The sequence below is a fragment of the Quisquiliibacterium transsilvanicum genome (assembly GCF_014202215.1).
Classification (GTDB): Bacteria; Pseudomonadota; Gammaproteobacteria; order Burkholderiales; family Burkholderiaceae_E; genus Quisquiliibacterium; species Quisquiliibacterium transsilvanicum.
This window is the reverse complement of sequence record NZ_JACHGB010000005.1, coordinates 1-106604: the sequence shown is the minus strand read 5'-3', so window position 1 is coordinate 106604 and position 106604 is coordinate 1. Positions and strand designations below refer to the sequence as shown.

The 106604-nt window shown below is 70.8% G+C and carries 115 protein-coding genes, 3 tRNA genes and 1 pseudogene (1 of these 119 running past the window's edge); 52 read left to right on the top strand and 67 right to left on the bottom strand.

Annotated elements, in window-relative coordinates:
• Positions 1-162, bottom strand: partial view of a S1 family peptidase gene (locus HNQ70_RS12965; protein ID WP_183968264.1) — the beginning only. It extends 567 nt beyond the left edge of the window; only the first 162 of its 729 coding nucleotides appear in the window; its start codon is at positions 160-162; its stop codon lies off the left edge, out of view.
• Between the two features lie 239 nt (positions 163-401).
• On the opposite strand from HNQ70_RS12965, the gene HNQ70_RS12960 reads away from it, so the two are divergent.
• Entirely contained in the window at positions 402-1529 is a 1128-nt protein-coding gene (locus HNQ70_RS12960; RefSeq protein ID WP_183968262.1) for an NAD(P)/FAD-dependent oxidoreductase, read from the top strand.
• A gap of 1 nt (position 1530) precedes the next feature.
• Here the strand turns inward: HNQ70_RS12960 and HNQ70_RS12955 are convergent, their stop codons facing one another.
• Positions 1531-2631, bottom strand: coding sequence for an MBL fold metallo-hydrolase (locus HNQ70_RS12955; RefSeq protein WP_183968254.1), 1101 nt, complete (start codon positions 2629-2631; stop codon positions 1531-1533).
• A 183-nt stretch (positions 2632-2814) separates the two neighbouring features.
• On the opposite strand from HNQ70_RS12955, the gene HNQ70_RS12950 reads away from it, so the two are divergent.
• From HNQ70_RS12950 to HNQ70_RS12940, 3 genes are all read left to right on the top strand, one after another.
• Positions 2815-3675 (top strand): NAD(P)-dependent oxidoreductase, encoded by an 861-nt coding sequence (locus tag HNQ70_RS12950; RefSeq protein WP_183968252.1) that lies wholly within the window; start codon positions 2815-2817, stop codon positions 3673-3675.
• 65 nt (positions 3676-3740) lie between these two features.
• Positions 3741-3974 (top strand): hypothetical protein, encoded by a 234-nt coding sequence (locus HNQ70_RS12945; protein ID WP_183968250.1) that lies wholly within the window; start codon positions 3741-3743, stop codon positions 3972-3974.
• Complete coding sequence (locus HNQ70_RS12940; RefSeq protein WP_183968248.1) at positions 3974-4423, top strand: TA system VapC family ribonuclease toxin; 450 nt, start codon at positions 3974-3976, stop codon at positions 4421-4423. Before HNQ70_RS12945 ends, HNQ70_RS12940 begins: the two co-directional genes overlap by 1 nt.
• 10 nt (positions 4424-4433) lie before the next feature.
• On the opposite strand, the gene HNQ70_RS12935 is transcribed toward HNQ70_RS12940, so the two are convergent.
• On the bottom strand, positions 4434-5378 hold the full coding sequence (locus HNQ70_RS12935) for an alpha/beta fold hydrolase (RefSeq protein ID WP_183968240.1): 945 nt from the start codon (positions 5376-5378) through the stop codon (positions 4434-4436).
• Positions 5379-5588: 210 nt separating this feature from the next.
• On the opposite strand from HNQ70_RS12935, the gene ald reads away from it, so the two are divergent.
• Positions 5589-6704 carry an alanine dehydrogenase gene (ald, locus tag HNQ70_RS12930; protein ID WP_183968239.1) on the top strand — a complete coding sequence of 372 codons (1116 nt, stop codon included), beginning with the start codon at positions 5589-5591 and terminating at the stop codon, positions 6702-6704.
• Positions 6705-6726: 22 nt separating this feature from the next.
• Positions 6727-8004 (top strand): cystathionine beta-lyase, encoded by a 1278-nt coding sequence (gene metC, locus HNQ70_RS12925; protein WP_183968237.1) that lies wholly within the window; start codon positions 6727-6729, stop codon positions 8002-8004.
• Between the two features lie 49 nt (positions 8005-8053).
• On the opposite strand, the gene HNQ70_RS12920 is transcribed toward metC, so the two are convergent.
• From HNQ70_RS12920 to trxA (HNQ70_RS12910), 3 genes are all read right to left on the bottom strand, one after another.
• A complete protein-coding gene (locus HNQ70_RS12920; protein WP_183968235.1) occupies positions 8054-9853 on the bottom strand; it encodes a potassium channel family protein in 1800 nt (599 codons plus the stop codon).
• A 28-nt stretch (positions 9854-9881) separates the two neighbouring features.
• On the bottom strand, positions 9882-10265 hold the full coding sequence (locus tag HNQ70_RS12915; RefSeq protein ID WP_183968233.1) for a DUF6394 family protein: 384 nt from the start codon (positions 10263-10265) through the stop codon (positions 9882-9884).
• Between the two features lie 76 nt (positions 10266-10341).
• Positions 10342-10755 carry a thioredoxin gene (gene trxA, locus HNQ70_RS12910; RefSeq protein ID WP_183968231.1) on the bottom strand — a complete coding sequence of 138 codons (414 nt, stop codon included), beginning with the start codon at positions 10753-10755 and terminating at the stop codon, positions 10342-10344.
• 106 nt (positions 10756-10861) lie between these two features.
• On the opposite strand from trxA (HNQ70_RS12910), the gene HNQ70_RS12905 reads away from it, so the two are divergent.
• A complete protein-coding gene (locus HNQ70_RS12905; protein WP_183968229.1) occupies positions 10862-12541 on the top strand; it encodes an acyl-CoA synthetase in 1680 nt (559 codons plus the stop codon).
• Positions 12541-13809, top strand: coding sequence for a lytic murein transglycosylase (locus tag HNQ70_RS12900; RefSeq protein ID WP_183968227.1), 1269 nt, complete (start codon positions 12541-12543; stop codon positions 13807-13809). The genes HNQ70_RS12905 and HNQ70_RS12900 overlap by 1 nt, the downstream gene beginning before the upstream one ends.
• Here HNQ70_RS12900 and HNQ70_RS12895 read toward each other — a convergent pair.
• Complete coding sequence (locus HNQ70_RS12895) at positions 13775-15178, bottom strand: amidase (RefSeq protein ID WP_183968225.1); 1404 nt, start codon at positions 15176-15178, stop codon at positions 13775-13777. The two genes, HNQ70_RS12900 and HNQ70_RS12895, sit on opposite strands and share 35 nt — an antisense overlap.
• A gap of 61 nt (positions 15179-15239) precedes the next feature.
• On the bottom strand, positions 15240-16187 hold the full coding sequence (locus HNQ70_RS12890; protein ID WP_183968223.1) for an SAM-dependent methyltransferase: 948 nt from the start codon (positions 16185-16187) through the stop codon (positions 15240-15242).
• 100 nt (positions 16188-16287) lie between these two features.
• On the opposite strand from HNQ70_RS12890, the gene trxA (HNQ70_RS12885) reads away from it, so the two are divergent.
• The 6 genes from trxA (HNQ70_RS12885) to HNQ70_RS12860 all read left to right on the top strand — a co-directional run bounded on the left by trxA (HNQ70_RS12885) (position 16288) and on the right by HNQ70_RS12860 (position 22492).
• Complete coding sequence (gene trxA / locus HNQ70_RS12885; protein ID WP_183969092.1) at positions 16288-17127, top strand: thioredoxin; 840 nt, start codon at positions 16288-16290, stop codon at positions 17125-17127.
• Between the two features lie 91 nt (positions 17128-17218).
• Positions 17219-19054 carry an arginine--tRNA ligase gene (argS, locus tag HNQ70_RS12880; RefSeq protein WP_183968221.1) on the top strand — a complete coding sequence of 612 codons (1836 nt, stop codon included), beginning with the start codon at positions 17219-17221 and terminating at the stop codon, positions 19052-19054.
• Entirely contained in the window at positions 19054-19776 is a 723-nt protein-coding gene (locus HNQ70_RS12875; protein ID WP_183968219.1) for an SPOR domain-containing protein, read from the top strand. Before argS ends, HNQ70_RS12875 begins: the two co-directional genes overlap by 1 nt.
• Positions 19777-19788: 12 nt before the next feature.
• A complete protein-coding gene (locus HNQ70_RS12870; protein ID WP_183968217.1) occupies positions 19789-20439 on the top strand; it encodes a thiol:disulfide interchange protein DsbA/DsbL in 651 nt (216 codons plus the stop codon).
• Between the two features lie 44 nt (positions 20440-20483).
• Positions 20484-21323: a helical backbone metal receptor gene (locus HNQ70_RS12865; RefSeq protein ID WP_183968215.1), complete on the top strand. Its 840-nt coding sequence runs from the start codon at positions 20484-20486 to the stop codon at positions 21321-21323.
• 62 nt (positions 21324-21385) lie between these two features.
• On the top strand, positions 21386-22492 hold the full coding sequence (locus tag HNQ70_RS12860; RefSeq protein ID WP_221302804.1) for a septal ring lytic transglycosylase RlpA family protein: 1107 nt from the start codon (positions 21386-21388) through the stop codon (positions 22490-22492).
• A 53-nt stretch (positions 22493-22545) separates the two neighbouring features.
• Here the strand turns inward: HNQ70_RS12860 and rsmI are convergent, their stop codons facing one another.
• A complete protein-coding gene (gene rsmI, locus HNQ70_RS12855; protein WP_183968211.1) occupies positions 22546-23454 on the bottom strand; it encodes a 16S rRNA (cytidine(1402)-2'-O)-methyltransferase in 909 nt (302 codons plus the stop codon).
• Here rsmI and HNQ70_RS12850 point away from each other — a divergent pair.
• From HNQ70_RS12850 to HNQ70_RS12840, 3 genes are all read left to right on the top strand, one after another.
• On the top strand, positions 23453-23827 hold the full coding sequence (locus tag HNQ70_RS12850) for a YraN family protein (RefSeq protein ID WP_246434955.1): 375 nt from the start codon (positions 23453-23455) through the stop codon (positions 23825-23827). The genes rsmI and HNQ70_RS12850 overlap by 2 nt on opposite strands.
• 106 nt (positions 23828-23933) lie before the next feature.
• On the top strand, positions 23934-24527 hold the full coding sequence (locus HNQ70_RS12845; RefSeq protein ID WP_183968209.1) for a phosphoheptose isomerase: 594 nt from the start codon (positions 23934-23936) through the stop codon (positions 24525-24527).
• Between the two features lie 38 nt (positions 24528-24565).
• Positions 24566-25213: a BON domain-containing protein gene (locus tag HNQ70_RS12840; RefSeq protein WP_183968207.1), complete on the top strand. Its 648-nt coding sequence runs from the start codon at positions 24566-24568 to the stop codon at positions 25211-25213.
• A 62-nt stretch (positions 25214-25275) separates the two neighbouring features.
• Here HNQ70_RS12840 and HNQ70_RS12835 read toward each other — a convergent pair whose 3' ends face one another.
• Positions 25276-25812: a carboxymuconolactone decarboxylase family protein gene (locus HNQ70_RS12835; RefSeq protein ID WP_183968205.1), complete on the bottom strand. Its 537-nt coding sequence runs from the start codon at positions 25810-25812 to the stop codon at positions 25276-25278.
• A 13-nt stretch (positions 25813-25825) separates the two neighbouring features.
• A complete protein-coding gene (locus tag HNQ70_RS12830; protein ID WP_183968203.1) occupies positions 25826-26509 on the bottom strand; it encodes an SDR family oxidoreductase in 684 nt (227 codons plus the stop codon).
• A 97-nt stretch (positions 26510-26606) separates the two neighbouring features.
• On the opposite strand from HNQ70_RS12830, the gene HNQ70_RS12825 reads away from it, so the two are divergent.
• Together HNQ70_RS12825 and HNQ70_RS12820 are read left to right on the top strand one after the other, a co-directional pair.
• The gene (locus HNQ70_RS12825) at positions 26607-27533 is read left to right on the top strand and encodes an LD-carboxypeptidase (protein ID WP_183968201.1); all 927 of its coding nucleotides are present in this window, start codon (positions 26607-26609) and stop codon (positions 27531-27533) included.
• 111 nt (positions 27534-27644) lie between these two features.
• A complete protein-coding gene (locus HNQ70_RS12820; RefSeq protein ID WP_183968193.1) occupies positions 27645-29741 on the top strand; it encodes an acetoacetate--CoA ligase in 2097 nt (698 codons plus the stop codon).
• Positions 29742-29986: 245 nt separating this feature from the next.
• Here the strand turns inward: HNQ70_RS12820 and HNQ70_RS12815 are convergent, their stop codons facing one another.
• The gene (locus HNQ70_RS12815) at positions 29987-34102 is read right to left on the bottom strand and encodes a DEAD/DEAH box helicase (protein ID WP_183968191.1); all 4116 of its coding nucleotides are present in this window, start codon (positions 34100-34102) and stop codon (positions 29987-29989) included.
• Between the two features lie 68 nt (positions 34103-34170).
• Between HNQ70_RS12815 and HNQ70_RS12810 the strand changes: the two genes are divergently transcribed.
• Positions 34171-35730, top strand: coding sequence for a class I adenylate-forming enzyme family protein (locus HNQ70_RS12810; RefSeq protein WP_183968189.1), 1560 nt, complete (start codon positions 34171-34173; stop codon positions 35728-35730).
• A 7-nt stretch (positions 35731-35737) separates the two neighbouring features.
• Positions 35738-36976, top strand: a complete 1239-nt coding sequence (locus HNQ70_RS12805) for an MFS transporter (protein ID WP_183968187.1) — start codon at positions 35738-35740, stop codon at positions 36974-36976.
• 61 nt (positions 36977-37037) lie between these two features.
• Here HNQ70_RS12805 and HNQ70_RS20655 read toward each other — a convergent pair.
• Positions 37038-37172 (bottom strand): annotated as a pseudogene (locus HNQ70_RS20655) (type II toxin-antitoxin system RelE/ParE family toxin); the annotation flags it as partial.
• Positions 37169-37423 (bottom strand): antitoxin, encoded by a 255-nt coding sequence (locus HNQ70_RS12800; protein ID WP_183968186.1) that lies wholly within the window; start codon positions 37421-37423, stop codon positions 37169-37171. The pseudogene HNQ70_RS20655 and the gene HNQ70_RS12800, both read right to left, overlap by 4 nt.
• 147 nt (positions 37424-37570) lie before the next feature.
• Between HNQ70_RS12800 and HNQ70_RS12795 the strand changes: the two genes are divergently transcribed.
• The 5 genes from HNQ70_RS12795 to HNQ70_RS12775 all read left to right on the top strand — a co-directional run bounded on the left by HNQ70_RS12795 (position 37571) and on the right by HNQ70_RS12775 (position 39310).
• The gene (locus tag HNQ70_RS12795) at positions 37571-37765 is read left to right on the top strand and encodes a hypothetical protein (RefSeq protein WP_183968184.1); all 195 of its coding nucleotides are present in this window, start codon (positions 37571-37573) and stop codon (positions 37763-37765) included.
• A gap of 51 nt (positions 37766-37816) precedes the next feature.
• On the top strand, positions 37817-38230 hold the full coding sequence (locus HNQ70_RS12790) for a DUF1810 domain-containing protein (protein ID WP_183968182.1): 414 nt from the start codon (positions 37817-37819) through the stop codon (positions 38228-38230).
• Positions 38231-38349: 119 nt separating this feature from the next.
• A complete protein-coding gene (locus HNQ70_RS12785) occupies positions 38350-38613 on the top strand; it encodes an AbrB/MazE/SpoVT family DNA-binding domain-containing protein (RefSeq protein WP_183968180.1) in 264 nt (87 codons plus the stop codon).
• The gene (locus tag HNQ70_RS12780; RefSeq protein WP_183968178.1) at positions 38610-39044 is read left to right on the top strand and encodes a type II toxin-antitoxin system VapC family toxin; all 435 of its coding nucleotides are present in this window, start codon (positions 38610-38612) and stop codon (positions 39042-39044) included. Before HNQ70_RS12785 ends, HNQ70_RS12780 begins: the two co-directional genes overlap by 4 nt.
• A gap of 59 nt (positions 39045-39103) precedes the next feature.
• Positions 39104-39310 carry a hypothetical protein gene (locus HNQ70_RS12775; protein WP_183968176.1) on the top strand — a complete coding sequence of 69 codons (207 nt, stop codon included), beginning with the start codon at positions 39104-39106 and terminating at the stop codon, positions 39308-39310.
• A gap of 32 nt (positions 39311-39342) precedes the next feature.
• On the opposite strand, the gene HNQ70_RS12770 is transcribed toward HNQ70_RS12775, so the two are convergent.
• Positions 39343-41547: an AsmA family protein gene (locus tag HNQ70_RS12770; RefSeq protein ID WP_183968174.1), complete on the bottom strand. Its 2205-nt coding sequence runs from the start codon at positions 41545-41547 to the stop codon at positions 39343-39345.
• 279 nt (positions 41548-41826) lie between these two features.
• On the opposite strand from HNQ70_RS12770, the gene HNQ70_RS12765 reads away from it, so the two are divergent.
• On the top strand, positions 41827-43047 hold the full coding sequence (locus tag HNQ70_RS12765; protein WP_343060775.1) for a YihY/virulence factor BrkB family protein: 1221 nt from the start codon (positions 41827-41829) through the stop codon (positions 43045-43047).
• Positions 43048-43150: 103 nt separating this feature from the next.
• Here the strand turns inward: HNQ70_RS12765 and HNQ70_RS12760 are convergent, their stop codons facing one another.
• Both HNQ70_RS12760 and hsdR read right to left on the bottom strand, forming a co-directional pair.
• Positions 43151-45196: a 3-hydroxyacyl-CoA dehydrogenase NAD-binding domain-containing protein gene (locus HNQ70_RS12760; RefSeq protein ID WP_183968172.1), complete on the bottom strand. Its 2046-nt coding sequence runs from the start codon at positions 45194-45196 to the stop codon at positions 43151-43153.
• 234 nt (positions 45197-45430) lie between these two features.
• The gene (hsdR, locus tag HNQ70_RS12755) at positions 45431-48019 is read right to left on the bottom strand and encodes an EcoAI/FtnUII family type I restriction enzme subunit R (protein ID WP_221302803.1); all 2589 of its coding nucleotides are present in this window, start codon (positions 48017-48019) and stop codon (positions 45431-45433) included.
• A 122-nt stretch (positions 48020-48141) separates the two neighbouring features.
• Between hsdR and HNQ70_RS12750 the strand changes: the two genes are divergently transcribed.
• Positions 48142-48438 (top strand): helix-turn-helix domain-containing protein, encoded by a 297-nt coding sequence (locus tag HNQ70_RS12750; RefSeq protein WP_183968170.1) that lies wholly within the window; start codon positions 48142-48144, stop codon positions 48436-48438.
• The gene (locus HNQ70_RS12745; protein WP_183968168.1) at positions 48422-48694 is read left to right on the top strand and encodes a hypothetical protein; all 273 of its coding nucleotides are present in this window, start codon (positions 48422-48424) and stop codon (positions 48692-48694) included. Before HNQ70_RS12750 ends, HNQ70_RS12745 begins: the two co-directional genes overlap by 17 nt.
• Before the next feature lie 189 nt (positions 48695-48883).
• Here HNQ70_RS12745 and HNQ70_RS12740 read toward each other — a convergent pair whose 3' ends face one another.
• The 5 genes from HNQ70_RS12740 to HNQ70_RS12720 all read right to left on the bottom strand — a co-directional run bounded on the left by HNQ70_RS12740 (position 48884) and on the right by HNQ70_RS12720 (position 52306).
• A complete protein-coding gene (locus tag HNQ70_RS12740; protein WP_183968166.1) occupies positions 48884-49297 on the bottom strand; it encodes a hypothetical protein in 414 nt (137 codons plus the stop codon).
• A 139-nt stretch (positions 49298-49436) separates the two neighbouring features.
• Entirely contained in the window at positions 49437-49709 is a 273-nt protein-coding gene (locus HNQ70_RS12735; protein ID WP_246434954.1) for a hypothetical protein, read from the bottom strand.
• A gap of 16 nt (positions 49710-49725) precedes the next feature.
• The gene (locus tag HNQ70_RS12730; protein ID WP_183968164.1) at positions 49726-50133 is read right to left on the bottom strand and encodes a helix-turn-helix domain-containing protein; all 408 of its coding nucleotides are present in this window, start codon (positions 50131-50133) and stop codon (positions 49726-49728) included.
• A 51-nt stretch (positions 50134-50184) separates the two neighbouring features.
• Positions 50185-51525: a DNA binding protein gene (locus HNQ70_RS12725; protein ID WP_183968162.1), complete on the bottom strand. Its 1341-nt coding sequence runs from the start codon at positions 51523-51525 to the stop codon at positions 50185-50187.
• 532 nt (positions 51526-52057) lie between these two features.
• Positions 52058-52306 carry a hypothetical protein gene (locus HNQ70_RS12720; RefSeq protein WP_183968160.1) on the bottom strand — a complete coding sequence of 83 codons (249 nt, stop codon included), beginning with the start codon at positions 52304-52306 and terminating at the stop codon, positions 52058-52060.
• Between the two features lie 129 nt (positions 52307-52435).
• On the opposite strand from HNQ70_RS12720, the gene HNQ70_RS12715 reads away from it, so the two are divergent.
• From HNQ70_RS12715 to HNQ70_RS12705, 3 genes are all read left to right on the top strand, one after another.
• Positions 52436-52939, top strand: a complete 504-nt coding sequence (locus HNQ70_RS12715) for a putative toxin-antitoxin system toxin component, PIN family (protein ID WP_221302802.1) — start codon at positions 52436-52438, stop codon at positions 52937-52939.
• Complete coding sequence (locus tag HNQ70_RS12710; protein ID WP_183968159.1) at positions 52927-53142, top strand: toxin-antitoxin system HicB family antitoxin; 216 nt, start codon at positions 52927-52929, stop codon at positions 53140-53142. Before HNQ70_RS12715 ends, HNQ70_RS12710 begins: the two co-directional genes overlap by 13 nt.
• A gap of 108 nt (positions 53143-53250) precedes the next feature.
• Positions 53251-54612 (top strand): ABC1 kinase family protein, encoded by a 1362-nt coding sequence (locus HNQ70_RS12705; RefSeq protein ID WP_221302801.1) that lies wholly within the window; start codon positions 53251-53253, stop codon positions 54610-54612.
• Between the two features lie 10 nt (positions 54613-54622).
• Here the strand turns inward: HNQ70_RS12705 and HNQ70_RS12700 are convergent, their stop codons facing one another.
• Positions 54623-56989, bottom strand: a complete 2367-nt coding sequence (locus tag HNQ70_RS12700) for a TolB family protein (protein ID WP_183968157.1) — start codon at positions 56987-56989, stop codon at positions 54623-54625.
• Between the two features lie 167 nt (positions 56990-57156).
• On the opposite strand from HNQ70_RS12700, the gene HNQ70_RS12695 reads away from it, so the two are divergent.
• Positions 57157-57714, top strand: a complete 558-nt coding sequence (locus HNQ70_RS12695) for a hypothetical protein (RefSeq protein ID WP_183968155.1) — start codon at positions 57157-57159, stop codon at positions 57712-57714.
• A 70-nt stretch (positions 57715-57784) separates the two neighbouring features.
• Here the strand turns inward: HNQ70_RS12695 and HNQ70_RS12690 are convergent, their stop codons facing one another.
• The gene (locus HNQ70_RS12690; protein ID WP_183968153.1) at positions 57785-58243 is read right to left on the bottom strand and encodes a (2Fe-2S)-binding protein; all 459 of its coding nucleotides are present in this window, start codon (positions 58241-58243) and stop codon (positions 57785-57787) included.
• 10 nt (positions 58244-58253) lie between these two features.
• Positions 58254-60527 carry a molybdopterin cofactor-binding domain-containing protein gene (locus HNQ70_RS12685; protein WP_183968151.1) on the bottom strand — a complete coding sequence of 758 codons (2274 nt, stop codon included), beginning with the start codon at positions 60525-60527 and terminating at the stop codon, positions 58254-58256.
• Positions 60528-60693: 166 nt separating this feature from the next.
• Between HNQ70_RS12685 and HNQ70_RS12680 the strand changes: the two genes are divergently transcribed.
• Positions 60694-61521, top strand: coding sequence for a TlpA disulfide reductase family protein (locus HNQ70_RS12680; RefSeq protein WP_183968149.1), 828 nt, complete (start codon positions 60694-60696; stop codon positions 61519-61521).
• Positions 61518-61796, top strand: coding sequence for an acylphosphatase (locus HNQ70_RS12675; protein WP_183968147.1), 279 nt, complete (start codon positions 61518-61520; stop codon positions 61794-61796). The genes HNQ70_RS12680 and HNQ70_RS12675 overlap by 4 nt, the downstream gene beginning before the upstream one ends.
• A 92-nt stretch (positions 61797-61888) precedes the next feature.
• Here HNQ70_RS12675 and HNQ70_RS12670 read toward each other — a convergent pair whose 3' ends face one another.
• From HNQ70_RS12670 to HNQ70_RS12655, 4 genes are all read right to left on the bottom strand, one after another.
• Positions 61889-63463, bottom strand: coding sequence for a class I adenylate-forming enzyme family protein (locus tag HNQ70_RS12670; RefSeq protein ID WP_183968145.1), 1575 nt, complete (start codon positions 63461-63463; stop codon positions 61889-61891).
• A 100-nt stretch (positions 63464-63563) separates the two neighbouring features.
• Positions 63564-63881, bottom strand: a complete 318-nt coding sequence (locus tag HNQ70_RS12665) for a BON domain-containing protein (RefSeq protein ID WP_183968143.1) — start codon at positions 63879-63881, stop codon at positions 63564-63566.
• A 41-nt stretch (positions 63882-63922) separates the two neighbouring features.
• Positions 63923-64087, bottom strand: a complete 165-nt coding sequence (locus HNQ70_RS12660; protein WP_183968141.1) for a DUF1328 domain-containing protein — start codon at positions 64085-64087, stop codon at positions 63923-63925.
• A 173-nt stretch (positions 64088-64260) separates the two neighbouring features.
• Positions 64261-65649 (bottom strand): CHASE3 domain-containing protein, encoded by a 1389-nt coding sequence (locus tag HNQ70_RS12655; protein ID WP_246434953.1) that lies wholly within the window; start codon positions 65647-65649, stop codon positions 64261-64263.
• 38 nt (positions 65650-65687) lie between these two features.
• Between HNQ70_RS12655 and HNQ70_RS12650 the strand changes: the two genes are divergently transcribed.
• On the top strand, positions 65688-66317 hold the full coding sequence (locus HNQ70_RS12650) for a response regulator (protein ID WP_183968139.1): 630 nt from the start codon (positions 65688-65690) through the stop codon (positions 66315-66317).
• Between the two features lie 11 nt (positions 66318-66328).
• Here the strand turns inward: HNQ70_RS12650 and HNQ70_RS12645 are convergent, their stop codons facing one another.
• The 5 genes from HNQ70_RS12645 to HNQ70_RS12625 all read right to left on the bottom strand — a co-directional run bounded on the left by HNQ70_RS12645 (position 66329) and on the right by HNQ70_RS12625 (position 69954).
• On the bottom strand, positions 66329-66715 hold the full coding sequence (locus tag HNQ70_RS12645) for a response regulator (protein WP_343060772.1): 387 nt from the start codon (positions 66713-66715) through the stop codon (positions 66329-66331).
• Positions 66716-66902: 187 nt separating this feature from the next.
• On the bottom strand, positions 66903-67715 hold the full coding sequence (locus HNQ70_RS12640) for a mechanosensitive ion channel family protein (protein ID WP_183968137.1): 813 nt from the start codon (positions 67713-67715) through the stop codon (positions 66903-66905).
• Positions 67716-67794: 79 nt separating this feature from the next.
• Positions 67795-68394, bottom strand: coding sequence for a DUF938 domain-containing protein (locus tag HNQ70_RS12635; protein ID WP_183968135.1), 600 nt, complete (start codon positions 68392-68394; stop codon positions 67795-67797).
• Positions 68394-69281, bottom strand: a complete 888-nt coding sequence (locus HNQ70_RS12630) for a pirin family protein (RefSeq protein ID WP_183968133.1) — start codon at positions 69279-69281, stop codon at positions 68394-68396. The genes HNQ70_RS12635 and HNQ70_RS12630 overlap by 1 nt, the downstream gene beginning before the upstream one ends.
• Before the next feature lie 73 nt (positions 69282-69354).
• Complete coding sequence (locus tag HNQ70_RS12625; protein WP_183968131.1) at positions 69355-69954, bottom strand: FMN-dependent NADH-azoreductase; 600 nt, start codon at positions 69952-69954, stop codon at positions 69355-69357.
• 122 nt (positions 69955-70076) lie between these two features.
• Here HNQ70_RS12625 and HNQ70_RS12620 point away from each other — a divergent pair, with 122 nt between their 5' ends.
• Genes HNQ70_RS12620 through HNQ70_RS12605 form a run of 4 tightly spaced genes read left to right on the top strand, consistent with a single transcriptional unit; the run spans position 70077 to position 73901 of the window.
• The gene (locus tag HNQ70_RS12620) at positions 70077-71114 is read left to right on the top strand and encodes a LysR family transcriptional regulator (protein ID WP_183968129.1); all 1038 of its coding nucleotides are present in this window, start codon (positions 70077-70079) and stop codon (positions 71112-71114) included.
• On the top strand, positions 71098-72450 hold the full coding sequence (gene gor / locus HNQ70_RS12615; RefSeq protein ID WP_183968127.1) for a glutathione-disulfide reductase: 1353 nt from the start codon (positions 71098-71100) through the stop codon (positions 72448-72450). The genes HNQ70_RS12620 and gor overlap by 17 nt, the downstream gene beginning before the upstream one ends.
• An 8-nt stretch (positions 72451-72458) precedes the next feature.
• Entirely contained in the window at positions 72459-73460 is a 1002-nt protein-coding gene (locus HNQ70_RS12610; RefSeq protein ID WP_183968125.1) for a patatin-like phospholipase family protein, read from the top strand.
• A gap of 3 nt (positions 73461-73463) precedes the next feature.
• Positions 73464-73901 carry a hypothetical protein gene (locus HNQ70_RS12605; RefSeq protein ID WP_183968124.1) on the top strand — a complete coding sequence of 146 codons (438 nt, stop codon included), beginning with the start codon at positions 73464-73466 and terminating at the stop codon, positions 73899-73901.
• 40 nt (positions 73902-73941) lie between these two features.
• On the opposite strand, the gene HNQ70_RS12600 is transcribed toward HNQ70_RS12605, so the two are convergent.
• Positions 73942-75486, bottom strand: a complete 1545-nt coding sequence (locus tag HNQ70_RS12600; protein WP_183968122.1) for an AMP-binding protein — start codon at positions 75484-75486, stop codon at positions 73942-73944.
• A gap of 179 nt (positions 75487-75665) precedes the next feature.
• On the opposite strand from HNQ70_RS12600, the gene HNQ70_RS12595 reads away from it, so the two are divergent.
• Positions 75666-76622 carry an NAD(P)H-dependent flavin oxidoreductase gene (locus HNQ70_RS12595; RefSeq protein WP_183968120.1) on the top strand — a complete coding sequence of 319 codons (957 nt, stop codon included), beginning with the start codon at positions 75666-75668 and terminating at the stop codon, positions 76620-76622.
• A gap of 91 nt (positions 76623-76713) precedes the next feature.
• On the opposite strand, the gene HNQ70_RS12590 is transcribed toward HNQ70_RS12595, so the two are convergent.
• The 17 genes from HNQ70_RS12590 to HNQ70_RS12510 form a co-directional block, all read right to left on the bottom strand.
• Positions 76714-77223: a DUF6152 family protein gene (locus tag HNQ70_RS12590; protein WP_183968117.1), complete on the bottom strand. Its 510-nt coding sequence runs from the start codon at positions 77221-77223 to the stop codon at positions 76714-76716.
• A gap of 50 nt (positions 77224-77273) precedes the next feature.
• A complete protein-coding gene (locus tag HNQ70_RS12585) occupies positions 77274-77708 on the bottom strand; it encodes a hypothetical protein (RefSeq protein WP_183968116.1) in 435 nt (144 codons plus the stop codon).
• Between the two features lie 40 nt (positions 77709-77748).
• Positions 77749-78405, bottom strand: coding sequence for a glutathione S-transferase family protein (locus HNQ70_RS12580; protein ID WP_183968113.1), 657 nt, complete (start codon positions 78403-78405; stop codon positions 77749-77751).
• Positions 78402-79136: a dienelactone hydrolase family protein gene (locus tag HNQ70_RS12575; RefSeq protein ID WP_183968112.1), complete on the bottom strand. Its 735-nt coding sequence runs from the start codon at positions 79134-79136 to the stop codon at positions 78402-78404. Before HNQ70_RS12575 ends, HNQ70_RS12580 begins: the two co-directional genes overlap by 4 nt.
• Before the next feature lie 70 nt (positions 79137-79206).
• Positions 79207-79851, bottom strand: a complete 645-nt coding sequence (locus HNQ70_RS12570; RefSeq protein ID WP_183968110.1) for a phosphoribosyltransferase — start codon at positions 79849-79851, stop codon at positions 79207-79209.
• A gap of 49 nt (positions 79852-79900) precedes the next feature.
• Positions 79901-80458 (bottom strand): phosphoribosyltransferase family protein, encoded by a 558-nt coding sequence (locus tag HNQ70_RS12565; protein WP_183968108.1) that lies wholly within the window; start codon positions 80456-80458, stop codon positions 79901-79903.
• Between the two features lie 76 nt (positions 80459-80534).
• Positions 80535-80888, bottom strand: coding sequence for a hypothetical protein (locus tag HNQ70_RS12560; RefSeq protein ID WP_183968106.1), 354 nt, complete (start codon positions 80886-80888; stop codon positions 80535-80537).
• Positions 80885-81313 (bottom strand): phage holin family protein, encoded by a 429-nt coding sequence (locus HNQ70_RS12555; protein ID WP_183968104.1) that lies wholly within the window; start codon positions 81311-81313, stop codon positions 80885-80887. The genes HNQ70_RS12560 and HNQ70_RS12555 overlap by 4 nt, the downstream gene beginning before the upstream one ends.
• A 47-nt stretch (positions 81314-81360) precedes the next feature.
• On the bottom strand, positions 81361-81669 hold the full coding sequence (locus HNQ70_RS12550) for an ElaB/YgaM/YqjD family protein (RefSeq protein WP_183968102.1): 309 nt from the start codon (positions 81667-81669) through the stop codon (positions 81361-81363).
• A gap of 40 nt (positions 81670-81709) precedes the next feature.
• Positions 81710-82687, bottom strand: coding sequence for a lipoyl synthase (lipA, locus tag HNQ70_RS12545; RefSeq protein WP_183968100.1), 978 nt, complete (start codon positions 82685-82687; stop codon positions 81710-81712).
• Positions 82684-83361 carry a lipoyl(octanoyl) transferase LipB gene (gene lipB / locus HNQ70_RS12540; RefSeq protein ID WP_183968098.1) on the bottom strand — a complete coding sequence of 226 codons (678 nt, stop codon included), beginning with the start codon at positions 83359-83361 and terminating at the stop codon, positions 82684-82686. The genes lipA and lipB overlap by 4 nt, the downstream gene beginning before the upstream one ends.
• A complete protein-coding gene (locus tag HNQ70_RS12535) occupies positions 83348-83647 on the bottom strand; it encodes a YbeD family protein (protein ID WP_183968096.1) in 300 nt (99 codons plus the stop codon). Before HNQ70_RS12535 ends, lipB begins: the two co-directional genes overlap by 14 nt.
• A 1-nt stretch (position 83648) precedes the next feature.
• The gene (locus HNQ70_RS12530) at positions 83649-84503 is read right to left on the bottom strand and encodes a D-amino acid aminotransferase (protein ID WP_183968094.1); all 855 of its coding nucleotides are present in this window, start codon (positions 84501-84503) and stop codon (positions 83649-83651) included.
• Between the two features lie 61 nt (positions 84504-84564).
• Positions 84565-85713: a D-alanyl-D-alanine carboxypeptidase family protein gene (locus HNQ70_RS12525; RefSeq protein WP_183968092.1), complete on the bottom strand. Its 1149-nt coding sequence runs from the start codon at positions 85711-85713 to the stop codon at positions 84565-84567.
• An 81-nt stretch (positions 85714-85794) separates the two neighbouring features.
• Positions 85795-86475 carry an alpha/beta hydrolase gene (locus HNQ70_RS12520; protein WP_183968090.1) on the bottom strand — a complete coding sequence of 227 codons (681 nt, stop codon included), beginning with the start codon at positions 86473-86475 and terminating at the stop codon, positions 85795-85797.
• Positions 86472-86783: a (2Fe-2S) ferredoxin domain-containing protein gene (locus HNQ70_RS12515; RefSeq protein ID WP_183968088.1), complete on the bottom strand. Its 312-nt coding sequence runs from the start codon at positions 86781-86783 to the stop codon at positions 86472-86474. Before HNQ70_RS12515 ends, HNQ70_RS12520 begins: the two co-directional genes overlap by 4 nt.
• Complete coding sequence (locus HNQ70_RS12510; RefSeq protein WP_183968086.1) at positions 86780-87958, bottom strand: VanZ family protein; 1179 nt, start codon at positions 87956-87958, stop codon at positions 86780-86782. Before HNQ70_RS12510 ends, HNQ70_RS12515 begins: the two co-directional genes overlap by 4 nt.
• 96 nt (positions 87959-88054) lie before the next feature.
• Here HNQ70_RS12510 and HNQ70_RS12505 point away from each other — a divergent pair, with 96 nt between their 5' ends.
• Together HNQ70_RS12505 and HNQ70_RS12500 are read left to right on the top strand one after the other, a co-directional pair.
• On the top strand, positions 88055-88930 hold the full coding sequence (locus tag HNQ70_RS12505) for a biotin--[acetyl-CoA-carboxylase] ligase (RefSeq protein ID WP_183968084.1): 876 nt from the start codon (positions 88055-88057) through the stop codon (positions 88928-88930).
• Complete coding sequence (locus HNQ70_RS12500) at positions 88927-89277, top strand: hypothetical protein (protein ID WP_183968082.1); 351 nt, start codon at positions 88927-88929, stop codon at positions 89275-89277. Before HNQ70_RS12505 ends, HNQ70_RS12500 begins: the two co-directional genes overlap by 4 nt.
• Positions 89278-89334: 57 nt before the next feature.
• On the opposite strand, the gene rfaE2 is transcribed toward HNQ70_RS12500, so the two are convergent.
• The 13 genes from rfaE2 to HNQ70_RS12435 all read right to left on the bottom strand — a co-directional run bounded on the left by rfaE2 (position 89335) and on the right by HNQ70_RS12435 (position 99841).
• Positions 89335-89841: a D-glycero-beta-D-manno-heptose 1-phosphate adenylyltransferase gene (gene rfaE2, locus HNQ70_RS12495; protein ID WP_183968079.1), complete on the bottom strand. Its 507-nt coding sequence runs from the start codon at positions 89839-89841 to the stop codon at positions 89335-89337.
• Positions 89838-90638, bottom strand: a complete 801-nt coding sequence (locus HNQ70_RS12490) for an anti-sigma factor family protein (protein ID WP_183968077.1) — start codon at positions 90636-90638, stop codon at positions 89838-89840. The genes rfaE2 and HNQ70_RS12490 overlap by 4 nt, the downstream gene beginning before the upstream one ends.
• Complete coding sequence (locus HNQ70_RS12485; RefSeq protein ID WP_343060770.1) at positions 90635-91174, bottom strand: RNA polymerase sigma factor; 540 nt, start codon at positions 91172-91174, stop codon at positions 90635-90637. Before HNQ70_RS12485 ends, HNQ70_RS12490 begins: the two co-directional genes overlap by 4 nt.
• Entirely contained in the window at positions 91158-91574 is a 417-nt protein-coding gene (locus tag HNQ70_RS12480; protein ID WP_183968073.1) for a COG4315 family predicted lipoprotein, read from the bottom strand. Before HNQ70_RS12480 ends, HNQ70_RS12485 begins: the two co-directional genes overlap by 17 nt.
• Before the next feature lie 121 nt (positions 91575-91695).
• Positions 91696-92559: a ferritin family protein gene (locus HNQ70_RS12475; protein WP_183968071.1), complete on the bottom strand. Its 864-nt coding sequence runs from the start codon at positions 92557-92559 to the stop codon at positions 91696-91698.
• A 24-nt stretch (positions 92560-92583) separates the two neighbouring features.
• Positions 92584-93099 carry a nuclear transport factor 2 family protein gene (locus HNQ70_RS12470; RefSeq protein ID WP_183968069.1) on the bottom strand — a complete coding sequence of 172 codons (516 nt, stop codon included), beginning with the start codon at positions 93097-93099 and terminating at the stop codon, positions 92584-92586.
• A 9-nt stretch (positions 93100-93108) separates the two neighbouring features.
• Complete coding sequence (locus tag HNQ70_RS12465) at positions 93109-93942, bottom strand: SDR family NAD(P)-dependent oxidoreductase (RefSeq protein WP_183968061.1); 834 nt, start codon at positions 93940-93942, stop codon at positions 93109-93111.
• Positions 93942-94490: a DUF3833 domain-containing protein gene (locus HNQ70_RS12460; RefSeq protein WP_183968060.1), complete on the bottom strand. Its 549-nt coding sequence runs from the start codon at positions 94488-94490 to the stop codon at positions 93942-93944. Before HNQ70_RS12460 ends, HNQ70_RS12465 begins: the two co-directional genes overlap by 1 nt.
• Complete coding sequence (locus HNQ70_RS12455; RefSeq protein ID WP_425504367.1) at positions 94487-95809, bottom strand: MFS transporter; 1323 nt, start codon at positions 95807-95809, stop codon at positions 94487-94489. The genes HNQ70_RS12460 and HNQ70_RS12455 overlap by 4 nt, the downstream gene beginning before the upstream one ends.
• Positions 95806-96447 carry a chalcone isomerase family protein gene (locus HNQ70_RS12450; protein WP_183968055.1) on the bottom strand — a complete coding sequence of 214 codons (642 nt, stop codon included), beginning with the start codon at positions 96445-96447 and terminating at the stop codon, positions 95806-95808. The genes HNQ70_RS12455 and HNQ70_RS12450 overlap by 4 nt, the downstream gene beginning before the upstream one ends.
• A complete protein-coding gene (locus tag HNQ70_RS12445; RefSeq protein ID WP_183969074.1) occupies positions 96444-97610 on the bottom strand; it encodes an SAM-dependent methyltransferase in 1167 nt (388 codons plus the stop codon). The genes HNQ70_RS12450 and HNQ70_RS12445 overlap by 4 nt, the downstream gene beginning before the upstream one ends.
• Before the next feature lie 143 nt (positions 97611-97753).
• A complete protein-coding gene (locus HNQ70_RS12440) occupies positions 97754-98545 on the bottom strand; it encodes a DUF1365 family protein (protein WP_183968053.1) in 792 nt (263 codons plus the stop codon).
• 15 nt (positions 98546-98560) lie between these two features.
• Entirely contained in the window at positions 98561-99841 is a 1281-nt protein-coding gene (locus HNQ70_RS12435; protein ID WP_183969072.1) for an NAD(P)/FAD-dependent oxidoreductase, read from the bottom strand.
• A gap of 217 nt (positions 99842-100058) precedes the next feature.
• On the opposite strand from HNQ70_RS12435, the gene HNQ70_RS12430 reads away from it, so the two are divergent.
• On the top strand, positions 100059-101114 hold the full coding sequence (locus tag HNQ70_RS12430) for a MerR family transcriptional regulator (RefSeq protein ID WP_246434952.1): 1056 nt from the start codon (positions 100059-100061) through the stop codon (positions 101112-101114).
• Between the two features lie 51 nt (positions 101115-101165).
• Here the strand turns inward: HNQ70_RS12430 and HNQ70_RS12425 are convergent, their stop codons facing one another.
• Positions 101166-102344 (bottom strand): FIST C-terminal domain-containing protein, encoded by a 1179-nt coding sequence (locus HNQ70_RS12425; RefSeq protein WP_183968051.1) that lies wholly within the window; start codon positions 102342-102344, stop codon positions 101166-101168.
• Between the two features lie 6 nt (positions 102345-102350).
• Complete coding sequence (locus HNQ70_RS12420; RefSeq protein ID WP_183968049.1) at positions 102351-103061, bottom strand: PhaM family polyhydroxyalkanoate granule multifunctional regulatory protein; 711 nt, start codon at positions 103059-103061, stop codon at positions 102351-102353.
• Between the two features lie 137 nt (positions 103062-103198).
• Here HNQ70_RS12420 and HNQ70_RS12415 point away from each other — a divergent pair, with 137 nt between their 5' ends.
• The 8 genes from HNQ70_RS12415 to HNQ70_RS12380 all read left to right on the top strand — a co-directional run.
• Positions 103199-103672, top strand: a complete 474-nt coding sequence (locus HNQ70_RS12415) for a CoA-binding protein (RefSeq protein WP_183968047.1) — start codon at positions 103199-103201, stop codon at positions 103670-103672.
• 12 nt (positions 103673-103684) lie between these two features.
• Complete coding sequence (locus HNQ70_RS12410; RefSeq protein ID WP_183968045.1) at positions 103685-105016, top strand: O-acetylhomoserine aminocarboxypropyltransferase/cysteine synthase family protein; 1332 nt, start codon at positions 103685-103687, stop codon at positions 105014-105016.
• 112 nt (positions 105017-105128) lie between these two features.
• Positions 105129-105605, top strand: a complete 477-nt coding sequence (locus HNQ70_RS12405) for an EF-hand domain-containing protein (protein ID WP_183968044.1) — start codon at positions 105129-105131, stop codon at positions 105603-105605.
• A gap of 116 nt (positions 105606-105721) precedes the next feature.
• Entirely contained in the window at positions 105722-105952 is a 231-nt protein-coding gene (locus HNQ70_RS12400) for a glycine zipper 2TM domain-containing protein (protein WP_183968042.1), read from the top strand.
• A gap of 194 nt (positions 105953-106146) precedes the next feature.
• Positions 106147-106232: transfer RNA gene (locus tag HNQ70_RS12395), tRNA-Tyr, on the top strand.
• Positions 106233-106273: 41 nt separating this feature from the next.
• A tRNA-Gly gene (locus tag HNQ70_RS12390) sits at positions 106274-106347 on the top strand.
• A 16-nt stretch (positions 106348-106363) separates the two neighbouring features.
• Positions 106364-106438: transfer RNA gene (locus HNQ70_RS12385), tRNA-Thr, on the top strand.
• Positions 106439-106509: 71 nt separating this feature from the next.
• On the top strand, positions 106510-106604 hold a 95-nt coding region (locus HNQ70_RS12380), incomplete at its 3' end, for a GTP-binding protein (RefSeq protein ID WP_005434227.1).

Below are 106604 nucleotides of genomic sequence, written 5' to 3'. Positions count from 1 at the left end.
GTCCGGGAAGTGGCGGCTCGGCTCGTCGATCATCACGTGCCGGCTGGTCACCAGGAACAGGCGTTCGTCGCGCTCGAAATAGAACCCGCTGGCACCGGTCAGCATGCGCTGCCCGTCGAAGGTGAAGATGCGCGCTGCGGTCAGCAGGATGGACTCGATCATCGGGGGCTCGCGAGGTGAGGGGCGGACGCCGCGCCGGTTGGAGCGCAGGCGGCGGCGCAGATTCCGGCATTGTGCGCGTTCATGCCGACATGACCGGTTGCCGCGCGGTCCGTCCGTGCGGGCTGCATCCCGAAGCAAGCGATCGAGCGAGACGAATGGGTAAGCCCGATCCCCGGCTTCGTTGCGCGGCATCGGCTTGCTCTTCAAGATGCGAACCTGCATCTTGCCCAGGACAGACAATGTCAGAACCCCTCCAGCCCCGCCGCCTGAATCCCGCCAGGCTGCCGCTCAGCAAGTCGACTGCGGCTGCCCGCCGGGTGGCGATCGTCGGCGCCGGGCTCTCCGGGCTCGCCTGCGCGCGGGCGCTGCTGGAGGCCGGCGCGACGCCACGGCTGTTCGAGAAGAGCCGCGGCGTCGCCGGCCGCATGAGCACGCGGCGCGGAGAGGGCTGGCAGTGCGACAACGGCGCGCAGTACTTCACCGCGCGCGATCCGGCCTTCCGCGCCGAGGTCGGACGCTGGCTGGACGCGGGCGTTGCGCAGCGCTGGCAGCCGCGCCTGCGGGCCTTCGGGCCGGGCGCTGCGGTGCGGGTGCCCGACGAGTCGCTCGAGCGTTTCGTGGGCGTGCCCGGCATGACCGCGCCGGCGCGCCGGCTGGCCGAAGGGCTGCCGGTGGAGATCTCCTGCACCGTCGATGCGCTGGCCCGCGAGGCCGGCTCCTGGCGGCTGCGCTGCGCCGAACGCGGCTGGATCGACGAACGCTTCGACGCGGTGCTGCTGGCAGTGCCGGCACCCCAGGCGGCTGCGCTGCTGGCGGGTGCGGCGGACTCGGGCCGGACCTCGCCCTCGGTCTCCGGGGGTGCGGTCGCGCCGGATGCCATCGTGCGGGCGGCCGCTGCCCTGGAAACCCTGTCGCGCACTGCCCGGATGCGCGCCTGCTGGGCGCTGATGCTGCGCTACCCGGCGCGGCTCGAGCTGGACTTCGATGCGGCCTTCGTCAACGAGGGGCCCTTGCGCTGGGTGGCACGCGACGCGGGCAAGCCGGGCCGTGCCGGCCCCGAGACCTGGCTGCTGCACGCCGAGGCGCAATGGAGCGAGGAGCACGTGGACGAGTCGCCCGAGCGCGTCGCGCCGATTCTGGTCGACGCCTTCAAGCGTCTTGGCGGCGCGACGCCCGCGGCCTGGACCGCGCACCGGTGGCGCTTCGCGGACACCGCCGCGCCGCTGGCGGCCGGCTGCGTCTGGAACCGGGAAGCCGGCCTGGGCTTGTGCGGCGACTGGCTCGCGGGGGGCAAGGTCGAGGGCGCCTGGGCCAGCGGGCGGGCGCTTGCCCTGGCGGTGCTCGACGCCCCCGGCGAAACCCGCTGACTCAGACCGGCGTCTCTTCCTGAGGATCCTCCGGCACCGCGCCGGGCACGCCCTCGTACCAGCGCACACCGTCGTTGTCGACGCGGGTCGTGGCCTCGCCCCGGTGCACCAGGTAGTTCAGGTGCGCGAGGCTCTCGCCGGTGGCCAGGCTGAGCAGGTGGCGGTCGTCGATCGGTCGCGCGAACAGCGCGCCGAACACGTCGATCACGCGCTTCGGCTCGCGCAGCGTGCGCCGCAGCCGGGTGAGCGAGGTCTCGTGCCCGCGAACCAGGTGGGCGAGCCGCGCATGCATGCCGCGGAAGGGCTCGTTGTGGGCGGGCAGCACCAGCACGTCGTCCGGGACGGTGCGGGCGATGCGCTCCAGCGACGTGAGCCAGCCGTGCAGCGGATTCGCGTCCGGTTCGGTGGGGAACACCGACACGTTCGAGGAAATCTTGGGCAGCACCTGATCGCCGGAGATCAGCAGCTTCAGGTCCGGGGACCAGAAGCAGGCGTGCTCGGGCGAGTGGCCGGTGCCCACCACCACCTGCCAGTCGTGGTCGCCGATGCGGATCCGCTCGCCGTCGCGGATGCGCCGGTAGCTCTCGGGCAGCGCGTAGGTGGTCTTGCCGAAGTTTCCGAAGCGCGTCCGGTAGTGCTCGATCGAGTCCTCGCCCCAGCCGGCCTCGCGATAGAAGCGCACTCCATCGGGCGGCGCCTCGCGGCCGGTGTCGCCCACCAGCACGCGGCAGTTCAGGTACTCCAGCCGGGTCATCCACAGGCGGGCGTCGAAGCGGCGGGTGAGCCAGCCGGACATGCCGACGTGATCCGGATGCATATGGGTAACGAACACCCGGGTGACGCCGTCGGCAAGCGGGCCGCCGGCGCCGACCAGGTCGCGCCAGGCCTCGGAGGTCTTGTCGGAGCTGATCCCGGTGTCGAACACAGCCCAGCCCGTGCCGTCGCGCACCGCCCAGAGATTGATGTGGGACAGCGAGAAGGGCAGCGGCATGCGCAGCCAGAGGACGCCGGGAGCGACCTCGCGCGCCTGGCCGGGGGCGGGCGCTTCGCCGCAGGGATAGTCGAGCACCGGCTTGCCGGTGCGGGTGTTCTTGTCGGTCATCTCGTCCTCTGGCGGGGGTGTGTCCCCCTGGATTCGTTCATGGAACGTATTTGAACAGACCAGGCGGAATCCGTCGGCGCGCCCACCGGTGAATCGAACCGGGAGTGAGCGCCGGCGCGGTCCTGGTGCAAGATGGCGTGCGGCTGGCCGCCCGGGCCGCCAACAGCAGAAAGGAGATCTACGATGAACATCGCCTTCCTCGGCACCGGCCTGATGGGCACCGGCTTCGTGCGACGCATGCTGGCCAACGGACACCAGGTCCGCGTCTGGAACCGGAGCCACGACAAGGCGGCCGCGCTGCAGGCGCATGGCGCAAAAGCCTTCGCGGAGGCGGCCGACGCGGTGCGGGGCGCGGACCGCATCCACCTCTCGCTGTCCGACGATGCCTCGGTGGACGCGGTGCTCGAGCCGCTGCTGGACGTGCTGCCGGGCCAGGCCTGGATCGTGGATCACACGACGACCGCGGTCACGCCCACTGCCGAGCGCTGCGCGCGCTGGGCGGCCCGCGGCCGCGTCTTCCTGCACGCGCCCGTCTTCATGGCGCCGGCGCATGCGCACGAGGGCAGCGGCCTGATGCTGCTTTCCGGCGACAAGGAGAACTGCGACACGATCACGCCTGCCCTGCTGGGGATGAGCGGCAAGGTGTGGTGGCTGGGCGAGGCTCCGGAGCGCGCGGCGGCGTTCAAGCTGTTCGGCAACCTGGTGCTGGTCGGCATGAACGGGGTGCTCGGCGACATGATGCGCCTGGCCCATGCGGTGGGCATCCCGCCCGCCGAGGCGATCGAGCTGTTCGACGGCTTCAATCCGGGGAGCATGCTGAAGGCGCGGGCGGCCAAGGTGGCGTCGGGGCCGTGGACGCCGGCCTCCTTCGAGGTGTCGATGTCCCGCAAGGACGTCCGGCTGATGATCGAGGAGGCGGCGTCGCACGGTGTGGACCTGGCCGTGATGCCGGCGGTCGCTGCGCTGCTCGACGCGGCGATCGCGCGCGGCGCGGGCGCGCTGGACGCCTCGGCAGCGATGGCGTATCCGCCGCCGGCCGCTTGAGCCGGGCAGCTTGCGCCTGTATGCCGATTCTTGACATACAGGTGCGCGCCCATCATCCTTTCCGCATGAAGAGAACGACGCTGGTGCTGGAGGACGGCTGCATCGATGCGGTGCGTGAGCTGGCGCATCGACAGGGGCGGCCCTTGTCCGAGGTGGTGAACGAACTGCTCGCGGAAGGGCTTCAGCGGCGCCTGGCGTCCGACGAGCCGCCGGCCTTCGTGCTGCCCAGTTTCCGCATGGGCCTGCCCCGGGTGGACCTGGCCAATCGCGATGCGCTCGAAGCGGCCATGGACGGCTGATGTCCGGCGTCATCGACACCAATCTGCTGCTCTATGCCGTCAATGGCGATGCGCCGGAACACGACAAGGCCTTCGCCTTCCTGGCCGAAGCGGGTCGGTCAGGGGCCGGATGGTGCCTGACAGAGGGAATCGTCTACGAGTTCCTGCGGGTGAGCACCCACCCGAGGGTGTTCGGAAAACCGCTCACGTCCGCGCAGGCCCTCTCTTTTCTTCGCCCCTTCCTCGAGAGTCCCCGCTTCTCCATGCTGGTCGCGGGGCCGAGGCACTGGGCGACGCTCGGCCAGGTGCTCGCCGAGGAACGGCGGGCATCCGGAAACCTGTTCTTCGACCTGCGCACGGTGGTCCTCATGCGCGAGCACGGCTTGCGCCGCATCTACACCGCAGACACCGACTTCCTGCGCTTCCGGTCGGTGGAGGTGGTCAATCCGGTTGAAGGCGCGACCGGCTGAGCTCCGGCGCTCAGGGCCAGCCGGCCAGCAGGCCGCGCAGCGCCGCCACGAAGGCCAGCGGCTGGTCGATCATCACGTGGTGGTCGGCGTAGGGGATCTCCACCAGCGGCGCACCGGCCGGCGCCAGGCTGGCCATGTACTCGCGCACTGCCGGCGTCACCAGGCTGGAGCGGTCGCCCCAGACGATCGCCACCGGGCACTTCGCGCCGGCCAGGTCGGCGCTAGGGTTGCCCATCCGGTAGTCGCGCCAAAGGTGGGGGTCGAAGCGCCAGGTCCAGTGCTCGTCGCGCTCCGGCGTGGCTTCCACGCGCTTGATCGAGGTGCGCGCGATGTGGTCTGCGATGTACAGGTGCTCGCATGGCTGCACCGGCATGAAGCGGAAGCGCATCAGCGCGTCTTCGAGGGTCGCGTAGGGGCGCGGCGGCTTGGGTTCGGCGCGCTGCCGGGCGGCCTCGCGCACCTTGCGCTGCTCGGGCGTGCGCAGCGGGCTGTCGAGGATCACCGCCGCGCGCAGGCGCTCGCCGCCGCGCGCCGCGCAGGCCATCGTGGGGAAGCCGCCGAAGGAGTGCCCAAGGAACACCGGCGGCGTCGGCGCGTCGAACAGCCCCTCGGCCTGCGCCACCGCGAAGGCCTCCTCGACGTACAGGTCCAGCGAATAGGACGGTCGCCAGTCGGAGCCGCCCATGCCGGACCAGGAAAAGGCGACCACCCGGTGGGTGCTGGCGAAGAAGGGCGCGATGAAGCTCCACCAGCGCGCATGCGCGCCGTTGCCGTGCATCAGCAGCAGGCCGGGCCGGCCGCGCTCGCCCCAGGCGAGGCTCTCGATGCGGGCGCCCGCAACGGTGTGCAGGTTCGTCTCGTGCGGCGCGCCGAGGGCTTCGGCGAACCATCGGGGCGCGGGCGGCGCCGCACCGTTCAGGGCGGCGAGCAGGCCGCCTCCATGCGTCTGGCTCATTGAAGGATTCGGGGCGGTCGCGAGGCGCCGCCCGGTGGGATCTGTCGGGGCGCCGATCTTACGACGCCGCGGTGCGACTTCGGGGGACGCTCGTATCGCTTAAGCGCAACGCGGTTGCGCGCTTCGGGCGGATGCGTACGACCCGCAGCAGCCGTTTCCGCTCCAGCATTCACATAGACTCGCGGGGACAGACCATCCAGCGGAGGGGCGATGCTGATCGGAGTGCCGAAGGAGATCAAGGTCCACGAGTACCGGGTGGGCATGACGCCGGCCTCGGTACGGGAGGCGGTGGCGCAGGGGCACGAGGTGCTCGTCGAGCGCGACGCGGGGGGCGGCATCGGCGCGCTCGACGACGATTACCGCCGGGCCGGCGCGCAGGTGACCGATGGCGCGGAGGAGGTGTTCGCGCGCGCCGAGCTGCTCGTCAAGGTGAAGGAGCCGCAGCCCGCCGAGCGCGCGTGGCTGCGCGACGGGCAGATGCTGTTCACCTACCTGCACCTGGCGCCGGACCCGGAACAGTGCCGCGACCTGATGGCCAGCGGCGCGGTGTGCATCGCCTACGAGACCGTGACGCAGGCCGGCGGCGGCTTGCCGCTGCTGGCGCCGATGTCCGAGGTGGCAGGGCGGATGGCGGTGCACGTCGGCGCGGGCTGCCTGGAGCGCGAGCGCGGCGGCATGGGCATCCTGCTGGGCGGGGTGCCCGGAGTGCCGCCGGCGCGGGTCGCCATCTTCGGGGCCGGCAGCGTGGGCGCCAACGCGGCGCTGATGGCGGTGGGCTCCGGTGCGGCGGTCGTCGTGCTCGACAGTTCGGTCGATGCGCTGCGCCGGCTGGACGCCCGCTTCGGCGCGCGCGTGATCACCCGCCACGCGAACCGCGATGCGATCGAGCGTGAGGCGATGGCCTCCGACCTGCTGATCGGCGCGGTGCTGGTCGCCGGCGGCGCCGCGCCGAAGCTGCTGACGCGCGAGCTCGTCGGCAGGATGAAGAAGGGCTCGGTGATCGTCGACGTGGCGATCGACCAGGGCGGCTTCTCCGAGACCTCGCGGCCGACCACCCACGCGCAGCCCACCTTCGTCGAGCAGGGCGTGGTGCACTACTGCGTCGCCAACATGCCCGGCGGGGTGCCGCGCACCTCCACCTTCGCGCTGAACAATGCCACGCTGCCCTTCGTGCTGGCGCTGGCGGGCAAGGGCTGGCGCGCCGCGATGGCGGAGGATCCGCACCTGCGCGCCGGGCTGAACGTGGCCTGCGGGCAGGTCACGCACCCGGCGGTCGCGCAGGCGCTCGGCCTGCCCTGCGTCGATCCGGCCGTCCTGATCGGCTGAACGGGGCTCCTATAATCGTCCGATGAAAACCGAAGACCCCACGGGCCGTCCGGCCCCCAGCGGCGGCAGCGCGCCCGCCAGGGCCGCAACGCCGGCTCTCTCGTCGCTCGTCACCGAAGTGGCGCGGCGCTTCGACGAACGCATCGTCACCGCCAGCCTGCCGGTCTACCGCGCCTCGACCGTGCTGTTCGACTCGCTCGCCCAGGCCGACGCCACCGGGCGGGCCACCGGGGCCGGCACGCGCCATGCGAGCACCTACGGCACCGCCGGCACGCCCACCACCTTCGCGCTGATGGACGCGCTGGCCGAGGTCGAGGGCCGGGGCCACGACTGCCGCGCGGCGCTGATGCCCTCCGGGCTTTCGGCGATCAGCGCCGCGCTGTTCGCGTACGCGCGCACCGGCGATCACGTGCTGATGCCCGATTCGGTCTACGGTCCGGCGCGCGTGTTCGCGCAGGGAATGCTCGCCGGGCTGGGCATCGAGACCACCTTCTACGATCCGCGGATCGGCGCCGGCATCGAGGCGCTGATGCGCTCGAACACGCGCGTGGTGTACCTGGAGAGCCCGGGCAGCTACACCTTCGAGCTGCAGGACGTGCCGGCGATCTGCGCGGTGGCGCGCCGCCGGGGCGCGGTCAGCATGATCGACAACGCCTGGGCGTCGCCGGTGTTCGCCCGGCCTTTCGACTGGGGCGTCGACGTCTCCATCCTGCCGCTCACCAAGTACTGGAGCGGACACGCGGACACGCTGATGGGCGCGGTCGTGGTCCGCGAGCCGCTCTGGCTGCCGCTGTGGAGCGCGGTGCGCCAGCTGGGCATCTGCGTCGGCGGCGACGATGCCTTCATGATCCTGCGCGGGCTGCGCACCGTGGACGTCCGGATGCGCCGGCACGAGGCCTCCGGGCTGCAGGTGGCGCGCTGGCTCGAGGGCCGGCCGGAAGTGGCCCGGGTGCTTCACCCGGCGCTGGAGAGCCACCCGGACCATGCGCTCTGGAAGCGGGACTTCGAGGGCGCCTGCGGCCTCTTCTCGTTCGAGCTGCGGCGCGACGCGCTGCCGGCCGACGATGCGGGACTCGAGCGCGCGCTGGCGGCGCTGTGCGAACGGCGCCGCTTCTTCCGGATCGGCTACTCCTGGGGAGGCTTCGAGAGCCTGATCGTTCCCGGACGCATCGGCAGTCTGCGCACCGCCACCCCCTGGCAGGGCGGTCCGCTGGTGCGGGTGCACATCGGGCTGGAGGATCCCGCCGACCTGATCGCCGACCTGGCCGACGGGCTGGCAGCGATGCGCGCAGCGTCCTGAGGCCGGCGCGCCGCGGGCGGCTGCCGACCTGGGGCCGGCGCGCCGGGCGTCACGGGCTCTCCGGGCTCTCCGTTCGCCGATCCCGGGTCAGGCGTCTCCAGATCCATCCGCCGGGCAGGTCCCGGCCGGTGCGCAGGTACTCGAGCACGTTGACGTTGCCCAGCGCGGACTCCAGCTCGCGGCGGGCGCGGCTGCGCCCGGCCATCAGCACGCGGTCACCCGCGGCCAGCTCGAAGTCGTCGGTGGGCAGCAGGAACTGGCGCCCGGAGCGCAGCACCAGCAGCGCCCGCGCTGCGATCCGCTCCTCGCGGTCCTGCGGATGGCGCAGCAGATCGTGCAGCGTGACAGGGCGCCGCGCGGCGCCGATCGCCGCGTGCAGCGCCGGCGCCTGCGCCGCGTCGACCCGGAACGACCAGGTGCGGGGCGATCGCGTCCCGATCCGCTTGCGCAACTGGTGGATGACCTCGTCGGCCCAGGCGTCGCTCTGGCGGCGCACCTCCTCGAGGAAGCGGTCCAGCAGCGGAGTCGTCAGGCGGGCGATGGCCTCCTCGGCGACGATCTCGCTTGGGCGCATCACGAGGTTGGCGCGGATGCGGTCGAACAGCGCCTGGTTGGCCGCCTCGTTCTGCCGCGCCACGGTGAACAGGCGCGGGTTGGCCTGGCGCGCCAGCGCCAGGATCGCGAGGTTGGCCACGTCGTCGTCGGTGCCGGCCACCAGGCCCTCCGCGTCGGCGATCCCGGCGCGCTGGAGCACGTCGAGTTCGGTGGCGATGCCGTCGACCATCGAGCTTGTGCCCGCCGCTTCCGAAGCGGTGGTCTCCGCGCCCGTGCCGGTCACCGAACCGGGGTCCACCATCCGCGTCGGGATGCCCTGCGCTGCCAGCGAGTCGCGGATTGCGCGGCCGAAGCGGCCGTAGCCGCAGATCACCCAGGCGCCGCGCGGCGGCTCGTGTTCCCTGGCCAGCTGGGTGCCCGGCGCCGCGGTGAGCCAGTCGAGCAGCCGGTAGGCTCCGGGGGCGCGCATCGCCAGCAGCAGGTGCTGGGCGAATGTCTGGAAGGGATCGATGATGTGCTCGGCGCCGAACGAGCGGAGGTTCTCCGCGGCCTTCCGGGTATGGACCCGGGCCAGCACCGGCAGCCCGGGGTTCAGCAGCCGGGCCGCGGCGGCGATCGCCAGGTTGGCGCGGTCGTCGTTGGTCAGCGCGAGCGCTGCCGCGCACGCCGGATGGGTGATGCCCGCATGCAGGAGCACCTGGGGCGATCGCGCATCAGCGTCGATGACCGGCGCATCGGTCCGGAAGTCCTCCAGCTCCAGCTCGGCGATCCGCCGGTCGTCGATCTCGACCACCACGAAGCGCAGGTCGCGCCGGTCGAGGATGCGGATCAGCCGCTGGCCGGTGTCGCCGCATCCAAGGATCAGGTAGAAGGGCTCGCCGATGCGCCGCACCCTGCGGCCGAAGCGCACCACCCCGATCGCCCGCTGGAAGGCCGGTTCCTGGAACAGCGCGATCATGGTCAGCACCGCGTAAGTCCAGCCGATCACGGTCATGTGGATGACCGCCACGGTCCACATCCGCTGCGCGTTCGAGAACGGCGCCGGGACTTCGCCGAAGCCGATGGTGGTCGCGGTGTAGCTGACGAAGTAGAGGGCGTGGAATACGCTCATCGGCGGCGTCGGGCGTCCCTCGGCGTCGATGCCGGGGATCAGCGACAGGCCCAGCACCGACACCGCATAGACCAGGATGATCGTGACCAGCGGCACGCGCAGGCGCCGCATCACCAGGATGAGGATGCTCGCGCTCGCGGCCACCGGCGATTCGGCGCTGACCGGCTGCTCGTAGTCCGCCATCTGCGGCCCCGGCGTCAGCTGCGCAGCATCAGCGGCGCAGCATCAGCGTCTCGCCGATCAGGATCGCCACCGAGATCACGTTCGCGAACAGCGCGCCCGCCGACAGCGAAACCACGCTGGCGGTGACTTCCGGGGTGAAGCCGACCCCGCTCACGTGAACGGCCCAGGCCCACACGCTGGCAGCGATCAGCAGCTGCACGTCGGACACGAGGCTGGTGGAAAGGTGGATGGCGCCAACCTGCGTGCGGTCGCCGAACTTCAGGACGGTGGCGATCAGGTTCACCACGACCGCGGCGAACAGTTCGCCGACGTGATGGTGCGCCGGGTTGTCGATGTCGCCGACCACGAAGCCGAAGTTCAGCGTCGCGGCCAGCACGATGACGAAACCGAAGATCACCTTCTCGAGATTCATGCTGGCTCGCTGTGGCTTGTGGAGGGGTTCGGGCGCCGCGCGCAGCCTGGGAGGCTTGCGCCGGCGCGTGCCGGGGTCACTGCAGTGTGCGGGGTGCCGGCTCTTCGGCGTCGTCCTCTTCGCCGTCGTCCGCCTCGTAGGGGCGCGCACCGCGCCTGACCTCGTCCATGTCCAGCTGCCGCACCTGGCCGAGGATGTCGTCGAGCGCGCCCTTGGGCAGCGCGCCCGCCTGCTGGAACACGATCACCTGCTCGCGGAAGATCATCAGGGTCGGAATCGAACGGATCCCGAAGTGCCCCGCCAGCGCCTGCTCTTCGTCGGTGTTGACCTTGACGAATGCAAGATCCGGGTTCTCTTCGGCGACCTTGTCGAAGATCGGCGCGAAGCTGCGGCAGGGACCGCACCAGGGGGCCCAGAAATCGATGACGACGATGTCGTTGCCGGTGACGGTGGTGTCGAAGTTCTCGGACGTGAGGGCGGTTGCGGTCATGGCTCGGGCTCCTGCGGCGCGGTCGGTCTGCGATGCGCGACGGTTCGTTGACAGGACTATATTGTCCACCAGCCGGCGCAGCCGTGATCGGACCAGGAGATTCGCCATGCCCACCCACCCGAACCCGTACCGCCAGCAGCTCGACCGCAACCCGGCCAACCACGTGCCGCTCACGCCGGTCAGCCTCGTGGAGTGGGCCGCCGACGTCTATCCGGAGCGCTGCGCGGTGGTGCACGGGCCGCTGCGCCGCAGCTGGCGCGAGGTGGCGCAGCGCTCGCGAAGGCTGGCGGGCGCGCTTGCGGCGATGGACATCGGCGAGGGAGACACCGTCGCGGTGATGCTGCCCAACACCCCGCCGATGCTCGAGGCGCATTTCGCGCTGCCGATGACGCGCGCGGTGCTCAACAGCATCAACACGCGGCTGGACGCCGCGATGGTGGCCTTCATCCTCGCGCACTCCGACTCCAAGGTGCTGATCGTCGACCGCGAGTTCTCCGGCGTGGCCGCCGAGGCGCTGGCGCAGCTGCGCGCGCAGGGCCGGCGCCCGCCCTTCGTGGTCGGCGTCGACGACCCGGAGTACGCGGGGCCCGGCGAGCGCATCGGCGACGCGGAGTACGAGGCCTTCGTCGACGGCGGCGATCCGGCCTTCGCGGCCCGCTACCCGGAAGACGAATGGGATGCGATCGGCCTGAACTACACCTCGGGCACCACCGGCAACCCGAAGGGCGTGGTGGTCCACCACCGGGGCGCCTACCTGAACGCGATCGCCAACGTGGTCGCCTGGAACCTGCCCAGGCACCCGGTCTACCTGTGGACGCTGCCGATGTTCCACTGCAACGGCTGGTGCTTCCCGTGGACGCTCGCCGCGGTGGCGGGCACCAGCGTGTGCCTGCGCAAGGTGGACGCGCAGCTGATCTTCGGACTGGTGCGCGAGCACCGCGTCAGCCACTACTGCGGCGCGCCGATCGTGCACAGCACGCTGATCGCCGCGCCCGAGGCGCTGCGCGCAGGAATCGACTGGCCGGTCAAGGCGATGGTGGCCGGCGCCGCGCCGCCGGCCTCGATGATCGAGGGCATGGAACGGATGGGATGGGAGGTCACGCACGTCTACGGACTGACCGAGGTTTACGGCCCGGCGTCGGTGTGCGCGAAGCAGGACGAATGGGACGCGCTGCCGCTGGCCGAGCGCGTGGACAGGAACGGCCGCCAGGGCGTGCGCTACCAGCTGCAGCAGGCGCTCACCGTGATTGACCCGGAGACGATGCGCGAGGTGCCCCGCGACGGCGAGACCATGGGCGAGGTCGTCTTCCGCGGCAACATCGTGATGAAGGGGTACCTGAAGAACACGGCGGCCACCGAGGAGGCCTTCCGCGGCGGCTGGTTCCACACCGGTGACCTCGGCGTGCTGCACCCGGACGGTTACGTGAAGCTCAAGGACCGCGCCAAGGACATCATCATCTCCGGCGGCGAAAACATCAGCTCGATCGAGGTCGAGGACGCGCTCTACAAGCACCCGGCGGTGCTCGCCTGCGCGGTGGTGGCGCGGCCCGACGAGAAGTGGGGCGAGACGCCGCTGGCCTTCGTCGAGGTGAAGCCCGAGCGCATGCCGGCCACGCCGGAGGCCGAGAAGGCGCTTGCGGACGAGCTGATCGAGCATTGCCGCGCGCACCTGGCGCGCTTCAAGTGCCCGCGCGAGGTTCGCTTCGTGGCGGTGCCGACGACCAGCACCGGCAAGGTCCAGAAGCACCTGCTGCGCGCCGAGGTGAAATCGGCGAGCGCGATCTGATGGCGCGCCTCGCTGCCACCCGGCGTGCTGCCGAGCGCGCCGGCCCGAGGGTCGCACTGGCCGCCGTTCTGCTGTCGATGGCATTCCCCGCGCAGGCCGACGACGGCTTCGCTGCCTGCCTCTCCGAGCTGCGTCGCGATGCGCTCGGCAAGGGCATCAGCGCCGCCACCTTCGACGACGGCACCCGCGGCCTCGCGCCGGATCGAAGCGTGCTCGAACTGCTCGACTTCCAGCCCGAGTTCCGCACGCCGATCTGGGACTACCTGGCGGCACTCGTCGACGACGAGCGCATCGCCGACGGCCGCGCGATGCTGGAGCGCTGGCGCGACACCCTGGCCGAGGTCGAGCGGCGCTACGGCGTCGACCCGCAGACCGTGGTGGCGGTATGGGGCGTGGAAAGCGACTTCGGCCGGTCGTTCGGCAGCCGGCCGCTGCTGACATCGCTGGCAACGCTGTCCTGTTACGGCCGCCGGCAGGGCTTCTTTCGTGGCGAGTTCGTCGCCACGCTGCGCATCGTGCAGGAGGGGCACGTGCCGGCCGAGCAGCTGGTCGGCTCGTGGGCCGGGGCCTTCGGCCACACGCAGTTCATGCCCTCGACCTTCCAGCGCCTCGCGGTGGACTTCGACGGCGACGGCCGCCGCGACATCGTCGGCAGCGTGCCTGACGCGCTCGCGTCGACGGCCAATTTCCTGCGCCGCGCCGGCTGGCGCACCGGCGAGCCCTGGGGCTGGGAGGTGCGCCTGCCGGCGGGCTTCGACGCATCGCTGGCCGGTCGGCGCAGCAAGCGCGCGCTGTCGGAGTGGGCCGCGCTCGGCGTGCGCCCGGTCGCCGCGCCCGGGCCCGCCGCCGCGCCCGCGGCCGGGCTTGCTGACCCGCAGGCGCGCGCCGCGGTGCTGCTGCCGGCCGGGCCCGCAGGGCCCGCATTCCTGGTGCTTCGCAACTTCGACGCGGTCTACTCCTACAACGCGGCCGAGAGCTACGCGCTGGCGATCGCGCACCTGGCCGACCGGCTGCGCGGCGGCGCTCCGTTCGCGGCGGCCTGGCCGACCGACGACCCCGGCCTGTCGCGCGCGCAGCGGCGCGAGCTGCAGGCGCTGCTGGCGGAACGCGGCCATGACATCGGGCCGGTCGACGGGATGATCGGGGCGCGTTCTCGCGAGGCGATCCGGGCCGAGGAGCTGCGGCTCGGACGTGCGCCGAGCGGCCGCGCGGGGCTCGGCATCCTGGAGGCGCTCAGACCGGCGGGCGCCGCAGGTGCCAGTCGGTGACCTGCTGGAACGCGTGCCCGGCGCGCAGCAGCAGCGCCTCCTCCAGGTGGCGGCCCGCCAGCTGGAACCCGACCGGCAGGCCCTGCGGCGTGAACCCGCCGGGCAGCGTGATCGTGGGGCTGCCGGACATGTCGAAGGGCGCGGTGAAGCGCAGCAGGTCGTCCACGCCGCCGGGGCGGCGCCGGTTCGTCGCGAGCCAGTCCAGCGACGGGTTCGCGAAGGGCTGCACCGGCACCAGCAGCAGGTCGACTTCTCGATACAGCCGCCGCAGCGCGCCTGCGAACTCCAGCCGGCGGTGCTGCAGCGCCATCAGTTCGAGCGCGTCCGTCCGGTGGCCCAGTTCCAGCAGCGCGGCCAGCCCCTGGCCATAGTCCCCGGCGCGCGACGGATAGGTCGCGCGGTGTGCGACGGCGGCTTCGACCGCGCACAGCATCGTCCAGCCGCGGTACATGTCGGCGGTCGAGGGCGGCATCGACACCGCGACGGTGCGCGCGCCCAGGGTCTCGAGCACGCGGCGCGCCTCCTCGAGCACTGCCGAGGTCTGCGCGTCGCTCGCGTCATGGCAGTAGGACGCGTCGACGCCGATGCGCAGCCCCGCGATCCCGCCGCCGAGCGCATCGAGGTAGTCGGGAACCGGCGCGTCCAGGCTGGTCGGATCCAGCGGGTCGGCCCCCGCGATGGCGCCCAGCATCGCGGCAGCATCCTCGGCCGAGCGCGTCATCGGGCCGACGTGGTCCAGGCTGTCGGCCAGCGGCAGCACGCCGTGCCGGCTGACGCGTCCCCAGGTCGGCTTCAGGCCGGTGATGCCGTTGGCGCCGCTCGGGAACCGGATCGACCCGCCGGTGTCGGTGCCGATCGCGCCGAAGCACAGGCCTGCCGCGGTGGCGACGCCGGAGCCGCTCGAAGAATTCCCCGGCCAGTGCGCCGCGTTCCAGGGGTTGAGCGGCGCCGGGTAGTCCGGGTGGTGCTGGCTGTAGGCGCCTTCGGTCATGTGCAGCTTGCCCAGCATCACCGCACCGGCCTCGAACAGCCTGCGCACGACGGTCGCGTCCTCCGCGGGCACGTTTGCGGCCAGCACCCGCGTGCCCCAGGTGGTCCGCACGCCGCGCGTCCCGCAGAGGTCCTTCAGGCCAATCGGCACGCCGTGCATCGGGCCGCGCCAGTCGCCGCGCGCGATCTCCGCCTCGGCCCGGCCGGCCTGCTCCAGCGCGCGCTCCGGGGTGACGGTGAGGTAGCTGCGCAGCGCGGGGTCGAGCCGCTCGATGCGCTCGAGCATCGCGCGGGTGACCTCGACCGGCGACAGAGTGCGCTGGCGGTAGGCGGCGGCGAGATCGACAATGCCGGTGAAGGGCAGTTCGGGCGTGACCATGGGCGAGCCTCCTCGCGGTTCGGGGCGATCCTGCAAGGCTACACGGGCAGGGCGCCCCGGGTTAGCGGGCCGGCTCCCTGGCTGCCGACCAGGGCCTCACCGAGGTCCCGTCGTTCAGCTGGCCGGCCATCCGATCCCCATCGACGAGACCATTGAAACGCAGCGTGCGGCCGTCGAGCGCGACCTCGAACCAGAGCCGGCGGCCGGCGAGGCTTCCGGCACCGTCGGCGGATACGGCGGACACGGCGCCATCCGCGGCCGTCTTCGCGCCATCGACGCGCAAAGGCGCCGCCGACTCGCCGGCAGGAGCTCGCCGGTCCGGCGTCGCCTGCACCGCCACCGAAAAGTCCTGGAAGCGCTGGCGGAAGTTCAGGCTCAGCGCCTGCGCCCGGTCGGCGCCGTCGGTGGTCTCCATGCGCCAGCCGCCTGCGATCCTCGCCGGGATCACCCACAGGTGCAGCGTGCTCTGCTGCAGCGGGCCCACGGGCTTGTCGGGCGCCGGCACGGTGACGCTGCGGTCCGGGCGCCAGTCGCCCATGTCCCAGTCGTGCGAAACCACCCGGGCTCCGGGCGCCAGGGTTTCGAGCAGCCGCGGGCGCAGCGCCAGGTTGACGTCGGGCAGCAGGTACAGGGTGACCACGCTGGCGCCGGAGAGGTCGGTGTCGAACAGGTCCTGCGTCAGGAAGCGGGTCCGGTCGGCGGCGCCGGCCGCCGCGGCGTCCAGCCGCGCCTGTTCGACCAGGCGGGGAACGATCTCGACGCCCAGGCCGTGCGTGCCGAAGCGCCTGGCCGCGGCGATCACGATCCGGCCGTCGCCGGAGCCCAGGTCGACCAGGCGGTCGTCCGGTCCGACCTCGGCCAGCTCGAGGATCGCATCGACCACCGGCGCGGGCGTGCGCACGAAGGGCACGTCCTCGAGCGCGGCGGCCGGAAGGTGCAGGGCGGCCGCCAGCAGCGCGCCGGCGGCGCGCAGGAGGAGGCAGGGGGTCTTTCGCTTCGAAGGGCTCATGCCGTGCGGTTCCAGGGGACAGGGGCCCGATTCTCGCCGAAGCGGCCGGCGCTCATGGCACCATTGCATCCGAGCGAACCGCCCCGAACTGAGTGAAATGATCGACACAACCATCGAACGATTCCAGGCCGACGTCATCGACGCGTCGACGCAGGTCCCCGTGCTGGTCGACTTCTGGGCGCCCTGGTGCGGCCCCTGCAAGTCGCTCGGGCCCATGCTCGAGAAGCTCGAGACGCAGTACAACGGCCGCTTCAAGCTGGTGAAGGTCAACACCGACGAGCAGCAGGAGCTGGCCCAGCACTTCCAGATCCGCTCCATCCCCACCGTCTTCGCGGTGGTCGACGGGCAGCCGGTGGACCAGTTCCAGGGCGCGCTGCCGGAGGGGCAGCTGCGCGAGTTCATCGACCGGCTGATGCCCAATCCGGCCGACATCGAGCTGGACGAGGCCTTCCGCGCGATGCAGGCCGGCGACCGTGACAAGGCCGTCGAGCACCTGAAGAAGGCGCTGCTGCTGGACCCCGCCAGCGACGGCGCGCGGCTGATGTACGCGGAGCTGCTGGCCGACGAGGATCCTGCGGCGGCCAAGGCGCATCTGGAAGGGCTGTCGCCGGCGGCGCGCCAGGACCCGCATGCGCAGGCTCTGGAGACCCGGATCAATGCGCTGCTCGAGGAGAACGCGCTGCCGCCGACGCCCGAGCTGGAGGCGCGCATCGTGGCCAACCCCGGTGATCTGGAGGCGCGGCTCGAACTCGCGCAGCACTGCATCGCGCACAAGGCCTGGGAGCCTGCGCTGGAGCAGCTGATCGAGATCGTCCGCCGCGACCGCGCGTTCGGCGAGGACATTGGCCGCAAGACAATGCTGCAGGTGTTCGACCTGGCGGCCGCGCAGCCGCAGCTGGTTGCCGCCTGGCGGCGGCGGCTGAGCTCGGTGCTGTTCTGACCCTGGGCGTGGCCGGGCGGCCGGCGCTGCCGTCCCGGTCCGCAGGTCCCGGGCTCCGGCGGAGCGGCGGAAGTCCGTACAATCCCGGTCCATGTTACCCGAGCAAAAGCAACTCCTCGCCGGCTGGTTCCGCGATGCGGCCGCCGCACTGATCCACGCCCGTGCGGGCGAACTGGGCGATCTCGGCCTCGCGATCCCCGACATCGAGCTCGACCGCCCCAAGCAGGCAGCGCACGGCGACCTCGCCTGCAACCTCGCGCTGCAGCTGGCCAAGCCCCTGCGGATGAACCCGAGGCAGGTGGCCGAGGCCCTGGTCGAGCGCGTCCGCGCCTTCGACGCGGCTGCGTCGGCGCCCGCGGGCGAGCTCGGCATCGAAGCCGGCGCGCCGATGATCGAGGCGCTCGAGATCGCAGGTCCGGGCTTCGTCAACATCAGGCTCACCGCGCCCGCCAAGCTCGCCGTGGTGGCCGCGGTCTGCCGCGAGCGCGAGGCCTTCGGCGCCAGCGCGCGCGGCGCTGGCCGGCACGTCATGGTGGAGTTCGTGTCCGCCAATCCCACCGGCCCGCTGCACGTCGGGCACGGCCGGCAGGGCGCGCTCGGCGACGCGCTCGCCTCGCTGCTGGCGGTCAACGGCTGGCAGGTGTCCCGCGAGTTCTACTACAACGACGCCGGCGCCCAGATCGCGAACCTTGCGCTGTCGGTGCAGGCGCGGGCGCGCGGCATCGAGCCCGGCGACGAGCGCTTCCCCGCGGATGGTTATCGCGGCGACTACATCGCCGAGATCGCCGCCGATTACATGGCCGGCAGGACGGTGTCCGCCGAACGCATCGAGCCGGTCACTGCCGCGGCCGACGCCGACGACCTCGACGCGATCCGGCGCTTCGCCGTCGCCTATCTGCGCAACGAGCAGGATCGCGATCTGCAGGCCTTCGGCGTGCGCTTCGACAACTATTTCCTGGAGTCCTCCGTGTACGAGGACGGCCGCGTGGAATCGGTCGTCGGCGCCCTGGTCGCGGCCGGCCGGACCTACGAGCACGAGGGCGCGCTCTGGCTGCGCACCACCGACTACGGTGACGACAAGGACCGCGTCATGCGCAAGTCCGGGGGCGGGTACACCTACTTCGTCCCGGACGTCGCCTATCACCTCGGCAAGTGGGAGCGCGGCTTCGCCAAGGCGATCAACGTGCAGGGCTCCGACCACCACGGCACCATGGCGCGGGTGCGCGCCGGCCTGCAGGCGCTGGGCGCGGGCATTCCGGAGGGCTACCCGGACTACGTGCTGCACAAGATGGTCACGGTGATGAAGGGCGGCGAGGAGGTGAAGATATCCAAGCGCGCCGGCGCCTACGTGACCCTGCGCGACCTGATCGAATGGAGCGGCGGCGCCGATCCGGAGCAGGCGATCCGGCGTGGCCGCGACGCGGTCCGGTTCTTCCTGATCTCCCGCAAGGCGGACACCGAGTTCGTCTTCGACGTCGACCTCGCGCTGGCCCAGACCGACGAAAACCCGGTCTACTACATCCAGTACGCGCATGCGCGCATCTGCTCGGTGCTGGCCCAGTCCAAGGCGCAGGGCGGCCCGGGTGAACACGAGATCGGCGCACTGCTCGACGACGCGATCGCCTCGCCCGAAGGCGCTGGCGCGCTGCTTGCGCCGCTCGCGCTGTCGCGCGAGTTCGCGCTCGCCGCGCGGCTGGCGCAGTACCCGGAGCTGCTCTCCGACGCCTGCGAGGAGCTCGCGCCGCATGCGGTGGCCTTCTACCTGAAGGACCTCGCCGCGGACTTCCATGGTTACTACAACGCGGAGCGCTTCCTCGTCGAGGACGCGGCGCTGCGCAACGCGCGGCTCGCGCTGCTGCTGGCTGCGCGGCAGGTGCTGCGCAACGGTCTTGCGCTGATCGGCGTGTCTGCTCCCGAGAGGATGTGATGGCGCGTTCCACCAAAGGGGACCGGACTCCGCAGAGCCGGACGGACAACGCGGCGCGCAGCCGGCGGCCGCGTTCCGCGGTGCGCGGCGGCACCGTCCTGGGGTTCATGATCGGCCTGGTGATCGGGCTCGCGATCGCGGTCGTGGTTGCGCTCTTCGTCACGCGGGCCCCGGTGCCGTTCGTGAACAAGGCGGGTCGCGCTCCGGACAAGGTGCTTCAGCCCCGCACTCCCGCCGATGCGCCGGACCCCAACGCGCCGCTCTACTCGAAGAACCTGCCTTCGCCTCCGCCCCAGCCCCAGGAGACGCGCGGCGCACCCGCGCCGCGCGACGAAGGCGGCGGCATCCTGGAGCGCCTGTTCGGGCGCGGAGCCGAGTCGGAGCCCGGTGACGCCGATGCCGGCGCCGCTCCGGTCGTGGCCTCGCGTCCTGCCGCTGCGCCGCCGGCGGAGCCGAAAGCGGCCCGGCCGACCGCCGACGCCCCGACCGGCAGCGGCTACCTGCTGCAGGCGGGTGCCTTCAGGGGCCGCGATGATGCCGAAGGCATGCGCGCGAAGCTGGCCCTGCTCGGTCTCGAGGGCCGCGTGCTCGACGCCGAGGTCAACGGACAGCCGATGTACCGCGTTCGGATAGGACCGTTCGCGCAACTCGACGAATTGAACAACGCACGGGCACGGCTGGCCGAGAACGGAATCGAGGCCTCGGTCGTGCGCCAGCGATGACCGGAGCCACGAATGACTGAACCCAAAGACCTCGCCACCCGGCGCTTCCTGAAGACGATCGCCGGGGGCGCGGTCGCGCTCGTGGCGTCGCCGCTGCTGGCGCAGCAGAAGGCGGCCGAGTTCCGGGCGGTGAATCCGCCCCAGCCCACCGACGCTCCAGGCAAGGTCGAGGTGCTCGAGTTCTTCTGGTACGGCTGCCCGCACTGCAACTCGCTCGAGCCGATGCTCAAGGACTGGGCCGCCAAGCTTCCCGCGGATGTCTCGTTCCGCAAGATCCACGTCGGTCTCGGCCCCTCCTGGGTGCCGCACCAGCAGCTCTTCTACACGCTCGAATCCATGGGCAAGGCCGACAGCCTCGGGTCCGTGGTGTTCAACGCGATCCACGTCGAGCGCAACATGCTTTCGCGCCCGGAGGCCATGGCCGACCTGCTCGCGAAGCACGGCGTCGATCGCAAGCTGTTCACCGACACCTATCAGTCCTTCGCAGTGCGCACGCGCATGCGCAAGGCCTCCGCGGTGGCCGAGGCTTACGGGCTCGACGGCGTGCCGGCCTTCGGGGTCAACGGCAAGTGGTTCACATCGCCCTCGATGGCCGGCGGCAATGCGCAGGCGCTGCGCGTGCTGGAGCAACTGATCGAACGCGAGCGCAGGGGCGCGCGCTGACGTTGGCATCGGCGGCATCGGCGGCATCGGCGGCATCGGCGGCGATGGGCGAGGCGCCCAGACTGCTCGACGCGGCGGGCCAGGAGCACCGGCCCTTCCGCGGTGAAGCGCGCATCGTGTCGCTGGTGCCCAGCCTCACCGAGCTCGCGTGCGCGCTGGGCCTGGCCGGCAGCCTGGTGGGGCGCACCGGTTTCTGCATCCATCCGCGCGACACGGTGCGCAGCATTCCGAAGGTCGGCGGCACCAAGGACGTCGACCTGGCGCGCGTCATGGCGCTGGCGCCTACGCACCTGCTGGTCAACGTCGACGAGAACGAGAAGCCGGCGGTGGACGCACTGCGCCCGCACGTGGGCAGCGTCGTAGTCACCCACCCGATCGAGGTGGAGGACAACATCGGGCTCTATCGCCTGTTCGGCGGCATCTTCGGTTGCGAAGGGCGCGCTGGCGAGCTCGAGGCCCGGCTGCGGACCGTGCTGGCAGCGGCACGCGCGCAGGCGCACGCGCCGCTGCGGGTGCTCTACCTGATCTGGAGCAATCCCTGGATGACCGTGGGACCTGAAACCTACATAGCCCGCATGCTCGCCGAGGTGGGACTGCATGCGGTGGCGCCCGAGTCGCCTGCGCGCTATCCGCAGGTCGATCTCGACGGCTTCGGCGCGGAGCGCTTCGACGCGGTGCTGCTGTCCACCGAGCCCTACCGGTTCACCGAGGAGCATTGCCGCGCGCTGCGCGCCGATCCGCGCCTGGCCGGCCGGCCCGTCTGCCTGATCGACGGCGAGATGACCTCCTGGTACGGATCCCGCGCCATCGACGGCCTCGATTACCTCCGTGCCTTCCGCCGCGAGCTCGATCTGGCGCGTGCCGCCGAGGGCTTGCCGACGTGATCGGAGCGCGCAGTGGAGGGCGTGCCGACATGGCCGGGCTGCGCCGGCGCGGGCGTGCAGACATGGCAAGCCTGCTCCGCACCGCCGGGCGGGCGCGCGGCGCCGTCCTGCTCGGGCTGGCGCTGCTGGTCGGTGCGTGCGCGTCGCCCGGGCCGGGCGGGTCGCCGTCACCTGCGCCCCGCGGTGGCGGCTACTACCAGGACGACGGTCCCGGCGCGGGCGCACCAGTCGACCTGGACGCGATCCCCGACGCGGTGCCCAGGGCCGAGCCGCTGCTCGCGCGGGCGAACCGTCCGTACGAAGTCTTCGGCAGGCGCTACGTGCCAATGACGCGACTCGAGCCATATCGCAGCCGCGGCGCTGCGTCCTGGTATGGACGCAAGTACCACGGGCGCCAGACGTCCAGTGGCGAGGTCTACGACATGTACGGCATGACTGCGGCGCATCCCACGCTGCCGTTGCCGAGCTACGTGCGCGTCACCCACCAGGGCAACGGCCGCAGCGTGGTGGTGCGGGTCAACGACCGCGGCCCCTTCCTGAACGATCGGGTGATCGACCTCTCCTGGACTGCGGCCGCCAAGCTGGGCTTCGTCCAGGCCGGCAGCGCCGAGGTGGAGGTGGAACTGCTGGGCGCCGTCGAGGTTCCCGCTGCAGTGGCGGCGAACTCAGCGAACTCAGCGAACGCCAGCCCGGTGCTGGCTGGCGGCAGCGCCCTCGATGGGCCTCCGCTCATCACGATGTCGCCCGTCGCTGCGCCTGCCCCTGACGTGCAGGCACCCGCCGCGTTCTCGCAGCCGCCTTCGAGGGCAGTGCCCGGCGCCTCCGCAGCAAGCGCAGCGCCAGCGGCGTCAGCAGCAACTGCAACGCCCGCTGTGCCAGCAGCGCCCGCAGCGCCCGCTGTGCCAGCAGCGCCCGCAGCGCCCGCCGCTGCCGGCGGTCCCGGCCTCTTCCTCCAGTTCGGCGCGCTGACCTCGCTGGACGGCGCCCAGGCGATGCGCGAGCGCATCGGACGCGAGTTCGGCTGGCTTGCGCAACGGCTGCAGGTGCGCGCCGACGGCGGGCTCTTCAAGGTGGATGCCGGGCCGTGGGCGGGCCGCGACGAGGCGCTGGCCGCAGCCGAGCGCATCCGGCATTCGAGCGTCTTCAGGCCTTTCCCGGTGGCACGCTGAACCCAGGCCCGGTACGGCCGCGCTTCGTCGCCGCACTCCGGGCTGAAGCCTGCCTAGTCGTCCCGGGGCTCGTCCTCGGGCGGCGGCGTTTCGGCAGCCTCGGCGCGCAGCGACAGCGCCTTCGCGTAGAGCTCCCGATGCGGCAGCCCGGTGAGTTCCTGGGCGAGTTTCACTGCGCGGCTGGCCGGCAGGTCCTGGAGCAGCCGTGCCAGCAGCTTCTGCGCATCGATGGCGGAGGCGCCGTCGCCCGCCTCGGCGGCCTCCTCGGGGGTGCGCCGGTCGATCGCGATGACGAACTCGCCGCGCGTGCGCTCCGGCCTGGCGGCAAGCCACGCGGGCGCCTGTCCGGCAGGCCCGCGCCAGACCTCCTCGAAGGTCTTGGTCAGCTCGCGCCCGATGGCCAGCAGCCGGGTTTCGCCGTAGTGCCCGGCGAGCGCGGCGAGGGTGGCCGCGATCCGGTGCGGCGCCTCGTAGAGCACCAGCAGCGCTCCAGCGGCGTCGGCGGCGCCGGCCGCGGTTGCGAGACGGGCGTCGCGGTTCTTCGGGCGGGCAGGCAGGAAACCCTCGAACAGGAAGGGCGCCTCAGACAGGCCGGCGGCGCTGAGCAGCGCGATCACCGCGCTTGGGCCCGGGATGGGCTCGACGACGAAGCCCGCCTCGTGCGCTGCCGCGACGATCAGGTTGCCGGGGTCGCTCACCGCCGGCGTGCCGGCATCGCTGACCAGCGCCACCGCGCGGCCGGCGCGCAGGTGCTCCAGCACCGATTCAGCCGCAGCGCGCTGGTTGTGCTCGTGGGCGGCCATCGTTTTCGCCCCCGAGCCGACATGGCGCAGCAGGACCCGTGTGACCCGCGTGTCTTCCGCCGCCACCACGTCGACCGTCCGCAGGGTCTCGGCCGCCCTCGGGCTTAGGTCGGACAGGTTCCCGATCGGCGTCGCCACTACATACAATCGATTCGTCATGCGCTCCCTTCCGATGCCGCCTGGCGCGTCGGCGCGCCAGCTTGCCGGCTACGCCGCCGAGCAGCGCGCCCTCGATTATCTGTCGGCGCGCGGCCTGCGGCTGCTCGCGCGCAATTACCGGGTCCGCGTCGGCGAGCTCGACCTCGTCATGGCCGACGGCGCCGACATTGTCTTCGTGGAGGTGCGCCGGCGATCGAGCATCGGCTGGGGCGGTGCCGCCGCCAGCGTCACCCCGCAAAAGCAGGCGCGGGTGCGGCGGGCCGCGCAGACCTTCCTTGCCGATCGCTGGGGCGCTCGCCGCTGGCCGCCGATGCGCTTCGACGTCGTCGCCATCGAGGGCGAGCGCCTGGACTGGATCCGGGCGGCGTTCTGAACTGGGCGCCCCGACACAGCCTCGGTACCGCCAGGGCATGCCTGCCGCGGAGCCCGTCACGCGGATGACCCGGGCTCGTCATCGACGACGGCTATAATCGTTCGCAATGAGCCTCATTGCCCGGATCACCCGCCATTTTGAAGAGAGCGCGCAGCTCAAGCTCGCGGCCGTGGAAGGTCTTGCCGGGCCGGTTTCGGACGCGATCGACCTGCTCGTTTCAGTGCTGGCCAGCGATCGCAAGATCCTCGCCTGCGGCAACGGCGGATCGGCGGGCGATGCCCAGCACTTCGCCGCCGAGCTGATCGGCCGCTTCGAGCGCGAGCGCCCGGAGCTCGCCGCACTGGCGCTCACCACCGACAGCTCCATCCTCACGGCCGTCGCCAACGACTACAGCTTCGAGGAGGTCTTCGCCAGGCAGGTGCGGGGCCTCGGGCAGACGGGCGACGCCCTGCTGGCCATCTCCACCAGCGGCAATTCGCCGAACGTGATCGCTGCAATCCAGGCTGCGCACGAGCGACAGATGCACGTGGTCGCCCTCACCGGAAAGGGCGGCGGGCGCATCGCCTCGCTGCTCGCAGAGGACGACGTGCACCTGTGCGTTCCGCACGATCGCACCGCACGCATCCAGGAAGTGCACCTGCTGATCATCCACTGCCTGTGCGACGGCATCGACGCCATCCTGCTCGGCGAGCAGGAATGAGTCGTGCCCGCACGGGCGCCATGGCACGAGGGGGATTCATGAAGTTCAATCGCGCAATGTCCGCGCTGTCGCGGGCCGCTGTCGTCGGCTCGCTGGTCGGTTCCACGCTGGCACTCTCGGGGTGCTTCACGCTGGCGGCCACCGGCGTTGTGGTCGGCGCAATGGCGGCGAACGATCGCCGCACCATCGGCGCCCAGACCGAGGACACCGGAATCGAGGTCAAGGCGGCCGCACAGCTGCGCCAGCAGCTGCCCGACGCCGGCGGGATCGGCGTCACCAGCTTCAACCGCAAGGTGCTGCTCACCGGCCAGGTGCTCGACGAACGTTCGCGCACCGAAGCCGCGGCCATCGTCGGCCGGCTCGACAACGTGCGCTCGGTGCACAACGAACTGCAGGTCGCGGGCCGCGTGTCGCTTGGCACCTCGGCGGCGGACACCTCGATCACCGCACGGGTCAAGACCATGCTGATCGAGGCGCGCGACATCCAGGCCACCACCATCAAGGTGGTGACCGAGGCCGGCGTGGTCTACCTGATGGGCATCGTCACGCGCCCCGAGGGCGATCGCGCCGCCCAGGTGGCGAGCCGCGTGTCCGGCGTGCAGCGCGTGGTCACGGTGTTCGAGTACGTGACTGCGGACGAGCTCGCGCGCATCGAGCGGGTGAGCCGGGAAGGCGGCCAGAAGTAAGCAGGCGACGGGCGCAGCGGCTGCGCCCGTCGCCACGCGTTCCCGCCGGCTGCGCGGTGCCTCTATCCGGGCGTCACTCCCAGCGCCACCAGGAAGCGCGAAACCATGTTGTAGGCGGCGATCACGCCGACCAGTTCCACGGTCTGCTGCTCGCCGAGCTGGTCGCGAACCGCGGCGAAGGTGCCGTCCTCCACCCGGATGCTGCGCGTCATCTCCACGGTGAGCGCCAGCGCGGCGCGCTCGGTCGCGTCGAACAGCGCGGTGTTGCCGCTCGCGCGCTCCGGATCGCGCATCGCGTCCAGCTGAGCCTGCGTGCCGCCCGCCGCCAGGTACACCGGCGCGTGATGCACGAACTCGTACTCCGCGCCGTTGAGCACCGCCACCACGCACATCGCGAGCTCGCGCAGCTTCGGGTCGAGCGCCAGGCCGCTGCGCACCTCGCCCAGGAAAGCGTTCCAGCCGGACGCCAACGCCGGGCTGTGCAGCAGCATCCGGTCGAGCTCCAGCAGCGCGCCGCCGCGACGCGCGCGGATCGCCGAAACCAGCGCCGCGGGTTCGGCGAGGTTGGCGGGGAGATAGGGGATTCGCGGTGCGTTCATCGGCACGCTCCGCTCAGGTTGCCCAGCCGCCAGCGAACGGGATGCTCTGTCCCGCGAAGAAGCTCACCTCCGAGGAGGCCAGGAACACCGCGAACATCGCGTCCTCCTGCGCCGTGGCCAGTCTGCCGAGCGGCACCTCGCGCCTGAGCCGCTCCTGGAACGCGGGCAGCGCCTGGACCTCCGGCCCGTAGTACATCGGGTTCTCGACGAAGTTCTGGGCGATGAGGTTGACGTGGACGTTGTCGGGCGCCACCTCGGTGCCCACCGCGCGCACCCACGAGGCCTGGGCGCCGCGCGCGGCGCTGTAGACGGACGTGCGCTTCTGGCCCCGGAAGGCGGTGGCGCTGCCCATCACCACGATCTTGCCGGCGCGCCGCTTCGTCATCTGCGGCAGCACGGCGCGCGCGATGCCGGGCAGGGGGTCGACGATGTGCGCGAACACGTGCCGCCACTCCTCGTCGGTGACGTCGGCGACCCGCGAGGTGGGCGCGGGAACGCCGAGGTTGGCGATCACCACGTCGACCTCGCCCGCGGCGCGCACCGCGGCCTCGCCGGCAGCGATGCTGCCCAGCGTCGTCTTGTCGGCGATCACCTGCGCACCGTGCGCGGCGAAGACCTCGCACAGCACCGGGCCCATGAAGTCGTCCGCCTGGGTGACCAGCACGCGTTTGCCGGCGAGGCTGTCTCCGATTCTCATGCCCTGTTCCTTCGTCCGATGGGGTGCCCGCGCCGCGGGCGCACTGCCCGGGGCCGCGGCAGTGCGGCACGCGCGGGCCCTGTGGCAGACTTCAGCCATGAACGATACAGCGGCCCGGCCCACGCCCGTCTACCTTGTCTCGCCTTCGGGCGCGCTGGCGCCGGATGCGCCAGTGGAGCGGGCCCTCGAGAACCTGCGCCGCGCCGGCTTTGCGCCGAAGATGGACCGCGCGGCGCTCAGGCGCCGGCAGCGTTTCGCTGGCAGCGACGACGATCGTGTCGCCGCCATCGGGCGCGCCGCCGCGCAGGACGCCGAAATCGTGATGGTCACCCGCGGCGGATACGGGCTCACGCGCATCCTGCCGCGGCTGGACTTCAAGGCGCTGGCGCGCGCGCGCAAGCGCTGGGTGGGGCTGTCCGACTTCACCGCCTTCCAGCTCGCGATGCTCGCGAAGGCCAAGGCGGCCACCTGGTCGGGGCCGAGCCTGATCGCCGACTTCGGCGCCGAGCGCTTCGAGGATCTTGACGAGATCACCGTCGGCACCTTCCAGGACGCGATGTCGGGCGCGCTGGAGATCGTCGGCTTCCGCTGCGGCGGGCCCTCCGGAGTGGAGGCGCGCGGCACGCTCTGGGGCGGCAACCTCGCGATCGTCTGCGGCCTGCTGGGCACGCCCTGGTTCCCCAAGGTGGACGGCGGCATCCTGTTCGTCGAGGACATCAACGAGCATCCCTATCGCATCGAGCGCATGCTCACCCAGCTGCTGCACGCCGGGGTGATCGACCGCCAGAAGGCGGTGCTGCTGGGCCACTTCAACGGCTACCGGCTCTCAGAAGCGGATGCGGGCTTCGACATGCCCGCGGTGGTGAAGTGGCTGCGCACGCAGACCCGCACGCCCATCCTCACCGGGCTGCCCTTTGGCCATGCCAGTCCGAAGCTCACGCTGCCGCACGGCGCCGAGGTGGCGCTGGCGGTGGAGGGGCGCACCTGCTACCTGATCCTCGACGAGCACCACCACCACGACTGAACGACCAGGATGTCCCGGACGCGGCGGGCGCAATCCGTCGAAGCGCGCGGGCGGCGAAGCGCTCCCGCCGCGCGGTCTGCCGGTCGACAAACCCCACGCCCAGAAGCCGCCATGACCGAAGTCCTCCGCCCCCTCTGGACCCCGAGCCCCGAGCGCCTCGCGCGCGCCGGCATCACCCGCTACCGGCGCTGGCTGGCCGACACCCACGGCCGCAGCTTCGACGACTACGAGTCGCTGTGGGAGTGGTCGGTGGCGGACCCCGAGGGTTTCTGGGCCAGCATCTGGGACTTCGGCGGCGTGAAGTCGCACTCGCCGTACGCGCGCGTGCTCGGCAACGCGGAGATGCCGCACGCGCAGTGGTTCGAGGGCGCAACGCTCAACTACGCCGAGCACCTGCTCGCGCATGCGCAGCGGCCCGACGCGGCCGCGCACCCGGCGATCGTGTTCCGCGACGAGGCGGGCGCGCGCGCCGAGCTCTCGTGGGCGCAGCTGGCCGCGCAGGCGGGCGCGCTGGCCGCCACGCTGCGGCGGCTGGGCGTGCGCCGCGGCGACCGCGTGGCGGCCTACCTGCCCAACATCCCCGAGACCGTGGTTGCGCTGCTGGCAGTGACCAGCGTGGGCGCGGTGTGGTCGAGCAGCTCGCCCGACATGGGCGCGGCCAGCGTGCTCGACCGCTACCGGCAGATCGAGCCGAAGGCGCTGATCGCGGTCGACGGCTACCGCTACGGCGGCAAGGCCTACGACCGGCGCGACAGCGTGCGCGAGCTGGTCGAGAACCTGCCGAGCGTCGAGCAGGTGATTCTGGTGCCGCGGCTCGATCCGACGCTGCGGATGCAGGCGATCGAATGCGCGGCGGCCGCGTCGCCAGCGCAGGACGGATGCGCAGTCGCGGCGGGCGGTGGCGCAGCGGCTCCGGGCACGGCCGCGCGCCGCGTGCCGGTGACGACCTACCAGGACGCCATCGCGCACGCCGCAGCCCCCGAATTCGACGCCGTGCCCTTCGACCACCCGCTGTGGATCGTCTACTCGTCGGGCACCACCGGCATGCCCAAGCCGATCGTTCACGGCCACGGCGGCACCGTGGTCGAGACGCTCAAGAGCCGGCTGCTGTCGCTGGATCTCGGCCCCGAGGACCGCACCTTCTGGTTCACGTCCACCAACTGGATCATGTGGAACTTCCTGGTGTCCTGCCTGATGACCGGCAGCACCATCCTGCAGTTCGACGGCAATCCCGGCTGGCCGGACCTGGACCCGCTGTGGCGCTTCGCCGCCGACGAGCGCGCCACCTTCTTCGGCACCAGCCCGGCCTTCATCTCGCTGAACATGAAGGCCGACACGAAGCCGCGCGAGCGCTTCGACCTCTCCGCGCTGCGCACGCTGGGCTGCACCGGCTCGCCGCTCACCGAGGAGGGCTACCGCTGGGTCTACGAGAACGTGCATCCGGACATCCTGCTGGCGGCGATCTCCGGCGGCACCGATCCGGGCACGGCCTTCCTGGACGCCAGCCCGATGCTGCCGGTGTACGCCGGCGAGATGCAGTGCCGCAGCCTGGGCGTCGCGGTGTACGCGTACGACGACGCGGGCCAGCCGGTGTACGGCAAGGTGGGCGAGCTGGTCTGCGCGAAGGCGATTCCGTCGATGCCGCTGTACTTCTGGAACGACCCCGACGGCCGCCGCTACTTCGAGAGCTACTTCGACACCTTCCCCGGCCCGCCCAATGTCTGGCGCCACGGCGACTGGCTCGAGCTGCGCCGCCGGCCGGAGTCGGTCACCGGAATCATCTACGGCCGCTCCGACTCCACCATCAACCGGCACGGCATCCGCATGGGCACCAGCGAGCTGTACCGGGTGGTGGAAGACTTCCCCGAAGTGCTCGACTCGCTGGTGATCGACCTCGAGTACCTGGGCCGGCCCTCGTTCATGGCGCTGTTCGTGGTGCTGCGCCACCCCTCCAACGGGCTGCCCGAAGCGCTGAAGAAGGCGATGCTGGACGCGATCCGCACCCGCTGCTCGGCGCGCCACGTGCCCGACGACGTCTTCGTCATCCCGGAAGTGCCGCGCACCATCTCGGGCAAGAAGATGGAGGTGCCGGTGAAGAAGATCCTGCTGGGGCAGCCGGTGGAGAAGGCGGCCAACCGCGACTCGATGGGCAACCCGGGGTCGCTGGACTGGTTCGTGGAATTCGCGCGCAGCCGCACGAGTCGATGAAGCGGACAGAGCTCACATCGATGGCCGCATTCGCTGGCAGCGTGTCCCTGGCATCGGGCCTTCCACGAGGAGATGCTCGTGCCACATTCCATCGATGTCACGGGTCGAGCGCGTGATCGCTCCGGTCGGGCACGGATGGGACAGTTTCTTCATCGATGGTCCGATGCCGGCGGACGACTTCATGGACTCCCGTCGATGATCCGCTTGCTGATCCACCCCCCGCAACCGCCCTCGCCAGGCCTGGCTCAGTCTCCGCGAATCAGCGCGATCAGCGCCGCGGTGTCCGGCGCGGCGGTCGCCTCCGTGCCTTCGAGGATGCCGTCGGCCAGCGCGCGCTTGTCGTGGTGCAGCCGGGCGATCCGTTCCTCGATGCTGCCCGCGGTGACCAGCCGGTAGACGGTCACCGGCCGCGACTGGCCGATCCGGTGTGCCCGGCCACTGGCCTGGTCCTCGGCGGCCGGATTCCACCAGGGGTCGGTGATGATCACGTAGTCGGCGGCGGTCAGGTTCAGGCCGAAGCCGCCGGCCTTCAGACTGATCAGGAACAGGTCGCCGTCGCCGGCCTGGAACGCGGCGATCCGGCGCGCGCGTTCGGCGGCCGGCGTGGCGCCGTCCAGGTACTGGTGGCGCAGCCCCTGTGCGTCGGCCGCTGCGCGCAAGAGCCCGAGGAAGTCGACGAACTGGCTGAAGACCAGCGCCTTGTGCCCATTGGCGACGATCTCCGCGGCCAGTTCAGCGAAGGCATCGACCTTCGCGCCGACGAGTCCCAGCTCCGGATGCACCAGCCGGGGGTCGCAGGCCGCGCGCCGCAGCCGCGTCAGCTGCGCCAGTACGTGGAACTGCCGCTGTGCCGGAGCCGCCCCTGCCACGGCCTGCATCGCCGCGGCCAGCGCCTCGCGGCGCAGCGACTCGTAATGTGCCGCCTCCCGCGTGCCAGGCGTCACCGCCAGCGTCATCTCGGTGCGCGGCGGCAGGTCATCGAGCACCTGGGTCTTGGTCCGCCGCAGCACGAACGGCGCGATCATACGGCGCAGGGTGCGCTGCGCGCGCAGGTCGCGGTCGCGCTCGATCGGCCGGACGAAGCGCTGCGTGAAGCGGTCCGCGCTGCCCAGCAGCCCGGGGTTCGCGAAGCCCATGATCGACCAGAGTTCGCCGAGCCGGTTCTCGATCGGCGTGCCGGACAGTGCGATGCGAAACCCCGCGGGCACGGACATCACTGCCTGGGTGCGCTTGGCAGCGGCGTTCTTGATCGACTGCGCCTCGTCGGCGACCAGCGTCGCCCAGCCGCAGCCCGCAAAGCGCTCGATGTTCTGCTGCAGCAGCGTGTACGAGACGACGACGAGGTCCATCGCGCGGACCGTCGAGAGGTCCAATGCCTGCGACCATGCGTGCACCCGCAGCGACGGCGCGAAGCGCCGGGTCTCGTCGAGCCAGTTCGAGCACACCGAGGTCGGAGCCACCACCAGTGCCGGGCCGAGGGCCGCGCGGGCCAGCAGCACCGCGAGCGATTGCAGCGTCTTGCCCAGGCCCATGTCGTCCGCCAGGCAGGCGCCGAAGCCCGCCGCCGCGCGCTGCATCAGCCAGGTGAAGCCCTCGCGCTGGTAGGGGCGGAGCTCCGCCTGCAGCGTCGGGGGGAGCGCCGGGTCGATCGTCATCGAGGCCTGCAGCGCGGCGAGCTTCCGGCCGAGCGCGCCGTCGCCATCGACCGACGCGCCGGCCAGCGCGCCCTCGAGCCAGCCGGCAGTGGGCGCGGGCGCACGCAGGGTGCCGCCGCGCGTGCGGTCGGCGACCGCCGAGAGGTCCTCGACCTGCTGGCGCAGCCGGTCCGACAGCGCCAGCCAGCGCCCGCCGTCGAGCGGCACGTAGCGGCTGCGGTGCTGGCCGACCAGCTCGATCAGCTTCGACAGCGCCACGACCTCGTTCTCGTCGATCCGCAGGCCGCCCGACAGCGCGAACCAGCCCCGCTCCTCGTCGACCTTGACCCGCAGCTGCTCGCTGACGGCCTGCAGCACCTGGATCGAACGTCCCTTCGGCCAGTCGACCCCGGCGATCGCCTCGAGCGCGCCGAGCCGCTCGACCAGCGCCAGCGCCTCGCGCGGTTCGATCACGTCCCACTCGGGCGCCTCGTCCGCGTCGGCCGGCGGCTCCAGGAACGCGAAGGTCTCCAGCACCGCTGCGAGCGCCGAGCGCTCGTCGGCGAGCCTGCGCTCGCAGGCGCGCAGCCGGCCGTCGACCGGTGCGAACACGTCCTCGCGCCCCGCGCCCGGCGCGAGCCGCGGCCCGGCCGGCCCCAGCGGCGCGGCGACCAGTCGCAGCCGCAGCCCGGCCGTGAGCGGCGACAGTTCCGCGCGCAGCTTCGCCTCGGCGTCGCTGCGCAGCGCGGCCTGCGCCGATCCCGCCTTCATCCTGAAGTGCGCTGAAAGTACCGGCAGCACCGCCTGCAGTTCAGGCAGCGCCTCGGCGGGCACCCGCAGCCCCGATTCCGCCAGCTCCACCACGCGGCGGTGCGCCGGCGTCATCCGGATCAGCCGCGCCGACGCTTCTCCGGTCCGCTCGACCAGGATCGGCAGCCACTGGCCCCCGTCGCTCCGGCGCATCGCCGCCCCGATGTCGGGGACGAATTCCAGACGCCACGCGCCGTCTTCCTGGACCAGCTGCACTTCGGGCGCCTCGTCGGTGATGCCGAGCAGCTGGTCCGGCGCATCCTCGAAGGCCACCCGCGGATGACCGGCCAGTCCCGCCGCGGCTTCCTCGGGATCCAGGACGAGACTCTTTCCCCCGAAGCTGCGCAGCTCGCGGATGGCCCGCGCGATCCGCGAATCCCAGGGGTCCAGCGTCCCGGACTTGGCAAGCCGGGACAGCGCGACCGGCCTGGGCTTGCCCCAGCCGCGCGCGCCGCGCTTGCGCTCGGCCGGCACGATCCCGCGCAGCCGCCCGTGGCCATCGACGTCCATCAGCCAGAGCAGCTGGGTCTCGGCTGCGGTCGTCTGGGCCTGTGGCGCCGCGTTGCCGAGTGCCGCGATGGCGGACAGTGCCTCGCGCCAGCGTTCGCCGCCGCTGGTCGCGAAGAACGGCGTCGCCGGCGCCTCGCCGGCGAGCACACGGTCGGCGGCCTCGACCTGCGCAAGCAGCCAGTGGAACCCGCAGGCAGCCAGCCGCTTGCGCAGCGCCTCGCTGCTGCCGGGATCGGCGTGCGCGCCGCCGCCGGCGAAGGCCCAGGCCTGCAGCATCCGGCGCTCCACCGATTCGAGCGACAGCACGGTGCGACCGCCATCCGGCGGCCGAAGGAAGTCCGCACGCGCCGGGCGGTCGCCCAGCCGGATGTCGGCCGCATGGACCCAGGGGCCCCAGGGCGCGTGCAATTGCGGCGCGCGCGTGCCGGACTCGGCTGCGCAGAACTTGCGCGCCGCGACGATCCGGCCCGTATCGCGGCTTGCGAACAGGCACATCGGATAGAGCCAGGCAATATTGCCGGGCAGCACACCCTTGCGCTGCCCCGTCGACTTGCGCAGTGCGGCGAGCGTCGCCTCGAAGCCCGCGATTGCCTCGTCCCAGCGCCCGCGGACCGCATCGGCCGAGGCACGCACCACGCCCAGCTGCTCGCCCGCCATGGTGGCGATCGTCGCGAGCGCCGCGTCCGGCTCGCCGCGCAGGATCTGCGTCTCGGCGACCATGGCCCGCAGCACCAGCGCATCCGGCCCGATACCGCGCGCCTCCATTGCGTCGCGCGCCGCCAGGAACACCGGGGTCGCGCCGGGGTCAAGGACCACCAGCCCGTAGGACAGCGTCGCGCTCATCATCCGGGCGGAGAGCACCGGGTTCGCCCGCGCGATCAGCTCCGGATCGAAGCCTTCGAGCATCAGCGCCCGGGTGATTTCGTCCCAATCGAAGCGGGCACCGGCGAAGCGCTCGAGCGCCTGCCAGGCGTCCATCGGCTCGCCGCCGTAGAACAGCATCCGCGCCGCGGTCACCAGCGGCGCCGACGAGCTCAACCATCCCCCATGCGTGCCGAGCCGCACTCCGTCCACGTCCAGCACCGCTCTGCGCCACTCCGGATGGTCCGGAAGTAGCAGCGCTTCGCGCGCGAGGCGGACCCGGTGTTCGTCGGCGCAGCGCCAGCCTGCGGCGTCGCGGACGACGAGACCGCGCTCGGCCAGCGCTGCCAGCCCCTCGTCGGTGTCGACACCGGTGAACTGGCGCCCGCTGGGCATCCGCGCCCCGGCGGCGCGCAGCACGCCGACCAGCCATGTGCGGTGCCTGGGGGTCCAGGCCAGTGCGAGGGCGCGCAGCAGCGGCGACCAGGGGTCCGTAGCAAGCGGCCCGGCAGCAGCCCCCGGGCCGAAGAGATCGTCATGCGGCATAGTGGCCGGATTCTAGACGCGTGCCGCGCCCGGCCGCACAATCCCCGGCATTCACGAGGCCCCTCGCCATGCACACCACCAACCTGTTCTTCCGCGGCTACCGCAACCACCCCGAGCGGCTGGCGCTGAGTGGCGACGGCGGCGACTTCACCTACCGCCAGGCCTACGGAATGGCCAACCGCATCGCGCGCCGCCTGCGCGACGGCGGCTTCGGCCCGGGCGACCGCTTCGCGGTGCTGAGCCCCAACTCCAGCCGCGCCTTCCTGTCGATGCTGGGCGGCATGCGCGCGGGCGTGGCCTGGTGCAACCTGAACATGAAGGCCGCGCTGCCGGACATCCTGCACATCCTGGCCGCCGGCAAGTGCAACCTGCTGTTCTTCGACCAGTCGGCCGCGCCGATGCTGGCCGAGATCCGCAAGGCGGTGCCCACGCTGCGCGAAGCGGTGTGCATCGGCGGCACCGATCCGTCCGCGCCCACGCTCGAGGCCTGGCTGGAAGGCGTCGACGACGCGCCGCTGGACTTCCGCATCCCCGAAGACACGCAGGGCTTCCAGGGCGCAACCGGCGGCACCACCGGCCGCTCCAAGCTCACCGTGGGCTCCAACCGCTTCATGCTGACCAGCGTGATGGCCTGGTCCACCTGCCTGCACTTCGACGAGCCGCCGGTGAACCTGGCGGTGGCGCCGATCACCCATGCCGGCGGCTTTATCGCGCTGGGCATGGGGCAGTTCAGCGGCACCACGATCATGATGGGCGCGCCGGACGTGGGCCACATGATCGACCTGATCGAGCAGCGCCGCGTCAGCGTGCTGTTCCTGCCGCCGACGCTGATCTACATGCTGCTGGCGCACCCGAAGGCGGCCAGCGCGGACTTCTCCTCGCTGCGCTACCTGATCGCCGCGGCCTCGCCCTTCGCGCCCGAGAAGATCGTCGAGGCGGTCAATCGCCTCGGGCCGGTGGTCTGCCAGGCCTATGGCCAGACCGAGTCCGGCTTCCCCACCACCTTCATGTCGCCGCACGAGATGGCGCAGGCGGTGAGCGACCCCGCGAAGCGCCACCTGCTGCTGTCCTGCGGCCGGCCCACGGTGACCGTGGAGGCGATGGAGGTGATGGACGAGGAGGGCCGTATCCTGGGCCCGGGCGAGACCGGCGAGGTGGTGCTGCGCGGCCCCACGCTGATGGAGTGCTACCTGGACGACGAGACCGCCACCGCGGAGATCCAGAAGTACGGCTGGCATCACACCGGCGACATCGGCAAGCGCGACGAGGACGGCTACTTCTACATCACCGACCGCAAGCGCGACCTGATCATCTCCGGCGGCTTCAACATCTTCCCCTTCGAGGTGGAGAGCGCGCTGATGAAGCACCCCGCGGTGCAGGACTGCGCGGTGATCGGCGTGCCCGACGAGAAATGGGGCGAGGCGGTGAAGGCCTGCGTGCAGCTCAAGCCGGGAATGAAGGCGGGGGCCGAGGAACTGATCGAGTACGCGAAGTCTCTGATCGGCTCGATGAAGGCGCCCAAGTCGGTGGACTTCGTCGAGAACCTGCCGCGCAGCCCGGTGGGCAAGGTGCTCAAGCGCGAGCTGCGGGTGCCGTACTGGGAGGGCAAGGGCCGCGGCGTCGGCTGAACGCGCCATGGGCCGGGTGTTCCACGGCTGGAAGGTGGTCGCCGCGTGCTTCTGCATCGCGGTGATCTCCTGGTCGCTCGGCCTGTATGGCGCAAGCGTCTACCTGCAGTCGGTCACCGCGGCGCACGGCTGGCCGATCGCCGGGGTCTCGTCGGCGATCACGCTGTTCTTCCTGGTCAGCGCGGTGCTGCAGCGTTCGGTGGGGCGCGCCTTCGACCGCTTCGGGCCGCGGCCGGTGATGACTGCGGGCGCGGTGTCGATGGGCGCCGGCGCCGCGCTGATCGGGCAAGTGTCCGCGCCCTGGCAGCTGTACCCGTGCTTCGTGCTGGTGGGCATCGGCTGGGCCACGCTGTCGATGACCGGGCTCGCGGCCACGATCGCACCCTGGTTCGAGCGCCACCAGGGCCGGTCGATGGCGCTGGCCACCATGGGCGCCAGCGTGTCCGGCATCGCCGGGGTTCCGCTGCTGCTGTTCACGCTGGCGGCGTTGGGCCTGGCGCAGGGGCTGGCGCTGGTCGGCCTGGCGGCCGTGCTCGTGCTGCTGCCACTGATCTGGGGCGTGCTGCGGCATCGCGGACCGGCGGCGCTGGGGCTCGCGCGCGATGGCGACGCCGCACCGGCGCCCGGCGCGGCTGCGGGGCCGGCCGCGGCGCCGCTGGCCGCCAGCGTGGCGCGCCCCGGCTGGTTGCTGTGGACCGCCGCCGCCGGGTTTGCGCTGGGGCTCAACGTGCAGATCGGCTTCGTCACCCATCACGTGGCGCTGGGCGCCGAGTCCCTGGGCCTGGCGGGCGCCGGCCTGCTGGTCAGCGCCACCGGCGCCGCCGCGTTCGCCGGCCGAATGCTGCTGGCCCGCATCGTCGACCGCGTGGACGTGCGCCGGCTCGCCGCCGGGCTGCTGCTGGCCCAGGCCCTGTCCCTGTTCGCCATCGCCGCGCTGCCGGGCACCGCGGTGCTGGTCGGCGCCAGCCTGGTCTACGGATTCTGCATGGGGCAGGTCACCACGCTGGCGCCCATCGTGGTGCGCCGCGAGTTCGGCGCGGCGGCCTTCGGCACGACCTACGGCGCGGCAGCCACCGCGATCCAGCTGACCTCGGCCTTCGGCCCGGCGCTGCTGGGCTGGCTGCGCGACGGCTTTGGCGGGTACGGGCCGGGGCTGGTGGTGGCAGGCGGGATTGCGGTGGGGGCGGCGGGGGCGCTGATGGTGGGGCGGGGGTTGGCGCGGGGGCGGGTTGCTGCGCCTGCCTGACTGAAGCGCCGATCGCCGCGTTCTTGTTCAGCTCGGCAGGCGGGCCACACCGCCCTGCGGCTAAGGCCGCCGCGGCCTCGTCGATTGATGCCAGGTAGCTGCGGGCCTGCTCCTCGCCCCACTGCTCTTTCGTATACCGGGCGATCGCGCGAATGTCGGCGGCCGCGGCCTTCGCGAAGACGTAGGCGCGTGTCACGCGTCGCCGCTGCTGCGGAACTCGCTCTCTGCAATTTCCGCAGCGCTCATGGCGACCACCTCGCCCCGCTCAGCCTCCGCCAAGCGTGCAAGCAGCAGGGCCTTCAATTCCTGCAGGGCCTGTTCTTCGTCGGGGGTGGCTGGAAACAGGCGTTCGATGGCGTACTGGCGGATCGTCTTGCCCTGCAGCGCGGCCATGGCCTTGAGTGCCTGGTGCTGCTGGTCGCTGATGTCGATGGTGAGTCTGCTCATAGGGGGCTCTCCTGCTGAAACTCACATTAGCACAAATGTGGGCTTCGAGAACGCCGATCAGATGGCGCCGATGGTGATGAGTTCCTCCGGAGAGGAGGATCGGACAAGTCCGCTCCTGGACGGTCCATGCGCCCGCATAATCTCCTGATGTCCTCGATTTCCGCCTCCCTTATCGAAGCCCACCGGGACGAGATCGCCCGGCTCTGCGCGCAGACGCGGGTGAGGCGGCTCGACGCGTTCGGGTCGGTCGTGCGCGCGGACTTCTCGTCGGAGCGCAGCCTGCGCAACCCGTGGCTTCGCCGGCGCGTGGAGGCGGAGCGAGTTCCCGTCTATGCATCCTGACGCCCGCAAGTTGGTCTTTGGTTCCGGCCCGATCCCGTTCGAGGAGACGACATGAACCTGCAGCGTTTCGTAGACGCCCAGGCCCCCGTGATCTCCACCGTGATGGCCGAACTCGCCGCCGGCGAGAAGCGCACGCACTGGATGTGGTTCGTGTTCCCTCAGCTCGCGGCGCTCGGGCGCAGCGGCACTGCGAAGTTCTACGGGCTGGCGGACCTCGACGAGGCCCGCGCCTACCTCGCGCACCCGGTGCTGGGCCAGCGGCTGCGCGCCTGCACGCGCACGGTGCTCGTCCACCGCGGCAGTTCCGCGCGGGCCATCTTCGGCACGCCGGACGACCTCAAGTTCCGCTCGTGCATGACGCTGTTCGGGTTGGCGGCGCCGGACGAGCCGCTGTTCGGCGCAGCGCTCGCCGCGTTCTACGGCGGCGAGGCGGATGCGGCGACGGTCAGGAATCTTGATTGCTGAACGTGCGGGTGTCGATGGGCGCAACGCAATTGGTCGACCTTGGAACAGTACTGCCAGTTTTTGACTTACCAAGTAAGCCAAGCTACGATGGGATCCACTCAATCGGCACGGAATCTCGCATGTCGACGCTTCTCGTATCTTCCAAAGGCCAGATCGTGTTGCCCGCCGCCTTGCGGCGCCGGCTCGGCATGGGGGCAGGCGCCAGGATCGAAGTGCTCGAGGAACCGGACGGCCTGAAGCTGCGCGTCGTACGGCCGGTCGCGACGGCCGACGTGACCGGAATGGCGGGCCTGGTCAAGGCGCCAGCGCGCGGTGTACCGCGCCGCCTGGAGGATTTCGACCCGGCGTCGATACTGACCCGAGCGTGGCGCAGCAAGCCATGAGGGCACTGGACACCAACGTCCTGGCACGGTTCTTCATCGATGATGCCGACGATCCACAGGCAGCCAGGCAGCGGCCCGCGGCCGTCGCCGCGCTTGCCGAACGATCGTTCGTCTCGGTGACCGTGCTGCTTGAACTGGAATGGGTCATGCGCGGGTTCTATGAACTGCCAGCGAAGGACATTTCCCGCGTGTTGCGTGCGCTGGCGAGCATCGAACACATCACGCTCGAAGATCGCGACGCGGTTCTGGTGGCGGTCGATGCCTTTGGCAAGGGTCTCGACTTCGCTGACGCGCTGCATCTGGCGCGCAGTTCACGTGCTTCCGGGTTCGCGACTTTCGACCGGCGACTGGCCAGGCGGGCGAAGGGCCTCGCGCTATCGCCACCCGTGGAGTTGCTGGCACCGTCAGCCGCTGGCCGGCACCGCCGGTGAGGTGACGGAAAAGCGGTCGGCGGCGCCCGCCGACACGCTCATCCGCCACACGGATCCGCTTGCTTCGCCAGCGCACCACCCTGCTGTGCCCGCTCCACCAGCGTCTTGGCCGGCTCGATGCCCATCGCGAAGAAGGCCCAGTCATCCGGATCGGGCAGCGGCGGCAGGCCAGCGAAGGCCGCAACGGCCACCCAGTCGGCAGTCTGCTCGATCAGCGTCAGGAGTTCGGCCGCACGATCGGGCCGGATGCGCAGCTGGTTGGGTGAGGGTCGGGGCCGCGCGGCGGTGGCCTGCGCGTCTACTTGTCGGGTGCTGTTCCAGGCGGTGCGGCCGACGGCGCTGCAGCCTGCGCAGCGCCGGATTCACAAGGCGACGCTTGCTTGTCGCCGAGATCGATGAACGGCAGCACCGCCGCGACCGGGGCCACCGCTGCGCCCAGCACCGCTGCAGCCACGGCCCGGCCCGCGAGGCGCCGGGGCTCGACGCCGAAGTTCGGGCTGCCCAGCGTGCCCTTGATCGTTACCGGGCTGCGCAGCGTGAACAAGGACACGTCCTTGGGCTTGGCCACTGCCCGCAGATCCAGTGCCTCTGTGCGCAAGTTCAGCACACCGTGGATACGGATCGTCGTGTCCTTGTTGTCAAGCACCGCCACGCGCGGCCGCACGATACCGCCGACGATGTCCAGGTCCAGCCGCGCGCAGTTCAGCGCCAACGGGCGGTCGCCGCGCACCATCACGCCCAGCGCCTGGGCAATGTCGAGTCCTGCGCCCTCGGTGGCCAGATGTGACATGGTGCCGTCGCGCAGGAACACGTGCGCCCGGCCGTCCAGTGTGCCCAGGATCTCGGCCGTAGAGCGCCCGCGGCCGCTGGCCTTCAAGTGGCCGTCGACAGTGCCTGTCAGGTAGGCCTTCGCCGGCTGAGCGCCGCCGGCACGCGCCTCGTCACGTCGCCTTTTCAGCGCCTTGCGGCTCTGTGTTTCCGGTTGTGTGGCTGTACCGGCCGGTGTCTTCAGCCCGTTGATCCAGCCCGCGATGTCCACCGTGGCGAAGCGCAGGTCTGCCTGCCACTGGGCCGGCGTCGCGTTGCTGTCCAGCCGCGTCGAGCCCGCGAATGTGCCGCCGGCCACCGAGGCCTGCAGTTTGTTCAGCGTCAGAACGCCGTCGGCGAGCACGACCTGCGTGCGCAGCTGGCGCAACTCGGACAACTTGTCGCTGTCGAACGCCAGCTCTTCGATCGCCACCTGCACGTCGGCTTCCATCGCACGCAGCGAGGGCAGGTCGAAGCGCCGGTCGGGCAGCACGCGCCCGGGCTTAGGCTTCTTCGCCGCAGCTTTCGGGTCGCCGGTTCCAGTGGTGCCGATCGCCGGGCCGAGGTCGGCCAACGCCAGCCGCGTGCCGACCAGGCTGCCCTTCAGAAGCGGCGTCTTCGGACGCGTGTCGAAGTCGAACTCACCCGCCAGGCGGCTGCCACCGATCGTCGCGCGATCGGCCCGGAGGTGCCACAAACCGCCGGCATGCGTCAGCGCGCCATGCAACGCAAAGGGCGGCGTCTGCGGCAGCGTTACGCCCAAGGGTTTGCCGACCGGAGCCAGCGACGGGCCGCGCAGCTGTACCTTGCCCTCGAGTCTGCGAGCACCCAGCAGGGCGCCAGCCCGGCCCTCGAACAGCAGCGTCGCCGCGCCGGCCCGGCCTTCGATGCGCACCGGCACCAGCGGTGCTTCGGGGTTCTCGTCCAGCAAAGGCAGCGCGCCGCCGGCACTGACCTTCATCTGCAGCGGCAGTGCGCGCCAGCGGCCATTGACCGCGGCGCGATAGCCCGCCTGCTCGTCGGGCAGCGTCGAGTCGGGCAGCGTCGAGTCGGGCAAGGCATCGCCTTCGCGGCCGGCGATGTCGATGCGCAACTTCGTTTCCGTCAACGGGTCGTCGACGGTCACGAACCCGTGGTCAACGACGAAGGCGCCGAAGCGCGGCAGCGTCTCGGTCAGGGTGCGCTCGGGTCGAGGAGGCTGCGGGAGCGACTGTCGCCCGATCTGCCAGCTGGCATGTTCGCGGTCGGTGCGCACCAGGTGTGCGTCGAGGGCCTTAGCGCGCAGTCGCTGCACCCGCAACGGCTCGCCGTGCCGGTGCCAGCGCAAAACGTCGTCCCAGCCCCAGGCAAGTTCGATATTCCGGGCGTCGACAAGGTGCGGAACTTCGACGCCGCCGCCGGCGCCGACGTTAAGGTGCTCCACCGACAACCGCGGCCGCCATAGCAGCCGGGTGCGGAAGTGCCCGTCGAGCCGCACCGGAACGCCGGCAGTTCGGGTCAGTGCGTCGGCGAGCGGTTGACGCAGGAACGGCCAGCCGCTGAGTTCACCGACTGCGACGCCCAGCGCCAGCAGGGCCAGCAGGGCGCCAGCCACGCGCAGTGCCAGGCGCTTGGGCGTCACGATTGTGCGGGGCGCGCGGCCGGCTTGCTGCTCTTGCTGCGTCGCGACGCGGTCGGGCTGCTGTTGCTGGTTCATCGCAGCGCCTCGGAGGGTGATGGCTGAAGCCCAGCTTGCGGCCGTGGCGCGACGGGCGCAATCAGCGCCGGCCTCGCAGGCGTGTCAGCCGCGGCCTACAACAGCGCATCGAATCGAGACATGGTCAAGGGGGCCCGGACCGCAGCCGGCAGGCATTCGCGAGGACGTCGCCCGGCTGCTCGATTCAATGGCGGGGGTGCGCCGCCGCACAGACGATCGCGGACTGCGAGCGCAGGCTCGACCTGAAGAACTCAGCACCTTGAGCAGGAGGGGTTGCCTGTGACCCACGCACCCACGACCGGCCGAGCCGAGGCGCCCGCCGCAACGTCAGCCGACAACACTGCCCGCGTCGCAGGCGCGGGAGCCAAGACTTCGCCGCAGCAGGCATCGCGATGGTCGGCGAGGCAATGGTGGAGCATGGTCAAGGCTGCGCTGGCGGCCTGGATCGACGACTATGCGCCCAGCATGGGCGCTGCGCTGTCGTATTACACCGTGTTTTCGCTCGCGCCGCTTCTGGTGATCGTGATCTCGGTGGCCGGCCTGATCTTCGGCGCTGACGCCGTCAGGGGGGAGATCTTTGCCCAGATCGACGGCTTGATGGGCGCCGAGGCCGCCAAGGGAATTCAAGATCTCCTCAGCAGCGTCAGCAAGCCCAGCGCTGGCGTCTTGGGCACCGTCATCGGTGCCGTCGTAATGCTGATCGGCGCCACCAGCGTCTTCGGCGAGTTACAAGACGCACTCGACCGCATCTGGCGGGCCCCGGCCCGCGCGTCAGCAAGTGGGTGGATCACGCTGGTGCGCACCCGGCTGCTGTCGTTCGGCATGATCCTGGGAATCGCGTTCCTGCTGGTGGTGTCCCTTGTTGTCGGGGCGGGAATTGCAGCGCTCGGCAAATGGTGGGGCGGTTGGTTCGAGGGCTGGGATGTGCTGGCACAGATCATCAACACCGTTGTCGGTTTCCTGATGACGATGGCGGTCTTTGCCCTGATCTACAAACTGATGCCGCGCGTCAAAGTGAGCTGGGGTGACGTGTGGGTCGGCGCCGCCGTGACGGCGCTGCTCTTCACGGTGGGGCGCTACCTCATCAGCCTGTATATCGGCACGACCGGCATCGCCAGCGGCTTCGGCGCTGCGGGATCGGTTGCCGTGATCTTCGTGTGGGTCTACTACTCGGCGCAGATTTTTCTGGTCGGCGCCGAGTTCACCTGGGTCTACGCTCAGCGCTTTGGCTCGCGACGGGCCCATGCCGAGCCCACCTTCGAAGAAGCACGCATTGCACCGCCGATTCCAGATCGAAACGCGGCCGGCGCGCCTGATCTTGTCGACGCTGTGACACAACCCTTCCAGGCCAGGCTTGAAACCAAGCCCCCGTCTTGGAGACAGCGCCCGTCAGCGGTGCTGGTGCCGGCGCTTACCGGCGCCGCAATGGGAGCAGCAATGGGAGCAGCGGCGGTGCTTCTTGCGCGATCTGTACGGCGGCGCCCCGGCGGAGAACCGTAACTGCGGTTTGCGCACCCGCAACTGCCGACCGGTCCCCGGATTGTCGAAGCGCTCGCCGACGGGATGAGCGCGCCGCCGGCACGCCCACCCGCGACCCGGCTCCTTACTTCGCCAGCGCACCCCCCTGCTGCGCACGCTCCACCAGCGTCTTCGCCGGCTCGATGCCCATCGAGCGCAGGCTGTCGACCACCTTCTGCAGGCCCACGCTGTCGGCCCAGTGCATCGGGCCGCCGGTGAAGGCCGGCCAGTTGTAGCCCAGGATCAGGGCCACGTCGATGTCGCTGGCGCGCAGGGCGATGCCTTCCTCGAGCAGCTTCACGCCTTCGTTGACCACCGGGAACAGCAGGCGGCCGACGATCTCCTCGTCGCTCAGCGTCAGGCCGCGCTCGATGCCCTTGTAGGCCGCGAAGTCCTCGATGACCTTGGCGGCCACCGGGCTCGGCGAGGCTTTGCGCTTCTCGTCGTAGTCGTAGTAGCCGCCGTTCTTCTTCTGGCCCAGGCGGTCCAGCGCCACCAGGTCGCCGTTGAGCGTGCGCTCGCCCGAGCCGCGGCCGATCACGTCCAGGCCCACCAGGTCGGTCATCGCGAACGGACCCATCGCGAATCCGTAGTCGAACAGCGCCTTGTCGATCTGCTGCGGCGTCGGGCCGCGCAGCACCAGCTCGTTGGCCGCCAGCGAGCGCTTGGACATCACGCGGTTGGCGATGAAGCCGAAGCACACGCCCGCCAGCACCGACACCTTGCCGATGGTCTTGCCCAGGTCCATCGACGTGGCGATCACTTCCTTCGAGGTCTTGGCGCCGCGCACCACCTCGAGCAGGCGCATCACGTTGGCCGGCGAGAAGAAGTGCAGGCCCACCACCCACTCGGGGCGCGAGGTGGCCGACGCGATCTCGTCGATGTCGAGGAAGGAGGTGTTGGACGCGAGGATGGCGCCCTGGCGGACGATCTTGTCGAGCTTGCCGAAGATCTCCTTCTTCAGGCCCATTTCCTCGAACACCGCCTCGATGACCAGGTCCACGTTGGCCAGCGCGTCCATCGACAGCGCCGGGGTGATCAGCGCCATGCGCTCTTCCACCTGCTGCTGCGTCATCCGGCCCTTGGCGGCCGAGCCCTCGTAGTTGCGGCGGATCACCTTCAGGCCGCGGTCCAGCGCCTCCTGGGTGGTCTCGACCAGCGTGACCGGGATGCCCACGTTCAGGAAGTTCATCGTGATGCCGCCGCCCATCGTGCCGGCGCCGATCACGCCCACCTTCCTGATGGGCAGCTTCGGCGTGTCCGCCGGCACGTCCGGAATCTTGGCGGCCTGGCGCTCAGCGAAGAAGTAGTAGCGCAGCGCCGCGCTCTGCGGACCCGACACCAGCTCCAGGAAGAGCTCGCGTTCACGCTTCATGCCTTCGTCGAAGGGCAGGTCCACGGCCGCCTGAACGGCGCGCGTGATGTTGACCGGCGCCTTCAGGCCGCGGAAGGCCCTGGCGTTGCGCGCCAGGTAGCCGTCGAAGAACTCCGGCTTGCCGCGGAAGTCCGCGATCTTGTCCTCGCGGTCACGCACGCGCTGCAGCGGCTTGGCCTCCATCAGCAGCTTGCGCGCGAAGGCGATGCCGTCCTCACGCAGCTGGCCCTCAGTGGCCAGCGCGTCGATCATGCCCACCTCGAGCGCCTTCTTGGCACCCACCGGCTTGCCGCCGGTCATGATGTCCAGCGCCGCCTCCGGGCCCACGATGCGCGGCAGACGCTGCGTGCCGCCGGCGCCCGGCAGCAGGCCCAGCGCCACCTCGGGCAGGCCCACCTTGGCCGAGGGCACCGCGATGCGGTAGTGGCACACCAGCGCCACTTCGAAGCCGCCGCCCAGCGCCGTGCCGTGGATCGCGGCCACCACCGGCTTCTTCAGGTTCTCGACCAGCGCCATCACCTCGTGCAGGTTCGGGCCCTGCGGCGGCTTGCCGAACTCCGAGATGTCCGCGCCCGCGAAGAAGGTGCGCCCGCCGCAGGTCAGCACGATGGCCTTGACCGACGGATCGTCGGCGAACTTGCGGAACCCTTCGTCCAGGGCCACGCGGGTCTTCACGCCCAGCGCATTGACCGGGGGGTTGTCGACGGTGATGACACCGATGCCATCGACCACGTCGTAGGTTCCGACTTCGCTCATCGAATTCTCCAGAGGGGGTTGGTGAAAGGGGGCCGGGCCCGTGCCGGGGTGGGGCAGGGCGCGGCGGCGGGTGGAAGACTAACCGATCGGGGTGGGGCGCCGGGGCTGGGCGGGTGGAACGGGGTCCGTTTGGCAGGGGGCCGCGCGCCATGGGATGAGGCGTCGGCGGGGCCGGCGGGTCGAGGGGCCAGTGCTCTGTCAACGATGTATACGGGTATCCGAACTTGAGTAGGTTCAGGGGGCACCGCCGCCGCCTTGACTTCCCGAAGTGACAAACACTTGACTGCTCGGAATTCGATATAAGTGCTTCTGGAAACCCACGAAGACCGTCCGAACGTCCTCGGCCTTGCCTAGCTCAGCGAACGCATCGGGAAGGGCGCGATATCTGAGCCGCAGCAGTGGCGCCAGCTTCTCCTGGCCGAGTTCATACACACCCTGATCGACGTACTGCGCCAGCACGAAGTCGAGGAAAGCGCGCTGTTTGTCGGTCAGCTCGGCTGCTGAGGCCTGGCGTGCCGCCTCGGCGCGGTCCTCGCGGGAGAGCGGCGCGCTGGCAAAGGCTACGTACGCCAGCACGTCGAACAGGTCGCTCTTCTCCGCGTCGATGATTCTCTGCATCTCCGCCAACGGCTCCTTGCCGAAGCCACGGTCGGCCAAGTCATGCAGTAGCTTCTTGCGGGTTTCCGGCTCGCCCCAGAGCCGCCGCAACTCGTCCTCATCTTTGAAGAACTCCGGCAGCGTGCCGAACAACGTCTCCAGGAACTGGGCCGCCGACATCGGGCGCCCGTCGGCGCTCCAGAAGGTCGTTGCGGTCATGCTCTGAATCGACCGGGCCTTGCCGTCCGCGAGCTTGACCATGGTCTTCACGCGCGGCGGCTCCGGCTCGGGCAGCGGGCCAGGGTCTTCCGGATCAGGCTCTTCGGGCCGCGGCTCGGGGGGGGCGCGAGGCGGCTCCGGCTCCTGCGGCTCGCCATCCCACTCCGGATCGGCGAAGTGGTGGTGGGCCTTCACGAAGTCGTAGATCGTGAAGTAGTCCTTCCCGTCATAGAGCCGGGTGCCACGGCCGATGATCTGCTTGAACTCGATCATCGAGTTCACCGGGCGCATGAGCACGATGTTGCGTACGTTGCGCGCGTCGACGCCGGTTGAGAGCTTCTGCGAGGTCGTCAGGATCGTCGGGATGGTCTTTTCATTGTCCTGAAAGTCGCGCAGGAACCGGTCGCCGATGGCGCCATCGTCTGCGGTGACGCGCACACAGTAGTTCGGGTCCGTGCTCGTCTTCACCTGGTTGATGAGGTCACGCATCAACAGGGCGTGCTCCTGCGTTGCGCAGAAGACCAGCGTCTTCTCGCGCTGGTCGATCATCCCCATGAGCAGCTTGACCCGGTAGGCCTCGCGCTCGGGGATGACGATGACCCGGTTGAATTCGCTCTCGACATAGCGCTTGCCCTGCACCACCTCGCCCGCGATCACGGCGTCATCGGGGGTGTAGGTGTAGTCGTCGATCGTGCTCGCGATCTGCTTGACCTTGAAGGGGGTCAGGAAGCCGTCGTTGATGCCGTCCTTGAGCGAGTAGGTGTAGACCGGTTCGCCGAAGTACGTATAGGTGTCGGCGTTGGCCTTGCGCTTGGGCGTAGCCGTCAGGCCGAGCTGCACCGCCGGCGCGAAGTAGTTGAGGATCGCGCGCCACTGGCCCTCGTCGTTGGCGCCGCCGCGGTGGCACTCGTCGATGACGATGAAGTCAAAGAAGTCCGGGGGGTAGTCGCCGAAGTACGGAGAGTCCCCCGGGCCGCTCATGAAGGTCTGGAAAATGGTGAAGAAGACGCTGCCGTTCTTGGGCACCCGGCCTTGCCTTCGGATCTCGCCCGGCTCGATGCGCACGAGCGCGTCCTCGGGGAAGGCCGAGAAGGCGTTGTAGGCCTGATCGGCGAGGATGTTGCGGTCGGCCAGGAACAGAATGCGCGGCCGGCGCGATGGCGCGGCGCCGCTCTTCCAGTCGGCCACATTCCACCGGCTGTGATAGAGCTTCCATGCGATCTGGAAGGCGATCGCGGTCTTGCCCGTGCCGGTGGCCAGGGTCAGAAGCAGCCGGTCGCGGCCCTCGCTGATGGCCTCCAGCACGCGCCGGATCGCGATTTCCTGGTAGTAGCGACTTTCCCAGGCGCCGCCCTTGTCCTCGAACGGGATGGCGGCAAAGCGGTCACGCCAGGCGTTCGCCTCGGCGAAGGTCTTGGCCCAGAGCTCGTCCGGGGTCGGGTAGGCCGTGACATCGCCCTCCTCCCCGGTGGACATGCCCTTCACCGCAATCAGGATGTCCAGCGGCTGCAGCTCATTGCGCAGCGACGCTAGCTGCACGCGCTTTTGCGGCTCGCGGATGTAGCCGAACTCCGGCAGGTCGGCGACCCCGACCTCCAGCGCTTGCGTCGGGTTGTTCACCTCAGCATCCGCCGCGCTGATCGGCACTGGCCGGATGAACTCGACCAGCTCCTCCAGGCGCACCACCTCGCCCGCCCGCAGCGCCGCATCGACCGCATCGGTCAACTGCGAGCGCGCATAGCGCGACACCATCAGCTGGAAGTCGTTTGCGGCGATGTCCGCGGGGCTTACCAGCGTGGCAGCCTCTCCGGCGTGGCGGGCGCGCACCGTCTCCAGCAGCTCCTGCCAGCCGGTGAGCGTGGTGCGGCCCTTGCCGTCGCGTTTGTGGAAGCGCTCGGCTGCGCCGTCGACAAACAGAATCTCGGCCCGGTTGCCCTCGTGCTTGAGCGCGAACAGCACATGCTCGACGCGGTCCCGAGACGACGCATAGATGAGCCGGAAGTCCATTCAATGACTTGTCTATGAGCTTTTCAATGTCTAGGATTGGTTCATAAATCAGGCGTTGCGAGATTCAATGCAAAATCTATGAGTCAACGAAAATGCCAAAGAAGCTGACCCCGGAAGGCGCGATGCCCTCCCTAGTCGAAGAGCGGCTGAGGGTGTGGGGCCGCTGCATCCGCGCGCAGCGCATCACCCAGCGCATCACCACTCTCCAGCTTGCGGAGCGGATGAACATCTCTCGCGCCACCCTGCAGCGGCTGGAGCGCGGCGACGCGGGCGCTTCGACCGGCAACTACCTGCGCGCGTTCCTCGTTCTCGGCATCCTGGATGTGGTGGCGCCTGTGCCTCCGCAACGCTTCTGGCAGGAAACCGAGGGCAAGCGCGTCGTTCACGCAGGCGGGCGGGCCCATGACGACGACTTCTGAGCGCTTCTACGTCTACCTGCAGCGCCCCGATTCGCATGAGTGGGTCACGGTCGGTCGATACGAGGCGCCCCCCGATGTGGCGGATATCCCCAACGGGGTGTTCCAGTACGCGCCGAGCTATGTCAGGGCGGGGCTGGCGTGGTCGATCGACCCCGTCGGCTTGCCGTTCATCCCGGGCGAGCGCTTCCTGTCAGCAGCCGGCATAAATCGGCCAGGCGGAGTCGGCATATACCGGCCAGTGTGGCGGTTGCCGTGAAGCGTCCCGAATGGGTTGATTCAGTGGGTCGTTTTGCCGCAGTTTTCGAGGCGCGATCGGCGGATTTTTTCGGTGCCGGAGCGACCTTCGGAGCGCCGGTATATGCCGGTCGCTGACAGCGTTCTCGGTCTTGAACTGGCTCGTGTACCAGCGATGGCCGACCGCATCGTCCTTCGATACCCCCTGCATTCAGGTCCCGGAAAGGACATCGAGCACTCCTGGAACGCGCCGCGGCTTTGTCACATTCCAGAGCTGCGTCCTCCAGCGCGCGACCCATAGCGCCTCCAGTCCACAGGCGATCTTCTCTTCCGAGGGGCTGCCTTCGAGACGCACGTAGGGGCGCAACTCGAGCGTGTTGGCTGACCAGACCGTGAGTGGACCGGCTCCTCTGTCGAGGTGGCCGATGTACCGGTTGCGCGAGCCTTCCTGGTGATGCACGACGCCATGGCGCAGCCAGCGCCCATGAAGCGCATTGCCCCTCAGGTGCCGACCGATGTAGCGAAGTGTGCCGTCGGCCTCGGTGACCATGTAGACGAGGGGTCCGGCAATGCGCTGCCAGCGGTGCGCGTCGATCACATCGAAATCGATCAGGCGCTTGTGCATGTGCCGATAGTAGAACGTATGGTCCAGGGCCCGTGTCAGGCGGATCGTCGGGTGCAGTCCGAGGATTGCGGGGTCGCGAAAGACGGCTCGAGTGTCGATTGTGTGTCTCCTTGCCCGATCGGGCGTTGCGATAAGCAGTTCAGTTCCTGCGGATGGGCTCGGTCCTGTGCCCGGCGGTCACGATCGTGTCGTCGCCGGCGACGATCGCGTAGACGTCAAGGTGCTCGTCGAGCGCCCGAGCCAGCGGACCGGCATAGGCCTTCACGCGCCGCCGAGCGGCCTTGTCGAAGAACACCTTGCGCGCGTTACCGGGTGCGGATTCCTGCGAGCCGAACTGCAGCAGCAGGTCTACGAGGATCGGGGGAATCGCCCGTTGCTGGCAGCGGACGGTGGCATGCGTGGTCATGTTCATGTCGGGCGTTCCTGGCTTAGTGGACGACAGAAGAGGTGCGGGCAGCGGCGAAGAACTCGTTCAGGCACTTCTGGGCACGCGGGTTCAGGGCGGTCAGGTACGGGGTGCCTACGAAGCGGCGCATGTTTCGGATCAAGGCCAACTCATCGGCGGTGAATGCGTCGTCCAGATAGGGGGCGATCGCGTCCCAGGTCTCGGGGAAGTACTCGCTCATGCACAGCCGGGTGAGCTCGATCGGGTCACAGCCGAGCGACTTCGCAAGCCCTCCGATCTTGCCCAGGGGCAACTGGGCGCGGCCGTGCTTGATCGCTGAGAGCGCGCGCGGCCGATCGAATCCGGCCTCCCGGGCGATCAGGGCCTGGGTCTTGCCCGAGGCCTGGATGGCGGCGGTCACGAAACGCGAAACGGTCATCGTCGTTTGCATCGTCGTTCTTCTCCTGGTTGGCGGCCCCGTCCCGGCGGCCGCGATTCGACTTCAGCGGGACAGGAACTCGAGCTGGTAGCTGCGCTCGCCAATGCGCTTGAAGCGCACGACGTCGCCGGCCTTGGCCTTATGTGAGGTGAAGTAGCCGACGAATCTCCGACGCGGACTCACGAGGGCCTTGCTCTTGACGCGCAGATCCGTGCGCCACGGTTCGCCGCCCTGGTCGTGATGCAGCTCGACCGGGACGCCGTGCTCGCCCTCACCGCGCGCGCCGTAGACATCCGGCGGGAAGAACTGGTCGGCGTAGCGCCGCTCGATGTCGAGGTAGCCGTTGCGAATGCCCGCCTCGTGCAGCACCACGTCCAGCGTCAGGGCCTCGAGGTCCAGTCCGGAGACGGGCAACGCCAGTGGGGCGGGATGGTCGGCAGATTGCGCCCTCGCGCGGTCGATCTGCGCGGCCAACCATTTCCGGTCCACCGCCAAGCCGATCGACAGCTTGTCGCACTCGTCATCGGTGATGCTCATGACGTCACCGTCGAGAATCTCGTCGAGGCGCTCGCGCGGCACATCCAGGTACCTCGAGGCGGTGTCGCGCTGGATGCCGAACCGATCGGCTGGGGCTTGCTTGATCCCGAGGGACTCGAGGACTTCAGAGCGGCCTACCGCCGGATACTCCTCTGCCAAGTTGGCGCGTATGAACGGCTGCAGCTCATTGGGGGCCAGCGAGGCGGGCGTACTTTCGCGGCTGCCGACCCAGACGGTGGGTTGGAAGTTCTGACGGCCTCGCAACCAGCGGGCAGCCTCCTTTGCGCTGACGACCACCGATTTGCCGGCCATCCTGGACTGGATCGTCGCCAGGCGCGATTCACCTGAGGCGTGCTGGGCGTTGCGTACCGTGCGCAGCGAAACGTTGGCCAGCAGCGCGAGGTCTTCGAGATCGAGCTCGGAGTACGCGCCGAGCGCATAACGCGCACGGGCGCGGCGGACCATCTCCTGGAGGCCCAGCGCCTTCTCGTGCGGCTCATCGCCGTCGAAGATGCCCTGCAGTTCCTCCAGGAGCGGCTGGACATCACCGGCACATGTCATGTCCACGAAGGCGCCGAGTCGGCCCAAGTTCCCGTTCTCGGCGTCATCGTCGATGGGACCGGTCAACTGGCCGTAGAACGCGTACTGGTAGATGCGCTCAAGGTCTTGGGCGAACACGAAGGGGCGCAGGTCGAACTCCTCGTAGCGCGGCCAGGAAGGCAGGCCATCATCGGAGACGCCGAGCAGGCGCTGGGGCGCGTCACGTCGGACGACGAGTTCCTGGGCATAGGCGAACGAGTACAGGTGCAGCACGAGGTCGTTGCGGACTTGCTGAAGGGTCGGGAAGGCGGTGTTGGTAGTCGGCATGGCTCTCTCGAAATGCGCAAAATGTGCTGTTCATAAGCACGTGCAACGAATCATACACGTTCATAAGTGCATACGAACAGCCCTTTCTGAACATGCTCCATTTTGCGCGATTCGGCTGGTCTGTCCGGGCCCCGGAGGACCCGAAAGGGTCCTGCGTCTTTACCTCGACCGGCCGAAAGACAGCCCGACATCGAGGAGGCCGCGTCATCGGCCGCTTCTACTCCAGGAACCGCACAGAGGTCTTGCGCTTGGATCCATGACGGGGTTCGATCAACCGCGCAGGTTGATGGCTGAGCCGCGACGGGCCTCACGGAGGCCCGTTGGGTGAAATCAGGCTGCCGGCTCGGAGGCTCGAGAGACCCCAGATCGCCGTCGGTGCGCTCGATGCGCAGTGTTCCACGCGTGCGCGGGCACGGCGGGGTGCGTCCCAATCGGCCTTCGATCACCGGGACTTCGTGCCCTGGCCTCATTGAAGCGGGTTAGAACAAGATCCGTCTTGTCTCGGCCCGCCGCGCGTCGCTATCGTCCACGATCAGTCTGAAACGCCGTCTGCGATCGCCTGAAACGGGCGTCTACGATGGGCTGAAATACGCAGCGGGATGCGGAGCAGCACCTGGACGGCCTGCTGATGGCCATCGAAGGGGCTTTCGGCGCAGGAACCGGAGACCTCGACGCCGACTGGCGGGAAGTGCTGCGCCAACGCATGGTCCGGACAGTTCGACGGCTGCGCCCGGCCTGATGAGCCGGCTCTGCGCACGGCGTGGCCGCGCTTGCAGGTCACGGTAGGCCTCCTCGTCCGCCGTCGAGGACCATCCGGTCAGCGAGCCTTCCGTGGCCGTTCAGCGCAAGAGGTCCCTGAGATCCTTCAGCATCAGGAACAGATGATAGGGATCGGTCGACGCAATCGACGATGATCGTAGAAGTGCCGAACGCCCACCGCGCCTCGTCATTTATGACAGCGCAGGTGCTATCATTAATTATGGCTACGGTCGTTCTCGACACCAATGTCCTGGTCGCCGCGCTCCTGCGCGGCGGCGGCACGGGGCGCGCCGTGCTCCGTGCCTGCCTGCGGGGTCAGTACCAGCCCGTGCTGGGGCCGGCATTGCTCGCTGAGTACGAAGACGTTCTGGGCCGCTCGGAGCTGTTCGCGGACTCCGTACTGTCGGCCAAGGAGCGAGACGAAGTGTTCGATGGCCTGATGAACCGCTGTCGTTGGGTCGAGGTGTTCTACGCCTGGCGGCCGAATCTGCCTGACGAAGGCGACAACCACCTCATCGAGCTGGCGGTGGCTGCGCAGGCCGATGCCATCGTGACGCACAATCTGCGGGATGTTGCGCGCGGCGAACTGAAGTTCCCGATGCTGCGGGTTCTGACGCCCGACCAATGCCTGGAGGTCTTCCCATGTCCACCCTGACGATTCGTTTGCCCGACGACAAGCACGAGCGCCTGAAGGCACTCGCGAAGTCGAACTCGATCAGCGTCAACAAGCTGATGGACGAGTTGGCCACGGTGGCCCTGGCCAACTACGACGCTCGCGTGCGCTTCGAAACGCGCGCAGCTCGCGGCAATCCCAAGCGTGCGCTGGCCCTGCTCGACAAGCTCGATCGGGTGGGCTGACCCCGTCGTGGATCTCGTCCGTCGCCGCGCCGCCGGGCTGGCCGGTGTGAGCCATGCGTCGGACCGCGCGACGGCGGGTGGCGAGTGGAGCGCACCGAGGGCTGAATCTTGAAGACCCCCAAACCCCCGCCCGCCCCCGTCCCCCAGACCCGCCTGCGCCGCCTGGCCGGCCTGGGCATGGCTGCGGGCGGCCTCGCCGCCGGTGCCGCCGCACAAGGCCTCAAACGCCTGGCCCGCGGCGAGGCCCCCGACTTCCGCGGCGCGCTGCTCTCCGCCCCCAACGCGGTGCGGCTCGCGGAGCGCCTCGCCAAGATGCGCGGCGCCGCGATGAAGATTGGACAACTGGTTTCCATGCAGGGCGAGGACATCCTGCCGCCGCAGTTCGCGCAGGCGCTGTCGGTGCTGCGTTCGCAGGCGGCGCCGATGCCGCCGCAGCAGCTGCACCGCGTGCTCGGGCGCGAGTACGGCACCGGCTGGCAGCGCCGCTTCGCCCACTTCGACGAGGAGCCGGTGGCGGCGGCGTCCATCGGCCAGGTGCACCGCGTGCGCACCGTGGACGGGCGCGACCTGGCGCTGAAGATCCAGTACCCCGGCGTGGCCCGCTCCATCTCCAGCGACGTCGACAACGTGGCGACGCTGCTGCGGATGTTCGACCTGCTGCCGATCGAGATCGATGTCTCGGGCATCGCCGCCGAGGCAAAGCGCCAGCTGATGCAGGAGGCCGACTACGTGAGCGAGGCGCGCTTCCTCGAGCACTTCGGGCAGCTGGTGGCCGACGAGCCGGGGATGCTGGTGCCGCGGGTGCATCGCGACCTGAGCACCACCCGCATCATGGCGATGGACTTCATCGAGGCGCAGCCGCTGGACGCGCTGCGCGAGGCGCCCCAGGCGCGACGCGACGCGGTGGGCGCGTTGCTGGAGCGGCTGCTGTTCCGGGAGCTGTTCGAGTTCCGGGTCATGCAGACCGACCCCAATCTCGCCAACTACCTCTATGAGCCCAACAGCGGGCGCGTGGTGCTGCTGGACTTCGGCGCCACGCGGCACTTCGAGCCGGACTTCGTCGCCAACTACGCGCGCATCAGCCGCGCGGTGATCGACGGCGACCGCGCGGCGGTCGCGCGCGAGGCGGTGCGCATCGGCTACGCGGCGGCCGGCGATGCGGCCGAGCGCATCGATGCGGTGGTCGACGTCTGCCTGCTCGCCTGCGAGCCGCTGCGCCATCGCGGGCGCTACGACTTCGGCGCCTCGGACCTGCCCGCGCGGGTGCGCGACGTCGGTTTCGACCTGGCGATCCGGCGTCGGCTGCTGCGCTCGCCGCCGCCCGAGACCATCTTCCTGCACCGCAAGCTGGTGGGCTCCTTCCTGCTGGTCGCCCGCCTGGGCGCGCGCGTCGACGTCCGGTCGCTGATCCTGCCCTTCCTGCACCAGTCCACCGAAGCCGGGGAGCGGCCGCTTCCCCGGCCCCGGTGAGCCGGGCCGGTCACGCGTCGAGCAGCGCCACTCCGATCAGCCCGGCGATCGCGTCCGGCGACGAGACGTCGGTCCACGCAGTGACGGGGTCGATCACCGCGCGCAGCGTCGCGAGGTCGGTGGTGCACTGGTTCATCACTTCGGTGTAATACTTCGCCACCGCGATCCCGTTCTGGAACTGCGCCGACGTCTCGCCCCAGGCCGGATCGTCAGGCGCCTTGGCCGCGAGGTTGCCGAAGACCGCATGGACCACCTGTCCCACCGACCAGCCGAGGTCCAGCGCATCCTCGATGTCGGCGATCGCTTCCAGCCGGGCCTCGGCCCCGGCGCTGTCTCCGACGATGTTGGCCACCAGGGCCTCGGCGAGTTCGCGGTGGCCCAGAGACGAGGGATAGAGGTCCGTGAACTGTTCCTTGGAGGTGAAGATCTCGACGATCACTGGCACGGAGAGGCCGAAGCGCCAGGCCTCGGCGAGCTGGTCCATGTACTCGACCCCTGGCGCCGCGTCGAAGGCGACGATGAAGAAGTGCCAGAGCGCATCCGGCAGGTCCTCGTACCCGCCGTGCTCGCGCGCTTCGATGAACACGGACTTGTCGGCGAAGCGCAGGCGTTCGACGTCGGCGATCTCGGTGGCGCCCCGCGCCGCGACCAGGGGCGCGGCCGTCCACTGGCCGCCGCCGTCCCAGTGCAGCCGGTAGTCCTGCGCGGCGCCCGCCAGCATGACGGTGTCCAGGCCCGCACCGCCGTCGATGGTGTCCTCGCCGGTGCCGCCCAGGCCCCGGACGACCAGGTGCTCCGGGTGGCCGGCTCCCCAGTCGAGGTAGGCGTAGAGGCTGCCGCCGGCGGCGAGCGCGAGCACCTGCGGCGAGTTGGGGAAGGGCGTGCCGGAGGTCATCGGCATCACCGCGCCGCTGTCGAGGTCCCTCAGGTAGTAGTTCGAGTACGACAGCGGCGAAGGCTGCACCACTTCCTGCGATGCGGTCGCGAACGCCACCAGGCGGCCGTCGGCCGAGAGCTCCGGCGCGTAGGACTCGGAGGCGAGCTGCGCCCCGCTCTCCGACACCGATGCCCGGACGACCGCGCCGGTCTCGAGGTTCTTCACGAACACGTCGGCGACGCCGTTGGTGTCGCCGGGCACCAGCGTGGCGTCGGTGCTCACGAAGGCGACGTAGCGCCCGTCCGCAGACAGCGCGGGCCGGTAACGCTCGACTGCGTACGAGGCGTCCGAGCCCGTGCCGCCGGGGATCGACGGGTACAGCGGCGCCACCGCCTCGATCGCTCCGCTGTCCAGGTCTGTCACGTAGACCCAGGCCAGGTCGTCGTCGCCGAGGCCCGGCGCCAGGTTCGTGGCGAGGCTGAGGAAGGCCGCCACGCGGCCGTCTGCCGAGAGCGTCGCGCAGCCGCTCTCCCGGTCTGCGGCGCTGCCGTCGGCGGTTTCGGAGGCGCGCTCGAGCGCCCCCGTCCAGAGGTCCTTCACGTACACCTGCGTCGGGCCGTAGCCGGCGAGATCAGGCGACAGGTCGCCGCTGGACGACTGGAACAGCAGGTACCGTCCGCTCGACGAGAGCATCGGCAGCATCCCGCCGAATTCGGCCGGCGTGCCGTCCGCGGTCGACGACGCGACGACGAGCTCCCCGGTCTGCAGGTCGCGCACGTAGATCTGCGCGTAGCGCGGCCAGGGCGGCAGGTCGGCGAGCGCGTTCTCCTCGCTCTGGAAGGCCAGGTAGCGGCCGTCTCCCGACAGGCTGGGGAAGCCCGCGCTTGCCATCGGGTCGAGCGCCCCGGCCGGCACCGAGACCCAGGTCTCGGCGCCCGTCTGCCGGTCGAGCACCAGGACGTCGTCGCGCCAGAGGGTGGGGTCGCCGTCGCCGGTGCTTTCGTGGACCAGGTGGTTCGCCACGCCGGCGACGAAGCGGCCGTCGTCCGAGACGTCGAGCTGCCACTGCAGGTAGACGCCCGGCGTGACCCGCATCTCGTCGCGCCATTGCGCAACGCCGCCGCGCAGCAGGTCGTCGCCCGCTCCGCCGACGATCCAGTCGTTCCCCGACAGCAGCTGCGCGGTCACCGCCGCGTTGTCGCCCGCCGACATCAGGTCGAGCACGGTGGCCTGCAGGCCGCTCCAGTCCAGCAGCAGCTCGCCTGCGCCATCGCGCAGCGTCGCGCGTTCCACCCGGCTGGCAAGCAGCGCATCGGGGGTCGAGTAGTCGAAGCTGCCGTACATCGACTGCGTGGCCCTGCTGACCGGATCGCGCAGGACGATCAGGTCCGGGCCGATCGACTCGAGCGTCGGCTCCGGCGAGGTGAAGTACGCCCCGTAGCCGAGCGCGGACATCTCGGTCATGTCCGCCGGGTATCTGCCGAACCTGAGCACCGTCATCGTCGAATCTCCGGCGGAATGCTGCGCCGAATGATGCGCGGCCCGCGCGGAAGGCTCAAGCGCGACGCGCGAGGCGGATGCGCCGCGCTCGCGGCGAGCCCTGGGGACCGCCCGCGCCAAAGCCGCAGCGACCCGCGGTACCCTTGGTCTTTTAGGCCGGAGTCGGGATGGAGTTCAGGCTCGTCTACGAGGGTCCGCTGCTCGCGCAGGGCGCGAAGGCCGCGCACAAGTGGGAGATCCGCCGCGCGTTGCACCCGCAGCTCGAGCGTCTCTGGAAGGAGAAGCCGCTGGAGGCGGTCGCGCCGCGGCTGCTGGACGCCACCTCGCAGCGCTCGGCCGATTCCATCGTCGTCGAGCGCGACGGGCTGCGCTTCGCGCCGCTGGTCACGCACCGGCTGAACCTGTACGCGGAGATCTCGGTGCTGCTGATGCGCCAGCAGCAGCACGGCGCGCTGTTCACCGAGGGCGGCGACATCGACAACCGGCTGAAGACCCTGCTCGACGCGCTGCGCCTGCCGCGCGGCCCGAACGAGGCGCGCGGCAACGGCGGCCGTGACGACGACCCGCCGCTGTTCTTCTGCCTGCTGGAGGACGACGCGCTGATCACCAAGGCGTCGGTGGAGACCGCACAGCTGCTGCGCCCCGCGCCGCCGGATTTCGTGCTGGCGATCGTCGGCGTGCACGTGAAGAAGACGATGCTGACGCCGGCGAACATGTCGCTCTGAACGGGCGAACGGCGGACGCCGTGCCCGACGAGCCCGCGCCAGGGTGCGCGCCGCCCCTGGGCGGCAGCCCTCATCCCGCCTTCGCCTTCGCCGCCTGGTGGATCGCCTCGCGGATGCGCGGGTAGGTGCCGCAGCGGCATATGTTGCCGGACATCGCCTCGTCGATCTGCGCGTCGGTGGGCTGCGGGGTCTGGCGCAGCAGCGCGCTCGCGCTCATCAGCTGGCCGGGCTGGCAGTAGCCGCACTGCACCACGTCCACGTCGATCCAGGCCTCGGTGAGCGCCTTCGCTTCCGGGCCCGCGAGCCCCTCGATGGTGGTCACTTCGGCGCCGCCGACCGCCGACAGCGGCGTCACGCAGGCGCGCGCCGGCGCTCCGTCCAGGTGCACGGTGCAGGCGCCGCACAGCCCGGTGCCGCAGCCGTACTTGGTGCCGGTGAGCGCGAGCTCGCCGCGCAGCACCCACAGCAGCGGCGTGTCCGCTTCGGCCTTCACCTCGACCGCTTTTCCGTTGAGCTTGATGGTGGTCATCGGTGCTTCCTCAGGCCAGTTTCAGGGGCAGCGCGCGCAGGCGCTGGCCGGTGGCGGCGAACACGGCGTTGGCGACCGCGGGCGCGATCGGGGGCAGGCCCGGCTCGCCGACCCCCTCCGGGTGTTCGATGCTGTCGATGATGGCGGTCTCGATGACCGGGCATTCGCCGATCCGCAGCGCGGGGTAGTCGTGGAAGTTGGACTGGACGACGCGGCCGTCCTCGATCGTCACCTCGCCATGCAGCGCGGCCGACAGCCCGTAGACGATCGCGCTCTCCACCTGCTGGCGGATCACGTTGGGGTTGACCGCAAAGCCGCAGTCGATCGCGCACCAGACTTGCTCGACGCGGATCGCGCCGTCGTCGCCCACCGAAACCTGCGCCACCTGCGCGACGATCGCGCCGAAGGACTGGTGCAGCGCCACGCCCTTGCCGCGCCTGCGGCCGTCGGCGGCCGCGGCGATCGGCGAGCCCCAGTCGGCCATCGCCGCCGCGCGCTGCAGCACTGCGAGGTGGCGCGGGTGGCGCTGCAGCAGCGCTTCGCGGAAAGCCACGGGGTCCCTGCCCGCGCTGGCGGCCACCTCGTCCATGAAGCCTTCCTTGAAGAAGGCATGGTGCGAGTGGCCCACCGCGCGCCAGAAGCCCACCTGCAGCGGCAGCTGCACCGTTTCGTGCGCGATTCGAGCGTTGGGAAACTCATAGGGCTGGTCGAAGGCGCCCTCGGCCGCGGTCTTGTCGGGGCCGGCCCCCGGCAGGCCGAAGAGGCGGCCGAGCGCCTGCGGCACGATCGCCTGGCCCGCCGAGGTGTTGCGCCAGGCGGCCAGCCCGCCCTGCGCGTCCAGCCCGGCCCGGAAGCGCGACACGCAGGCGGGACGGTAGACGTCGTGGCGGATGTCCTGCTCGCGGGTCCAGAGCACCTGCACCGGGGCGCCGTCGGCCTGCAGCGCGATCGCTGCCGCCTGCGCGACGAAGTCCACCTCCAGGCGCCGTCCGAAGCCGCCGCCGAGGAACTGCACCTTCACCTCGACCGCCTCGGTATCGATGCCCAGCGCGCGCGCCGCGGCCATCCGCGCCAGGCCGGGCACCTGCGTGGGCACCCAGACCGTGGCGCGCCCGTCGCGGAACTGCACGGTGCAGTTGACCGGCTCCATCGGCGTGTGCGCGAGCCAGGGCGCGCGGTACTCGGCTTCGACGACCTTCGCGGCGGTGGCCAGCGCCGCGTCGACGTCGCCGGTGCTGTAGTAGGAGAAGCCGTCCTCGCGGTCGAGCGTCGCCGCTATCTGCTCGATCGCCGCGGCGCTGGAGAAGCCGGCCATCGCGCCGTGGTCCCATTCCACCTCGACCGCCGGCGCCGCCTGCATCGCCTGCCAGGGCGTGTCCGCGATCGCCGCCACGCCGCCGGTGCCGCCGTTCAGCGCGGGGAAGCTCACCACCTTGCGCACGCCGGGCATCGCATGCGCCTTGGCGGCGTCGAGGCGGCGCACGCTGCCGCCGAGCGTCGGGCACATCTGCACCGCCGCGTAGAGCATGCCCGGCAGCAGCACGTCGCTGCCGAAGCCGGTGCGGCCGGCGATCTTGTCGGCGGCGTCGGTGCGGCGCAGCGGCCTGCCAAGCAGGGTGAAGCGCTTCGGGTCCTTCAGCGGCGGGTCCGCCGGCAGCGGCTGCCGGCCCGCGGCCTCGGCCAACTCGCCGAAGCGCGCCTGCCGCCCGGACGCAGCGTGGGCGACGAGGCCCGCCGCCACGGTGATCCCGGCGGCGTCGACCTGCCACTGCTGCGCCGCCGCCGCCACCAGCATCGCGCGCGCCGACGCGCCCGCCTGGCGCATCGGCAGCCAGAGGTCCTTGGTGCTCGACGAGCCGCCGGTCATCATCACGCCGAACTCGCGCATCGCCTTCGCGGTCATCCAGCCGGCGAAGCGCTTGAGCGTTCCGTCCTCGTCCGGATGGAGGGGCAGGCCGTCGACCACCGCGGCCAGGTTGTTGTAGATCGGGTCGATCGGCGACATTTCGGTGCGCACCCGCGGCCAGTCGGCATCCAGCTCCTCGGCCAGGATGGCGGCCAGCGCGGTGTGGATGCCCTGGCCCATCTCGGACTTGGCCATCATCACGGTGACGGTGTCGTCGCGGTCGATCTTCACCCAGCCGTTGAGCGGCACCTGGCCGGCGGCCGCGGGCAGCGGTTCGCGCGTGACCAGGCGCTGGCGGGGCGGCATCGCGCCCCAGCCGATCGCGAGCGCGCCGGTGGCGGCCAGGGTGCCGAGGATGAATCGTCTGCGGGTGGGCACTGTGAGCTTCCTTGGAGTCATGGCGTGCGCGCGGGGCAGGGCCGCGGTGCGCTGCGCTGCGCTGCGCGATTATGCTTGCAGGTTTCGGTCCGTCCGGCGGTGCATGAACGCTCCTGCAAGCCCGCGCGCGCTGCGCCGACCATCTTTCCGGGAACCGTTCCGCACGATGCTCTCCGTCAACCTCGGCCCCCTAGGCCTTTCCGTCGACCGCCTGCTGGTCATGGCAGCCTTCCTGGCCGCGCTCGCGATCGGCTGGCTGGTGGGCAGGCGCCGGGGCGTGCCGCGCGGCGCCGGCATCGGCGCGGTGCTGCCGGACATGCTGCTGGTGGGCCTGGTCGCTGCCCGGGTGGCCTTCGTGGCGCAGTGGTTCGAGGCCTACCGCGCCCAGCCCTGGTCGATGCTCGACGTGCGCGACGGCGGTTTCACGCCCTGGGTCGGCATCGCCGCTGCGCTGCTGTACGCGGCCTGGCGCGCGCGCCGGCTGCCCGCGGTCCGCGTGCCACTGGCCTCGGGCCTGCTGGCCGGGGCCGTGCTGTGGGGCGGGCTGTCGGCGGCAGTTCACCTGATGACGCAGCAGGCGCCCGGCCTGCCGGAGACGCGGATGCAGGCGCTCTCGGGCGCGCCGGTGGCGCTGGCCGAGCTGGCCGCGGGCAAGCCGCTGGTGGTGAACCTGTGGGCCACCTGGTGTCCGCCCTGCGTGCGCGAGATGCCGGTGCTCGCCGCGGCGCAGGCCGCCGAGGCGGGGGTGGGCTTCGCCTTCGTCAACCAGGGCGAGGCGCCGGAGCGGGTGGCGGGCTTCCTCGCGGAGCGCCGGCTGGCGCTGGACAACGTGCTGCTCGATCCGCCCGGTGCGCTGGCGCGCGCGGTGGGTTCGCGCGCGATGCCGACCACCCTCTTCTACGACGCCCGCGGGCAACTGCGCGACACGCACCTCGGCGCGCTGTCCGAGGCCTCGCTGGCGGCGAAGCTGGCGCGGCTGAAGGAGGCGCGGTGAACGCGATCCACCTGCGCATCCGCGGACGCGTGCAGGGCGTCGGCTACCGCGCGTCGATGACCCGCGAGGCGCGGCGGCTGGGGCTCTCGGGCTGGGTGCGCAACCGGCTCGACGGTTCGGTGGAGGGCGCGGCCGTGGGCGACGACGACGCGGTCGCGGCGCTCGTCGAGTGGGCGCACCGCGGACCCCCGGCAGCAAGGGTCACCGAGGTCGAGGCCCGGCCGCTGGCCGGGCCGTCCGGCTTCGAGGGGTTCGAGCAGCTTCCGACCGCCTGAGCCGCACCGGGGCGACGCGCAGCGTGGCGCGCCCGGGAGTGGCGCGCCGCGCGGGCCGGCCGCGAGCCCGGGGGAGGCGGCCGAGGGCGGGTTCAACCCCCGGCGCGCGGCACCCGCTCCTCCAGCTCGTGCCGTTTCACCTTGCCCGTGGCGCTGCGCGGGAACTCGTCCAGTCCGATGAACACCACGTCCCTGGGCACCTTGTAGCCGGCGATCCGGCCGCGGCACAGCGCCTTGACCTCGTCGGCGGTCAGCGTGTCGTCCACCTTCGCGACGAAGACCACCGGCGCCTCGCCCCACTTCGGGTCCGGGCGGCGCACCACCACCGCCTCGGCGATGCGCTCGCTGGCCAGCAGCACGCGCTCGATCTCGGCCGGGTAGACGTTCTCGCCGCCGGTCTTGATCAGGTACTTCCTGCGGTCGACGAAGTCCAGCGTGCCGTCCGGATTGCGCACGAAGACGTCGCCCATGTGGAACCAGCCGCCGCGGAAGTCCTCCGCGTTGGCCTTGTCGTTGGCCCAGTAGCCGGAGAAGAGCGTGGGGCCGCGGAAGGCGAGCTCGCCGGGCTGGCCGTCTGGCACCTCGTTGTCGTCCTCGTCCACCAGCCGGATCTCGCAGAACGAGTTCTGCAGCTTGGAAAGCCGCTGCGGGATCTCGCCGACCGGAATCACGCCGCGCCCGGCCGGCGGTCCGCCGGTCTCGGTGGAGCCGAACGAGTTCTTGTAGGGGGCGTTGAACAGCCGGGTCACCTTGGCGATCTGGTCGAGCGGCACCAGGTCGGCCATCGCGCCGATGGTGCGGGCGCCCTTCGGTTTGAGGCCGGTGCGCTCGATCTCCTCGATCACGCGGTCGATCATTCCGGGCATCAGCGTGAAGTGGCCGACGAACTCGCGCGCGGCCACCTGCACCAGCTCGGGCACGTCGAGCCCGTCCATCACGATCACCTTGCCGCCGTGCATCAGGGTGCCGTAGACCGAGTCCGTGGAGACCATGTGGAACAGCGGGCCCCAGGCGACGAAGGCATCGCCAGGCTGAAGCGGGCTGTCGAAGCGCGCCACCATCGCGCGCGCCACCATTGCCCGCTGGCTGATCAGCGCGCCCTTGGGCATGCCGGTGGTGCCGCTGGTGTAGAGGATGATCAGGCCGCTCTCGGGGTCTGCCTCGTCGAAGCGGGCATCGGGGCGGCCAGCGGCCAGCAGGGCATCGAAGCCGGTCTCGATCTCCAGGGTTTCAGGCACGCGGTGCTCGATGCGCCTGGCGGTCTCGGCGTTGCGCGCCGAGTGCACCAGCAGCTTCGGCGATACCAGACGGATGCAGTGCTCCAGCTCCTCGTCGGACTGCCGCCAGTTCTGGCAGGCGAGGATGATGCCCAGTCGCGCCGCGGCCAGCTCGAGCTCCACGTACTCGGTGCGGTTCTCGGAGAGCACTGCAACGCGATCGCCCTGTGCCAGCCCGTGCAGGCGCAGCGCATCGGCCAGGCACGTTGCGCGCTCGTGCAGCTCGCTGTAGGTGAACTTGCGTTCGCCGGATTCGAGTGCGATGCGCTCAGGCGTGCGCGCGGCCTGCTGCAGCAGCAGGCCGGTCAGCGACAGGCGGGCGGCCTGTGCGGGAAGTGAAAGGGGGAGAGCGGGAAGGGGAGAAGCAGGCAGGGGAGCGGGCGCGGACATCGTCGACGATCCGGTAGGCGGTCGGGCCGCCCACTATATCGCCGCGCATCCGCGCGGGGCGCGGGCGGGGCCCGGGTTTCGGACCCCGCCCGGCGCAGGGTCAGGGACGGACGACGATCTCGTTGCGCACCGACTTCACGCCCTTGGCTTCGCGGGCGAGGCGTTCGGCGGCGATGCGCTCGTTGGCGCTCTTGGCGAAGCCCGACAGCAGCACCGTGCCGTTGAGGGTCTCGACGCTGATCGAGGAGGCGGCGACTTCCTTGCTCTCGACGAAGCGCGCTTTCACCGCGGTGGTGATGGCGGCGTCGTCGATGTACTCGCCCATCGTGGACTGTCCGCGGCTGACCGCGCAGCCGGAGAGGACGCCCAGCGAGAGGGCGGAGGCGATGGCGGCGATGGCGATTCGGTTCTTGGTCATGGTGTGTCTCCCTTGTGTGTCTGTGTGTGTGCGGTGTGAACTCAGCCTCGCTTCAGCGCGCCGACCAGGAAGCTTCCCACGGCCAGCACGACGAACACGAAGAACAGAATCTTGGCGATTCCCGCCGCGCCGGCGGCGATCCCGCCGAAGCCCAGGACGGCGGCGATCAGCGCGATGACGAAGAATACGACGGCATAGTGAAGCATGTCAGTTTCTCCTGGAGGGGGCCTGCGGGCCCCGTGGTTCTGGATGACGCAGCGGCAAGGCTGCGATGGGTCCATCGTAGGCGCAGCGGCGTCCGGCGCACATGGGAGCGCCGGCGGTGCTGACGTAGGCGGGTGGCGCCGGTGCGTGTAGGAATGCGCCGACAGCGGCGCCGTCAGGTTTCGGCGCGGGCGGCTTCGGCGTCGTCCGGGCCGGCCGGCAGCCAGGCGCGGATCCTGGTGCCGCGGCCCGGTGCGGACACGATGTCCAGTTCGCCCCCCGAGGCCTCGACGCGGTAGCGCATTCCGGTCAGGCCGTGCGCGCTCTCCGGCTGACGCGCGGTGTCGAAGCCCCGGCCGTCATCATGCACCTCAAGTTCCACTCGGGCGCCGCGCGCCGCCAGCGAGATGTCCACCGTCTTCGCATGCGCGTGGCGGGCCACGTTGGTGAGCGCCTCCTGGACCAGGCGGAAGGCGGTGAGCTGGTCGGCCGGCTTGAGCTGAACCGGCTCGGCGGCGCAGTTGATGGCGATCCCGGCGCGTTCGCCGAACTCGCGTGCGAGCACTTCGAGCGCCGGCACAAGTCCCAGGTTGGTCAGCGACGAGGGGTGCAGGTCCTCGATGATGCGACGCTTCAGCGCGATGCCCTGGTTGAGCGTCTCCACCAGGTGGGCGAGCCGTTCGAGCGCCTCCGGCGCGCCGCTGCCGAGGCGGGAGCGGATGCGGGCAGCGTCCAGCTTGGCGGCCGTCAGCAGCGCGCCGAGCTCGTCGTGCAGCTCCCGCGCCAGCCGCGAGCGCTCGTCCTCGCGCACTGTCTGCAGGTGCTGGGTCAGCCCGGTGAGCTGGCGGGTGCGCCGCCGGACCTCGACTTCCAGCCGGTCCCGCTCGGCCAGCGCCTGCCGGCGGTTCTCCTCGCGCTGGGCCTCCAGCGCGAGACTCTGGCGCAGGTAGAGGAAGAGCGCGAGCAGGCTGATCGCGGTCATCGCCAGCACGCCGGCGCGGTTCAGGAACAGGGTGTCGAACACGGTCTTGCGGCCCTCGGCGATTCGGGCCGATTCCAGCTCGAACAGCCGTGTGGTGATCCGCGCGACCTGCTCCATCCGCTCCCTGCCGATGCCCGCGTCCAGCAGCGCCTTCCAGCTCTCATCGCGCCCCTCCTCGCGGAGCTGGAGCACGGTCTCGATCTCGGAGAGCCGCATCCTGACCTGGTCCTCCAGGTCGCGCACCGCGGCAGTGAGCTGGGCGTCGCCGTAGTAGTGCGCCTCGAGCTCGCCAATGCGCTGCTCCACCTCGCGGGAGGCGGTGCGCAGCGGCGCGAGGTACTCGGCGCGTCCGGTGAGCAGGTAGCCGCGCTGGCCGCTCTCCGCCTCGAGCACGCGCTTGAGGATCCGCTCGACGTTCACGCGCGCGGCCCCATAGCCGCCAAGCGTCTCCATCGTCCGCGACGAGTGCCGGTAGGCGAACTCGCTGATCGCGAGCAGCGTGAGCCCGGCCAGCACCGCCGCGGCGAAGGCCAGCGGGGCGCGGCGCAGCAGCGCCTGCATGAGGCTTTGCCAGGCTTTCATCTACACTCTCCAGCGATTCTTCACGTCGAACGAGCCAGATGATCCGCGTCGCCATCGTCGATGACCACGCCATCGTGCGCGCAGGGCTGCGGCAGTTCCTCGCCGAGCAGATCGACCTCGAGGTGGTCGCGGAGGCCGCCGACGGCCGGGCTGCGCTCGACCTGGTCCGCGCGGGCGGGTTCGACGTGCTGGTGATGGACCTCTCGATGCCGGGCCAGGGCGGCGTGGACGCGCTGATCGCGATCCGTGCGCGCGCCCCCGAACTGCCGGTGCTGATCCTCAGCGGTTTTCCCGAGGCGCACTATGCGACGGCATTGCTGCGGCATGGGGCCAGCGGTTACCTGAACAAGGAGTGCGACCCGCAGGAGATCGTCGATGCGATCCGCGTCGTCCACCAGGGCCGCAGGTACGTGACGCGGGCGCTGGCTGAACTGCTCGCGGAGGGGCTGGTGAACGTGGAGAGGCCGCCCCATGAGCAGCTCTCCGAGCGCGAGTTCCAGGTGTTCCTGCGGCTGGCGCAGGGCGAGGCCATCGGTCAGATCGCGCTGGGAATGTCGCTGAGCGTCAAGACGGTGAGCACCTACCGGACCCGGCTGCTGGAGAAGATGCGCCTGTCGTCCAACAGCGACCTCACCTACTACGCCCTGAAGAACGGCCTCATCCGGTAGGCGGACGCGGCTCATCCGCGGCGACCGCTCGCCAGCAGCTCGCAGTAGTCGATCAGCGAATCGATGTCGTTGGATTTGTCGAACACGCGGTCCGCGCCAAGCGCGAGGCAGCGCCTGCGCATTTCCGGGGTTGCATGGTTGCTGAGCACCACCAGGCTGGGGCCGCCGCCTAGCCTGCGGGCCGCCGCCAGCACCCCGAGCCCGGAGCCTTGCTTCAGGAACAGGTCGACGATGACCAGTTCGCAGTCGTCCTTGCAGCGGCGCAGCCAGCCGATCGCACCCGCCTCGTCCTCGGCGCAGCCGATCACCCGCACCGGACCGAGCTCTTCGAGGGCGGCAGTGAGGTTTTCGCGGATGACGGGGCTGTCTTCCACGATGAAGGTGCGCAGGCTGGACACTGGGGCGGGCGTTCTGGGCTGGAAGGGATCCGAACCCCGATGCTGGGCCCTCGGGCGGCGGCCGTCCATCGGGCAGGGCCGGGTGGCGGTGTCGGACAATTCCTACGCGGGCCGCGGCGGAGGCGGCCGGCCGGGCGGTGGCCTTGCCGCCGGCCGCTGGACCGCAGTGCGGCCCAGCGGCCACCGCTCAGGCGGGTAGCTGCTGCACCCGGTGCGAGGAGGCCGGCGCAGGCCAGCCGGCTTCCGCGCCCACGCGGGCGATGGCCTCGTTGGTGTCGAACCAGACCTGCCAGTAGTGATCGGTGTGCGTATACGGACGCACTGCGATCTGCGGCCCTTCGAGGCGGAAGTCGAGCAGCGTGATTTCCGGCGCGGGGTCGGTTGCCACGTTCGGGATGGTGGCGACCGCGGCCTTCAGGCGGGCGATGGCATCCAGCGGGTCGACCCCGTTGGCCAGCTGCGCGATCCGTTCGACGCGGCGCACCGGCAGCGCGGAGAAGTTCTGGATGTTGTCGGAGAAGAGCTTGTTGTTGCCCACCACGGTCAGCACGTTGTCGGGCGTGATGATGGTGGTGGCGAACAGGCCGATCTCCTGCACGGTGCCGACGGTGCCGCCCGCGCTGATGAAGTCGCCGACCTTGAAGGGCCGCAGCACCAGCAGGAAGGCGCCCGCCGCGAAATGCGCGAGCAGGCCGCTCCAGGCCACGCCCACGGCCACGCCGGCGCCGGCGAGCATCGCTGCGATCGAGGTCGTCTGGATGCCGAAGTAGCCGAGGATGCCGAGCACCAGGGCGATGTTCAGCGCCACGGCGATGATCGAGCCCACGTACTTGGTCAGGGTGGGGTCGACGTTGTTGCGTCCCATCGCAGCCTGGATCAGCCGGACGACCTTGCCGATCAGCCAGCGGCCGATGATCCAGAAGGCGATCGCCGCCAGCACCTTCAGTGCGAGGTCGATCCCTGTGGTCATCAGGAATTCCTGGACGTTCTCGATCTTCATGCGGTGCTTCCTTGCGCGTTCAGGCGAGTTGACGGGGGCCGGCCCAGTCTCGCCGGAAGGCGTCGCCGGCGCAAGTGCCTCAGGCGCCAGGCTTGCGGAACACCAGCACCAGGTTGTTGGCGGGCATCCGCACCCGCTCCTCGAAGACCAGGCCCGCCGCGGCCGCCTGCGCGACGACGTCCGCGAGCAGCCTCAGTCCCCATGCAGGGTTGCGCGAGCGCAGGTCGGCGTCGAAGGCGAGGTTGCCCGGCGCGGTCGGCTCGCCGTCGACCAGGTAGGGGCCGTAGGTGACCAGAACCCCGCCGGGCGCGAGGTGGCGCGCCGCGCCGCGCATCAGCGCGCTGCAGCTTGCCCAGGGGGAGATGTGCAGCATGTTGGCGCAGAAGACGGCGTCGAGCGATCCGTGCGCCACCGGCCAGTCGGGCTGCAGCACGTCGAGCGCGAGCGCCGGGGCGACGTTGGCAAGCGAGCCGCACCAGGCGTCGATCGCCGCCGTGGCGCCCGGATCGGCGTCGCTGGGCTGCCAGCGCCAGCCGGGTTGCGCCGCGGCGAAGTGCGCCGCGTGCTGGCCGGTGCCCGAGGCGATCTCCAGCACCGCTGCGGCGGGCGGCAGCACCCGCTGCAGCACCTCGAGGATGGGCGCCTTGTTGCGCTGGGCGGCGGGGCTGGAGGGGAGCATCACAGCGCCTGCACGCGCGCCGCCTGGAAGGCGCCCCGCTGGTAGTCGGCGAAGGCGCGCTCGAGCTCGGCCCGCGTGTTCATCACGAAGGGGCCGTACTGCGCGATCGGCTCGCGCAGCGGCCGGCCCGCCACGATCAGCAGCCGCGCTTCCTCTCCGCCGGCTTCGACGGAGATCCCCTCGCCGTCATCGTTGGCCAGGATCGCCATGTGGCGGTCGGGCGCCTCGGTGTCACCGATCCGGACCCGGCCGCGGTAGGTGTAGGTGAACGCGTTGTTCCCGGCGGGCAGCGCCTGGAAGAAGCGGGTCCCGGCAGGCAGGTGCACGTCGAGCAGCAGCGGCTCGGTGTCGGGGCGCTGCACCGCGCCGCGCGTGCCGTGGCTCTCGCCGGCGATCGCCCGCACCAGCACGCCGTCGGGCGTGCGCAGTTCCGGGATCGCCGACGAAGGGAGGTCGCGATAGCCCGGCGCGCTCATCTTGCTCTTTGCCGGAAGGTTCACCCAGAGCTGGAAGCCCTCCATCAGCCCCTCTTCCTGCTCGGGAAGCTCCGAGTGAATCAGCCCGCTGCCGGCGGTCATCCACTGCGCGCCGCCGGGGCCCAGCAGGCCTTCGTTGCCGGCGCTGTCATGGTGGCGCATGCGGCCGGCGATCATGTAGGTGACCGTCTCGAAGCCGCGGTGCGGGTGATCCGGGAAGCCGCCGATGTAGTCCTCCGGATTCTCGTTGCGGAAGGCGTCGAGCATCAGGAAGGGATCGAGCCTGCGCTGCAGGTCCTGGGTGAGCACGCGCGTCAGGCGCACGCCCGCACCGTCCGAGGTGGCCTGGCCGAGGACCAGACGCTCCACGCGGCGCGTCAGGGGCTTGGTGTGGTCGATGGATGCGGTCATGCCTGGTCTCCGTTGTCCGGCCTCGGGGCTGCGGGGGCCGCCGTTGCGGCGCGCCCCGCAGTGGTGATCGCGCTCAGGCCGCCAGCGCGTCGATCTGCTCCTGCGCTTCGGCGAAGGCGCGCGTTGTCGAATCTTCGCCCATCGCCAGGCCCTCGGCGTAGACGAACTCGATGTCGGTCATGCCGAGGAAGCCGAGCACGGTCTTGAGCCAGGGCACCTGCGCGTCCGCGTCGGTGCCGCGGTAGCGGCCGCCGCGCGCCAGCGCCACGTAGACCTTCTTGCCCTTGACCAGGCCCTCGGGGCCCGACTCGGTGTAGCGGAAAGTGACGCCGGCGCGTGCGATCGCGTCGACCCAGGCCTTCAGCTGCACCGGGGTGCCGAAGTTGTACATGGGCACGCCCAGCACGATCGCGTCGGCGGACTGCAGCTGCGCGATCATTGCGTCGTCCAGCGCGACGCGCGCAGCCTGCTCGGGCGTGCGGTCGGCGGCGGGCGTGAACAGCGCGCCCAGCGCGGCTTCGTCGATGATCGGGTGGGGGTTGCGGGCGAGGTCGCGGACTTCGACGTCGGCGCCGGGGTTCAGAGCCTTCAGCCGCGCGGTGACCGCGTCGGCCAGGCGGGTGGAATTGGCGCCTTCGCTGCGGGCGCTGGCATTGATCTGCAGGATCTTCATGGTCACTTCTCCGAATCGGGTGGATGATCCCGGGGGGCCCGTGATCGATGGAGAGAGTCTATTTGTTCCAGGGCGTTCAGATAAGTCCTTCGATCGGATATCATTGGTCCATGAGAGGAACAATGGCGACGGCATCGACGGCGGCACCAGCGGCGACACCGGCAGCAGCTTCCGAGGGGCTTCCGGACGCCAACGACCTGCTGCTGTTCGCCTGCGTGATGGAGGCGGGCAGCTTCTCGCGCGCCGCGCAGCGCTGCGGGCTGCCGAAGTCCACGGTGTCGCGCCGCATCGCCGCGCTGGAAGCCGGCCTCGGCGAGCGTCTGCTCACCCGCACCACGCGGCAGCTGGCGATCACCGAGTTCGGCGAGCGCATCCTCGACCATGCCCGCCGGCTGCTGGAGGAAACCGAGGCCGCCCACGCGCTGGCGCAGCATCGGCAGGCTGCGCCCCGCGGCACGCTCCGGGTGTCGCTGCCGCCGGACTTCGACGAGCTGAACCTGCCCGCGCTGCTGCCGGGCTTCGTGGCCGTGCATCCGGAAGTCCGGGTGGAGCTGGACCTGTCGCCGCGGCGCGCGGACCTGGTGGCCGAGCGCTTCGACCTCGCGGTGCGCGTCGCCGCGCGCCTGCCGGACGATGCCACGCTGGTGGCCCGTCGCATCGCGGACCTCGGCTACGGACTGTATGCCAGCCCGGACTACCTCGAACGCGCCGGGCGACCGGTCTCGCCGCAGGAGCTCCCGTCGCACGCCGGCCTGCGGCTGATCGTCAGTGGCGGCGAGGTGCAGCCCTGGCGACTGGCCAGCGGGGCGGAGCGCTGCGAGGTGCTGCCCTCGGGTCCGCTTGCCGCCAATTCGATCGGCCTGTTGCGCGAGCTCGCCGCACGCGGCATGGGCATCGCCGGCCTGTCCGAGCGGCAGGCCGCGCCGCTGCTGGCCAGCGGGCGGCTGGAGCGGGTGCTGCCGGACTGGCGGTTGCCGACGATGACCGTCTGGGGCGTGACCCCGGGCCGGCGCTTGACGCCGGCGCGCGTCGACGCCTTCCTGGAGGCGGTCCGGGCGGCCCTGAAGCAGGATTCGTCCGCGGTGTCCCCCGATGAAGAACTGCCGGCCCCGGCCGGCGCGAAAAAAACGAAGGAAGCCTCGAATGTCCGAAACCTGTGACCTGTTCGTGATCGGCGGCGGCTCGGGCGGGGTGCGCGCCGCGCGCATCGCCGCGGGCCACGGTGCCAGGGTGGTGCTCGCCGAGGAATACCGCTACGGCGGCACCTGCGTGATCCGCGGCTGCGTGCCGAAGAAGCTGCTGGTCCTCGCCAGCCGGCTTGCCGACGAATTCGATCGTGCTTCCGCCTATGGCTGGACGCTGGCCGGGGTCAGCTTCGACTGGTCGGCGCTGCGGGCCGCCAAGGATCGTGAGATCGGCCGGCTCGAAGAGATCTATCGCACCAACCTGGTCAACGCCGGGGTGCGGGTGGTCGAGTCGCGCGCGGTCCTGGAGGGACCTGGCACGGTACGCCTGCTGTCCACCGGAGAGAAGGTGCGCGCGCAGCGCATCCTGATCGCCACCGGCGGCACGCCGATGCGCCCGCCCATCCCGGGCGCGGATCTCGCGATCACTTCCAACGAGATCTTCGACCTCCCCGAGCTGCCGCGGCGCATGGTCATCGAGGGCGGCGGCTTCATCGCGGTCGAGTTCGCCTGCCTGCTGCAGCGCCTCGGCGTCAGCGTGACCCTGGTCTATCGCGGCGAGCTGATCCTGCGCGGCTTCGACGAGGACCTGCGGCGCCACCTGGCGGGGGCGATGCGGGAGGCGGGCATCGAGATCCGCACCAAGCAGACCATCGCGTCGATCGCGCGCGCGGGCGCGGGCTACCGGCTGGAGATGGATGGCGGCGAGGCCATCGACACCGATCTCGTCATGCTGGCCACCGGCCGCGTGCCCAACGTGCAGGGCCTGGGCCTGGAGCATGCCGGCGTCGAGCTGGACGAGCGCGGCGCGATCCGCGTCGGTGACGATTCGCGCACCAGCGCGCCCAGCGTCTGGGCGGTGGGCGACGTGACCGGGCGCGTGGCGCTCACGCCGGTGGCGATCCGCGAAGGCCATGCCTTCGCCGACACCGAGTTCGGCGGCAAGCCGTGGTCCTGCGATCACCGGGACGTGCCGGTGGCAGTGTTCTCCACGCCCGAGATCGGCGCGGTGGGGCTCACCGAGACGCAGGCGCGCGCGCGGCACGCCAACGTCGACGTCTACCGGAGCACGTTCCGCCCGATGAGCAACGTGCTCGCGGAGCGGCCTGAACGCATGCTGATGAAGCTGATCGTCGAGCGCGACACCGACCGCGTGCTCGGCGTCCACCTGTGCGGCCCGGACGCGGCCGAAATGATCCAGCTGGCGGCGATCCCGCTGAAGATGGGCGCCACCAAGCGGCAGTTCGACCAGACCGTCGCCGTGCATCCCAGCGCGGCCGAGGAGCTGGTGACCATGCGTACGCCGGTCTGAGCCGCGCCATGGCAAGAGCGGCGAAGGCGGCGCAGCCCACGGTGAACCTCGCGCTGCAGGGCGGCGGCTCGCATGGCGCCTTCACCTGGGGCGTGCTCGACCGGCTGCTCGAGGACGGCAGGCTGTCCTTCGAGGGTGTGTCCGGCGCGAGTGCGGGTGCGATGAACGCCGCGGTGCTGGCGCACGGCTGGGCCGAGGACGGCCGCGACGGCGCGCGCGCCGCGCTGGAGCGCTTCTGGGGCGCAGTGGGCAGCAACGGCAGCCTGTTCGGCGCAGCGCTGCTCGGCCCATGGGCAGACCTGATCGCGCGCACCCTGTCGCCCTACCAGTTCAACCCGGTGAACCTGAATCCCTTGCGCAGCATCCTCGACGCGCACATCGATTTCGAGCGGCTGCGCGCGGCCAGCCCGCTGCGTCTCTTCGTCGCGGCGACGAGCGTGCGCACCGGTCACGTCAGGGTGTTCCGCTCGGCCGAGATGAGCGCCGACGTGCTGCTCGCGTCGTCCTGCCTGCCCACCGTCTTCCAGGCCGTGGAGATCGAGGGCGAGCACTACTGGGACGGCGGCTTCCTGGCCGATCCGCCGCTGTTCCCCTTTTTCTACGAGTGCGGCACGCGCGACCTGCTGCTGGTGATGGTCAACCCGCTGGCGCGGGATACCGTGCCGCGACGGCCAGGCGACATCGCCGACCGCCTCAACGAGATCACCTTCAACGCCGCGCTGATCGCCGAGATGCGCGCGATCGCCTTCGCGCAGAAACTGCTGCGCGAGGACTGGCTCAGGCCCGCCTATCGTGGCAGGCTCAAGGACGTGCTGGTCCACGTGGTGCGAGCCGACGGGGCGCTGACCGAACTCGGGGTCGACAGCAAGGCCAACACCGCGATGCCCTTCCTGCGCGATCTTCATGAGCGCGGGCGGCAGGTCGCCTCGGCCTGGCTGGAGGCGGATCTGGCAAGCGTCGGCGTGCGCGATTCGATCGACCTGCGGCGCACCTTCCTGACGGAGGACTGATCGATGAATGCATCGACGACCACACAGGACGCTGCGGGCCGGCGCGGGCTTCGGTGGCTGCGCCTGGCGGCCGCGGCGACCCTGCTCGCGGGCGCGGCATCCGTCCTCGCCGCCCCGGACCGCGCGGCGGTGGAGGAGCGTTACCTGCAGGAGCGGGCCGTCTGCGAACGGCTGGGGGCGGACCAGGACCGCGCGGCCTGCCTGAGGGAGGCCGGGGCCGCCCGCGCGCAGGCCCTGGAAGGCGCGCTGAATGACGGCGCGGCCGACCATCGCGAGAACAGCCTCGCCCGCTGCCGCATGCTGCAGGGCGATGACCGCCGCGACTGCCTGTCGCGCATGAGCGGCGCAGGCTCGGTCAGTGGCAGCGTGGAGGGCGGCGGGGTGCTGCGCGAATACAGGACGCGCGAGCTTGGCGCGCCGGGGCAACCGGGCGGGCGCTGAGCCCTCCGGCGCCCGCGGCGTTGCGCGGGCCGCGCAGCCCTCAGACGATCTTCGTCGTGTGCCCCGACCAGTAGCGGTCCTTGAGCAGCCGCTTGTAGAGCTTGCCGGTGGGATGGCGCGGCAGCTCGGCGTCGAAGTCGATGGTCTTCGGGCACTTGATCGCCGACAGGTGCTGGCGGCAGAAGGCGATGAGCTCCTGCTCCAGCTCCGGGCCGGCGTCGGCCATGTCGCGGGGCTGCACCACCGCCTTCACTTCTTCGCCGAACTCCTCGTTCGGCACGCCGAGCACCGCGCAGTCCGCCACCTTCGGGTGGGTGATCAGCACGTTCTCGGCCTCCTGCGGGTAGATGTTCACCCCGCCCGAGATGATCATGTAGGCCTTGCGGTCCGTGAGGTAGAGGTAGCCTTCCTCGTCCACGTAGCCGACGTCACCCAGCGTGGTCCAGCCCTTGGCGTTGGTGGAGCCGGCGGTCTTCTCGGGGTCGTTGTGGTACGAGAACGGGCGGCCGTCGGCGAAAAAGACGGTGCCGACCTTGCCGACCGGGAGCTCCGCGCCGGTCTCGTCGTCGCAGATCTTCAGCTTGCCGATCACCGCGCGGCCCACCGTGCCCTTGTGGGTCAGCCAGTTGGCCGAGTCGATCATCGTCATGCCGTTGCCTTCGGTGCCGGCGTAGTACTCCCAGATGATCGGGCCCCACCAGTCGATCATCTGCTGCTTGACCGGCACCGGGCAGGGCGCCGCCGCATGGATCGCGCAGCGCAGCGTGGAGAGGTCGTACTTGCGGCGGACCTCCTCGGGCAGCTTGAGCATGCGCACGAACATCGTGGGCACCAGCTGCGAGTGGGTGACCTTGTACTTCTCGACCAGCTGCAGGTACTGCTCAGGATCGAAGTGCTCCATCACCACCACCGTGCCGCCCAGGCGCTGCACGGTCATCGTGAAGCGCAGCGGCGCGGCGTGGTAGAGCGGCGCCGGCGACAGGTAGATGCTGTCCGGCGTGAGCCCGTAGACGTTGCGCGACACCTCGATCAGCGGATTGGTGGCGTCGATCGCGGGCGAGTCGGGCGGCACGAACACGCCCTTGGGCCGGCCGGTGGTGCCGCTCGAGTAGAGCATGTCGGTGCCGGCGGATTCGTCGGCGATGCGGGTCGTGGGCTGGGCCGAGACCGCGGCTTCCCAGGACGCGTAGCCGTCGGCGGTGCCGTCGATCATCAGCCAGTGCCTGACGCCGGGGGCCTCGCCGCGCAGCTGCACGGCGGTCTTCTCCATTGCCTTGGAGCTGACCACCAGCTTGGCGCCGCAGTCGGAGGCGATGTAGGCCGCCTCGGCCGAGGTGAGGCGGGTGCTCATCGCCGTGTAGATGATGCCGGAGCGCTGCGCGCCCCAGCACAGCTCGAAGTAGCGCGGGTGGTTCTCGAGCAGGATGGCGATCCGGTCGCCAGCGACCAGCCCGAGCGACCGGAACAGGTGCGCAACCTGGTTGGAGCGCTCGTCGAGCTCGCGGAAGGTGACGGCCTGGCCGGTGCTGGCAAAGATCAGCGCGGGCTTGTCCGGAGTGGACTGCGCATGGACATACGGATGCACTCTCTTGTCTCCTCTATTGGTGGATCACGCGACGCAGCGAGGATACCGCAGCGCCGCCACCGGACCGGCGCCGGAGGGGCCCGGTTTCCGGCGCGGCGCAGTTGACGCCGGGGGCGGCGCCCGCGTAACGTCTGCGGTTTTTCCACGCCTTGCCGGCCGCCCGGCCAGAGAGCCACCCCATGAGCCTGCCCCCCATCCTCCGCGACCGCCTGCGCCTGCCTGTCGTCGGTTCTCCGCTGTTCATCATCTCCGGCCCCGAGCTGGTGATCGCCCAGTGCAAGGCCGGCATCGTCGGCTCCTTCCCGGCGCTGAACGCGCGTCCCGCGGCCCAGCTGGAGGAGTGGCTGATCCGCATCACCACGGAACTGGCCGAGTACGACGCGGCGCATCCGGAGGCACCGAGCGCGCCGTTCGCGGTCAACCAGATCGTCCACAAGTCCAATGACCGTCTCGACCACGACGTCCAGATGTGCGTGAAGTACAAGGTGCCGATCATCATCACCTCGCTGGGCGCGCGGCCGGAGCTCAACGACGCGGTGCACTCCTACGGCGGCATCACGCTGCACGACATCATCGACAACCGCTTCGCGAAGAAGGCGATCGAGAAGGGCGCCGACGGCCTGATCGCAGTGGCCTCCGGCGCCGGCGGGCACGCCGGCCGGCAGTCGCCCTTCGCGCTGATCGAGGAGATCCGCGAGTGGTTCGACGGGCCGCTGCTGCTGTCCGGCGCGATCGCCACCGGGCGCGCCATCCTCGCCGCCCAGGCGATGGGCGCGGACCTGGCGTACATGGGCTCCACCTTCATCGCCACCAAAGAGGCGAACGCCGCCGAGGGCTACAAGCAGATGATCGTCGACAGTGGCGCCGACGACATCGTCTACTCGAACCTCTTCACCGGCGTGCACGGCAACTACCTGAGGGAGTCGGTGCGCCGCGCCGGGCTCGACCCCGACAACCTGCCCGAGGGCGACCTGAAGACCATGAACTTCGGTTCGGAGAAGCCGGTCAAGGCCTGGAAGGACATCTGGGGCTGCGGCCAGGGCATCGGCGCGGTGAAGTCGATCGACTCCACCGGCGACGTGGTGGCACGGCTGCGCCGCGAATACGACGAGGCCCGCCGGGCGATCTGCGGCTGAGGATGGCCGGCCGGGCTTGCCTCGCGAGGCAGGTCCCGGCCTCCGGTCCAAGCGCGAGGAGGCTGCCTGGCTGCGGGTCCAGGCCGGCCGCTCAGCCGGCCGGGGAGGAGCGCAGCCCGTACGTCTTGCCGCCGCGGAACAGCCACTCGGCGCGCATGACCTTCTCGCCGCGCTCGCCGGCGAGGGTGTAGCCGACCACCTCCACTGTCTCGCCTTCGCGCAGCGGCTCGACCGACCAGGCGCTCATCCGGGTCAGCGGCGCGAGTTCGATCGTCCAGCGTCCTTCGGCCCGCATTGGCAGCCGGGTTCTGCCGAGGAGGTCCCGCGCGTCCAGCGGCGCGGCCTGCGCCGGAACCTCGCGCTGTGCGAGGCCGGCGGGAAGTTCGAGCCCGGGGGCTACTTCGATTTCGAACTCGGCATGGGGGTTGCGCCAGCGCACCGCGGTGACGCGGCCGGCCAGGTAGAGCGGGCGGCCGGGGTCGAAGCTGCTCCAGCCGTGGTGGGCTGCGGCGGGGCGCGGGGCAGCGGCCAGCAGCGCGGCCAGGGGGCCGGCGGCTGCGGACAGCGCGCCCAGCGCGGCGATCATCGAACGTCGTTCCATCAGGTCCTCCTCGACGTGTCCCGGGCGGACCGCAGCCGGGGCCCGGGTGTTCAGACGTAGGCGATCGCGCGCCCGCAGACGATGACCGAGAGCCAGAGGCCGGCCGACGCCAGCGCCTGCACCCTTGCGATCGCATCGGCGCGGACCAGCGATCCGCGCGCATGGAACCAGCCGGCATTGGCGCCGGCCAGCATCAGCAGCAGCATCTTGAGCCTGAACGCGGGGTTCGGCAGCAGATCCTGCGGCTGCGTGGCGAACATCGTCAGGCCGGTCAGCGCGGCCAGCGCGAAGCCGGCGACCGACACCGGCAGCGCCAGCCGCGCCAGCGCGCCGGTCTCGATCGTGCGCCCGAGGCCGAGCACCCGCAGCTCGAACAGCAGCAGGCTGCCGAACAGCACCGCGATCCCGGCAATGTGCGCAGCCTCCAGGGCCGGGTAGGCCCAGGGCGAGGTCTGCAGCGCGGCGAGCGGGTTCGGGGGCGTCATCGACTGTCGTCAGCGTTCCGGAGCCTGGCGGGCGGGCGGCTCAGTCCTTCTTGAAGGTGTGCAGCGGCAGCCGCTCGCGCTCGAGCGCGGCAGCGACTGCGGGGGTCGCAGCGAGCCGGTCGACGTAGGCCTTGTAGGCGGGCAGCGAATCGGGGTCGATCTTCGCCATGCCGCCCCAGCGCAGCAGCGTCAGCGCGTAGGCGTCGACCACGCCGACGCGCTCGCCGAACAGCCACGGCGCGCCGCGCTCGACCAGCGACTGGATGCGCTCCAGCAGGCTGCGGTAGCGCTCAGCGTTGAAGCGCTTGAGTTCGGCGTGGCTCAGCTCGCCGTCGGCGAACTTGTGGGGCATGAAGACGTGGGTGAAGGTCGGATGCACGGTGTTGTTCATCCAGGCCAGCACCGACATCGCCTGCGCGCGCGTCCAGGGGTCGGCGGGCAGGAGGCCGGCGGCCGGGTACTGGCGGTCGAGCCAGTCGCAGATCGCGACCACCTGGCTGAGCGGCCGTCCGTCCGCCACCAGCAGCGGCACCTGGCCGTCCGGGTTGAGCGCCAGGTACTCGGGCGTCAAGTGCTCGCCCTTGTGCAGCTTGACGAGTCTCGGCGCGAAGTCCTCGCCGGTGGCGGCCCTGACCAGCTCGAGTGCCACGTGCGGCACGAACGAGCAGGCCCCGGGCGCGAAATGCAATTCATTCATCGTCTCTCCTCCTTGTGGTTCGGGTGCGGTATTGTGCCCCGCTTCGTCCGATCGCCCCGGCACGGCAACGCTTGCTCGAAATGCCGTCCGAACCAGTCCGCGGCAAGGGCCGCAGCGCGCTCCAGCGTGCCGGGCTCCTCGAAGAGATGCGTGGCGCCAGGGACGATCTCGAGCCGCCGATCGCAGCGCAGCTCCGCCCATGCCGCCCGATTCAGCTCGAGGACCTCTTCATCGAGGCCGCCGACGATCAGCAGCACCGGGGCGCGCACCGCCCGCAGCGCCGGCGCCCCGGCGAGGTCCGGCCGGCCGCCGCGCGACACGACCGCCGCGATGCCGGCTGCGGGACGCGCGGCCAGGCGCAGCGCGGAAGCTGCGCCCGTGCTGGCGCCGAACAGGCCCAGCGGCAAGCCCGCGCACGGCGGCAGCACGCGCAGCCCGTCCGCGGCCTCGCCGGGCCGGCGGGAGAGCAGGTCGATGTCGAAGCGGTTCTCGCGCACGAGATCCTCTTCCGGCGTCAGCAGGTCCACCAGCAGCGTGCCGATGCCGCGGGACTGCAGTACCGATGCCACGTAGCGGTTGCGCGGCGAGTGCCGCGATGAGCCGCTGCCGTGCGCGAAGAGCACGATGCCGCGGGCGGACGGCGGCGCCTGCAGCCGTCCCTCGAGCATGGCGCCCGCTGCGGGCAGCCGCAGCGTCTCGTCGATCGGCGCCTCGTGGCCTTCGGTGTGCATTGGCATCTCCGCTGCGGGGTTCCGCATCGGGACCGGCCCGGAGCGGCCCGGAGCGGTGCCCTCGGTGCGCTCAGGCCGGCGCCGCCTGCGGCGGCCGGGACAAGATCCGGATCACCTCGTCGTCCTCGATCTGCCCGAAGTCCTCGTAGAAGCGGCCCACGGCGTCGAAATCCTCGGGGGCGTAGAGGCAGATCACGTCGTCGGCGAGCGGGCGCACCGCCTCCAGGCTGTCCGGAGCGGCCACCGGAACCGCGCAGACCAGCCGGGCCGGGCCGCGGGCGCGCACGGCGTGCAGCGCCGCGATCATCGTGGCTCCAGTGGCCAGCCCGTCGTCCACGACGATGACGACGCGTCCCGCGGGGTCGATGGGTGCTCGGTGCGGGGTGTACGCGCTGCGCCGCCTGCGCAGCGTGCGCAGCTGCTCCGTGCGTTCGCGCTCGATGTAGTCCGCGCCGGCGCCGGCCTGGCGCGCATGCGGAGCGAGGTAGACCCAGCCGGTCTCGTCGACCGCGCCCACTGCGAACTCGGGTGAGAAGGGGGCGCCCAGCTTGCGGACCAGCACCACGTCGAAGTCGCCGTGGAGCGCGTCGGCGATCGCCCTGCCCATGGGCACCGCGCCGCGCGGGATCGCCAGCACCAGCGGATGGCTGCCCCGCCATGAGCCGAGCGCCCCAGCGAGGTGGGCGGCGGCGTCGATCCGGTCGCGAAAGCGCATGGCGGTTTTTCCTGGAGGCGGGGCGGTGCGTCCGGAACCGACGGCGCCTCTAGCGCCTCGGGCGCACCAGCTCGACGGACAGTTCGGATTCGTAGGGCGGAACGTGGCACTCGACCACATCGTCGGGGGCCAGCTGCAGGTGGGCCCCGACGATGTCCGCGTGCACCGGCAGCACGTTCACGTTGCGGTCGGCGAGCACCGCCACCCGGACTTCGGCGGCGCCGCGCCGCGCCGCCCAGTCGAGGGCGCGCAGCAGCGAATGTCCGCGGTAGAGCACGTCGTCGACCAGCAGCACGCAGCGTCCGGCAAGATCCAGGCCGGCGTGGGCAGGGTCCTCGGTGAGCAGGGTCTCGGGGTGCAGCAGGCGGAGATCGTCCGAGTAGCGCTGGATCTTCACGTCGAAGGACGGCAGCCCGGCGATTCCGTGGTCGCGCTCCAGCCGCTCGCGCAGCAGGGCGGCGAGCGGCGCGCCGCGCCGCAGGATGCCGACGATCACCGCGTCACGGCCGGCGAGCAGCGCCGCTGCGCGGCGCGCCATGTCGTCGAGAAGCGCCCCGACTTCCGCGGTGTCGTAGAGGGTGCAGCGCTTGAGGGGGGCCTGGGGCATGCGGGGCCGGGGGCGGCGGTGGCGCGGATTCGCGCGGATCGGTTCGGGTGCGCGCCGGCGGCGGCGGGCGCCGCGCTCAGCGGCTCCGCGGCCGCGGGCGCTCGTCGAGCGCCGCCATCAGCCGCGCGCCGAGCACGGGGATCAGGCGCCGGCCCAGCGGGTGCAGCGGCAGCACCACCACGCCCCAGCGGACGAGGCGGAACAGCCGCCGCGGACCGATCGCCAGCAGGCCGACCGCGATCACCCCCAGCACCAGCGGCTCGCGGAGCAGCGAACCGGCCGTCGACAGCAGCCGGACTGCGGGTGACTCGCTGACCGCGCGGGCCGAAAGCTGGCTGCGGAGGTCCTGCCGGGCCTTCGCGGATGCCGCGACCAGCGCGGCCTTGCGCGCAGCCAGGGAATCGCCGGGCGGGACTTCCTCGGCGCTCATGGCAGATCCCGGAAGGCTGCCGAAGGCAGGGGCGCCTCGCCAGTGGACGATACGGGGGGCGCAGGCGCGGCACCGGGGTCCAGGGTCTCTACATCGCGGCGGAACTCGGCGATCGTGGCCGAGAACGCGGTGGGCGCCTTCGATAGCCCCGCCGAGATCCGCTGCGCGCAGATGACCGCGCCGAAGAGGAAGAGCCCCGCGAAGATGCCGAGCGCCACCAGCGGATTCTTGTCCCAGAAGGCAACGGTGACGAACACCGCAACGAACCCCAGTCCGATGCAGCCGAGCACGATGGCCGCCACCGCGAAAACCGCGACCTTGAGCCACTGTTCGAACTGTTCGCGCAGCTCGAGCGCGAACAGTTCGACCCGGAGGCCGGCAAGCGCGGCAACCCCTACGCCCGCGCGGCGCAAGCGCGCGAACATCGCTTAGTCCTTGCGCATGAGACGCAGGGCGGCCAGAGGCACGCAGTTCAGCGGCGGGAGATGACGACGCCCAGCAGCAGGCCGATGCCTGCGGCGGCGCCGATCGCCGACCAGGGGTGCTGGTGAACGTAGTCGTCGGTGGTGCGGGCCAGCTGGCGGCCGCGTTCGAGCATCGCGTGCTCGGCGTCGAGCAGGCGGGACTTGGCGACCGAGAGGCGGTCGCGCAGGCGCTCGCTCAGTGCGCGCACGTCGGCGTCGGCCGAATTGGCGGTGGCCTTCAGCATCGACTCGAGGTCGCCGACGACCACGCGCATGTCGGCCAGGATCTGATCCTTGTTGATCGTGTTCTCGTCCATGGTCTGGCTCCAGGTGGTGAAGTGAGGTGAAGAAAGCGGGTCAGGCGACGCCCGCAGCGTGCGCCTGCTGATCTGCATGGTACGACGAACGGACCAGCGCGCCCACCGCGGCATGAGAAAAGCCCATGGCCGCGGCCTCGCGACCGAACATCTCGAAGGTGTCTGGATGGACGTAGCGGCGCACCGGCAGGTGGCTGTTCGAAGGCGCCAGGTACTGGCCGATGGTCAGCATACCGACGCCATGGGCGCGCAGGTCGCGCATGGTCTGGAGGATCTCGTCGTCGGTCTCGCCCAGGCCGACCATCAGTCCGGACTTGGTCGGCACGCCGGGAACCCGCCGGCCGAACTCGGCGAGCAGCTTCAGCGAGTGCGCATAGTCGGAGCCGGGCCGCGCCTCGCGGTACAGCCGCGGCACGGTCTCGAGGTTGTGGTTCATGACGTCCGGCGGCGCCGCTTCGAGGATCTCCAGGGCGCGATCGAGCCGGCCGCGGAAATCGGGGACCAGGACCTCGATGCGGGTCGCCGGCGACTGCTCGCGCACCGCCCGGATGCAGTCGACGAAGTGCGCGGCGCCACCGTCGCGCAGATCGTCGCGGTCGACGCTGGTGATCACCACGTACGACAGCTTGAGCGCGGCGATGGTCCGCGCCAGGTTGGCCGGCTCGTCGGGGTCGAGGCGATCGGGGCGGCCGTGTCCGACGTCGCAGAAGGGGCAGCGCCGGGTGCACTTGTCGCCCATGATCATGAAGGTGGCGGTGCCGCGCCCGAAGCATTCGCCGATGTTCGGGCAGGAGGCCTCCTCGCAGACGGTGTGCAGCCGGTGCTCGCGCAGGATCTGCTTGATCTCGTCGAAGCGCGAGTTGTGCGAGGCGGCCTTCACGCGGATCCAGGAGGGCTTCTTCAGGATCTCGCCCGCCGGCACCACCTTGATCGGGATGCGGGAGGTCTTGGCAGCCGCCTTCTGCTTGGCGCTGGGATCGTAGGCGGGTGCTGCCGGATCGGGAATGGGCGAGGTCATGGGCTGCCTTCGATGCCTTCGATGCGTTCGGCCAGCCGGCGGCCCAGCTCCGCGGCGACGTCGGCGAGGTCGGTCTCGCCGAGCCGGCCGCGCAGGTCGGCAACCGCCAGCCCCGGATAGCCGCAGGGGTTGATCCGGGAGAAGGGTTCAAGGTCCATTGCGACGTTCAGCGCCACGCCGTGGAAGCTGCAGCCGCGGGTGACCTTGAGTCCCAGTGAAGCGATTTTAGCCCCGGGGGCGCCGTCGCGCTCGGCCAGGTAGACGCCGGGCGCATCGGCGCGGCGCACCGCAGGCAGGCCGCGCCCGGCCAGCAGGCCGATCACCGCCTGCTCGAGCCGGTCGACGAGGCCGCGCACCGTGAGCCCGCGCCGGCGCAGGTCGATCAGCACATAGGCCAGCACCTGACCGGGGCCGTGGTAGGTGACCTGTCCGCCACGCTCGGTGCGGATCACCGGGATGGCCCCCGGTGCCAGCAGGTGCTCCTCCTTCGCGGCCAGGCCCAGCGTGAACACCGGCTCGTGCTCCACCAGCCAGATCTCGTCGGGCGTATCCGGCGTGCGCTCCTGCGTGAACGCGCGCATCGCCTCCAGTGTGCTGCGGTAGTCGGCGGGCCGGAAGCCGCGCACGATCACTGGAGGGGGCGGTGCGACTGCTGGCGGGTCAGAGGACGACACGGACCATCGGGTGGCCGGCCACTGCCCGGTAGAGCGCCTCGAGCTGGGCGCGCGACTCGATGCGCACCACCACCGTGAGGCTGAGCCAGGCGCCCTGCGAGGAGGGCTTCAGCACCATGGTGGCAGGATCGAAGTCGGGGGCGTGTTCGCGCACCAGGTCGGAGATCGCCTGCGCGAACCCGTCCACGCGCCGGCCCATGACCTTCAGCGGGAAGTCGCAGGGAAACTCGAGCAGCTTCTCGAGGCGGTCGAAGACCGTGTCGGAGGAATCTGGGGCTTCGGACATGTCAGGCGGACTTGGCGGCCTGGTAGGCCGCATGGAGACTGGCCCAGACGGGGCCGGGGCGGCCTGCGCCGACGGCCTTGCCGTCGAGGCGGGTGATGGCGAGCACTTCGCGGGTCGCCGAGCTGAGCAGCAGCTCGTCGGCGGACAGCACCTCTTCGCGGGTGATGCGGCGGATGTCCATCGGGATGCCCTGCGCGGCGCAGAGTTCGTCGAGCAGGCCGCAACGGATGCCTTCGAGGATCAGGTGGTCGCGCGGCGGGCCGAAGATCGTTCCATTGCGCACCACCCAGATGTTGCTCGCCGAGCCTTCCGTCAGGAAACCGTCGCGGAACATCACGCACTCGGCTGCGCCGGCATCGACCGCCGCCTGCCGGGCCAGCACGTTGCCCAGCAGCGAGGTCGACTTGATGTCGCAGTGCAGCCAGCGCTCGTCCGGCAGCGTGATCGCGGCCACGCCGTCCTCGCGCAGCGCCGCCGGCACCGGCGGCAGCTCGCTGCTCATCGCGAAGACGGTGGGCACCGCGTGCGCGGGGAAGGCGTGGTCGCGCCTGGCGACGCCGCGAGTGACCTGCAGGTAGATGAACTGGTCCGGCCACGGGTGGCGCTCGACGATCTCGGTGATCAGTGCGGTCCAGCCGGTCGAGTCGCGGGGGTTGGGGATGCGGGTCTTCGCGAGGCTGCGCTGCAGCCGCGCCAGATGCGCGGGCCAGCGGAAGGGACGCCGGCCGTAGACCGGCACCACTTCGTAGATGGCGTCGCCGAAAATGAAGCCGCGATCCAGGACCGGAACGCGGGCTTCGCCGATCGGCAGGAACTCGCCGTTCAGGAAGACGGTCTGGCTGATCTCGGTGCTCATGCGCGGGTCTCGCTGTGTCGGCGGCGGGCGGCGGGCGGCGCCGCGCCGGCCGCCGGGCCGGTCACTTGCCGATCCAGAGCCTGATCGTATCCCAGGCGCGGCCGAACAGGCCGGCTTCCTCGACGGCCGCGAGCGCCAGCAGAGGCCGTTCGACCAGCACCTTGTCGCCGAGCTTCACGCGCAGCGTGCCGATGCGCTGGCCCTGGGCGATCGGTGCAACCAGCGGTTCGGTGCGCTCGATCTCGGCCTTGATCTGTGCGGCCTGGCCGCGCGGCACCGCCACGGTCACGTCCTCGGTGAACCCGGCGGAAACCTCGTTCTTCGCGCCCTTCCAGACCTCGTAGCTGCCCGAGGGCTTGCCGGCTTCGAACACCTTGACCGCATCGAAATTCTGGAAGCCGTAGTTGAGCAGCTTCTGCGATTCGATCGCGCGCGCCGATTCGGAGGCGGTGCCGAGCATCACGCTGAGCAGGCGGCGCTGGAAACCGGCGCCCGGCTGCTCACGCCGGCTGGATGCGATCAGGCAGTAGCCCGCGGCGTCGGTATGGCCGGTCTTGACGCCATCGACGGTCGGGTCGATGAACAGCAGCCGGTTGCGGTTCGGCTGGCGGATCTTGTTGTAGGTGTATTCCTTCTGCGCATACAGGCTGTAGTTCTGCGGGAAGTCCTGGATCAGCCGCGTGGCGAGGATGGCCAGGTCGCGCGCCGTCGTGTAGTGCTGCGGGTCGGGCAGGCCGGTGGCGTTGCGGAAACTGGTGTTCTTCAGGCCCATGCGCTGGGCCTCGCGGTTCATCAGCTCGGCGAAGCCTGCCTCGCTGCCGGCGATGGCTTCGGCCAGGATGATGGAGGCGTCGTTGCCAGACTGGATGATCATCCCGTGCAGCAGTTCGTCGACCGTGGCCGGCTTGCCGGGGTCGACGAACATGCGCGAGCCGATCGCCTTCCAGGCGGCGCTGGACACCGGCGGGCGCTGCTCCGGGGTGAGCCGCTTCTCGTGCAGCGCCTTGAACGCCAGGTAGGCGGTCATCAGCTTGGTCAGCGAGGCGGGCTCGACCTTCATGTCGGGCTCGGCGGCAGCCAGCACCTGGTTGGTGGTTACGTCCATCAACAGCCAGGAACGGGCGGCCAGCGTGGGCGCAGGCACCTGGGCGGCGGCGAGCGAGGCGAACAGCGAAAGGACGATGGCGGCTAGCAGGCGGATCGGTGTCATCTCTGGGTGCGGGGGGTCGGATGCCGGCGCGGGGCCGGGATGCGCGACGCAGGGAAAGGAGGGGACGCGGCGTGCCGCGGGTCAGTCGGGATTATAGTCGTTCGGTCCGGCCGGCCCTGACGCCGCGTCGGCCATCCAGCGCAGCACCAGGCGCTTGAGGAGCGGCAGGCGGCGGTGGAAGAAATGGTCGGCTCCGGGTACCACCACCACCGGGAGTTCCTGCGGTCGCGCCCAGTCGAGCACCGACTGCAGCGGCACGACGTCGTCCATCTCGCCGTGCACGACCAGCGTATCTGCAGTGGCCGGCTCCAGCGCGAAGCGCGACGCGGCCGGACCGACCAGCGCCATGCGCGGCGCAGGCTCGCCGCGGGCCTGCAGCTGCGCGGCCACCCTCGTTTGCACGAAGCAGCCGAACGAGAAGCCGGCCAGCGCCACCGGCGCGTGCCCGAGCCCCTGGATCGAAGCATGCGCGCGCGCATGCGCGAGCACAGCAAGCATGTCATCCGTCTCGCCGATGCCCTCGTCGTGGCTGCCGTCGGAGTCCTCGACGCCGCGGAAGTTCGGCCGCCAGCACACGAAGCCGAGCTGCACCAGGGCGCGGGCGAGCGTCTGCACCACCTTGTTGTCGCGGGTGCCGCCGTGGAGCGGGTGCGGATGCGCGATCAGTGCGATGCCGGCCGGGGCGCCGGCGGGGCGGTCGACGGCGACGTCGATGTTGCCGGCCGGGCCCGCGACGAGCATGCGTTCTGTGGCCGCGTTCATTCGATCATCAGCCGCTCGACCGGCCGTCCATTGAGCAGGTGCGACTCGACGATTTCGTCGATGTCCTTTTCGTCGACATAGGTGTACCAGATGGCCTCGGGGTAGACGACGACCACCGGACCGAGCTCGCAGCGGTCGAGGCAGCCGGCCTTGTTGACGCGGACCTTGCCAGGGCCGGCCAGGCCGAGCTGCTTGACGCGATCCTTGGCGTAGGCCTGGAGCCGTTCTGCGTCGTGGCATGCGCAGCAGTCGCGACCCTCGTCGCGGCGGTTCAGGCAGAAGAAGACGTGATGCTGGAAGTGGCTCATGGATCGCCCCGGTGGAATGAGTTGGCGGCCCGCTGCAGCGCGCGCAGGCGCAATGCGCACCACAGTATCGCCGCGAAGGGCCAGACCAGTGCCGTGCCCTCGAGCAGGCCGTCGAAGTTGCGCCAGGCGCCCCGGTCCCAGCGCTGCAGCATCGACGCGTGGTAGGGGTCCTCGGGGAACACGCTGGTCAGCAGCGCGGTCAGGGCGATCGCGGCGATCGCCCAGCGCAGCCGTGCCCTGCGCCTGCCGCTGGCGAGGATCGCGAGCAGGACGACCCCGGTCACCAGTCCGCCCTGCGCCCCGGCGGACAGCCAGGCGAAGGCCTGGCCGGGACCCAGCAGCAGCTCGGCGGATGCGCTGCGCGCCGCCGCCGCCGAGAGCACCAGGCCGGCAGTGATCAGTCCGCGCGGCGCCCTGGCAGGGTAGATCTCGCGCACCAGCAGCCCGATCGCCGCCACGGCGGCCGCCGTGCCGCAGGCCTCGACGAGGACGATGTGGTCGATGTCCAGCCTCAGCCCGGTCGCCTCCTGCGCGATCCAGGCGCCCGCGTCGCCGGCGAGAGCGGGATCGATCGCGGCGAGGAGGGGGCCGAGCGCGAGGCCGAGGGCCGTGACGAGCGGCTCGACGAAGTCGCCGTTGCCAAAGGGGACCCGCTGCGGCGGCAACTGGATCGCGAGCCAGCTGGCCAGCAGCGCCAGGCCGCTTGCGCCCGCGATCCCATGCAGACTGGCGCGCTGCCACCGCATGCGCTGCCAGACGGGCAGCGGCGCGAGCGCAGCGGCAACGAGCGCGCCGGCCAGCGCACCGCCGGTGTTGGCTACCCAGTCGAGTCGCGACGCGACCCGCCCTGGCATGAAGCTCTGCAGCCCCTCCAGGCCCAGCGAGGTGGCGCTGGCGAGCGCGACCGCGGCGAGCAGCGCCGCGGGCAGGCGCATCTTCCTGCGCAGCAGCGGCACACCAAAGGCCCCCAGCGGCACGTAGACCGCGACGTTGACGAGCACGTCTAGCCAGGTCCACCAGCGGGGCCAGGGTTCGAGCAGGAAGCCGAGGGCCGGCTGCCCGATCGCACGCCAGCCGGTCCACGGATACAGGGTGCCGTAGACCAGCGCGAGCAGGTAGGCGCCCAGCAGGACTTCCGGGATTCTCGAGTGACGGTTCGACGGTTCGACGGGCATGCGCAGGGCGCGGAAGGCGGCCGGGGGCGTCGGCGCGCGCCGCCGGCCCGTGTGCGGGCATCGGGGGCCCCAAGCCTACAGGATATGATTGCCGCCGTGGCTTCCCCTGACCAGCAAACCCAGCAACCCGGACGGAGCGCCGCTGCCGACGCGGGGCTCGACGCGGCCCTGATCGCCGCAGCCGCGGCGCTGCCAGAGTCCTGCGTCGAGGTTGTCGACTCGATCGACTCCACCAACAAGGAGCTGATGCGCCGGCCGGCGGGTCCGCCGCGTTCCGGCGGGGCGCCCGCGGTCCACGTGCTGCTCGCGGTGCAGCAGGTCGCCGGGCGGGGCCGCCGGGGCAGGGTCTTCGTCAGCGACCCCCTGGACTCCCTCACCTTCTCGGTGGCGATCGATCACTGTCGCGGCGCGCACACGCCGGCGCTGGTCGGCCTGCCGCTGGCGCTCGGCGTCGCGGTCGCGAAGACGGCGTCGGCCTGGGCACCCGGGATCGGGCTGAAATGGCCCAACGACCTGCTGCGCAAGGGGCTCAAGTGCGCCGGCATGCTGGTCGAGACGCGGCTGAGCGGTGAGCACGAGCGCATCGTCATCGGCCTCGGGGTCAACCTGCGCCTGCCGGATGCGCTGGCCAGCGCAATCGACCAGCCGGCCTGCGGCCTGTTCGAGGCCGGCTCGGCGATGCCGCCTCGCGAGGAGCTCGCCGGGCGCCTCGCGCGTGCGCTGATCGACGCTGCCGAGCGCTTTCTTGCAGAGGGCTTCGGCGACACGGCGCTGCAGTGGGCGCCTTTCGACGTGCTCGCCGGCCGCGAAGTCACGATCCTGGAGGACGGGCGTCCGAAGCTGAGCGGTCGCGCCGACGGGCTCGACCCTACCGGGGCGCTGCGCCTGCGCACGTCCGACGGTGTGGTCGCGGTGGCGGTGGGCGACGTGTCCGCGCGGCTCTCGGACCTGACCGGAGCGAGAGGGCCTTGAGGGCGCTGCTGGCGGTGCTGGTGCTCGCCAACCTGCTGGCGTTCGCCTGGTGGCAGGGCTGGCTGGAAGCCTGGAGCCCGCAGGCGGGCACCGCGGTCGGCCGGCCTGCCGAGATCGCGCCGGAACGGCTGGTGGTCGTCCCGCTGGAGCGGCTCGAGGCAGGCGCCTCCTCCGGGGGGGCGCAGCCGGCGCCGATTCCCGCGGCCGGGGAGGCGTCCGGCACCGCATCGGAGTCGTCCGCTTCGTCCGCTTCGTCCGTCAATGCTGGCGGGGCGGCTCGAGTCCGGCCCGCAGCGGGCGCTGCGCCGGACTCCACGGAGCTGCCGCCGCCTTTCTTGCGCCGCTGAGCGCGCCAGTCGCCCCTCGCGGGGCCTCCCGCGCCAGCCGTGTGCTCAGCTGTCCGCTCAGCCCGGGCCGCGGATCCGCCGGAGGGTTTCGGTGGTGGAGCGCTCGAAGCGGAAGGCGATGGAGTGCACCGTTCCGCCCCAGCCGCGCACTTCGGGCGCGCCGACGATGCGGTCCACCGGCCAGTCGCCGCCCTTCACCAGGACCTCGGGGCGCGCCGCCAGGATCAGCGAGATTGGCGTGTCTTCGTCGAAAAAGCTCACGTGATCGACGCACTCGAGCGCTGCAAGAACCGCCATCCGGTCCTCGCAGAGATTGATCGGGCGGTCCGCTCCCTTGCCGAGCCGACGCACCGAGGCGTCGCTGTTGACGGCCACCAGCAGGCTGGCGCCGAGCGAGCGGGCCTGCGCGAGATAGGTCACGTGGCCGCGGTGCAGCAGATCGAAGACGCCGTTGGTGAATACCAGCGGCCGGCGGCAGTTCGCCAGCGCGTCGCGCAGGGCAGCGGGTTCGACGATCTTGCGCTCGAAATCCGGGTGGAAGCTTGCGGGTTCTGGAGAGGTCATGGGCTGGTCTGTGCGTGAACGGCGCCCGCGAGCTCGAGCATCGTCTCGCGCGGCATCTCTGCCGACAGAGCGTAGCCGAAGCCGCGGTCGATCCAGAAGAAGCTGGTCAGCCCGTCCGTCTTCGCAAAGCGGAATGCCGTGTCGGCGCCGGATGAGTCGCGGCGTACGAACAGCGTCAGCCGCTGTCCAGTGCCGCTCTCGAACATGAACTGCGCCGCCACGCTGCCGATCGCGTCGGGCAGCAGGCGTCCGCCGACCAGGGAGAAGCCGTGCTGGCGCAGGTCGGGGATGCTGAGGCGAGTGCCGAGGCGCTTCGAGAGCCAGGCGACCAGGTGCGCCTCGTCGTCGGCTCGGACTTCGACCGGGTGGCGCACCTCGGGGGCGTAGGCGGCGTGGGCGACGACCGCCGCGCGCGGCAGTGGCAGCGCCACCGCCCCGGCGCCCGAGGCCATGCTCTCGCCGTTCGGCCCGGAAGGCTGGGAGAAGTTGCCGTGCGCGAACCATCCCGCCCCGACGCCGAGCAGCAGCGCCGCGGCCAGACCGGCCAGCCTGCCAAGGCGTGAGCCGGCGGGCGCCATTGCGGCCTGCAGCAGGCGGCCGGGCGCCGGTTCGTCAGTCGCACAGGAGAAGCGTCGGCGCAGGTCCTCGTTCTGGCCGAGGTAGTGCTCGGCCAGCTCGCGCAGCGACGGGTCCCGGGCGAGCGCTGCCGCCACGCGCTCGCGGTCGATCGGCGCAAGCTGATCGTCGACCCAGGCGTGCAGCTCTGCGTCCGTGATTGGCGGGTTGGAAGTGCTCATTTGATCCTGGTCAGCCTGGTCGCAGGCGCGGGTGCTCCGCCGGCCAGTTCGTGGCGCAGACTTGCGCGGGCGCGGGACAGGCGCGACATCACGGTGCCCACTGGCACGCCGAGCGATTCCGCCGCCTCGGCGTAACGCATCTGCTCGACCGCGATCAGCAGCAGCACCTGCCGATGCTCGTCGGAGAGCCGCTCGAAGCAGCGCTGCAGGTCGATCGCCTCGAGGGATGGAGCGGCCGGCGCTTGCGCTGCCCCCACGTTGGCGTCGTCGTCCTCCGGAGACGGAGAACGATGGCCGTCGGGGTGCAGGATGGTGCTGCGCACCAGGTCGACGTGCCGGTTGTGCATGATCGAGAACAGCCAGGCGCGCAGGTCGCTGCCCGGGCGCCACTGCCGGTGCCTCGACCAGGCACGCTCGAGCGTGTCCTGGACGAGGTCGTCGGCAGCGCTGCCGTCGCGCGTGAGCACGCGCGCGTAACGCCGCAGTCTCGGCAGCAGCGCAATCAGCGCCGGGGAGAACTCAGGGTCTGGCGACACGCCAGACATTGCGGAACCCGTCGCCAGTGCGGTCGCCGGGCTTGGTGTCCTTGACCCAGAGGTACAGCGGCTTGCCTCGGTAGGCCCACTGCCGCGAGCCGTCGTCGCGGAGCACGACCGAGTAACCCTCCGGTGCGCGGGCGTCGGCCGCGGCGCTCAGCGGCGGCCAGTTTGCCGCGCAGGGTCCGTTGCAGACGCTCTTGCCGGGGGGGTCGGTGTCGAAGGTGTAGAGCGTCATGCCGCGCGGGTCGGTCAGCACGCCGCCCTCCACCTTCGCAGGCGAAGGCGCCATCGCGGCACATGCGGACAGCGCCACCGCCAGGCAGGCGCTGCCGAAGGACAGGATGGATCGGGCTGCTGGCCGCGTCGCGCGGGCCCTGGTCGAGGTTCCGGTGTTCATGGCATCTCCACTGGTTGGTTGCCATGGGTGAACGCCGCGCGCAGGCGATCTATTCCGTCCTCGGCCGCATTGCGCCGGATTTCCCCGGGCGCGGTCCCGGGGCGGCACGGGCGGACGACGCTCAGGCGGCCGCGGACAGCTCGGCAGCGGGCCCCGGCACGCCGCGCGTCAGCTCCCTGCGGTAGCGGTTCAGCTCCTGCGCGCTGGCGAACTTGCGCTCGAACAGCAGCGACAGGTTGTGCAGGATGCGATCGGCGACCTTGCCTTCCCAGTCGGAGTCGAAGCGGATCTGCTCGTCGAGCCAGCGCTCGAGCCAGCCGGGCTCCGGCAGCCGGCTCTGCACGGTGTCGTTCGGGAACAGCGCCTTGTTCACGTGCAGGTTGGTCGGGTGAAGCGCCTGCTGGGTGCGCCGAGCGCTGGCCATCAGCACGCCGATCTTCGCGAAGGCCGAGCGTGCTTCGTCGCCCGACTGCTCGATCGCGCGTTTCATGTACTTCAGGTAGGCGCCCCCGTGCCGGGCCTCGTCGCGGGAGATGGTGTCGTAGATGGCCTTGATCACCGGCTCGGTGTGCCACTCGCTGGCGCGGCGATACCAGTGATTCAGGCGGATCTCGCCGCAGAAGTGGAGCATCAGCGTCTCGAGCGGCGGAGCCACGTCGAACTCGAAGCGAACCGCGTGCAGCTCGGCTTCAGTGGGCACGAACTCTGGCCGGAAGCGCCGCAGGTACTCCATCAGCACCAGCGAGTGCTTCTGTTCCTCGAAGAACCAGATCGACATGAACGCGGAGAAGTCGCTGTCGTGGCGGTTGTCGCGCAGGAACATTTCGGTGGCCGGCAACGCCGCCCACTCGGTGATCGCGTTGTACTTGATCGTGAGCGCCTGCTCGTCCGACAGCAGCGAGCCGTCAAAACGGTCCCAGGGGATGTCGTCTTCGAGGCTCCAGCGCACGCGTTCGAGGGACCTGAAGAGTTCTGGATAGAGCATTGCCGTCGCCTGAAAGTCAGCCTTTCATTGTAAAGGCGATCCGTGACCGGCGTGCGACGCCGGCGTCGCAAGGCGGCGGCGCAGCCAGCGCAGCACGGCGCCCAGCAGAGGCAGCGTTTCGTAGAGCTCGCCGGCGGCGTCCCAGTAGTCGCGGTGCCGGTCGATGCGACCGTCGGCGTCGAAGCGGAAATGGGTGCTGCCGTGGATGCGCCGTCGACGGCCGCCGCCGCCGAAATCGAAGTCCCAGGTGACGAAGGCCTGCTGCGCGTCGCCGAAGGCCTCGAGCACCGCGAAGCGCGGGTCTTCGAGCTGCTCGAACATGTGCGCGAAGACCGCGGCGATCGCCTGCTGGCCCTGCAGGTCGTTGAACGGATCCTGAAAGCGCGCGCGGGGTGCGTAGATCGAAGGAATGTCCGCCAGCCGCTCCGGCGAGAGGGTCTCGAAGAACGCGACGGCGCGCTCGAGCGGCGGCGGCAGCGCGGGCCGCCCGGGAAGGTCGGTCCAGCGGGCGCTTGCGGGGCGTTCGGAAGCGGCAGGCATGGTCGGGGCTCAGCCTGAAGAGGGTTCGTCGCGCGCGGGGACTGCTGGGACCTTGTCGCAGCCGGTGAAACGCCGCACCAGCGCGAAGTACAGCCGGTGGGGCAGCATCCCCAGCAGCCGCATCACGAGAGTGAAGCCCCGCGGGAAGCGGATCTCGAAGCGGCCCTGCTCCAGCCCGCCGACGATGCGGCGTGCAGCCTCCTCGGCGCCGATCAGCCCCGGCATGGGGAATTCGTTGCCCGCGGTCAGCGGGGTGTCGACGAAGCCCGGGCAGACCAGGTGCACCCCGACGCCCAACGGGTGCAGGTCCAGGTAGAGCGCGTCCGCCAGGTTGTTCAGCGCCGCCTTTGTCGGGCCGTAGACCAGCGAGCGCGGCAGCCCGCGATAGCCGGCCACGCTGGAGACGATCGCGAGCGCGCCACGGCCCTGGCGGCGCAGGGTGGGCAGCAGCACGTCGAGCCCGTTGAACACTGCGAGATTGATGTCCATGATGCGTCGCGCTGCGGTCAGGTCGAAGGCGTCGGCGCGCATCGGCGTGTAGTCGCCCGCGAGCCAGACGACCAGGTCGATGCCGTCCCATTCGGCAAGGATCCGACCGTGCGCGGCCCGCAGTCCGTCGGCGTCGACCACGTCCAGCGGCAGAAGCAGCGGCACGCCGTCCGCGCCAGTACACCGGCGCGCCACCTCGGCGAGCGCGTCCTGCCGGCGGGCCGACAGGGCGATCCGGGCGCCCCGGCCGGCCAGTTCGGCGGCCAGCGCGGCACCGATCCCGCTGGAGGCGCCGACCAGCCAGACGCGCAGCCCGCGCCAGTCGCGGATGGGGGGGTTGAGCGGCGCGGACATCAGCGCCTGTGCAGCGAGAGCGTGACTTCGCCGAGCCGCACGCCGAGCTTGCTCATCGTTGCGCGGTTCAGCAGCACGCGGTCGTCGATCAGGAACATCCAGTCGTCGAACTCCATGTGCCAGACGCGCCCGTCCACCGGCAGCGCCAGCACGTAGCGCCAGCGCAGCGCGTTGCCTGAAACCTCGCCCTGCGCCTCGCCGACCACGTCGCCCGCAGTGCCCGAATAGCGGCCGTCGGCGGTCCGCTTCAGGGTCCAGACGCGCCTCTGGCGCTCCCCGTCGGACCAGATGAAGTGCTCGTCGAGCGTGCCGACGCCCTTCTCCCAGCGGGCGTCGATCGTCACGTGGAAGCGGCGCAGGACCTTGCCGGACCGGTCCTGGAACATTCCCCAGCCTTCGAGCGGCCCGTCGAAGAAGCGCTCGAGCGAAAGCGCGGGCGTCTCGGCGCGATAGTCGGATGGCGTGATTCCTGCGCAGCCTGCGAGCGCAAGGGCGGCGGCCAGCGCGAGCGCCACGCGTCGGCGGGCGGACGTGATGCGGGTCTTCATCGGATGCGTTCTCCAGAAGGGACGTCACGGGGGTCGTCGGGAAGCGGCGCCAGCACCAGGACGAGGCCGGCGGCGAGCTTGAGCGCGCATGGCAGGGCTGCGTACGCGAGGCTCAGCGCGAGCGTGCCGCCGCCCTGCCCGGGCGCGTAGCCCAGCCAGCCGAGCATTGGCAGTCCGATTCCCGCGGCCACTGCCAGATTTCCCTTGGTGGCAAGGCTCCAGAGCCCGAAGTAGCTGCCTTCGCCGCGGCCGCGGTGGCCGGCGTCCACGATCACGCCTGCGAGCAGCGCCGGCGGGATCGCCAGGTCGCTGCCGAGCGCAAGTCCGGTCAGCAGGCACACTGCGAAGAACGCCGTCAGGTCGCCGCGGCCGAGACCGAGGGCCCAGACGAAGGCGAGCACCGCGAACGCGATTCCGAGCAGCCACGCGTTGCGCAGCCCGACGCGCCGGGCCAGCAGCACCCACAGCGGCATGCCTGCGGCACCGGCCAGGAAGTAGGCGCCCAGGAACAGCGCGGAGCTGCGGTCGCTGCCGCCCAGCACGTCGCGAACGAAGAACAGCACCAGGGTGGCGGGCATCGCGGTGGCCACGCCGTTCAGCACGAAGGCGGCGAGCAGCCAGCGGAACGGGCGGTTGCTCCACAGTTCGCGCCAGGGGACTGCGGCGGCCGGACCGCCGGAGTGCACTGGCCGCGCCGGAGCCGGCGCGCGGCCGATGAAACCGGCTGCCGCCACGGAGAGGCAGACGAAGGCCGCCACCAGCGCGCGCGCATCGCCGGTGGCGATCAGCCCGGCGGCGAGCAGCACGCCGACCAGCCCGAAGCCCTCGCGCACCGCGGTGACGCGCGCGCGCTCCGCCGCGGTGGCGCCGATGCCCGCCCCCCAGGCCTGGTAGGCGATCGACACCGCCGAGTAGGCGAGATAGGTCAGCAGCGAGGTTGCAGCGAGCCAGGCGGGCAGCCAGGCCTGCCCGACGGGCGGCAGCAGCATCGCAGCGAAGCCGACCGCGATCCCCGGAAGCCCGATGCGGATCCACCGAAGCTGTCTGCCGGGGCGGTCGCTGCGGTCGATTGCGCGGCCGATCAGCGGGTCCGCTCCGGCGTCCAGCAGCCGCGCGAAAAACAGCACCGCGCCGACCGTCGCCAGGTCGACCCCCAGCGTGCCGCCGTAGAGCGCGGGCAGGAAGACGAACAGCGGCAGTTCGAGCAGGGCCAGCGGCATCCGGAGCAGTCCATAGGACGCCAGGGCTGCGCGGCTGCCCGTTGCGGCGGACGTGGGCGACGTCGGCGCGCCCGCCGGAGGCGAGGAAGGAGCGTTCACCGGTCGCCTGCGCCGCGCGTGCCGGCCCGCTCGAGCAGCGACCGCCTGAGCTCGGGCGCGGCGGTGTCCCTGTGCAGCCAGATCGCGAAGAAGGCCGGGCCGAAGTCCGGGTCGTCGATGCTGCCGAGCGGCCGGTCGTTGCGGTAGAAGGCCACGCCGCTTCCGGGGAGATTCACCCCGGTGAGGCGATCGCCCTGCGCCACGTCCGGGAACAGCCGCGCCATCGCATCGAACCAGGCGCTCAGCTGCGCGGGCGTGCCCAGGTCGAGCCGCGCGATCTCGTCGCGGCTCGCGGCCGCGATCGCCCGGCCCTCCAGGGCGCGCGCATAGCGCAACTCCAGCGCGAAGGCGCTTCGCGCCAGCGTCTCGGGGGCAGGGGCGCGCGGGCCGGTCCACAGCCGTGCCTCGTACACTCGCAGACCGAACCAGCGCAGCAGGCCCTCGCCGGCGAGGCGCGCATCGGAGATGTGCGCAGCGACCGGCTGCGGCACCGCACCGCCGCGCGCGAATTGCGGCGCAGACGCCGGCGTCGCCGGGACGGCGGCCGCCGCCGCGAGCATCAGCGCGCCAGCCAGGAGGGCCTGCGCCGTCCGCCGCTTCGCTGAGCGCGGCCCTGCGCGCGCCGCCGCGCCGGTCATGCGCGCTCCAGCGTGAACTGAACGACGTCGGTATTGCCCGACCGGAACGCCGCCTCGCAGTAGGCGAGGTAGAAGAGCCAGGTGCGCACGAAGCGCTCGTCGAAACCCTGCGCCCGCACCTCGGGAAGGCGCGCGCAGAAAGCTTCGCGCCAGAGCTGCAGTGTGCGGGCGTAGTCTTGTCCGAAGGCGAATCGCCTGAGCACCCGCAGGCCGGCCCGCCGGGCGGCGGCCTCGAAGGCGGGAACCGAAGGCAGCATCCCGCCCGGGAACACGTACTGCTGGATGAAGTCGGTGCCGCGCCGGTAGCGATCGAAGAGGGCTTCATCGATGGTGATGGTCTGGATCACGGCTCGCCCGCCGGGCGCGAGCGTGCGCGCCACGGTCTCGAAGTAGCGCGGCCAGTAGGCCTCGCCGACAGCCTCGAACATCTCGATCGAGACGATGCCGTCGTGACGCCCGCGCTCGTCGCGATAGTCCTGCAGCTCGAAGCTCGCCAGCCGGCCGGCACCGGTCGCCGCCAGGCGGTCGCGCGCCCAGGCCAGCTGCTCGGTCGACAACGTCAGACCCTTGACCCGCAGGCCGTCGGCCACCGCGAGTTCCGCGAACGCGCCCCATCCGCAGCCGATCTCCAGCACCGAGGCTCCGGCGGGCAGCGACAGCTCGTCGAGCATGCGCCGGTACTTGGCCTCCTGGGCCTGTACCAGCGTGCGCCCGGCGTCGCCGTCGAAGAGGGCGCTGGAGTAGGTCATTCCCGGGTCCAGCCAGAGCCGGTAGAAGTCGTTGCCCAGGTCGTAGTGCGCATGGATGTTGCGCCGCGAGCCGGTGCGTGAGTTGCGGCGCAGCAGATGACGGATCCGATAGAGAAGGCGTCCCGCCGCAGTGCCGTAGACCGCGGATTCCAGCGCGTCGCGGTTCGCGATGAGCAGCGACAGCAGGTCTGCGAGCGAGTCGGTCTGCCAGTCACCGTCGATCCAGCTTTCGGCGAAGCCGATGTCGCCGCGCGCCAGCGCCGCACCGAACGCCTCCCAGCGCGACAGCCGCATCGAGGCCGCGGGCTCGCCGCGCCCGAAGCGCAGCGTCCGGCCGTCGGGGAGGACGAGCGAAAGGCTGCCGGTGTGCAGCCGCTCCAGCAGGCGCAGGACGATGCGCGCCGCGGCAGGCATTGCCGCCGCTTTCCCGCCGGCCTTCGCCTTGGCCGTCACGTCGTGGCGCTGCGCGCCCGGAGTTGCGCCGATCGCGGCCAGGCCGTCGTCGCCACGGCGGGACAGGTTTGCGCCCGTATCCAGGGTCTTCGACATCGGGTACCTCAGTTCGACTCGTTCGATGCAGCCTGCGCCGGCGGCGCGGGTTTGCGGTGGAAGGGGACGCGGCGCAGCCAGAGACGCAGGGCCTGCAGGTGGATGCGTGCGATCACCCCGAAGGTGAACAGCGGGTGGGCGAGCAGGGCGCGCACGCAACCGGCGACGTCGAGCGCGGCATAGCGGCCGCTGATGCTGGTGAGCAGCAGCGGCCCCTCGTCGTCGTCATGGTCGATCCGGGCGACCGAGCGTTCCGCGCTTTCGAGAAAGCGGAAGCGGTATCCGCCGGACACGCTGCAGAAGGGCGAGACGTGGAACACCTTCGCGGCCCGCAGTTCGGCGCCGCGCCGCAGCGGTGCCCCGTCCGGGGCCGCCAGCAGATAGCAGTGGCGCTCGCCGAAGGTGTTGTTGACCTCGGCAACGATCGCCAGCCGGTTGCCGGCGCGATCGTGGCAGAACCAGAAGCTCACCGGCTTGAATGCATAGCCGAGCACCCGCGGGAAGGCGTGCAGCCAGATCTCCCCGTCCGCCGCGATGCCGGCCTGCGCCAGCAGGCCGCGGATCCAGGGCAGCGCGGCGCCTCCGGCGCCGTGGTCGCGTTCGCGGAAGGACAGCAGTGCCCGCCGGTTGAGACCGAACAGCAGGTTGCCCGCGGGCCGGCCGTCCAGGCGGTGCGCAGGCACGCGCAGGAAGAACGAGGCGTAGCGGAACGCGTGCTCCACCGGGCGCAGGCGCCGGTGACGCACTTCACCGAACGCCAGGCGCCAGTCGGCGAATTCTCTGAATGAGGCGCCGTTCACGATGCGCTCAGGCTATCAGGCCGCTGCCCGCCGCGCAGCGCCGGCGGCGCCGATCCGCGCCGCGACGTCCAGGCCGGAGCGCAGCCCGTCCTCGTGGAAGCCGTAGCCGGTCCAGGCGCCAGCGAACCAGGTGCCGCGCCGGCCCTGGATCGACCCCAGCCGCTTCTGCGCCGCAACCGCCGTGCGATCGAAGACCGGATGCTCATAGTCGAAGACGGCGATCGTGCGCTCCGGCGCCGGCTCCGACAGCGGATTGAGGCTCACCAGCACGTCGGTGGCGAAGGGCAGCGGCTGCAGACGGTTCAGCCAGTAGGTCACCGACACCTCGGGCGCGGCCGGGTCGCCGTTGCCCAGGTAGTTCCAGGCAGCCCAGGCGCTGCGACGCCGGGGCATCAGCGCGGTGTCGGTGTGCAGCCAGGCGCGGTTCGGCTGGTAGCTCACCGAGCCCAGCAGGGCGCGCTCCTCGGCGTCCGCGTCGGCAAGCATGGCCAGCGTCTGCGGGCTGTGGGTCGCAAACACCGCGTGGTCGAAACGCTCGGTCCCGGCGGAGCTCTGCACCTGGACCCCGGCTCCGTCGCGCGTCACCCGCGTCACCGGGGTCCCGGTACGCACGTCGTCGAGCCGGGCGACGATGCGGCGCACGTACTCCCTGCCGCCGCCCAGCACCGTGTGCCACTGCGGCCGGTCCTGCACCTGGAGCAGGCCGTGGTTCTGGAAGAAGCGCACGAAGCTGCCGAGCGGGAAGCCCAGCATCGTCTTCATCGGGCACGACCAGATCGCCGCGGCCATCGGCAGCAGATAGGCGTCGCGGAAGGCGTCGCTGTAGCGCCTGCGGCGCAGCCATGCGCCAAGCGGCTCGTCCAGGGTGGCCACTGCGTCGGCCTGCGACGCGACGGCCAGGGCGCCCGCCTCCCGGTTGAAACGGACGATGTCCGCCAGCATCCGCCAGAAGCGCGGCGACACTGCGTTGGCGGGCTGCGCGAAGAGCGAGGACAGGCTCGATCCGCACCACTCGAACCGATGAGGCCCCAGCGAAACCGAGAAGGACATTTCGGATGGCGTGGTCGGGACCTGCAGTTCTTCGAACAGGCGGACCAGCTCCGGGTAGGTGCGGTGGTTGTAGACGAGGAAACCGGTGTCCACCGGGTGGGTGTGCCCGTCGAGCGTGACGTCGACCGTGTTGGTGTGGCCCCCGGGGGCGCTGGCGGCCTCGTACAGCGTGACCTCGTGGTCCTTGGACAGCCGCAGGGCCGCGGAGAGTCCCGAGATTCCGGCGCCGATGACGGCGATGCGCATGGCCGACGTCCGGTCAGGCTGCCGCGCAATCGAGCGGGCTTTCGGCAGCGTGCGCATTTCGGGAGCGTTCATCGCGGATCCTCGAACTGGGTTGGGTTGGGGCGCGGAACACGGGTTCCGCCTTGATGTGACCGTATGGTACAGAACATGACCGGAAAGTCACAACCGATGTTTGCCTCAAGTCGTGGCGCGCAGTGCTCTTGAACACGATTTGGCATTGCGTCGTTTGTCCTGGTCAAAGGCTGAACAAGATGGCCATATTGACTCCAATCGAAAAAATGTGCAAGGTTTGTCTATGACAAAATTGCCAATCTCTGCTGTCGAACGCGACACCGGGCTGTCTAAGGACCTGCTGCGCGCCTGGGAACGGCGCTACGGCTTTCCCAGCCCGGAGCGGGATGAGGCCGGCGAACGCCTGTATCCGCTCGACCAGGTGGAACGCTTGCGCACGATCCGGCGGCTGGTGGACTCGGGGCATCGCCCTGGGAAGGTGGTGGGGCTGCCGCCGGACGAGTTGCGCCGCCTGTGCGATGCGTCCGGCGGGCAGGGTCAGGCTGGCGCGCCGCCCCCGCGTCGTGCGCGAGGATCGGCGGGGCGGGGTGAGCCGTCGTCCCGGCTCGACGCCAGCGCCGAGCCGGGCGAGCGTGCCGACCGGGACTTCGCTCCTCTGCTGGAGCTGGTCAGGTCCCTGCGCAGCGACGAACTCCGCAATGCCCTTGCCCAGGCGGTGTGGCGCATGGGACTGGAAGCCTTCGTCACCCGCCTGTGTGCGCCGCTCACCCGCAGCGTGGGCGAGGCATGGGCCCGCGGCGAGATCGAGGTCTACGAGGAACACCTGTACACCGAAGCGATCCAGTCGGTGCTGCGCGGCGCGATCACGGGGCTGTCGGTGCCGGCCGGCAGGCCGAGTGCGCTGCTGGCCACCTTCCCGCTGGAACTCCACGGCCTCGGGCTGCTGATGGTGGAGGCACTGCTTGCGCTGGAAGGCTGCCGCTGCATTTCGCTCGGCACGCAGGTGCCGGTGGTGGATATCGCCCGCGCCGCAAAGACCCAGCCGGTGGACATCGTCGCGCTGTCGTTCTCGCCCTGCCTGCCGGCGGGCCAGGTCAGCGGCGGGCTGGCGGAGCTGCGGGAGATGCTCCCGCGCAGCGTGGAGATCTGGGCGGGCGGGAGCAGCCCGGCGCTCCTGCGCAGAGCGCCCGAAGGCATCGTCGTCATCGACGCATTGACGGATCTCCGGGGACGCCTGCAGGCATGGCACGCGGCACGGTGAGCGCGCCGCCCGGCCAGTTCGCGGGGCCGGGGGCCGCCGGGGGCGCCCGCCTCACATGAACAGGGTCAGCACGCCGGTGTAGCCGTGGATCCGGTCGCGCGCGATCTCGCCGCCCGCATAGATCCCGACGATGGGAATCTCGCCGAGGTTGTGCCGGATGATCGCGAGCTCGGCGCCGCGCACGCCGAAGAGGTTTTCGCCGCGCCCCACGCAGGCGTGATACAGCGCTCCCCGCGGCCGCGTGCCCGCGTCCTCGAACTCGCTGCGCAGTTCGGTGCAGATGCGGACCAGGTCGCGACGCGCGGCGTCTGCGTCGCGGGTGCAGAAGACTGCCCTGTCGCCCTCGCGGGGCGTGCCCGAGATCGCCAGCAGGCGATTGCGCGGGTCGATGCCGACCACGTTGCGCACCAGCGAGTCGTCGAAGCCGATGCGTCGGGGGCCCTCGCCGGCGAGCGCGACCAGCAGGCCGCCGCGCAGTCGCTCGGCGGGCAGGGCCCTGAGGATCGCTTCGCCATCGAGCGAGTAGCGAAGCTCCGGGTCGACCTCGAGATCGTCCAGCAGCACGTCGAGCGCGGGCCGGCCGTCCAGGCCCTGGATGAACTGGGCCTCGCATCCGGACACCCGGTGCTCGCCCGCGAGCGGTGCGCAGCCCTGCGCAATGCGCGACAGCAGCGACACCCCGGACCCGAACACCACGCCGGACAGTCCTCCCGAGAGCGCGTCGTCGGCGACCTGGGTGTAGGGCTCGCCGCCAGTGCCGACGATCGCGCCGAACTGGAAGCCGTCGGTGGTCCGGGCCGCCATGTCCGCAATGAGTTCGGCGAGTTCCGGGGTGTCCGGGTCGGCGTGAACCAGCGCCGCGGCTGCCGGTCCGCCGTCCCGATCGTCGCCGCCTTCGAGCGCCGGCGCCGGGTTGCGGCCGGAGAAGATCCGGAAGGAGCCGCGCGGAAGTTCGACGACCATCAGCGCCAGCGCGGACTCGTCTGAGTACTCCGTCGCGTCGGCGCAGACGCCGTGGCCGATCCCGCCGCTCCAGTGCGCCACGCCGCTGCGTTCGCGCAGAAGCGCCAGCAGTTCCGGCAGGTGCTCGCCGAAGGAGGGTGTCGCGTAGACGATGCCGAGCCGGTCGCAGTCGGCTGCGGCCGGCGCCTTGCCGAGCGCCGCCAGTGCCCGCGCGGCCGCCTGCCGCCAGTCCGGATCGCTTGCGTGCGCTGTTCGGAAGGCCGGCACGATCGTTCAGCGCGCGGGCTTGCGGGGCCGCGTTGCCGCCTTGCCGGCCGCCGGTTTGCGGGCGGCGGGCTTGCGCGCCTTCGCGGCACGCGCACCTGCTGCCGACGCGGCCGGCTGCTGCGGGGTGCCTGCACCGGTGCCTGCACCGGTCATGGCAGCCTGTGCGACCTGGCTGAACTGGCTCTGCAGGAGGTTCCACCAGGCGGCCGGGTTGATCGCGGCGGTGGACGCGTGCGTGAAGGGCGCGGCGGGGTCCTTCTGAGATTCGCCGGCCTGCGCCGAATCGCCTGCGGCATCGCGCGGCGCCGGTCCGGCTCGGCTCGAAGCTGCGTCGGGGGCGCGGTCCGCCTGCCCGCCGCTCGCCTGCGCGCCAGACATGGCCGCTATCGCCGCCATGGCCTTCGCTGCGCTTGCGCCTGCGTCCATTCCCGCGGGTGCGCCGACGGCATCGCCGAAGGCCTTCATTGCGGCGATGGTGCCGCGCTGGATCTCCAGGCCCTGGATGGCGCCCTGCAGCATCCCGAGGTTCAGCGACAGCCACTGCTCGACGGTCCTGAGATCGGCGATCCGCTTGTCGATCTCGTCGAGGTCCAGGGTCGGCGCCATGCTCGACGGCAGGTTGAACGTCGACCATGCGCGCTTGACGAAGTCCATCGTCTCGGTCATCCCGGCCAGCGGGCTGAAGCCCATGGCACCCATGCCGATCTTCTCGTCCATTCGATCCTCCCGGGAATAAGAAAAGCGCGCGCTGGCACGCCGCGCGGCGGTGCAGCCTGCACGACCGCCTGCGCCAATCCACCTTAGCAGAGCCCGCAGGGACCCGCCACCGCTGGCGGCGAGCGATAATCGTCGGCATGACAGACGACATCGAATCCCTCAGGCGCATCCTCGCCACGAATCGCGTGATCGCGGTCGTGGGGCTGTCGGCGGACTGGTTCCGGCCCAGCTACTTCGCTGCGAAGTACATGCAGGAGCATGGCTACCGGGTCATCCCGGTGAACCCCAGGTACGAGGAGATCCTCGGCGAGCGCTGCTACGCATCGCTGCTCGATATCCCCGAGCCGGTCGCCATCGTCGACGTGTTCCGCCGCACCGGGGACGTGCTGCCGATCGCGCAGCAGGCGGTGCAGATCGGTGCCAGGGTGCTCTGGCAGCAGCTCGGCGTGCTCAACCTGGAGGCCGACGCGCTCGCGCGCGCCGCCGGGCTGGACACCGTGATGGACCGCTGCGTGAAGATCGAGCATGCGCGGCTGTTCGGCGGCCTGAACTGGGCCGGCGTCAACACGCGGGTCATCTCCGCCAGGCGTCCGCGCTGGCTCGCCTACTGAACGGAGCCGCACATGTCCGACCGCGAATTCGGCATCGAGACCCTCTGCCTGCATGCCGGCCAGATCCCCGATCCGGCCACCGGCGCCCGCGCCGTCCCCATTTACCAGACTACATCGTTCGTGTTCGACTCCGCCGAGCACGCCGCCAGCCTGTTCAACCTGCAGACCTTCGGCAACGTCTACTCGCGCCTGTCCAACCCCACCGTGGCAGTGCTGGAGGAGCGGATCGCGGCGCTCGAGGGCGGGCGCGCCGCACTGTGCGCGGCCAGCGGCATGGCTGCCGAGATGCTCGCCATGCTCACGCTCTGCCAGCAGGGCGACCACATCGTGGCGGCCAACACGCTGTATGGGGGCACCTACTCGCAGTTTGCGGTCACCTTCGCCCGCTTCGGCATCGACTGCACCTTCGTCGATCCCGACGATCCTTCGAACTTCCGTGACGCGATGCGGCCCAACACCAAGGCGGTGTTCGCGGAAACCGTGGCGAACCCGCGGCTCAACGTGCTCGACATCGAGGCGGTCGCCGCCGTTGCGCACGAGCATGGCGTGCCCCTGGTGGTCGACAACACGCTCGCCTCCCCCTATCTGTGCCAGCCGATCCGGCACGGCGCCGACATCGTCGTGCATTCGGTCACCAAGTACCTCGGCGGTCACGGCACCACGATGGGCGGCGTCCTGGTCGAGAGCGGCAAGTTTCCATGGGACAACGGCAAGTTCCCGGGGATGGTCGAGCCGTCCGCCGGCTACCACGGCGTGCGCTTCTACGAGACCTTCGGCGACTTCGGCTTCACCATGAAGGCGCGCATGGAGCTCGCCCGCACGCTGGGCCCGACGCTGGCGCCGCTGTCGGCCTGGCTGCTGCTGCAGGGGGTCGAGACGCTTCCGGTGCGCATGGACCGGCACGTCGAGAACGCGCGGCGGGTGGCGGGATTCCTCGCGGAGCATCCGCGCGTGGCCTGGGTCAACTATCCCGGCCTGCCCGACAGCCCGTATCACGCGCTCGCCCGCAAGTACCTGCCGAAGGGCGCCGGCGGCATCCTGTCCTTCGGCGTACGCGCGCCCGGGGCGCCCGCGGGCCCGGCCCGCGCGGAGGACGCCGCTGCGGCGCGCCGCGCCGGCGAGAAGTTCATCGACGCAGCCACCTTCATGAGCCACCTGGCCAATGTGGGCGATGCCCGCACCCTGGTGATCCACCCGGCCTCGACCACCCATCGGCAGCTGTCGGACGAGCAGCAGCAGGCGGCTGGCGTCACGCCCGACATGATCCGGCTGTCGGTCGGACTCGAGTCCATCGACGACCTGCTCTGGGATCTCGACCAGGCGCTCGGGCGCGCGCATGCCTGAGCGCGCCGGGCGCGGAAACCGTATCAAACGTAACAGACGCAACCGCCGGTAAAAGCGCTCGCCGGCGCGGGGCTCCCCGGCGAGCATGGAGGCTCCAGAAACGGAGGAATCCATGAACGCAATTCGCCTCTCCCTCGCTGCCGGCGCCCTCGCTTTCGGCGGCATCCTCTTCGCGCAGACCACTTCCGGCCAGGATGCCACCGCGGCGCAGCAGCCCGCGGCCGGCACCGCCGCACAGGCGCCCGCAGGGCCCGGTTACGGTCCGCGCGGCGGCGGGCCGGGCGAGGGCATGCATCGCCATCATCGTGACGGCAAGCACGGCCATCGCGGCGGCCTCATGATGGGCGCCGACCAGAACCGCGACGGCAAGGTAAGCCGCGACGAGCTGCTCGAAGCGCAGAAGCGCCAGCTGGCGATGTTCGAGCGCGCCGATGCCGACAAGGACGGCACGCTGACCCGCGACGAGATGCGCGCGGCCCGCGAGACGATGCGCGAGGAGTACCGCAAGAGCAAGGGCGAGCCCCGGCGCGACGGCGAACGACGGGGCCCGGCTGCGCCGCAAGCTCCGGCCGCCGGCACGCAGGGCTGACAGGCCCGGGCGGGCACGCCGAAAGGCCCTGCCCGCGCCTTCGACCCACCAGACACGGGCGGCGCCAGCTCGGCGCCGCCCGCACAAGGCGTACAGTTCACGCACAGGAGGAAGTCATGAAACAGAACATCGGTCTTCGAGTCGCTACGCTGGCCCTGGCCGGATCCGCCGCCCTGCTCGCCACCGGGTGCGCATCCTGGGACAACCTGTCCCGCGCAGACAAGGGAACCGCTGCGGGCGCCGTGGTCGGTGGCGTGGTGGGCAATGCAGTAGGCGGAGGCACCCTGGGTACTGTCGGCGGTGCGGTAGTGGGTGGCGTGGTGGGCCGCGAGGCTGCCAAGCGCTGAGAATCCGCACCGCGCACCGCGCGCAATGCGGCGCCCTGCAGGGGGCGCCGTCGCGCGTGGCGCCAGCGTCCGCTTCGATGGGCGCTTCGATGGGCGCTTCGGTGCGCCAGCATGGCGTCCACGCCACGATTTGCAGTCGACGATTCAACTCAGTTGACACGCCTCGTCGACCTCTGCATAATCCGCGGTTCCCTGGAGGGGTGCCCGAGTGGCTAAAGGGGGCAGACTGTAAATCTGTTGGCTTACGCCTACGCTGGTTCGAATCCAGCCTCCTCCACCAAAGTTTTCCGGGTTGCTGGCCCGGGTGAAGTTGAATGCCCGGCGGGTGTAGCTCAATGGTAGAGCAGAAGCCTTCCAAGCTTACGACGAGGGTTCGATTCCCTTCACCCGCTCCAGCGAACCGCAGGTTTCGCCCATGTGGCTCAGTGGTAGAGCACTCCCTTGGTAAGGGAGAGGTCGCGCGTTCGATCCGCGCCATGGGCACCACTTTCTTCAAGACCTCGTTCAACCGTTAAATCGTCTCAGGGCGACTCGCACTACCGGATCAGGAGCTCGGCATGGCAAAAGGCAAGTTCGAACGTACCAAGCCTCACGTGAACGTGGGGACGATCGGTCACGTGGATCACGGCAAGACGACGCTGACGGCGGCGAT

Excerpts from the sequence above, each read along its gene's own strand:
- HNQ70_RS12835 (WP_183968205.1), bottom strand. The coding sequence starts at position 25,812 with ATGAACGCACCGCGAATCCCCTATCTCCCCGCCAACCTCGCCGAACCC.
- HNQ70_RS12435 (WP_183969072.1), bottom strand. The coding sequence starts at position 99,841 with ATGCGCATCGCCGTCATCGGCGCCGGAATCTCGGGACTCTCCGCGGCC.
- HNQ70_RS12665 (WP_183968143.1), bottom strand. The coding sequence starts at position 63,881 with ATGACCAAGAACCGAATCGCCATCGCCGCCATCGCCTCCGCCCTCTCG.
- HNQ70_RS12625 (WP_183968131.1), bottom strand. The coding sequence starts at position 69,954 with ATGAAGATCCTGCAGATCAATGCCAGCGCCCGCAGCGAAGGCGCCAAT.
- HNQ70_RS12490 (WP_183968077.1), bottom strand. The coding sequence starts at position 90,638 with ATGAGCACTTCCAACCCGCCAATCACGGACGCAGAGCTGCACGCCTGG.
- HNQ70_RS12815 (WP_183968191.1), bottom strand. The coding sequence starts at position 34,102 with ATGCCGCATGACGATCTCTTCGGCCCGGGGGCTGCTGCCGGGCCGCTT.
- HNQ70_RS12635 (WP_183968135.1), bottom strand. The coding sequence starts at position 68,394 with ATGCTCCCCTCCAGCCCCGCCGCCCAGCGCAACAAGGCGCCCATCCTC.
- HNQ70_RS12710 (WP_183968159.1), top strand. The coding sequence starts at position 52,927 with ATGTCCACCCTGACGATTCGTTTGCCCGACGACAAGCACGAGCGCCTG.
- HNQ70_RS12905 (WP_183968229.1), top strand. The coding sequence starts at position 10,862 with ATGCCCACCCACCCGAACCCGTACCGCCAGCAGCTCGACCGCAACCCG.
- HNQ70_RS12860 (WP_221302804.1), top strand. The coding sequence starts at position 21,386 with ATGGCAAGCCTGCTCCGCACCGCCGGGCGGGCGCGCGGCGCCGTCCTG.
- HNQ70_RS12670 (WP_183968145.1), bottom strand. The coding sequence starts at position 63,463 with ATGTCCGCGCCCGCTCCCCTGCCTGCTTCTCCCCTTCCCGCTCTCCCC.
- HNQ70_RS12510 (WP_183968086.1), bottom strand. The coding sequence starts at position 87,958 with ATGCCCGTCGAACCGTCGAACCGTCACTCGAGAATCCCGGAAGTCCTG.
- HNQ70_RS12955 (WP_183968254.1), bottom strand. The coding sequence starts at position 2,631 with ATGACCGACAAGAACACCCGCACCGGCAAGCCGGTGCTCGACTATCCC.
- lipA (WP_183968100.1), bottom strand. The coding sequence starts at position 82,687 with ATGACCTCGCCCATTCCCGATCCGGCAGCACCCGCCTACGATCCCAGC.
- HNQ70_RS12920 (WP_183968235.1), bottom strand. The coding sequence starts at position 9,853 with ATGGCGGACTACGAGCAGCCGGTCAGCGCCGAATCGCCGGTGGCCGCG.
- HNQ70_RS12585 (WP_183968116.1), bottom strand. The coding sequence starts at position 77,708 with ATGACGCCCCCGAACCCGCTCGCCGCGCTGCAGACCTCGCCCTGGGCC.
- HNQ70_RS12480 (WP_183968073.1), bottom strand. The coding sequence starts at position 91,574 with ATGAACACCGGAACCTCGACCAGGGCCCGCGCGACGCGGCCAGCAGCC.
- HNQ70_RS12850 (WP_246434955.1), top strand. The coding sequence starts at position 23,453 with ATGCGCTCCCTTCCGATGCCGCCTGGCGCGTCGGCGCGCCAGCTTGCC.
- HNQ70_RS12650 (WP_183968139.1), top strand. The coding sequence starts at position 65,688 with ATGATCCGCGTCGCCATCGTCGATGACCACGCCATCGTGCGCGCAGGG.
- HNQ70_RS12535 (WP_183968096.1), bottom strand. The coding sequence starts at position 83,647 with ATGTCCGAAGCCCCAGATTCCTCCGACACGGTCTTCGACCGCCTCGAG.
- ald (WP_183968239.1), top strand. The coding sequence starts at position 5,589 with ATGCTGATCGGAGTGCCGAAGGAGATCAAGGTCCACGAGTACCGGGTG.
- HNQ70_RS12945 (WP_183968250.1), top strand. The coding sequence starts at position 3,741 with ATGAAGAGAACGACGCTGGTGCTGGAGGACGGCTGCATCGATGCGGTG.
- HNQ70_RS12760 (WP_183968172.1), bottom strand. The coding sequence starts at position 45,196 with ATGAGCGAAGTCGGAACCTACGACGTGGTCGATGGCATCGGTGTCATC.
- HNQ70_RS12605 (WP_183968124.1), top strand. The coding sequence starts at position 73,464 with ATGAATGCATCGACGACCACACAGGACGCTGCGGGCCGGCGCGGGCTT.
- HNQ70_RS12525 (WP_183968092.1), bottom strand. The coding sequence starts at position 85,713 with ATGACACCGATCCGCCTGCTAGCCGCCATCGTCCTTTCGCTGTTCGCC.
- HNQ70_RS12630 (WP_183968133.1), bottom strand. The coding sequence starts at position 69,281 with ATGACCGCATCCATCGACCACACCAAGCCCCTGACGCGCCGCGTGGAG.
- HNQ70_RS12825 (WP_183968201.1), top strand. The coding sequence starts at position 26,607 with ATGAACGATACAGCGGCCCGGCCCACGCCCGTCTACCTTGTCTCGCCT.
- HNQ70_RS12810 (WP_183968189.1), top strand. The coding sequence starts at position 34,171 with ATGCACACCACCAACCTGTTCTTCCGCGGCTACCGCAACCACCCCGAG.
- metC (WP_183968237.1), top strand. The coding sequence starts at position 6,727 with ATGAAAACCGAAGACCCCACGGGCCGTCCGGCCCCCAGCGGCGGCAGC.
- HNQ70_RS12660 (WP_183968141.1), bottom strand. The coding sequence starts at position 64,087 with ATGCTTCACTATGCCGTCGTATTCTTCGTCATCGCGCTGATCGCCGCC.
- trxA (WP_183968231.1), bottom strand. The coding sequence starts at position 10,755 with ATGACCGCAACCGCCCTCACGTCCGAGAACTTCGACACCACCGTCACC.
- HNQ70_RS12530 (WP_183968094.1), bottom strand. The coding sequence starts at position 84,503 with ATGAGCACCGAGATCAGCCAGACCGTCTTCCTGAACGGCGAGTTCCTG.
- HNQ70_RS12845 (WP_183968209.1), top strand. The coding sequence starts at position 23,934 with ATGAGCCTCATTGCCCGGATCACCCGCCATTTTGAAGAGAGCGCGCAG.
- HNQ70_RS12745 (WP_183968168.1), top strand. The coding sequence starts at position 48,422 with ATGACGACGACTTCTGAGCGCTTCTACGTCTACCTGCAGCGCCCCGAT.
- HNQ70_RS12960 (WP_183968262.1), top strand. The coding sequence starts at position 402 with ATGTCAGAACCCCTCCAGCCCCGCCGCCTGAATCCCGCCAGGCTGCCG.
- HNQ70_RS12680 (WP_183968149.1), top strand. The coding sequence starts at position 60,694 with ATGCTCTCCGTCAACCTCGGCCCCCTAGGCCTTTCCGTCGACCGCCTG.
- HNQ70_RS12450 (WP_183968055.1), bottom strand. The coding sequence starts at position 96,447 with ATGACCGGCGCGGCGGCGCGCGCAGGGCCGCGCTCAGCGAAGCGGCGG.
- HNQ70_RS12840 (WP_183968207.1), top strand. The coding sequence starts at position 24,566 with ATGAAGTTCAATCGCGCAATGTCCGCGCTGTCGCGGGCCGCTGTCGTC.
- HNQ70_RS12575 (WP_183968112.1), bottom strand. The coding sequence starts at position 79,136 with ATGCACACCGAAGGCCACGAGGCGCCGATCGACGAGACGCTGCGGCTG.
- HNQ70_RS12590 (WP_183968117.1), bottom strand. The coding sequence starts at position 77,223 with ATGGAACGACGTTCGATGATCGCCGCGCTGGGCGCGCTGTCCGCAGCC.
- HNQ70_RS12805 (WP_183968187.1), top strand. The coding sequence starts at position 35,738 with ATGGGCCGGGTGTTCCACGGCTGGAAGGTGGTCGCCGCGTGCTTCTGC.
- hsdR (WP_221302803.1), bottom strand. The coding sequence starts at position 48,019 with ATGGACTTCCGGCTCATCTATGCGTCGTCTCGGGACCGCGTCGAGCAT.
- rsmI (WP_183968211.1), bottom strand. The coding sequence starts at position 23,454 with ATGACGAATCGATTGTATGTAGTGGCGACGCCGATCGGGAACCTGTCC.
- HNQ70_RS12515 (WP_183968088.1), bottom strand. The coding sequence starts at position 86,783 with ATGAGCCACTTCCAGCATCACGTCTTCTTCTGCCTGAACCGCCGCGAC.
- HNQ70_RS12570 (WP_183968110.1), bottom strand. The coding sequence starts at position 79,851 with ATGCGCTTTCGCGACCGGATCGACGCCGCCGCCCACCTCGCTGGGGCG.
- HNQ70_RS12890 (WP_183968223.1), bottom strand. The coding sequence starts at position 16,187 with ATGAGCCCTTCGAAGCGAAAGACCCCCTGCCTCCTCCTGCGCGCCGCC.
- HNQ70_RS12475 (WP_183968071.1), bottom strand. The coding sequence starts at position 92,559 with ATGCTCTATCCAGAACTCTTCAGGTCCCTCGAACGCGTGCGCTGGAGC.
- HNQ70_RS12420 (WP_183968049.1), bottom strand. The coding sequence starts at position 103,061 with ATGGACGAGAAGATCGGCATGGGTGCCATGGGCTTCAGCCCGCTGGCC.
- HNQ70_RS12595 (WP_183968120.1), top strand. The coding sequence starts at position 75,666 with ATGAGCCTGCCCCCCATCCTCCGCGACCGCCTGCGCCTGCCTGTCGTC.
- HNQ70_RS12865 (WP_183968215.1), top strand. The coding sequence starts at position 20,484 with ATGGGCGAGGCGCCCAGACTGCTCGACGCGGCGGGCCAGGAGCACCGG.
- HNQ70_RS12830 (WP_183968203.1), bottom strand. The coding sequence starts at position 26,509 with ATGAGAATCGGAGACAGCCTCGCCGGCAAACGCGTGCTGGTCACCCAG.
- HNQ70_RS12400 (WP_183968042.1), top strand. The coding sequence starts at position 105,722 with ATGAAACAGAACATCGGTCTTCGAGTCGCTACGCTGGCCCTGGCCGGA.
- HNQ70_RS12520 (WP_183968090.1), bottom strand. The coding sequence starts at position 86,475 with ATGAACGCGGCCACAGAACGCATGCTCGTCGCGGGCCCGGCCGGCAAC.
- HNQ70_RS12640 (WP_183968137.1), bottom strand. The coding sequence starts at position 67,715 with ATGAAGATCGAGAACGTCCAGGAATTCCTGATGACCACAGGGATCGAC.
- HNQ70_RS12690 (WP_183968153.1), bottom strand. The coding sequence starts at position 58,243 with ATGACCACCATCAAGCTCAACGGAAAAGCGGTCGAGGTGAAGGCCGAA.
- HNQ70_RS12900 (WP_183968227.1), top strand. The coding sequence starts at position 12,541 with ATGGCGCGCCTCGCTGCCACCCGGCGTGCTGCCGAGCGCGCCGGCCCG.
- HNQ70_RS12795 (WP_183968184.1), top strand. The coding sequence starts at position 37,571 with ATGTCCTCGATTTCCGCCTCCCTTATCGAAGCCCACCGGGACGAGATC.
- HNQ70_RS12580 (WP_183968113.1), bottom strand. The coding sequence starts at position 78,405 with ATGAATGAATTGCATTTCGCGCCCGGGGCCTGCTCGTTCGTGCCGCAC.
- HNQ70_RS12560 (WP_183968106.1), bottom strand. The coding sequence starts at position 80,888 with ATGAGCGCCGAGGAAGTCCCGCCCGGCGATTCCCTGGCTGCGCGCAAG.
- HNQ70_RS12700 (WP_183968157.1), bottom strand. The coding sequence starts at position 56,989 with ATGACGGTGCTCAGGTTCGGCAGATACCCGGCGGACATGACCGAGATG.
- rfaE2 (WP_183968079.1), bottom strand. The coding sequence starts at position 89,841 with ATGACCTCTCCAGAACCCGCAAGCTTCCACCCGGATTTCGAGCGCAAG.
- HNQ70_RS12740 (WP_183968166.1), bottom strand. The coding sequence starts at position 49,297 with ATGCACAAGCGCCTGATCGATTTCGATGTGATCGACGCGCACCGCTGG.
- HNQ70_RS12785 (WP_183968180.1), top strand. The coding sequence starts at position 38,350 with ATGTCGACGCTTCTCGTATCTTCCAAAGGCCAGATCGTGTTGCCCGCC.
- HNQ70_RS12935 (WP_183968240.1), bottom strand. The coding sequence starts at position 5,378 with ATGAGCCAGACGCATGGAGGCGGCCTGCTCGCCGCCCTGAACGGTGCG.
- HNQ70_RS12735 (WP_246434954.1), bottom strand. The coding sequence starts at position 49,709 with ATGAACATGACCACGCATGCCACCGTCCGCTGCCAGCAACGGGCGATT.
- HNQ70_RS12870 (WP_183968217.1), top strand. The coding sequence starts at position 19,789 with ATGACTGAACCCAAAGACCTCGCCACCCGGCGCTTCCTGAAGACGATC.
- HNQ70_RS12770 (WP_183968174.1), bottom strand. The coding sequence starts at position 41,547 with ATGAACCAGCAACAGCAGCCCGACCGCGTCGCGACGCAGCAAGAGCAG.
- HNQ70_RS12820 (WP_183968193.1), top strand. The coding sequence starts at position 27,645 with ATGACCGAAGTCCTCCGCCCCCTCTGGACCCCGAGCCCCGAGCGCCTC.
- HNQ70_RS12460 (WP_183968060.1), bottom strand. The coding sequence starts at position 94,490 with ATGAAGACCCGCATCACGTCCGCCCGCCGACGCGTGGCGCTCGCGCTG.
- HNQ70_RS12950 (WP_183968252.1), top strand. The coding sequence starts at position 2,815 with ATGAACATCGCCTTCCTCGGCACCGGCCTGATGGGCACCGGCTTCGTG.
- HNQ70_RS12465 (WP_183968061.1), bottom strand. The coding sequence starts at position 93,942 with ATGTCCGCGCCGCTCAACCCCCCCATCCGCGACTGGCGCGGGCTGCGC.
- HNQ70_RS12610 (WP_183968125.1), top strand. The coding sequence starts at position 72,459 with ATGGCAAGAGCGGCGAAGGCGGCGCAGCCCACGGTGAACCTCGCGCTG.
- HNQ70_RS12730 (WP_183968164.1), bottom strand. The coding sequence starts at position 50,133 with ATGCAAACGACGATGACCGTTTCGCGTTTCGTGACCGCCGCCATCCAG.
- HNQ70_RS12550 (WP_183968102.1), bottom strand. The coding sequence starts at position 81,669 with ATGGACGAGAACACGATCAACAAGGATCAGATCCTGGCCGACATGCGC.
- HNQ70_RS12750 (WP_183968170.1), top strand. The coding sequence starts at position 48,142 with ATGCCCTCCCTAGTCGAAGAGCGGCTGAGGGTGTGGGGCCGCTGCATC.
- HNQ70_RS12410 (WP_183968045.1), top strand. The coding sequence starts at position 103,685 with ATGTCCGACCGCGAATTCGGCATCGAGACCCTCTGCCTGCATGCCGGC.
- HNQ70_RS12415 (WP_183968047.1), top strand. The coding sequence starts at position 103,199 with ATGACAGACGACATCGAATCCCTCAGGCGCATCCTCGCCACGAATCGC.
- HNQ70_RS12470 (WP_183968069.1), bottom strand. The coding sequence starts at position 93,099 with ATGCCTGCCGCTTCCGAACGCCCCGCAAGCGCCCGCTGGACCGACCTT.
- HNQ70_RS12725 (WP_183968162.1), bottom strand. The coding sequence starts at position 51,525 with ATGCCGACTACCAACACCGCCTTCCCGACCCTTCAGCAAGTCCGCAAC.
- argS (WP_183968221.1), top strand. The coding sequence starts at position 17,219 with ATGTTACCCGAGCAAAAGCAACTCCTCGCCGGCTGGTTCCGCGATGCG.
- HNQ70_RS12695 (WP_183968155.1), top strand. The coding sequence starts at position 57,157 with ATGGAGTTCAGGCTCGTCTACGAGGGTCCGCTGCTCGCGCAGGGCGCG.
- gor (WP_183968127.1), top strand. The coding sequence starts at position 71,098 with ATGTCCGAAACCTGTGACCTGTTCGTGATCGGCGGCGGCTCGGGCGGG.
- HNQ70_RS12895 (WP_183968225.1), bottom strand. The coding sequence starts at position 15,178 with ATGGTCACGCCCGAACTGCCCTTCACCGGCATTGTCGATCTCGCCGCC.
- HNQ70_RS12790 (WP_183968182.1), top strand. The coding sequence starts at position 37,817 with ATGAACCTGCAGCGTTTCGTAGACGCCCAGGCCCCCGTGATCTCCACC.
- HNQ70_RS12555 (WP_183968104.1), bottom strand. The coding sequence starts at position 81,313 with ATGTTCGCGCGCTTGCGCCGCGCGGGCGTAGGGGTTGCCGCGCTTGCC.
- HNQ70_RS12780 (WP_183968178.1), top strand. The coding sequence starts at position 38,610 with ATGAGGGCACTGGACACCAACGTCCTGGCACGGTTCTTCATCGATGAT.
- HNQ70_RS12405 (WP_183968044.1), top strand. The coding sequence starts at position 105,129 with ATGAACGCAATTCGCCTCTCCCTCGCTGCCGGCGCCCTCGCTTTCGGC.
- HNQ70_RS12800 (WP_183968186.1), bottom strand. The coding sequence starts at position 37,423 with ATGAGCAGACTCACCATCGACATCAGCGACCAGCAGCACCAGGCACTC.
- HNQ70_RS12565 (WP_183968108.1), bottom strand. The coding sequence starts at position 80,458 with ATGCCCCAGGCCCCCCTCAAGCGCTGCACCCTCTACGACACCGCGGAA.
- HNQ70_RS12875 (WP_183968219.1), top strand. The coding sequence starts at position 19,054 with ATGGCGCGTTCCACCAAAGGGGACCGGACTCCGCAGAGCCGGACGGAC.
- HNQ70_RS12715 (WP_221302802.1), top strand. The coding sequence starts at position 52,436 with ATGATCGTAGAAGTGCCGAACGCCCACCGCGCCTCGTCATTTATGACA.
- HNQ70_RS12940 (WP_183968248.1), top strand. The coding sequence starts at position 3,974 with ATGTCCGGCGTCATCGACACCAATCTGCTGCTCTATGCCGTCAATGGC.
- HNQ70_RS12620 (WP_183968129.1), top strand. The coding sequence starts at position 70,077 with ATGGCGACGGCATCGACGGCGGCACCAGCGGCGACACCGGCAGCAGCT.
- HNQ70_RS12445 (WP_183969074.1), bottom strand. The coding sequence starts at position 97,610 with ATGCCTGCCGCGGCGCGCATCGTCCTGCGCCTGCTGGAGCGGCTGCAC.
- HNQ70_RS12655 (WP_246434953.1), bottom strand. The coding sequence starts at position 65,649 with ATGAAAGCCTGGCAAAGCCTCATGCAGGCGCTGCTGCGCCGCGCCCCG.
- HNQ70_RS12915 (WP_183968233.1), bottom strand. The coding sequence starts at position 10,265 with ATGAATCTCGAGAAGGTGATCTTCGGTTTCGTCATCGTGCTGGCCGCG.